The following is a 99364-nucleotide window of genomic DNA, read 5'->3' as shown; positions in this document are numbered from 1 at the left end:
TAGCCCTTTCTCTAAATAGGAGCCTGGCAATGTGCTACTCTCGCATGGGGAAACCCCAAACTACCATCGCCGCTAATGTGTTTCACTTCTGAGTTCGGAATGGGATCAGGTGGTGCCACATCGCTATTGTCGCCAGACAAAAACTGTTATCTATCAAGTTTTCACTCAATAAATCAATATGTAAAAGCTGATGCTCGCTGCCTACCTAGGTAGAAGCGCGCTGTAATCGAGCCTAAAGAATGTCTTCAGTCTTACTCTTAATTTTATGTTAATACTTGCCACTCATCAAACACTCAGCACTTCTTTTATGAAGCCACTTGGGCGTTGTATGGTTAAGCCTCACGGGCAATTAGTACAGGTTAGCTCAACGCATTGCTACGCTTCCACACCCTGCCTATCAACGTCGTAGTCTTCAACAACCCTTAAGGTACGTTAAACGTACAGGGATGACTCATCTTAGGGCTCGCTTCGCGCTTAGATGCTTTCAGCGCTTATCGATTCCGAACGTAGCTACCGGGCAATGCCTTTGGCAAAACAACCCGAACACCAGCGGTTCGTCCACTCCGGTCCTCTCGTACTAGGAGCAGCTCCCTTCAATCATCCAACGCCCACACCAGATAGGGACCGAACTGTCTCACGACGTTCTAAACCCAGCTCGCGTACCACTTTAAATGGCGAACAGCCATACCCTTGGGACCGACTTCAGCCCCAGGATGTGATGAGCCGACATCGAGGTGCCAAACACCGCCGTCGATATGAACTCTTGGGCGGTATCAGCCTGTTATCCCCGGAGTACCTTTTATCCGTTGAGCGATGGCCCTTCCATTCAGAACCACCGGATCACTATGACCTACTTTCGTACCTGCTCGACGTGTCTGTCTCGCAGTTAAGCTGGCTTATGCCATTGCACTAACCTCCTGATGTCCGACCAGGATTAGCCAACCTTCGTGCTCCTCCGTTACGCTTTGGGAGGAGACCGCCCCAGTCAAACTACCCACCAGACACTGTCCACAATCCCGATAAGGGACCAATGTTAGAACATCAAACCTACAAGGGTGGTATTTCAAGGTAGACTCCACATCATCTAGCGACAATGCTTCAAAGTCTCCCACCTATCCTACACATGTAGGGTCAATGTTCAGTGCCAAGCTATAGTAAAGGTTCACGGGGTCTTTCCGTCTAGGTGCGGGTACACAGCATCTTCACTGCAATTTCAATTTCACTGAGTCTTGGGTGGAGACAGCGTGGCCATGATTACGCCATTCGTGCAGGTCGGAACTTACCCGACAAGGAATTTCGCTACCTTAGGACCGTTATAGTTACGGCCGCCGTTTACCGGGGCTTCGATCAAGAGCTTCTCCGAAGATAACCCCATCAATTAACCTTCCGGCACCGGGCAGGCGTCACACCGTATACGTCATCTTTCGATTTAGCACAGTGCTGTGTTTTTAATAAACAGTTCCAGCCACCATTTCACTGCGGCCCCCGTTCGCTCATGAAGCAAGTCCAATCACAAACAGGGGCGTACCTTCTCCCGAAGTTACGGTACGATTTTGCCGAGTTCCTTCACCCAAGTTCTCTCAAGCGCCTTAGTATTCTCTACCTGACCACCTGTGTCGGTTTGGGGTACGGTTCGATATATCATAAGTTTAGAGGCTTTTCCTGGAAGCATAGTATTTGCAACTTCAACACCGTAGTGTCTCGTCTCGTGTCTCGAGCATGTAGGCTCCCGGATTTGCCTAAGAGCCAACTCTACGCACTTTCACCTGGACAACCAACGCCAGGCTTGCATAACTTTCTCCGTCCCCCCTTCACTGATATACCAAGTACGGAAATATTAATCCGTTTCCCATCGACTACGCATTTCTGCCTCGCCTTAGGGGCCGACTTACCCTGCCCTGATTAGCATGGGACAGGAAACCTTGGTCTTCCGGCGTGGGGGTTTTTCACCCCCATTATCGTTACTCATGTCAGCATTCGCACTTGTGATATGTCCAGCTCGCCTCTCAGCTCACCTTCAGCCACTTACACAACGCTCCCCTACCACGCAAAGTAAACTTTGCGTCCGCAGCTTCGGTATATTACTTAGCCCCGTTACATCTTCCGCGCAGGCCGACTCGACTAGTGAGCTATTACGCTTTCTTTAAAGGATGGCTGCTTCTAAGCCAACCTCCTAGCTGTCTTAGCCTTCCCACCTCGTTTCCCACTTAGTAATATTTAGGGACCTTAGCTGGCGGTCTGGGTTGTTTCCCTCTTCACGACGGACGTTAGCACCCGCCGTGTGTCTCCCGGATAGTACTCACAGGTATTCGGAGTTTGCAAAGGGTTGGTAAGTCGGGATGACCCCCTAGCCTTAACAGTGCTCTACCCCCTGTGGTATTCGTCCGAGGCGCTACCTAAATAGCTTTCGGGGAGAACCAGCTATCTCCGAGTTTGATTGGCCTTTCACCCCCAGCCACAAGTCATCCGCTAACTTTTCAACGTTAGTCGGTTCGGTCCTCCAGTTGATGTTACTCAACCTTCAACCTGCCCATGGCTAGATCACTCGGTTTCGGGTCTATACCTAGCAACTAAACGCGCAGTTAACACTCGCTTTCGCTACGGCTCCCCTATTCGGTTAACCTTGCTACTAAATATAAGTCGCTGACCCATTATACAAAAGGTACGCAGTCACAGAACAAGTCTGCTCCTACTGCTTGTACGTATACGGTTTCAGGTTCTATTTCACTCCCCTCACAGGGGTTCTTTTCGCCTTTCCCTCACGGTACTGGTTCACTATCGGTCAGTTAGGAGTATTTAGCCTTGGAGGATGGTCCCCCCATCTTCAGTCAAGATAACACGTGTCCCGACCTACTTAATATGGCAATAATGACGCTTCGTGTACGGGGCTATCACCCTGTATCGCTGTGCTTTCCAACACATTCCACTACTTCATTACTACTCGGCTGCTCCCCGTTCGCTCGCCGCTACTAGGGGAATCTCTGTTGATTTCTTTTCCTAAGGGTACTTAGATGTTTCAGTTCCCCTCGTTCGCTTCTTATAGCTATGTATTCACTATAAGATACCGCCGAAGCGGTGGGTTTCCCCATTCGGAAATCTGTGGGTCAAAGCATTTTGTCGGCTCTCCACAGCTTATCGCAGACTTACACGTCCTTCATCGCCTCTAACTGCCTAGGCATCCACCGTATACGCTTAGTCACTTAACCATACAACCCCAAATGACCTCTCCATTACCGAAGTAATAGTGCGTTATTCGTCATCATCTCAGTAACGTCAGAGATAATTCCAAACAACTCGTCCACCCTTTGACCTTTTATTTCAAAGTTAGGTGCATGACACCTTATTAAGGGACCATGCCGTTGCATGCGTGACAAGTTCTAATCACAAAATCAGATAGAGTAAGTTCCTAAGAACACTCTTTTAGTTTTCGATTACTATTTTATCAGCTTTCCATATTGTTAAAGAACATTGTGTCCTGCGTCTTAGCGCCGGCTACAATTAAGGTTTAAAAAACCTTAATCAATAAACACTCTTAGCTAAACTAAACAGTACGTATTGATTAAGGTTACTTAATCTTATTAAAAACCAAGAGATGGTAGGCTTGGGCAGACTTGAACTGCCGACCTCACCCTTATCAGGGGTGCGCTCTAACCAGCTGAGCTACAAGCCTATAGTCTGACTAGGCCAGATAAGTGGTGGAGCTAAGCAGGATCGAACTGCTGACCTCCTGCGTGCAAGGCAGGCGCTCTCCCAGCTGAGCTATAGCCCCGTAATTATGAGCTCTTCACTTTAGGCTTTACCTAAAACAAAAAACTATAAATACAAAGTCTCTCGGTTTCTCTTCATCAAAACAAAACAATCTGTGTGAACACTCAACGAAGCAAGGTTCGCCGTAATAGTAAGGAGGTGATCCAACCCCAGGTTCCCCTAGGGTTACCTTGTTACGACTTCACCCCAGTCATGAATCACAAAGTGGTAACCGTCCTCCCGAAGGTTAGACTAGCTACTTCTTTTGCAACCCACTCCCATGGTGTGACGGGCGGTGTGTACAAGGCCCGGGAACGTATTCACCGCAACATTCTGATTTGCGATTACTAGCGATTCCGACTTCATGGAGTCGAGTTGCAGACTCCAATCCGGACTACGACGAGCTTTAAGGGATCCGCTTACCTTCGCAGGTTCGCTTCCCTCTGTACTCGCCATTGTAGCACGTGTGTAGCCCTACTCGTAAGGGCCATGATGACTTGACGTCGTCCCCACCTTCCTCCGGTTTGTCACCGGCAGTCTCCTTAGAGTGCCCAACTTAAGGCTGGCAACTAAGGACAAGGGTTGCGCTCGTTGCGGGACTTAACCCAACATCTCACGACACGAGCTGACGACAGCCATGCAGCACCTGTATCTAGATTCCCGAAGGCACCAATTCATCTCTGAAAAGTTTCTAGTATGTCAAGAGTAGGTAAGGTTCTTCGCGTTGCATCGAATTAAACCACATGCTCCACCGCTTGTGCGGGCCCCCGTCAATTCATTTGAGTTTTAACCTTGCGGCCGTACTCCCCAGGCGGTCTACTTATCGCGTTAGCTGCGCTACTCACGGATTAAATCCACAAACAGCTAGTAGACAGCGTTTACGGTGTGGACTACCAGGGTATCTAATCCTGTTCGCTACCCACACTTTCGCACATGAGCGTCAGTCTTTGGCCAGGGAGTCGCCTTCGCCACTGATGTTCCTTCTGATATCTACGCATTTCACCGCTACACCAGAAATTCCACTCCCCTCTCCAAGACTCTAGTCTGCCAGTTCTAAATGCTATTCCCAGGTTGAGCCCGGGGCTTTCACATCTAGCTTAACAAACCGCCTGCGTGCGCTTTACGCCCAGTAATTCCGATTAACGCTCGGACCCTCCGTATTACCGCGGCTGCTGGCACGGAGTTAGCCGGTCCTTCTTCTGTTGCTAACGTCATACCTGATGGGTATTAACCAACAAGCTTTCCTCACAACTGAAAGTGCTTTACAACCCGAAGGCCTTCTTCACACACGCGGCATGGCTGCATCAGAGTTTCCTCCATTGTGCAATATTCCCCACTGCTGCCTCCCGTAGGAGTCTGGGCCGTGTCTCAGTCCCAGTGTGGCTGATCTTCCTCTCAGAACAGCTAGAGATCGTCGCCTTGGTGAGCCTTTACCTCACCAACAAGCTAATCTCGCTTAGGCCACTCTCTGGGCGAGAGGAGCAAGCTCCCCCCTTTGGTCCGTAGACATTATGCGGTATTAGCTATCGTTTCCAATAGTTATCCCCCACCCAAAGGCATGTTCCTAAGTATTACTCACCCGTCCGCCACTCGACATCATCTAGCAAGCTAGACATGTTTCCGTTCGACTTGCATGTGTTAGGCCTGCCGCCAGCGTTCAATCTGAGCCATGATCAAACTCTTCAATTAAATATTAAAAATATGAATTTTTTTTGGTGAACTCTCACTTCGTGAGTGTCCACACAGATTGTCTTGTTCTAATTGTTAAAGAGCATGCTAACTGCGTTAGCGGCTTAAGTGGTTGTCCGTAGACCCTCTTAAGCGGGAGGCGTATATTACGTCATTCCCTTTTGATGTCAACGATTTAATTTATTTTTCTTTTCAATTAAACCTTGCTACATCCCGCACCAAATATACGTTTACCGTATAAGCAACAAATTAGGAAATCCTGTTTGTTGCGGTTGACCTAACCGGTCGTCCCTTGAAGCGAGGGCGCATTATAGAGAGAACACATGCCTATGCAACCCCTAATTTGAAATTATCGGTTAAGTGCTTAAAAAGCAATCGACATGAACAATTAAGAAGCTGTTTGAGGTATTAGGTACTCAATCTTTTTTGATATGATGTATTACATAAACTTAAATTAGGAACAACCATGAATATTCGTTCATATAAAAGTAAATCTCCTAAGTTTGCAGCGCATTGTTATATAGATGCTTCATCGGTATTAGTAGGTGACGTAGATTGTGCAGAACATGTCAGTATTTGGCCACTTGTTGCTGCAAGAGGCGACGTTAACTATATAAAAATAGGAGCTAGAACTAATATACAAGATGGAACTATATTACATGTATCTCGAACCAGTGAAGTTAATCCTAATGGATTTCCTCTCCTTATAGGGGAAGATGTGACAGTAGGACATAAATGTATGTTACATGGTTGTACTTTAGGAGACAGGATACTGGTTGGAATGGGGGCGATTATCATGGATGGTGCAATTGTAGAAGATGACGTTTTTATTGGAGCAGGAACATTAGTGCCACCTAAAAAAACACTCAAAAGCGGCTATTTGTATATAGGCAATCCTGCAAAACAGGCTAGAACATTAAAAGAAAGCGAAATAACATTTTTAAAACAGTCCGCACTAAACTACATAAAACTCAAAGATGAATACATTTCCGAGTCTAGTTAAACTCAATACACAAACACTTCTTCAGCGGTGAGCCATATTTCACCGTCTGAATTTAATTTTCCTTTTTTAAGTTCAAGTTCAATAATTTCCTCTATCTCAAACTGCTTTGTATTATAGAGTGAAATTAACACTTCTTTATCGGATCCGTATATATAACAAGCTAGCATTTCACCCTCCTCCATAATATCTATTTTAAGTGCCTCTTTTGTATTCATATAAGTACACCCATCTAAAACTTGAACGGCTTGATTCATAAGGACCTTCTTAGCTTATCTATAACGGGCGATACATCAGGTCGGTAACCAGTCCATAGATAGAAACTTTCTGCTGCCTGCCCAACCAGCATGCCTAATCCATCAAAAGTGTTTAATACTCCTAATTTTTTTGCATGTTGCAGAAATACAGTTGGTTTATCGGCATAACTCATATCATATACATTAGGGCTGCGCCGAATCACAGAGTCTGGAATAGTTGGTAACTCTCCAGTCAAACTTGCAGATGTAGAATTAATTATAAGGTCAAAAGGTTGCCGAACCTCATTTAACTGATTAAGGGCTGCACCAACAAAATTTTCTTGAGGTATTAATGAAGCTAACTGTACAGCCTTTTTCTCTGTGCGGTTAGCAATCATAAGTAATGACGGCTCCAATGCTAATATTGATTGCAATACTCCCCTAGCGGCACCACCAGCACCTAGTAATAAAATACGAGCACCCTCAACTGGCAAATTTAAGCGGTCAAAATCTTGTACTAACCCCTTGCCATCCGTTGTGTCGCCTAGAAAAGTACCATCTTCTTTTCTGATAACGGTATTAACTGACCCAGCAATGGTCGCAGCGGGGGATAAATCATTCACCCACTTCGCCACCTGCTCCTTAAAGGGTGACGTGACGTTACAACCTTTTGCGTCTGCATCATTAAAAAAGTTTATCAGGGCTGGGATGAAGCTTTCTTGTGTTGCAAAAGTGCGATCGTATTCGATAATTAATCCAGCTTGTTGAGCAAACATAGCATGAATAGCAGGTGACTTACTCTGCGCTATTGGGTTACCGAACACCGTATATTTACTCACGATAACCATTCTCTTGGATGGAGGTAATTAGCATATAAATCTGCTTCTTTACTGGCTGGCTCAGGCTCGTAGCAATATTCCCATCGAACTAGGGGTGGCATAGACATCAATATTGACTCCGTACGCCCACCCGTTTGTAATCCAAATAATGTGCCTCTGTCATAGACTAGGTTAAATTCTACATAGCGCCCACGTCTATATAATTGAAAATCACGCTCTTTTTTACCAAAAGTAATATCTTTACGCTTTTCCACAATAGGTACATAAGCATCTAAAAATCCATTGCCTACTGCCTGCATAAACTTAAAGCTTTTTTCAAACCCCTGTTTATTTAAATCATCAAAAAACAAACCACCTACTCCACGTGTCTCATCTCGGTGTTTTAAATAAAAGTAGTCATCACACCACTTTTTATATTCTGGGTATACGTCGTCACCGAAAGGCTGGCAAAGTTTATTAGCCACTGAATGCCAATGCACGACATCTTCATGAAATGGATAAAAAGGTGTAAGATCAAATCCGCCACCAAACCACCAAACTGGCTCCTCACCAGGTTTTTCGGCGATAAAAAAACGTACATTGGCATGAGTAGTTGGCACAAAAGGGTTGTGAGGGTGGATAACCAAAGACACACCTACGGCTTGAAAGCTTCTACCTGTGAGCTCAGGACGAGCAGCAGTAGCAGATGCAGGTAATTGTCCTCCAAAAACATGTGAGAAGTTGACTCCACCTTGTTCAATAAGTTTACCATCTGTTAGCACGCGACTGCGACCACCGCCGCCAAGCTCACGCTGCCAATTATCTTCAACAAAACTTCCCTTACCATCCACCAGCTCTAAGGTTTGGCAAATATTGTCTTGTAGCTTGAGTAAGTACTGTTTAACTTTTTCTATATCTGGTAATGAATCGGTTTTCATCTAACTAATTGTCTCTTATGGTTTGACCAGAAATTCCATGACGTATTTGACTGGGTTTATTTGCCCCACCTACTGCGCCATCTACTAGTAATAAGGTTTTGTCGAATTGTTGATATAATTGTTCAGTGTTTACTGCAGGTTTTGCTCCAGACACATTAGCACTGGTAGATATTAAAGGCTTGCCAAATAACTCGCACAACTTTCTTACTACAGGGTGCTGACTTACCCGCACTGCAATTAAATCACTATCACCAGTAATCCATTTAGGTGCTTTTTTAGCAGCGGGTAATAACCATGTTACTGGGCCTGGCCAACTAGAAAATATTTCAGTGCGTTTATGTCTAGGGATCTTCGCATCATCAACATAGAGTAATAACTGCGAATAGGTGTTGGCAACTAGGATCAAGCCTTTATCTACAGGTCTTCTTTTCAGGGCTAATAATTTGTTCACAGCATCTTCATTATCTGGATCACATCCAAGTCCAAGTACAGCTTCAGTTGGGTAAGCAATCAACTCCCCTTGCAGCAAGTTTTGAATGATAAGCTCTGCGTCTTCGATTGTGGATAGAGGTTTCATGTAATCCTAAATAAGTCTACTTTAACTCAGGTATATAATTCACAATGCAATACAAATGAGGCCTTTGTATTGCATTATTAAGGTTTAGTAATTTTACATTGACATTGTTTTTGTGGGCATAACAGTTCAGCTTCTGAACTTCCTTTCTTCTCTTGCATTATGGGCCAATGGCATTCTGGGCACGGATAATCAATGGGCGGCAAGTTCAGAAGATATTTACATTTGGGATAATTATCACACGCATAAAATGACTTGCCAAACTTATTCGCGCGCTTAGTAATATGTCCTTTTTTACACGACGGGCAGTTTAATTGTGTGTCTTCATTGTTGGAGTTTGACTCAATATAATCACAATCAGGAAAATCGCTACAGCCAATAAACAGCCCAAACCGCCCCTTTTTTATGACTAACTGAGATTGGCATAGCGGGCAGGAGGAACCCTCTATTATTTTGATCTCAGCATTTTCGTATTCGTGTAGGGGTTTTGAAAAATTACATTCTGGATAACGGCTACAACCAATAAAGATACCAGACTTACCTCGTCTGACGTTTAATTTAGCGTTACATTTTGGACAAGGCCCGAAAGCTTGTTCAGACGCACTAGCTGAAAACAAAGTGTGATCAATTTTAGACACTTAATAAAACACTCTTAATGATTATAGATAAGAAACAATCAGTGAAAAGGCCCTTCCGGCTCTTCAAACAACAAATCTTCCATCTGGGCATAGGCATTTTCTTTTCCTGGTACATTAAACAGCACCATCAACACTACCCATTTCATGTCCTCTAGACAAAATTCTTTTGAGTCAATCTCCATCACGCGATCAATCACCATTTCTCGGGTAGATGAATCCAGCACATTAATTTGTTCGAGGAACATTAAGAAACCGCGACACTCGACATCCAAGCGCATCTCTTCGTCTTGCGTGTAAACACGAGTAACAAAAGAATTAAGCCCTTTAGCTAAATAAGGTTTAATATCAGTCTCTTGTAATGCTGCCAGTTTTTCTAACCAAGAAAGCGCTTTATAAATTTCGTCGTGATGAAAGCCAGCTCGTACAAGCTCATCTGTCAACTCGTCTTGATCGACTCGTATTTCAGTTTCGCTATGAATAAGGTTTTCAAATAAATACATTAGGATATCGAACATGTTATTTTCTCCCCAATTTAATGTAACCGCCGGGAACACCGATAACTAAACCGCGCAATTCATATTCTAATAATTGTGACATCACATCTGCTACTTTTATACCGCTTCGCTGAGCTACTATATCTAATGGCGTTATTTCAAAATCTACACTAGCTAACAATTTGTCTGATGCCAAGCTCTGTGACATGTTTTTTTCTGATTCATCTACTTTTTTGCTCGGAGCAGGTAAAATAAGTTGTGTGAATTCTTCATTAATATCTTCTATACACGTTACCAACTTTGCCCCCTGTTGAATCAAATGATGACATCCTGCAGACATGGGGTTGTGAATATTTCCCGGAAGCGCAAATACCTCTCGGTTTTGCTCTAAAGCGTATCTTGCAGTAATTAACGATCCACTCTTTATTGCAGCTTCAATGATAAGAGTGCCAATAGACAAACCACTGATAATGCGGTTTCGTCTTGGAAAGTATTCTGGTCGTCCGGGCGAGTTGGGTGCAAACTCAGAAATAATCACACCATTGTTCTGTAGAATTTTATCCGCTAACTTTATATGACGCCTAGGATACATTTTATCAATAGCAGTACCCAAAACAGCTATAGTTGTACAGCCTCCTAGCAGAGCCCCTTGATGTGACATTCCGTCAATGCCATGGGCTAAGCCACTAGTAATTGTCCAACCACATTCGCTTAAACGGCTAGCAAAAAACTTAGCGTTTTCCTTGCCCTGTGGACTTGGTGCTCTACTTCCTACTATTGCGATTTGATAGTTGTTTAAGTGCTTGGGATCGCCATAACCGTATATCAGTGGTGGGGGACTAGAAATTTGCTTGAGTAGGCTTGGGTAACTAGGATGATCGAAGTGAAGTAAAAAACGGTTATGCGCTTTATTAAGCCACCGCAAACTAACGTCTAAAATACTCATGTTAGGATGCAGTATTACTTCAATTTGCTTGTGATTAAACCCCACTTCCACTAGAGAATTTTTTGATAGAGTAAATAACTCAGGTAGCCCAACAGCGCACTTTTGCTTTAACTTTTTCAAGCTAGAGACCGAGAAATTTGGAACCTGAGTCAACTTCAACCAATTTTTCAACTCACGACTATTTAAATCAACATCCAGTTGCATAATTTGTTCCCTAGATAGTTAGCTTCAGCTAGGACTAGGGTCTTGCTACTATCATTCCCCTTTTTATGACTTTAGCTGATTTAGTAATAAGTGCATAACTTGCTGTATCAAAAGCTTTAAATACTACAACCTCTCCAATCTTTAAAGCTGGCTGAGTAATTTCATCCCCCTTTTTAAAAGCGTTAAGGTTTATGTCTGTTTCGCCTTCATATTTGGGTTCTTTTCCATCAATTATTTTTGGCCCTTGACTGTATATGCCCATTATAGTTCCAGCAGAAACTTGATCCGAACCAATATCTAGCACCACCACATTATATTTACCCAATAAGTTATGTTGCTCTAAGTCATGAATAATATAGCCAGTTTGGTTTTCTGCGGCAATAAGCAAAATTTCATCTAGTTCGTTTGTGACTGCAGGAATGATTTTATCACCTCGCTTAACCTCTAGTTTTGCTTGTAATATTTTAATGAGTTTTTGCTTGCCTACATCAGCATTCATTAACTTAGCTCTAGCTAAATGGCGTATTTGTAAACCGATAAAATTGCCATCCATGTCATAGAGCTCATTTTGCATTCTAACAATGTTCACATTCTCTTTACTGCGACGGGAGGCTTTTCCAAGCACTAGATTATCAGTGGCAAAACGAACAGCTCCCTCTTTATCTCCCAGAATATATGGATAACGATCATAAGCTTCCTTAGACATAATCATCTCATTTTCTATATAGGGTTTGATGACTGACCATGGCAATGCAGCTATAGCTTCTGGAGTTTTAAAGGATTTGGAACCTTCAGGAGAAAGCTTTATTAAAGGCTTTAATGGTTCTCTCACCACTTCAAGAACAATTTCACCTTTTTGATTCTTAGCCAAGCGTAACTTGTCACCGGGATAGATAAGATGAGGATTAGTAATATGTATATTGGTGCGCCAAAGCTGAGGCCATTGCCAAGGCTTATCCAAATACATATTGGATATATCCCACAAAGTATCTCCTTTTTTTACTACATAAACTTCAGGAGCGGTATTTTTCACTAAAACGCTGTCTGCGAAGCTATATAATGGCAAGAGCACCAACAGCATTAGCAACCTTATTAATTTTTTGCTCATCATTCTTATACACACCTTGATGCAGTGACTATTATGTTTTGGATCTATTTAAGCTAGAATAGCCAGGTAGAAACGTATTAAATAGTCAATTCTATTTGATCGTATACTATATAATACACACCAATAGTAACTCTCTCACTGTAGCGTAAAGTTACTATTGGTTACATTAGTTCCTGAGTCCGTAATTCATTATAGTTGAATAATACAATGGCAATATTAGATGTATTGCGCTTTCCTGATGAGAGATTGCGCACAGTAGCAAAAAAAATACAAAAAGTTGATAAATCCATTACTGCTCTTATTAGCGACATGTTCGATACTATGCGTGAAGAAAATGGTATCGGTTTGGCAGCAACACAAGTTGATGTGCATAAGCGTTTAGTGGTCATGGATGTGTCAGAAAATCAAGATGCCCCTATGGTTTTTATTAACCCTGACATTACCCACAAAGAAGGTAAAATCATCAGTGAAGAAGGCTGTTTATCAGTCCCCAATAATTATGCGCAGGTCGAAAGAGCAGAAAAAATTACGGTTTCTGCTCTTGATAAAACGGGTGAACCTTTCACATTAGATGCAGATGGCTTACTAGCAATTTGTATTCAACATGAATTAGATCATCTAAAGGGCAAATTATTTGTGGATTATTTATCCCCACTCAAACGCCAGAGAATTAAAACCAAGTTAGAAAAAGAAGCCAGACTTGCGACAAGAAACTAAGACACAATTGAATAACCCGTTAAGGATAGTATTTGCTGGAACGCCTGAGTTTGCCGCATTACATTTACAGGCATTAATAGACTCTGAACATGATGTTATTGCGGTTTACAGTCAACCAGACCGCCCAGCTGGTCGTGGAAAAAAACTGCAGGCAAGTCCAGTAAAACAATTGGCCGTTGAATATTCAATCCCAGTTTATCAACCTCAATCATTGAAAACTGCAGACTCACAACTAGCCTTATCTGCATTACAGGCAGATATCATGGTAGTGGTAGCTTATGGATTGATTCTTCCAGCATCAATATTAAACACGCCCAAATTAGGTTGCCTCAACGTTCACGGTTCCTTATTACCAAAATGGCGAGGAGCAGCCCCTATTCAGCGCTCAATTTGGGCAGGTGACAAAGAGACAGGTGTAACGATTATGCAAATGGATGAAGGCTTGGATACCGGTTCTATGCTGTTCAAGCAGTCACTCACTATTACCAAAAAAGATACCAGTGCCAGTTTGTATCAAAAGCTATCAGAAATTGGACCTAAAGCTTTGCTTGAGACCTTGTCCACACTTGCTGAAATACAACCTCAGATCCAAAATGATGATTTCGCTAGTTATGCCAAAAAATTATCAAAAGAAGAGGCCAAAATGGACTGGAATTTATCTGCAGAACAACTTGAAAAAAATATTCGTGCATTTAATCCATGGCCAGTCGCTTTTTTCAACATTAATGACTTTAATATAAAAGTGTATTCGTCAGATGTTGTTAAAAACGAAAACCCTGACACGCCTGCAGGACAAATTGTTAAGTCAGATAAAACAGGTATCTTAGTGACAACTGGTAATGAATGTTTATTGCTAACCAGATTGCAACTTCCCGGCAAAAAACCAATGGCAGTAGCGGATGTCCTTAATGGAAGAGCTGATTGGTTTGCGGTAGGTGTTTCGCTAATATGAAATATTTTTTATGAAGAGCAAGTCAAAAGGTAACCATTTCAATTTACGTGCTGATGCCGCCAAGGTGTTGCATCAAATATTAGAAGAAGGTCAATCTGCAAGGGAATGTTTGCCTCTTGCTCAATTACCCCACAAAGAACAAGACAAAGCATGGTTGCAAGAGATGGTTTATGGCGTTTTACGTAATTTACCTATTTTACAGTTTTGGCTTAGGCAACTACTCGATAAGCCATTAAAAAACCGCTTCAAAATTGTTGAGCAATTGATCATGTTGGGGTTTTATCAATTAGCCTTTAGTCGTGTCAGTCAGCATGCAGCAGTGTCTGAAACAGTAGCTGCATGTCAGCCTCTGAATACTCTAGCGATGAAAGGTCTAGTCAATGCTATCCTGCGTACATTTTTAAGAGATGAAATGTCTCAACAGGGAACACCCAATAAACAAATAGCGTCAGGATTGCCTAAATGGTTATACAAAAAACTTGAAGCTGAATATAAAGATGTGTTTATTGATTTATCTACCAATATGCAATTAAAGGCTCCAATTTGGCTCAGAGTTAATACTCGCAAGATTTCTCATGCACAATTTGCTGAAGAGCTAAAAAAAGCAAGTATCGAATTTACTGATCCTATCGGACATCCAGAAGCTTTTATATTGTTAAAGGGTTATGACGTAACTAGCTTGCCCGGTTTTGATTCAGGGTGGTTTGCTGTACAAGATGGAGCTGCACAACTTGCAGCCCATTACCTTAAGCCTGAACAAGGTGAATCAATATTAGATTGTTGTGCTGCACCAGGTGGTAAAATTTGTCATATAATTGAATTAGAACCGAATATTTCTAAAACAGTTGCTTTAGAAATAGATGAAAAACGCGCTCTAAAAATCAAAGAAAATTTAGTTAGGTTAGGGCATGACGCAGATATTGTAGTGGGTGACGCAAGCATGCCAGAAAAATGGTGGGATGGGCGATTGTTCGACCGAGTGCTACTCGATGCACCGTGCTCTGCCACTGGTATTATCCGCCGACACCCTGACATAAAATGGCTGCGTAAGGCCAAGGATATTGATGTACTTGTGAACCTACAAAAGCAAATATTAGATGCTATATGGCCACTCATTAAACCTGGCGGGACTATGCTTTATGTTACTTGTTCTATTTTACCCGAAGAAAACCATCTACAAATACGTGACTTTTTATCAAGAACAGATAACGCATTGATAGATAAAACTTTTTATAACGATTCTGTGGACAGTCCGGGTAAACAGATTTTACCCGGAGATCAACAAATGGATGGTTTCTATTATGCGCGACTGCTAAAGTCTCCAAAATAATAAGGTTTACATACCACTAATGAAAATAATTATTCTTGGTGCTGGCCAAGTTGGCGCCACTTTAGCTGAAAATTTAGTCGGTGAAAAAAATGAAATCACCGTCATCGATTCAGATCCAGAGACTCTAAGGCATCTTCAAGATAGATTAGATTTACAAGTTGTAGCGGGTATGGGCTCGCATCCAGATGTGCTAAAAAAAGCAGGAGCAGAAGATGCTGACATGCTAATTGCTGTAACCAACAGCGATGAAAGTAACATGATGGCTTGTCAGGTTGCTTATAGCTTATTCAAAACGCCAACAAAAATTGCCCGTGTTCGCTCTGAACAATACATCATCTATCAAGAACAGCTGTTTAAGCATCAAGACGTACCTGTCGATCATCTTATTGCCCCAGAACAACTTGTTACAAAGGCCATAAAACGCCTGATAGATTATCCAGGTGCATTACAAGTGGTTGAATTTGCCGATGGCAAAGCTAGCTTAGTAGCGATTAAAGCTTATTATGGTGGCTTATTGGTAGGCCATGCACTGTCCACCTTAAAAGAGCATATCCCTAATGTTGAAACGCGTGTAGCTGCTATATACCGAAGAGGTAAACCGATTCGTCCGCTTGGGACAACTATTATTGAAGCTGATGATGAAGTGTTTTTTATCGCAGCTACAAAACATATTCGCACGGTTATGAGTGAACTACAAAAACTCGAGTCAAGTTACAAGCGTATTATGATCGCAGGAGGCGGCCTAATTGGTGCTGGACTAGCAAAGTTACTCGAACACAATCACAATGTGAAATTAATTGAATTTAACCATGAAAGGGCTAAGTATCTCTCTGCACATTTAGATAAAACAATCGTATTTGCTGGTGATGCCTCAGATCATGAGTTATTAACCGAAGAAAATGTCGAACAAGTTGACGCTTTTATCGCCGTCACCAACGATGACGAAGCCAACATTATGTCAGCGATGTTAGCGAAAAAGCTTGGCGCACAAAAAGCTATGGTCCTGATACAACGAGGAGCCTATGTTGATTTAGTTCAAGGTGGTGATATTGATATAGCGTTCTCTCCACAGCAGGCCACCATCTCAGCGCTTCTCACTCATATAAGACGAGGAGATATAGTGAACGTATACTCACTAAGAAGAGGAGCAGCAGAAGCCATTGAAGCTATTGCACATGGTGATCGAAACACATCCAAGGTAGTTGGACGAGAAATCCGTGAAATAAACCTTCCTCCAGGCACCACCATAGGTGCCATAGTCCGTAGTGAAGAAGTCATCATTGCTCACGGAGACACAAAGATTGAAGCCAACGACCACGTTATACTTTTTTTAGTGGATAAGAAATTTGTAAGTCACGTAGAGAAATTATTTCAGCCCAGTGCGTTATTTTTTGGCTAAATATGAATTTAGTCTTTGCTCTTATAACTTTACAAAACCACAAAAAATCTTATAAAGTTAAAGCAATTGGTACAAGAGCATAACCTTCCAAGGCTGTGAATATCGATTATCAAGCAAATCAGTGGTAATGGTTACTCTCCGGTCGATAACCCTGCATATGTTCAATGTAGTATGAATGTATTTGTCCGAAATTCAGATAAAACCCTAACATTATTTACTAGTCACTATTTATAGAGTGGCTTTGAAGGTGTCTCTACTGGTGCTGCAATTAGTTATGCAACAGGAAGATATACCGAACTCAAGTCATCACGGCTGTTGATAAAGCCAATATAGAGCTCGAAGAGGCCCAACTTCTTATGTCTAGTAAAACTAGCCTTCGCTATGGCGTCTTTTTTCTAACCAATTAAAATGTATTTAATGACAATATTGGTCTGTATACATTTCTTGATCTTCGATCTATGTATAAATTATTAACTCCTCCAAAAAGTAGGTGAAAATAGCACTAACAATGAAAATACTTCTAACCGACCAAAAAGCATTGCTATTATTAACAACCATTTACCACTATCAGACACATCAGCGTAGGTAGCAGCCACAGATCCTAATCCTGGACCTAAGTTATTAAGTGTTGCCGCAGTTGCGCTAAAAGCCGTCACGTCATCCATCCCAGTAGCGATCAGTCCAACCATAATAATCACAAAAATCATCGCATAGGCTGAAAAGAAACCCCAGACAGCTTCGACAACTCTGTCTGGTAAGGCTCTTTCACCTAATTTTACAGAGTAAACCGCTTTGGGATGGATTAACCGGTCGACTTCTCTTTTACCTTGTAAATATAGTAAAAAAACTCGAATAACTTTTAAGCCTCCTCCAGTCGAGCCTGCACATCCACCAATAAAGCTTGAGAAAATTAGCATGATAGGCAAAAACACAGGCCAGTTAGAGAAATCTGTAGTGGTAAAACCCGCGGTTGTACTAATAGATACAGATTGAATCAAGGCTTGGTCAAAAGCTATTCCCGCATCGGCAAACCAACTGAATTGAAGTAACACAATAAAACAAATCAGCACCAAACTAATTTGAATGATAAAAAATGCTTTTAGCTCAGGATCATGAAAATACCCCTTTAAAGAGCGCCCACTAGCCGCAGCGTAATGCAGAGCAAAGTTCAATGCCGCAATCCATAGAAATACCACACAAACTATATTCACACCAACACTGTTAAATTGACCTAAACTTGCATCGTAGTTACTAAACCCACCAATAGCGATAGTCGAAAATGCATGACAAATAGCATCAAACAAGTTCATACCTACAACCCAAAACGCAGCAGCACAAACGGTTGTAAGAGATAAATAAATGTACCAGAGATGCTTGGCTGTATCAGCTATTCTAGGTGTCATTTTAGAATCTTTCACTGGGCCCGGGGTTTCTGCCCTGTATAACTGCATTCCACCCACACCTAATATTGGTAAAATTGCCACAGCGAGAACAATAATTCCCATCCCCCCCAACCACTGGAGTTGCTGACGGTAGAACTGAATTGCTTTAGGCAAATAGTCGATGCCTTCAATAACAGTCGCACCCGTTGTTGTTAGACCAGAAAAAGATTCAAAAAAAGCATCTGTCGTAGACATCTGGGGCTGCTCTAATAGCAAAAATGGCAATGCACCGAAACTTGCTAGAACTGTCCAGAACAACACCACAATTAGAAATCCTTCCTTAGCTCTTAAATCATTTCTATAAATTCTATTGGGATACCAAATGGCTAACCCTGTAAATAAACATAAAAGAAATGCTAATAGAAATGGGAGGCCGCTACCATCTGCATATATGACCGACACTATTGCTGGAGGGATCATAGTGACACTGAATAAAGCAACAAGAAGTCCTAATATCCGAATAATAGTTCGATATTGCATGGTTCAGCTTTGACCCAGAATATAAATGCCAACTAATACACCTGGCAAGTTTAGAGATAAAAAGTTTAATTCTAAGTAAGTCATTGGATTAACTAATTTTCTTGTAATTATTGTTTACTAAAAACCAAAACAAAAGTCTAATTCAAGAAATCTGACTTTTTAATTATGCTCACGTCTTTCAATTAATAAGATAACAGAAAGTTCGTTGCCATCGAAAATATTTCGACAAAAGCGAACAACTATTCTTATTTAATTGAAACAAAGACATAAAATTGAATCTACAAACTTAAACCCACATCAAATTATGCTTCAATTATTGAAATTGCAAGCCTACAGATTAGGTAAATCAAGGCTTATAATTACTTATTAACATTTAACTATAAATGTTAATAAAATAATTTAAAAATTTTCTTTTCTAGTGCTTAACATCTGTGTATCTTCTAAGAAGGTTTTGATTTAAACGAGTCAATCAAAAAATCTTATCCACAAAACAAGCATCATGAAAAACTTCTTTATTAAGTTTTTATTTCTCTGTAAATACATGTTTATTAAAGATTTTTCAATACCCCCAAGTATTTAAATTTAGTAACAAATGAATTATCTATTACATTATCTACATAGTTACCCACAGATTTTCTTTTAAATAAAGATAAATGCCTCCACTTATACATTCTCGCAAATTTACAATATTCTAAAATAAAATATGGGCACCTATTATGGCATCTGAAACAAAACCTCTTTTTAACCCTCTAATATTAGTAGATGGCTCATCTTATTTATTTAGAGCTTACCATGTACCTTATTTGCAAGCGTTATCTACGTCTTATGGACAATCCACAGGTGCGATTACGGGTGTGTTGAACATGATAAAGAGCTTACAAAAAGACTACCCAAGCGGAAATATAGTGGTGGTGTTTGATGCCAAAGGGAAAACCTTTCGAAACGATATGTATTCTGAGTATAAAGCTAACCGCCCGGCTATGCCTGAGGACCTGAGAACACAAATTGCACCTTTACATGAAATTATCGAAGCAATGGGACTACCTTTATTAGTCATTGAGGGTGTCGAAGCGGATGATGTAATTGGCACGCTAGCTAATCAAGCGTCTGAACTCAAAATGGAAACAGTCATTTCTACCGGCGATAAAGATATGGCACAACTTGTTACGGCACATGTTCGATTAATCAATACAATGACCAATGTCGAAATGGACGAAGCGGGCGTGAAAGAAAAGTTCGCTGTTAGACCCGACCAAATCATCGATTACTTAGCTCTAATGGGTGACAAAGTGGACAATATTCCAGGTGTCGACAAATGTGGACCTAAAACAGCGGCTAAATGGCTAGCTGAACATGGCACACTTGAGCAAGTCATGGCCAATGCCGACAATGTAAAAGGAAAAGTGGGCGAACATTTACGAAATGCTCTGAGTCATCTACCTTTGTCCTATGAATTAGCCACGATTAAATTGGACGTAGAACTGCCCGAAAATGTGCAAGACATTAAACCAAAAGAAGTGAATTTTGATAAATTAATTGCTTTGAGTAATCAGTTTGAATTAAAACGTTTGTTGACAGAGACCCAACAAAAAGTAAAACAAACTGCTACCACCAAAAGTATCGATCCAAAAGAGTTAGACGAACACACTTCTGAATCAAGGAATTATCACACCATCCTTACCCAAGCTGATTTTGATATTTGGTTAGACAAACTCAAAGCAGCTGATTTGTTTGCCTTCGATACCGAAACGACTAGCTTAAATTATATGGATGCAGAATTGGTAGGCGTATCATTTTCTATTTCAGCAGGCGAGGCGGCTTACTTACCTGTTGCTCATGATTATTTGGATGCACCAGACCAATTAGACAGAGCCCACGTGTTAGCCTCTCTTAAATCACTTCTAGAAGACCCTGCAATTAAAAAAGTGGGACAACACCTTAAATACGATAAAAATGTGCTGGCTAACTACGACATTAATTTACAGGGTATAGCATTCGATACAATGCTTGAATCATATGTGCTGAATAGTGTAGCCACCCGCCATGATATGGATAGTTTGTCGGAAACATATCTCGGTCAATCAACTATTCACTTTGAAGATATTGCTGGAAAAGGTGTCAAACAAATAACGTTTAATCAAATTCCACTGGATAAAGCAGCACCTTATGCAGCCGAAGATGCAGATATAACCTTACGTTTGCATAAGGTTATTTGGCAAAAACTTAGGGAAGAAAAAGACTTAGTAGATGTATTTAAAGAAATAGAGCTACCTTTGTCACCCGTTTTAGCAAAAATGGAACAATTTGGTGTGCTCATAGATAGCCAAAAACTTGCACAACAAAGCCAAGACTTAGCGGTGCGTATTTTAGAGTTAGAAAAAGAAGTACATGAACTAGCCGGCGAAGAGTTTAATTTAAGCTCACCGAAACAATTACAGGAAATCCTCTACAAAAAAATGGATTTACCCGTTCTAAAGAAAACCCCAAAAGGCGCACCGTCAACGGCTGAAGAGGTTTTACAGGAATTGGCCATCAATTACCCATTACCGAAATTGTTGATGGAATACCGAGGGTTGAGTAAATTAAAAAATACATATACGGATAAACTTCCAAAGATGATAAATGCTCGAACAGGCAGGTTACACACATCTTATCATCAAGCAATTACGGCAACAGGTAGATTGTCATCTACAGAACCCAATCTACAAAATATCCCTATTCGAACTGAAGAAGGACGCCGAGTTAGACAAGCATTCATAGCCAGAGAGGGTTATAAAATTGTTGCCGCTGATTATTCACAAATCGAACTGCGGATTATGGCACATTTATCAAGTGACAAGGGCTTACTGAATGCTTTTGCGACTGGACAAGATATTCATACTGCAACAGCTTCAGAAGTATTTGATACCCCACTAAAAGAGGTTAGTATTGAACAACGTAGAAATGCGAAAGCTATTAACTTTGGTTTAATCTACGGTATGTCAGCATTTGGTTTATCCAAACAACTAAATATATCGCGTTTTGATGCACAAAAATATATGGACCTGTATTTTGAACGTTATCCATCAGTATTAACCTACATGGAAGACACCCGTCAGGTTGCTAAAGAAAAAGGTTATGTTTCGACAGTTTATGGTAGGCGTTTATACTTACCCGAAATTAACGCCAGTAATGGCATGCGCAGAAAAAGTGCAGAGCGGGCGGCGATAAATGCACCTATGCAAGGAACCGCAGCTGACATCATAAAAAAAGCTATGTTAGCTGTTGATGACTGGATTGAAACGTTACCTATTGATGATGTGCGTATGATTATGCAAGTACATGACGAACTGGTTTTTGAAATAAAAGAGCATAAGTTAATCGAATATAAAAACAAAATCATTTTGTTAATGGAGCAAGCTGTGCAGCTTGATGTTCCCCTAATCGTCGAAGCAGGTGTTGGAGAAAACTGGGATGAAGCCCATTAAGCTTATTCATCGTTCGATTGAGCGCTTGTACAACTAAACAAACTTTGCTTATGGGTATTTTTTAAAAAACCTTTGAATGTAGGGTACAGAAATAAGTTATTTTTAACTTCTGCTTAAACCTCGGCTAATGCCGAGGTTTTTTTGTCCAAAATTATTATTAAAATAGCATAAAATAATGCTGTTTATCATTTGCTTTTTACGTGTTTTTTTTCTTGGCCTTAATAATTTATTTAGGTTTTCTTATGTATTAAGTAATCTTATCTTCAAAGCCATACCAACCATCTAACTTTGACTGCAAATTATCGAGTCCAATGCCGTTCAGGGACGAAAAAACATCAACGGTTACATCCCCGCAAAAAGCCAATGCAGCTTCTCGAGCCATCATTAACTGATTTTTACGCTTACCAGATTTAAATTTATCTGCTTTAGTAAGAAGCGCAAGTACAGGTAAATCTGCAGCTACTGCCCAATGTATTAAGTCTTGGTCTAAATCTTTAAATGGATGACGAATATCCATCAATACCACTAATCCTTTTATGCTCTCCCTTTTTTGTAAATACTCGCCCAAAGATTTTTGCCATTTCTTTTTTATGGCTATAGGTACTTTTGCATATCCATAGCCCGGTAGGTCTATTAACCGCCGATTTTCATCTAACTTAAATACATTTATTAACTGAGTCCGCCCCGGCGTTTTACTGGTCCGTGCCAGGCCTTTTTGCCGAGTTAATTTGTTTAATGCGCTAGACTTTCCAGCATTTGAACGACCGGCAAAGGCAATTTCTATACCTTCATCTGTTCCTAGGTGCGAAATATCAGGGGCGCTGATACTAAATTTGGCTTGACTATAATGACTCACACATACTCCTGAAAACGCTACGAAACTGTTTTTATATTAATAAAAAACATTATATCAGGGAAAAAGGGAATCACAGTGCTCTTTAAAATCAGATAAAAACACAACTTATTAAATGATTTTATTTTACTGTTGGCGTAAATGTGTAAAATACGCAGTTAATTATTTAAGAATAGGCAGTTAATCAAATGCTTAATGAGATAAAAATGAAAAATATAAGTGTCCTAGTCTGTTTGTTTATCGGCTTTAATATTAATGCAGCTGAACAGGGCAATGCTGAAAACGGTAAGGCAAGGTCTATTACTTGCAGCGCGTGCCATGGCGTAGATGGAAATAGTGCAATACCGATGAACCCAAAACTTGCTGGGCAACATGAGCAGTATTTAGTTAAACAATTAACAGAATTTAAACTAGCCAGCAAAACAGGCGGAAAAGATGGCCGAAATAATGCCATAATGAACGGCATGTCAGCAGTGTTATCAGAACAAGATATACGTGACATAGCAGCATATTACTCAAGTCAAGAGGCAGTACCTGGCGAAACTACTCAAGATGCTGTCGAACAGGGTAACAGACTATATATTGGCGGGGATCTAGAACGAGGTATTACGGCATGTATTGCTTGTCACGGGCCTAAAGGAAACGGGACGAGCCTTTCTGGTTTTCCAGATATTAGTGGCCAACATTCAGTCTATATAGCTGCTCAACTAAAATCCTTTCGCTCAGGCGGAAGAGCCAATTCATTAAATGGCATGATGGCTGACATTGCTAAAAGAATGACTGACGAAGATATTGAAGTGATATCAAGTTACGTTTCTGGACTTCACTAACAAAGTGAGCCCGCACCTAAAAACCATGTTGTTACTATTAGTTGTATTTTACATTAGATAAATAGTTCACTTATTTTATAGCTAAATTGTAAATAAGTTGTAAATTTTTGTTAATCCTGTATTCTCCTTAACAAATAAAAAAAACAGGGAATTACAAGTAAATTACTTGTCAGGGAAGTAGCAACACAGCATAAGTTGTCTTGCAATTTAATTGCCTCGATGGTGAGGCATGGATGAAATATAAAGTATCAGGATGATCGATAACAATAAAATAATCTTCGAAAAAATTAATAATAAGTGAAGATAAAATGGATATTTGTTGTTCAGGATGGACAGTTATTGGGAGAAGTGTCTGGCGACACTCTGTTCTACAAGAAAGCGATAGTTTGGCTATCGCTTTTTTTCTGTCAAAAATTTACTATTAATGTGTAATATCATCAATTGAGTTTTATTCTCCGGACATAATTTAATTCCCTCAAAATAATCAATAATAAAACTCAACAAAATTTAGCATCCAGATAAAACATTCAGTCTCGATGCTCAATGAAAGTTCAACACGGCCCAATAAACTAAGGTAGAATCATTCCCATTATTAAGCCCTACACAGGTAATTTATGGCTAGGCAAAAAAAATCACGTAAAGTTGGCAAAATTGGCATTTCTAAAACAGCTTCAAACGTGCGTAAGCCAACTGAAAAACGCGTCAAAAAACATCTTGGGAAACCTGCAGGAACACGTAACAACGAAGCCCTAACAGTTAATCAAGAGCGCAAAAAGTTCAATAAAGATCCAAGGCATGGAAGTAAAAAACCTGTTAGCTTAATTGCTGAAACTAAAGAACAAAGTTTAGCAGTGAAAAAGGTTACATACTTTTCTCCAACTCAGGAGCTTGCATCAATCGAACAAGACCCACGATTAGCTGCCCTTTTGGATAAGATTGATCTTGGCAAAAAGATAGCCAGAGAAGACCAGCACTATGTGGATCAAACATTAGCAAGACACAAAGTATTATGCGTAATGCTTGGAATTACTGAAGAGCCTGAAAAACCAATTAAATCATCTGAGCAACAAACAGATCTTTATTCACAGTTTGAATCTATAGATATTGATGATTATACAGATTAACGAATAGATTTATGAATATAGCACCCTATCTTGTTGCGCTATTTATCGTTGCTGCTCTTGCTTTTTATGCTGGTTGCCTAATATTTAAGCTCAGAACACAACAGAAACTACGCAAGCAAAAAACACAACAAAGAATCGACAAGATTTTTCAAAGTATTCAAACCATTGCTAAAGCCTTGGAACAGCAGCAATGCAACTTATCAGAGGGCTGTATTAGACTATATCATCTCCTAGAAGCTTTACCTGTTAAAAATAAACCTGATTTGTCACAGCAATTCATAGGGCTATATTCGCTCTATGATCAAGTGAAAGACTTTCCGACTCATGACGTAAGAAAAGCACAAAGTAAAATAGAAACAAAAAAGCAAGACTTGCAAAGAGAAGAAATAGAAGCACAGATGGAGTCACAAATACTCAACGACGTCTCAGAGTTAAAGACTTTGATGGTTAATCCATTTTTAAAATGATGAGTCCTTATAACCTAGCAACTGAAGAAGTTCTGTCATAACAAAAGCAGTCAGTTGTATGATCATTTAGCATACCGACAGCTTGCATAAAGGCATAACAAATCGTTGTGCCTACAAATGAAAATCCTTCCTCCTTAAGGGCTTTTGCCATATTATCTGATTGAGCAGTTGAAGTTGGCACATCATCTTTTGAAGGCCAAGTATTGATTATTGTTTTTCCTTCAACGAACTCCCAAATGTAATCACTAAAAGTTATACCTGTCGCCTCTATACGCAAATATGCCTTAGCGTTTTTTATAATGGAATGGACTTTCAAACGGTTTCGAACTATCCCTGCATTTTGCATCAACCGTTCCACATCCTCTTCAGTAAAAGTTGATATCTTTACTGGGTCAAAATTAAAAAAAGCGGTTTCATAATGTGCCTGTTTCTTCAATATTGTGATCCAGCTTAGTCCAGCTTGTTGACCATCTAGGCAGAGCTTTGCAAACAGCTCTTGGCTATCTAGGACCGCTCTTCCCCATACATTGTCATGATATTCTTGATAGCACTCATCTTTACTTACCCAACTACAGCGTTTTTTTACCATTAAAAGTCAACTTCCTCGTCTAAATGCCTTTTAAATAGCCTTTAAGCCTACATAGAGACAACGACAAAAGGTATACTTTCTATAATTTTTTTAATTTAATTATCTAGCAGGCCGTATGGTAGAGGAAATGCAAGAGCATATGCAAAAGTTTGATTGTAAGACATTTCAAGGACTAATTTTAGCGCTTCAAGATTATTGGGCGCGTCAAGGGTGTGTGATTATTCAACCCCTAGATATGGAAGTGGGGGCTGGCACATTTCATCCTATGACTTTCCTTAGATCGATAGGTCCGGAGCCAATCAGTAGTGCTTATGTACAACCTTGTCGGCGTCCTACAGATGGAAGGTATGGTGAAAACCCTAACCGTCTTCAACAGTACTATCAGTTTCAGGTCATGCTTAAGCCCTCACCTGACAATATCCAAGAGTTGTATTTAGGCTCCTTAAGAGAACTAGGCTTTGATTTACTAGTACATGACGTTAGGTTTGTTGAAGATAATTGGGAATCGCCTACTTTAGGCGCTTGGGGTTTAGGTTGGGAAGTTTGGCTGAATGGTATGGAAGTTACGCAATTCACCTACTTTCAACAAGTAGGTGGTATCGAATGTTCACCGGTTACAGGCGAGATAACTTATGGGCTAGAACGCCTGGCAATGTATATCCAAGGTGTAGATAGTATATACGACCTAGTGTGGACAAATGGGCCAATGGGCACAGTCACATATGGTGATGTATTTCACCAAAACGAAGTTGAACAATCAGCTTATAACTTTGAATACGCTGATGTAGCTGCTTTATTTGCGACTTTTGAACAATGCGAAAAAGACAGTGAAAAACTGATTTTGGCACGTTTACCATTACCTGCCTATGAACAAGTAATGAAGGCTTCACACGCTTTCAATCTTTTAGATGCTAGACATGCTATTTCTGTAACAGAGCGCCAACGTTATATTTTGAGAGTAAGAACGCTTTCTAAGGCCTGTGCAAAAGTCTATTACGAAGCACGCGAAGCACTTGGCTTTCCAATGTGTAACAAGGAGAAGTAGCCATGCGAATAGATAATCTATTAATTGAAATTGGAACAGAAGAATTACCCCCAAAATCGTTAGCCAAACTGGCTACAGCTTTTAGAGACATTATTCAGATTGAATTTTCTGACTATGACCTAACATACAGCCGCGTTAAGTGGTATGCCTCGCCCAGACGGCTTGCTCTAATAATTGAGGGATTAGCTGAATTTCAAGCTGACAAAAATGTAGAAAAACGTGGGCCAGCTATTACGTCTGCATTTGATCAGGATGGCGAACCCACTAGAGCTGCGCATGGATGGGCACGCTCTAATGGTATTGAAGTCAAACAAGCTGATCGATTAAAGACAGACAAAGGCGAATGGCTGTTATTTAAAGCCCAAGTGAAAGGACTAGCAATTAACCAACTCCTACCAGACTTGGTTGAAAAGGCATTGAAGGCACTGCCTATTGCTAAACCTATGCGTTGGGGTTCGAAACTTACACAATTTATTCGACCAATACATACTGTAACCATGTTGTATGGCACAGACCTTATACGAGGCAAGGTGTTAGATGTTAGCTCGAAACGTTTGATAAATGGTCACAGATTCCATTGTAACGCTGCTTTTGAACTTGACTGTGCAGACAACTACCTTACTCAACTTGAACAACACTTTGTTATAGCAGATCACAGTCGTCGTAAGTCAATCATCTTGGAACAGATTCAAAGCTTAGCAAAACAAGAAAAAGCTACAGCTGACGTTAATGTAGAGTTGTTAGATGAAGTTACATCACTGGTTGAGTGGCCTGTTGCTCTAATCGCTAATTTTGAAGAGTCTTTTTTAGCTGTGCCTAAAGAAGCGCTTATCTATACAATGAAAGACGACCAAAAGTACTTTCCTTTACTAGATGGATCTGGCCAATTAAAGTCTAGATTCATCTTTATCTCCAACATCGAAAGTAAAGATCCTGGAACAATCATAAGCGGCAACGAGAAAGTTATTCGACCCAGGTTAGCAGACGCAGAGTTTTTCTTTAATACCGATAAAAAACAGACTTTAGAATCACGTCGAGATAGTTTAAAAACGATAATATTTCAGAAACAATTAGGCACACTTTTTGAGAAATCTGAACGTATCGCAACAATGGCGAAACATATTGCTGTCATTTTAGGTACCGATTATGAAAGTGCTTACAGAGCAGGTTTATTATGTAAAACAGACCTAATGACTAATATGGTTATGGAGTTTCCCGATGTTCAGGGCATAATGGGCATGCATTATGCCAGATTAGATGGTGAAACAGAGCTTGTAGCGTTAGCACAAAATGAACAATATATGCCTCGATTTGCAGGTGACAATTTACCAACTTCTGAAGTCAGTGTATGTGTTGCCCTTGCAGACAAGATAGACTCTTTAGTTGGTATCTTCGGTATAGGTCAAACTCCTAAAGGTGATAAAGATCCCTTTGCCTTACGTCGAGCTTCTATAGGTGTTTTACGTATAATTGTTGACAAGGCTTTACCTCTAGACTTAGTTAATTTAGTGGACGCATCAATTGCCACGTTTGGTGACAAGATAAAAACAGAAAATTTACAAGTAAAAGTCATTGATTTTATTTTGGCAAGGTTTAAAGCTTGGTACGCAGAACAAGGTATTCCAGCAGGAGTAGTACAAGCGGTTGCAGTTAATCGCCCTACTCGCCCCGCCGATTTTGCTGCAAGAGTCGAAGCGGTTAAATCCTTCAACTCCTTGGATTCATCAGATGCCCTAGCAGCAGCAAATAAACGTGTTGCAAATATATTGGCCAAGAACGTTTTTATAAATGAATTACCATTTAATCAGGGGTTACTGCATGAACCAGCTGAAATTAACTTAGCAACCTGCCTAGCGTCTGTAGAATTACGAATACAACCCATGCTTGAACTGTCTGATTATACTAATGCATTGGTTGTGTTGGCTGAACTTAGACAACCCATTGATGCGTTTTTCGAAAATGTTATGGTTATGGCAGATGATGAATCAGTTAGACGTAACAGGTTAATCATGTTATCAAGACTTAGAGGTTTATTTCTGTGCTGTGCAGACATTTCAGTACTAAATTAATTCAGCACAAACACAGTTTATAATTCACTGCTTAGGATGTTAAACCAATATGAAAAAAATAGGTTTTTTATCTGTTGCCATTATTGCCAGCTTACTCAGCGGCTGTGCAACAAATGTTATTGATAACTTTATCAAAGAACAAAACTACGATGGGCTCTATCTTAGAGGTGTTTTTTCTTGGTGGGAAGCAGACGAAAAATATAAGCTAGTAGAGTTGTCTGAGCAAGTGTATTCAACCACTATTGAGTTGATAGCTGATGGGCAGCCCTATGATTTTAAATTTGCCGACTCCAACTGGTCACCTGGAATGAATTGCGGTTATGCCAGTGCGGCAGATAAATTGATTGTTGTTGGTACAGCAGTAAGGGCTAATTGTGAGTCAACTGATGAAAATTTTCGATTTACTCCAATGGAAACAGGTTCATTCAAATTCACAATTAATTTTAGCGTATTTGGTGCACCCAAAGTATCTATAAACGCTGTAACCAATTGATTTAATTAAAAAAATATAAAGGCCGCTTTGTAGCGGCCTTTTGTTTATTTTCTTAGACTAAACGTCCAAGTTGGCCACTTTAAGAGCGTTTTCTTCAATAAATGCCCTTCTGGGTTCAACTTGATCACCCATTAGTGTAGTGAACAGTTGATCTGCACCAACAGCATCTTCGATGGTCACTTGTAGCATTCTCCGCGAGGCAGGATCCATTGTGGTTTCCCAAAGCTGGCTCGGATTCATCTCTCCCAACCCTTTATAACGCTGGATATATTGCCCACGTTTAGACTCAGCCATTAACCAGTCTAATGCATCCACAAATGATGAAACTGACTTTACTTTATCATTACGCTTCACAAAACCACCAGTTTCAATTATGCCGTTTATTGACAAATTAAGGGCTTTCAGACGTTTATATTCGTTAGAGTCAATAAACTCATGATCGATTCGATACTCAGTGTCTATACCGTGCTTTCGAATAATAATAGTAACAAACCAGTTATTTCTTTCAGTGTTATGACGTACATCAAACGAATATGTCGCACCATCTATTTCATCAAATGTAAGCCCTTTTGTAAATTCAGCAGCAAAATTTGTTAGTCTTTTCTCATCATTTACATCATCGGAATCAAGCGTAAGACTGTAAACTAATTTATTTAGTATTACTTCTGGCATTAAACGACTGATTCGAGTAATCATTGACACGGTTTCTTGATATTGTTTAACCAAGGTTTCCAATGCAACACCTGTAATAGCAGGGGCATCTTCATTCACATGAAGTGAGGCATTATCTAAGGCTATAGAAGTAAGATACTTAGTTAAAGAATCATCGTCTTTAAGGTATTGTTCCTGTTTTCCTTTTTTGGTTTTATAAAGAGGAGGTTGGGCAATATAGATATAACCACGCTCAATAATCTCAGGCATCTGTCTATAAAAAAAGGTCAACAGTAAGGTTCGAATATGAGAGCCGTCTACATCAGCATCCGTCATAATAATGATTCGATGGTAGCGTAACTTCTCAGGGTTATATTCGTCTCTACCAATACCACAACCTAGAGCAGTAATAAGAGTTGCAACCTCTTGTGAAGATAGCATTTTATCAAAGCGAGCCTTTTCAACGTTTAGGATTTTACCTTTTAATGGCAATATGGCTTGGTTCTTACGATTACGGCCTTGCTTAGCTGAACCGCCAGCAGAGTCTCCTTCCACTATATATAATTCTGAAAGTGCAGGATCTTTCTCTTGGCAATCAGCTAATTTCCCAGGTAAACCAGCTAAATCTAAGCGCCCCTTTTCTGCGTGTCATCTCGCGGGCTTTTCTTGCTGCGTCTCTAGCTCTTGCAGCATCGATAATCTTACCTACAATTATTTTACTTTCAGCAGGGTTTTCCAATAAGAAATTCTTGAAGCTTTTCACCCATGGTCTGTTTCTACAGCTGGTCTTACTTCTGAAGACACTAACTTATCTTTTGTTTGTGAGGAAAACTTAGGGTCGGGCACTTTTACTGAAATAATTGCAGTTAATCCTTCTCTGGCATCATCACCACTTGTACGTTGTTTTAGCTTTCTTCGTAAGTCCTTCTTTGTCCATATAGTTAGTTCAAAGTTCGGGTCAATGCACCCCTGAAACCTGCTAAATGGCTGCCACCGTCTTTTTGTGGGATGTTATTGGTAAAACAAAAAACATTTTCTTGGTAACTATCATTCCATTGCATCGCAACTTCAACAGAAATTCCATCATCACGTGTGAATCAAAATAAAATATCTTTTGATGTACAGGGGTTTTATTCCTATTTAGGTATTCTATAAAAGCTGTATTCCACCTTCATATTCAAATTTATCAGCTTACCATCACGCTCATCCTCAAGGATGATACAGACGCCTGAGTTCAAGAAAGACAATTCACGTAGTTTTTTAGCTAAATATCGTAGTGAAACTCAACCTCCGTAAAGGTATCATCACTTGGCCAAAAACGTAAACTTGTTCCAGTCGCTTCTGATTCGCCTATAATAGATAAAGGTTGCTTGTGGCTCACCATGTTGGTATTCTTGCTCGATAAAGCTTTCCCCCACGACGAACTTGCAGCATCAGCTTCTTCGATAGAGCATTAACAACAGAAACACCTACACCATGCAAACCACCAGATACCTTATAAGAATTATCATCGAATTTTCCACCTGCATGTAACACAGTCATGATGACTTCAGCAGCTGATACCCCCTCTTCTTCATGAATTTCTGTAGGAATACCACGACCATCATCTTTAACAGAAACTGAACCATCAGATGTGAATCTTTACATTGATACCTGAACAATGTCCCGCAAGGCCTCATCGATAGAGTTATCTACCACTTCAAAAACCATGTGGTGTAAACCGGTACCATCATCGGTATCACCGATATACATACCGGGCCTTTTTCTAACGGCATCAAGTCCTTTTAGGACTTTAATACTTGACGAATCATAAACATTTTCTTCTGCCATTTGTTTAAATCTCCTCTCTCACCTGGCCATGTTCCACGTGAAACACCTTTTTATCGTTATAGTTCTCAAGGAACTCCAATTGTTTAATATCAATAGCTGTAACGAACAATTGAGTATCAGAAGTGTTCAATCGAGATATAAACACTTTTCTTTTTTCTTCATCTAACTCAGCTCCAACATCGTCTAATAGAAAAATCGATGTCTTTGCGGTTTTCATATGTAAGTACTGTGTTTGAGCGAGTTGCATTCCTGCTACTAACATTCTCAGTTGCCCCCTGGATAAAACTTCGTGGACATTAACGCCTTGAACTTTAATACGTAAATCTGCTTTATGCGGGCCGACACTTAAAAAACCATTTTTTTGATCACGATGTCTATTTTTCATGACTGCGTCAGACAAAGAACAGCCTTTTTCCCACCCCCTATAATACGAAATTTCGAAGCAAAACTCAGGTAAAAAATCCCTTAAATTTGCATTAATAAGGTGTTTTAGTTGCTCATTAAGTAAATTTGCGCGCTTGGTACTGATCTCTTCGCCATTTTCACAAAGTATTTGATGCCAGTACTCTAGAGCTTGCACTGGTTGATTACTTTTATATAAGGCATTCAAGTGTTTTAAACTTCGGTTAAATACCTGAAAATTCAGATTAAAAGATTGTTCCACGTGAAACAGCAACCAATCCAAATAACGTCTACGTAATTTTGGTGCACCAAGCAACAGATCTGAACTCTGAGGCGTAAATATCTGAATGGGTAAATAACTGGCTAAATCTGTTGCACGTTTGGATTTTGTCCCATTTATGTTCACAAAGCAGCGATCGTCTAAATGCCTACTTATCCCAAATTTTTGCCGCTTACCGTCTACAACAACAGTGGAGCAAAAAACAGTAAAACTCGATTTTTCATAGCTGATAACATTTCTATGTTTCTGAGTACGAAAAGAACGTGCGAAACCTAAATAATGTAAAGCTTCTAAAATTGATGACTTCCCACTGCCATTTTCACCAATAAAAAGGTTCAAACTTTTGTGAGCGGAAAATGACAAGTCGTCAATATTTCTGAAATGACTGATCTGGAGCTTATCCAGTATCATGGGAGACCGGGCTTCTTATGGATACTAATTACAATCTCATTGGCATTATGACATATAAAGCAGAGTCATCTTTCGAATCCTCAATCAAAGCACTGCTATTTGAATCAGCTAAAGTTATACGCACATCTTCACAACTTAAACCATTCATAACATCTATTAAGTAGGCAACATTAAAGCCAATTTCTAGAATCTCACCCTGATAATGAACGTCTACAATTTCTTCAGCCTCTTCCTGCTCAGGATTATTAGCAGTGATTTTTAATTCGCCATTAGATAAATTTAAGCGAACACCTCTAAACTTTTCATTCGATAAGATAGAAGCTCTGGAAAAGGCATGCTTCAGAACATCCTTACTGGATTCAATCTTTTTGTCCCCACCTTTTGGCAACACACGTCTGTAATCGGGGAAACGACCGTCAACCAACTTACTAGTAAATATGAAATCTGTTGAATATATTCTAATATGGTTCGAACCAACCTGTACCTTTACTAGCTTATCGTTATCATCAATTAAGCGGATAATCTCAAGAACACCTTTGCGAGGTATAATGACTTGCCGATTAGGTAAAGTAGCACTAGTGTAACTTAAACGGCATAAAGCCAATCTATGACCATCAGTTGCAACCGTACGAATAATATTATCTTCTGTCTCAAGAGACATACCATTCAAATAATAACGCACATCCTGCTGAGCCATACAAAAATGTGTGCTGTCGATAAGTCGTTTTAAGCCTGATTGTGGTATTTCAAACTCTAAATCTCCTTGCCAATCTTCAAGATTTGGATAATCATCGGCAGACAAGGTTGATAAGCTGTATTTACTTCGTCCAGACTTTAATAACGCTTTGTTAGATTCAACGCTAAAATCTATATTACTGCCTTCGTTCAGTCCCCTACAAATATCTAATAGTTTTTTTGCAGGGACAGTTATCTCACCTTCAACCAACTCTCCACTTAAGGTAACGTTTGAAATTAATTCAACTTCTAAATCAGTACCTGTTAACCAAAGTGAGTTATCACTAACCTTAATCAAAACGTTTGATAATATAGGCAGTGTGTGACGACGCTCGACGGCACCTGAAACCAGTTGAAGCGGCTGTAAGAAGTTTTCCCTACTAATACTAAATTTCATCTTTTTACTCGTCAATTATTATGATGATAGTGTGCGAATCAAGTTCTGATAGTCTTCTTTTATATCATGACTTTCTTCCCTTAGCTGCACTATTTTTCTACAAGCGTGCAATACAGTGGTGTGGTCTCGCCCACCGAAAGCATCTCCAATCTCTGGTAAACTATGGTTAGTGAGTTCTTTAGATAAGGCCATGGCCATTTGCCTAGGTCTTGCAACACTTCGACTTCGCCTTTTGGACAATATATCAGCCATTTTGATCTTGTAATACTCAGCTACCGTTTTTTGAATGTTATCAATAGTGACTAATTTTTCTTGCAACGCCAAAAGATCCCGAAGAGCTTCTCGAACAAAATCGATGGTGATGGGACGACCTGTGAAGTTGGCGTTAGCGATGACTCGATTTAAAGCACCTTCAAGTTCACGCACATTTGAACGTAAGCGTTTCGCTATAAAAAAAGCGACTTCATCAGGCAAAAATATTTTATTCTCAACAGCCTTACGCATCAAGATTGCGACACGAGTTTCTAATTCAGGCGGCTCTATGGCAATGGTAAGACCCCAACCAAACCGGGACTTTAGACGATCTTCAACACCAATAATCTCTTTAGGATAACGATCTGAAGTGAGAATTATTTGCTGATTACCTTCCAATAAAGCATTAAAAGTATGAAAGAATTCTTCTTGAGAGCGCTCTTTATTAGCAAAGAATTGAATATCATCAATAAGTAATGCATCAACTGATCGGTAATAACGTTTAAACTCTTCTATGGCATTGTTTTGTAGTGCCTTAACCATATCTTGCACAAACCGTTCTGAGTGCATATATACAACGGTCGCATTCTTCTTTTTATCCATAATGCCATTACCAACAGCATGTAATAAATGGGTCTTACCTAAACCTGTACCACCATAAATAAACAGTGGATTATAGGCTCCACCAGGATTATCAGCAACTTGTTGGGATGCTGCTCTTGCTAACTGATTCGATTTACCTTCAACAAAATTATCAAATTTATAGGTTAAGTTGATGTTACTTTTATGCCCTGCTGTGATGGGTGCAGCAAGATTATCATTGGAAACAGTCACTGGTGGTGATGAGGGTAATTGCCTGTGGTGGGTTATTGATGGTGAAGAGTGATTATTTGATGCAAAATTTTTATTAGCATCAACGTTGACAATCTTTACTTCAAACCTTAACTGAGGTGCCTTGTCCCCACAAAATTCGGCCAACAGATTATTAATATGCGAAAAATATTTATCCCTAACCCAATCCAAAACGAACCGATTCGGTGCAAAAAGAGTTATGTGAGCATCACTATGTTCGGCCTGAAGTGGTCTTATCCACATACTAAATTGTTGTATAGGCAAATCCTGCTGTAACCTATCTAAACACTTATTCCAAATAGACATCAAAAAAACAACTCCACCCGTATAAATAATGGGCCAAAAGGGAATAAAAACGAAATTTCAGAAACTAAAACAGAATGTAACACTGTATTATTATTAGGCAGTAAAAGGCATACCTAAAACAACCTGTGAATTATCTCGTTAATCGACATGGTAACGCAACATACATTTAAAATTAAATAAGAATAACTTCAAGGTTACTTATATCTAATTGTTTTAATGGAAATAATTTAAATTATTTTAAATACAAATATTAAGTATATTGGCACTTCTGTACGGGCAGTAATCTATGTGACATAAAACTAACGAACGAATTTATCAACCCGCCTGTGGATAAAGTGAGCATTTTTAGCAGTTATTCAGAATTAGCATTATAAAAATTAAATACCATTTTAATATAATACTTTTAGTTACAGTAAATGATTGACAAAATGATAAGTGTTCTCTATTATTCAGCGTCATTTTTGAGCACGATTACCTTAAATATTGGTATTCATGTGGATGCTCATTTTGTTTAAACCCTATGTATAGCGGAATTAGGTCATGAAAAGAACTTTTCAACCAAGCAATTTAAAACGTAAGCGTTCACACGGATTTCGTGCCCGTATGGCGACTAAGAATGGCCGCAAGGTTATTGCCAATCGTCGAGCTAAAGGCCGTGCGCGTTTATCAGCTTAATTATCCAAGGTGGGTGAAAATAACTTTTCTAGGGAGCTAAGGCTACTTACTCCCACCCACTTTGAATATGTATTCAACAATGCTATTCCATCTGTATCACCCCAACTTACCTTATTAGCTAGATCTAATACTTCAGACAACCCTCGTTTGGGTATCACTTTGGCTAAAAAAAGGGTCAAGCATGCACACGACAGGAATAGACTAAAACGCGTTATACGCGAAAGCTTTCGTTTACAACGTCATTCCTTTCCAAATATTGATATAGTCGTAGTCGGAAAAAGTGGATTAGATAAGCTATCTAATCAGGAATTGTTTTTTTTGCTGAGTAAATTATGGAAAAAGTTAGCATTGCGCTGCGAAAAGTCCCAGTCGGTATAATTAAGCTGTATCAAACATTGCTATCACCGATGTTAGGACCTACATGTAGGTTTCATCCAAGTTGCTCACACTATGCAGTTGACGCTATAACTGAACACGGCATGATAAGAGGATGTTGGATAAGTATCAAACGCATACTTAAATGCCATCCGTTCAATGATGGTGGATATGATCCAGTGCCAGAAAAAAAAGAATGATTTTGACACTTATGCCCTCACTAATTAATCTGGGCATAGGTAAAACAGTAACATCGCCGTGGTTTAATGTTTTGACATGAATAAGTCACACACATAATAAGTAGTTAATTAGAGTAATTTATGGAATCCCAACGCAGTTTTTTATTAATTGGCCTCGCTATGGTCGGCTTTTTATTATGGCAACAATGGCAATTAGATTATGGCCCACAGCCAATCGCACCTATAACATCAGTACAAACTAGCACAGAGCTAGACATGCCTAGCTCAGAAGATGTTCCGGCTGCTAGTTCAGACGGGCCGACTATGGTAGCGAAAGCTTCAAGCGGTGGGGAAATTATATCAGTTGTCACTGACACTCTAATAATTAGCATTGATACAAAAGGCGGCGATGTGGTTTCAGCCGACTTAGCTAAGTTTCCTTTAGAGGAAGGTTCGAGTGAATCATATAGTTTACTAAGACCTAGTGGTGACAAATTATTTATTGCACAGAGCGGTTTAATTGGACGAGATGGTACCGACAGTAAAGGACGTCCAACTTATACTGTAGCAAAAGATAGTTACTTTCTAGAAGGTGATTCGCTGACGGTACCTCTTGAATTAGTAACACCTGGTGGTTTACAAGTCACAAAAAACTTCACATTCACTCGTGACAGTCACAAAGTTGATGTGAGTTATATCATCAAAAACAACACCAGTGATCCTAAACAAGTCCAGCAGTTTGCCCAGCTAAAACAAAGTATGCTTGAACAAGAAGGCAGCATGTTTATGCCTATCTATCGTGGTGGTGCTTTCGGCACCGAAGAAGACATCTACGAAAAATATGCATTCGATGATATGGCTGACAACAATTTAAAAGAAACGACTGCTGCAGGTTGGGTAGCAATGATAGAACATTATTTTGTGTCAGCGTGGGTACCGCCACAAGACCAAAACAACAAATTATTTAGCAGAATATTACAACAAACAAATGGTGTGATTGGGTTTACCGGTCAATCTGTGACTATTCAAGCAGGTGAGACAGCACAGATTAATAGTATCTTATACCTTGGACCCAAGGATCAAGATACTTTAGCAGGCATAGCCAGAGGTCTTGATTTAACAGTAGACTACGGCTTCTTGTTTATGATATCCCAACCACTTTTCTCATTTTTACAATTCATTCAAAGCCTAGTTGGAAACTGGGGATTTGCTATCATCCTCATCACTATAGTTGTTAAAGGGGCTATGTATCCTCTTACCAAAAAACAATACGAGTCAATGGCCAAAATGCGTGCCCTTAAACCCAAAATGGATGCACTCAAAGAACGTTTTGGCGATGACAAACAAAAAATGCAAAAAGCCATGATGGAAATGTATAAGAAGGATAAAGTTAACCCTATGGGTGGCTGTTTCCCTCTTTTACTTCAAATGCCAATATTTTTAGCTTTGTATTGGGTACTACTAGAAAGTGTTGAACTTAGGCATGCTGATTTTATATTCTGGATCACTGATTTAAGTGCAAAAGACCCATTTTTTGTATTACCTGTTTTGACTGGTCTGAGCATGTATCTATTACAAAAATTACAGCCTATGACGATGACAGACCCCATGCAACAAAAAATCATGCAATTTATGCCTGTTGCTATGAGTTTGTTTTTCTTTATATTCCCAGCAGGTTTAGTCCTTTACTGGTTGATAAGTAACGTTATTACTTTAATCCAAGCTAAAATAATTTACGCCTCAATGGAAAAACGTGGTTTACAGACTAAGTAATACAAAATAATCAAAAGCCCGTTCTGTATATTAATTACCTATAGAACGGGCTTTTTTATGCGTACAATAATTCAAATCATTTAAAAACTTGGAGATCCACATGCCATCACTAGATATAGTTTCAGAAATTGATTTAGCCGAATTACTTAATGCAGTCGACAACGCTAATAGAGAACTAAGTACGCGATTTGATTTTAGAGGTGTAGAGGCTAGCTTTGAACTCAAGGAAAACATAGTCACCATGACTGCTGACAATGATTTTCAACTCAAACAAATGCTGGACATACTTCGTGGCACATGTGTGAAACGTAATGTAGACACCGGGGCCTTCGAAGAAAAAGATATACAGCACATTGGCAAAATTTATAAACAAGCTATCGCTTTTAAGCAAGGAATTGAACAGCCTGTAGCCAAAAAGATTATTAAACTTATCAAGGATGCCAAGTTAAAAGTTCAAGCTCAAATACAGGGCGAACAAGTAAGAGTCACAGGAAAAAAACGCGACGATCTGCAACAAGTCATGGCATTAGCAAAGGATGCTGATTTAGAGCAACCATTACAATTTACTAACTTCAGAGACTAACCAAGACATGACTGCTTCAGGTTTATCATCTCAACAAGATACTATTGTTGCTCAGGCTACTGCACCGGGACGTGGGGGTGTTGGGATAATCCGAATATCTGGCAATCTAGCAAGTTCCGTAGCACAAATAATATTAGGTAAATTACCTGAAACCCGAAAAGCAGAGTATTTACCTTTTTCAGACACAAACAATAACCTTGTCGACCAAGGAATAGCCTTATTTTTTAAAGCACCCAACTCATTTACCGGTGAAGATGTGCTTGAATTGCAAGGGCATGGTGGTCAGGTCGTATTAGATATGTTGTTAAATGCAATTTTAAAAATACCAAGGCTGCGTATTGCACGACCTGGCGAATTTAGTGAACGTGCGTTTTTAAATGATAAATTAGATTTAGCGCAAGCCGAGGCCATTGCAGATCTAATTGATGCCAGTTCTGAACAAGCAGCGAAAGGGGCATTACGCTCTTTGCAAGGTGCGTTTTCAAAGCATATACACACTTTAGTCGAGCAGGTTATTCATCTGCGTATGTACGTCGAAGCTGCAATTGACTTCCCTGATGAAGAAATTGACTTTCTGAGTGACGGAAAAATTCAAAAAGACTTAGAAATTATTATCAAATCCTTTGAAACACTGCGACAGCAAACCAAGCAAGGTGCATTACTCAGAGAAGGTATGCGAGTAGTCATAGCTGGTAAACCTAATGCAGGTAAATCCAGTTTACTTAATGCATTAGCAGGAAGAGATGCAGCCATAGTCACAGATATTGCTGGAACGACACGAGATGTACTCAAAGAGCATATTCATCTTGATGGTATGCCTTTACACATAATTGATACTGCTGGCTTACGGGATAGCCCAGACAAGGTAGAAAAAATTGGTATTGAACGAGCTTGGAAAGAAATTAAGCAAGCTGATCGCGTGTTATTTATGCTTGACAGTACTGAGTCAATAGAGACTCACCCTGAAAAAATATGGCCAGATTTTTACCAGCAACTGCCTAAAAATATTGGGCTAAGTGTTATCCGTAATAAAATAGATCTATCGAAAGAACCTATTGGTTTTGATGATAGTGATGACTACCCAGTCATATCAATATCTGCCAGCAATGAGCAGGGACTCTCCTATTTAACTGATCACTTAAAAGATTGTATGGGCTTTAATGCAAGCACAGAAGGTCAGTTTATTGCTCGCAGGCGCCATTTAGATGCAATAGACAGAGCAGCAGAACATTTGTACCTGGGTAAACATCAATTGGAAGAACACCTCGCTGGAGAATTACTAGCAGAAGAACTGCGTTTAACCCAACAACACCTCAATGAAATCACGGGTGAATTTAGCTCTGACGACTTACTTACTAAGATATTTTCCTCTTTTTGTATCGGTAAATAACATTCTAGAATCGTTATTACCATAATATTATTCCCAATCGTATGAATACAAAAATTTTATAAAACAATCGAATAACAGCTGCTGAAATTTGAAACAATAATCCATATATCACCCTCAGAACACCTTAAATTCTCCTTGATTCACGCAGCAAATACCTATAATCCCTGAGGCCTAAAATTAGTTCACTTTGATGGATGTACATCTGGGGTAAACAACCCAAGCGAGATAGCACAGTACATAGATTTTTCTTATTTGATTAAGCATAATCATGATATCGAGTTGATGGCGAAACACCCGAACAGCAACACAACATGCTAATGAGATAAAAGTCAAAACAGTAAAAAGTTAATATTCTTAATGAGTCGATAAAATACCCAAATATAAAATTAACTAGATATAAAATATTGAATGAAACCTACATAGTTGAAATAATTAACCGCTAAACAACGATAAGATGGTGACGGAATTAGGCGTGGTGATCTTTTAATCACAATGTACAATGGTAAAATTAAATCACTAACATAGTAAATAAATGGCTAACTTTGAAATCGTAGTAGGCAGTGTATTAGGTGCTAGTGAATATGTAGCCGACGCACTACAAGAAGTTTTGTTAAGTCATACACATAGCGCAGAAATTCATTTAACGCCGCAGCTATCAGACTTAGATAAAGATGCCACATGGCTAATTTGTACTTCTACTCATGGCGCCGGTGATTTACCAGACAATATCCAACCTTTTGTTAAACAGTTAAAAAACCAATCGTTATCCAAAACCCCATTTTTAATTGTTGGTTTAGGTGATAGTAGTTATGACACTTACTGTCACGGCTCCATACTAATAGAGAGTATAATGCTTAACAGCGGAGCAAAACTCTTACATCCTGCCCTGCATATTGACGTACTGAATCATCCTATCCCTGAAGATACCGCAGTTAAATGGCTTACAGGATGGCTAATAAATAATGAAAAAACAGCATAACGACACATTGAACTTGTATGCAATTTAATAAAGCAGAACAAACAGCCCTACTTCAGCCATTGAGCAATGATGCACGTATACTGTATATCCTTGGTATAAAACCCTCCGCGGAACAGTCTAGCGGAGCAACCACAACATTAAATTATAAATATTTGTTGTCTATTTTAAATACTAAAGATGATAAATATACGTTGGGTCGACAAGTTAACGGCTTAATAAAAGAACTATTGAGTGTAGGCTTAGTAAATTTTCAAGATGAAATCGAACTTAATCATAGTTTTAATGGTAAAACCCTTGTTCTACCTTTAATCACAATGCAAATAGATGAGTATTCAAAGTTACATCTTAATTGGCACGCAATGCATATTGATTGGTATCCTAATAAAAAGTTAATCACAGATTTAGCCAAATTGCTGGGTATTATTGATTATAATTACACTACAAGTGAGTTAGGTGATTTTATTGCTTATTGGTTAGGTAGGCCAGAATCACAGTTTAGCGAATATCAATGGACTCAAAAGTTTGTATTTAATTTAAAAAAATTGCGATTAGCACACGGATTTAAAAATGTACAAAAAGTAGGTCAGCAAATAGTGCAAACTAAGGCTGGTATTCTCGCTGATGAGAACGCTAAAAACTTAGTGGCTAAATATAATAAGACACAGTAAAACGGCTATATACCCTGTAATAGCAAAATAAATTTCATATTTATCAATCGGAATAATATAACTCGTGGACAGTATTAAAGATAAAATTCAAAGGTTAGGTAAAGCTTTGGGTCGCCAATATGTACCTGAAAAATATACCCAATATGCTGACTTAAAATCTGAGTATGAAGCTTTAGCTAATCGTGATGTAAAGCAGCTACAACGCGAAGGTAAAAAGCAACGCATCGAGGATATTCAAGGTCGCTCTGAACTAAATCCAAAATGGACATTCGCAAACCTAATTGAAGACAGCAATGACGTAAAAGAAGCTGTCAGCATTGCTAAATCGTTTATCGCCGCTCATGAAGATATGAACTGGCGAAGAAGTGGTGCGCATATGATGATTTTTTATGGTGATTATGGCCGTGGAAAATCTCATACGGCTGGTGCTATTGCTCATGAACTAATAGAAAAATACGAAATTTCGGTTCTATACAGACAACTATCAACCATATTAGAAATGCGTTTTTTCTCTTATGATTACAATGCACAAGATAATGTTGGGCAAAAATTTCGTGAAATAAACCAAGAATTACTCGATGTTGACTTACTGATACTCGATGAAGTTTGTGTTAACGAAAGTGTTTTGAAGAAAAATGCCCAAAGTTGGTTAGGTAATATATTAAGGCAAAGGCTGGCTCATCATAAAAATTGTATTATGATCACTAATCACAACCTGGCTGAATTAGAAAACGCTTTAGGCCGTTATTGTTTTGAATCTATTAAGGAATACGACACCTACAAGGTTAAATTCTCAGGCCCAAGTAGACGCAAAGAAATTATCCCTGCACAAACAGAACCTCAACAACCTCAAACGACCTCGGGTTATCGTCCAAATCAAGTAAAATAACCCACATAGAGACACAGTTTATTTACACTTTTCTAGATATGTTTGATTATTACCCAATATTAAAACACTAAGTAATGGTCGGGCATATTAAAAATAAAAATCGGATTAAATTGGCCATTTTGTATACGCAGTATTAACTTATCTCATACTCTCCAATTTCACACACCTATTTACTTAAAACATAGATGTTAATTAAGGCAGTAATATAACTTTTAAAAGCGACCTTGGCGCCATGAATAGCGTTAACATAAATGTTGATATGAAACTGAATACTTCTGGTGGATTAAAAAAACTAGAGGCAATACGATGCACACGCATCAGGTGCAATTATTAAAATGACAATCCAAAAATTGTCAACATAAGACGTCAAACTTGTCACATCTACAGGCTTAATTACTGCTTATCTCGTTCCTGATATTCAAGCATATGTTATTGATGATATTAATGGTAAAAGTATCAATATCATCAAAATTTAGTTACTAAAACTTCACATAAATGAATATATAAACACCTATTATCAGGTAATCATTGTTAAGTTTGCGAAGTAATAGTCGTCAATCTCTACATAAACTTAGAAATTTGTCATCAAATAAGCACATCGGAGCAAATTTTTTATCAAAATAAAAATTTATATTACTAATGACCAATGTTTTTAAGTGACGCTCAAAGTTTTGGGCTCTAATACTAAGGTCACATGGTATATTTTGATCTTTCCTTTATAAATCATGATCTAAACTTGTGGATACTAATTTTGATCACAAGTTATACATAGTTAGATCAAAAGATGTTATTGACTGTGGATAATTTTATGTATAACTCATGTAAAAGCACTTTATATCCACTGAATAAAATTACAATAAAATACCCTGTGGATAAAACAGCAACTTACACCCATCTTATACCAGTTTGATCAAACCTTATTCACATCCTTACCTTGTCTTTAAACTACTGATGTAAATAAAGAATAATGACTTACCAACAGAAAAGTGGTTGCTTAATAATAGTAATAATAAACAAAGATCAAAAAGATCTTATAAAGATTAAGCGATCAATAAAACAATAATTGAATAGTTTTTAAGCATTTTACTTACGCTGAAATCTATATAGAATGTGCGACCCAATTTACTTGGGAAATTGATCATTAAGCTTTTGAGGAAAATCATGTTTTATCAACAACAATTTGACGTTATCGTTGTCGGTGGTGGCCACGCAGGAACAGAAGCTGCATTAGCATCTGCACGCATGGGCTCAAGTACTCTTTTGCTAACACACAATATTGAAACCCTAGGACAGATGTCTTGTAATCCCGCTATTGGCGGAATAGGAAAAGGTCATCTAGTCAAAGAATTAGACGCTTTAGGCGGTGCTATGGCCTTAGCAACTGACAAAGCCGGTATTCAGTTTAGAACTTTAAACTCAAGCAAAGGCCCGGCAGTTCGAGCCACACGTGCTCAAGCAGACAGATCACTTTACCGAAACGAAATCCGCAGGCTGATTGAAAACCAAGAAAACCTAACTTTATTTCAGCAATCTTGTGATGATCTAATTGTTGAACAGGATCGCGTAGTTGGTGTGATTACACAGATGGGACTTAAATTCCATGCTAAGAGCGTTGTGATTACCGTAGGCACATTTTTAGGCGGCACCATACATATTGGTATGGAAAACCATAAAGGAGGCCGTGCAGGCGATCCTCCTTCGATCGCATTAGCAGATAGACTTCGTGCATTACCTTTTAGAGTCGATCGCTTAAAAACAGGTACACCTGCACGACTAGACGCACGAACCCTTAATTTGGATGTCATGCAAATACAACATGGCGATACACCTTTACCAGTATTTTCGTATATGGGACAATCTAGTGATCACCCTAAACAAATCCCTTGTTATGTCACGCACACCAATGAAAGAACTCACGAAATCATTCGTGGTGGACTAGACAGGTCTCCAATTTACACAGGTGTTATAGAGGGAATAGGTCCAAGGTATTGCCCATCAATTGAAGACAAAATACATCGATTCGCTGATAAAAATTCACACCAAATATTTGTCGAACCAGAAGGTTTAAACAGCATCGAAATGTACCCAAATGGTATATCTACAAGTCTACCCTTTGACATACAAATGGAATTTGTACGTTCAATAGTTGGTTTTGAAAATGCGCATATAATTCGTCCCGGATATGCAATCGAATATGATTTCTTCGATCCTCGTGATCTTAAACAAACGTTAGAAACTAAATTTATTAGCGGATTATTTTTTGCCGGTCAGATTAATGGTACAACGGGTTATGAAGAAGCCGGTGCACAAGGTTTGATAGCGGGCGCAAATGCAGCCCTACAAGTACAACAAAAAGACGAGTTTACTCTACGTCGTGATGAAGCCTACATGGGCGTATTAATCGACGATTTATCCACTATGGGTACTAAAGAACCATACCGAATGTTTACCAGCCGAGCAGAATACCGTTTGTTGTTACGTGAAGATAATGCAGATATACGTCTAACAGCAAAGGGTCGTGAAATTGGTTTGGTTGATGAACAACGTTGGAAAGCATTCAATCAAAAATTAGAAGCCATCGAATTGGAAAGACAACGGCTCAAATCAACCTGGGTTTATCCTTCTCATGAATCAACTGAAGCTTTGAATGTTTTGTTAAAGAACCCAGTAACGAAAGAAAACACCTTAGAAGATTTAATCCGTCGTCCAGAAATGACTTATCAAAAACTTATGCAAATAGAAGCATTTGGACCAAAAGTTGAAAATAAACAAGCAGCCGAACAAGTTGAAATCCAAATTAAATATGCTGGATACATAGAGCGTCAAAAAGACGAAATTGCTAAAACCTCACGTAATGAAAATACTTTAATACCTATGGAATTTGATTTCAGTCAAATATCTGGGCTAAGTAATGAGGTCGTCGCAAAACTAACTGATAGCCGCCCAGAGACGATTGGTAAAGCAGGCAGAATATCAGGCATTACACCTGCGGCAGTTTCATTACTATTGGTATATTTGAAAAAACATGGACTACTAGTTGGTACCAGTAAAGATCAAAAGAAAATTTCAGCCTAATGAATGATCAACACACTTTAGAAAATGAATTATTAACTGTTTTGTCAAATAGCTTGAAAAATTTTGAGCTAATTGTTACTGAAGAGCAACAACAGCGACTTATTCGTTATGTGTTGATGATGCATAAATGGAATAAGACTTATAATTTGACATCAGTGCGAGATCCCCATCAGATGGTGATCAAACATATTGTCGACTCTATAGTGGTTGCACCATTTTTAGATAAAATTCACTATATTGATGTGGGTACAGGTCCAGGGTTACCAGGGATCCCTTTGGCTATAATGTGCCCGGATAAACAGTTTACATTATTGGATAGCTTGGGGAAGCGTGTACGTTTTATGAAACAAGTTGCCTATGAATTGAAAATAGACAATATCAAACCTGTGCAATCAAGGGTTGAAGATTTTGTACCTAGTGTGGAAACTGATGGAGTATTGAGCAGGGCTTTTGCATCATTAAAAGATATGTTGCACTGGTGCCAACATCTGGTAGATTCTCAAGGTGTTTTTATTGCCTTTAAGGGACAACTTTCTTCTGATGAGTTAAAAGGATTACCTGTAGGATTTATTTTACAAGAAACAATTAAACTAGACGTTCCTGGCCTTGAAGGCGAACGTCATATCGTCAAAATTAAAAAGCAATCAGTTGGCTAGAAGTTATCATTGCAACTCTTAGCAAATTAAATATCTTTCTATTCTGACCATCTAAATAATAAAAGTGGACGATTATTTTGGGCAAAATCATTGCAATTGCTAATCAAAAAGGTGGTGTGGGTAAAACCACAACAGCAGTTAATGTAGCTGCATCAATGGCTGCCACGAAGCGAAAAGTACTCTTGGTTGATCTTGACCCCCAAGGTAATGCGACCATGGGCAGTGGTGTAGATAAATACAACGTAAACAATACCTGTTACGAATTATTGATTGAAGAAAAACCCATTGAAGAAGTTATTATTAAGGAAACTTCTGGAAAGTATCACCTTATTGCTGGTAATAGTGACATTACAGCTGCAGAAATAAAATTGATGGAAGTATTTGCACGTGAATTACGACTTCGTAATTCTTTAGCATCGGTTAAAAATTACTACGACTATATTTTTATTGATTGTCCTCCCTCATTAAATCAACTAACTGTGAACGCTATGGCAGCGGCAGATTCAGTATTAGTACCTATGCAGTGCGAATATTATGCCCTTGAGGGCCTCACAGCTTTGATGGATACCATTAAAAAGCTAGCATCTGTTGTTAATCCACAATTAAAAATTGAAGGTGTTTTACGTACTATGTACGATCCAAGAAATAGGCTTGCCAATGATGTGTCTGAACAGCTTAAGCGGCATTTTGGCGAACAAGTATATAGAACTGTTATTCCCAGAAACGTGCGATTAGCAGAGGCACCTAGCTTTGGGTCACCGGCTATGTATTATGATAAATCTTCTACGGGTGCAAAAGCCTATTTAGCCTTGGCAGGTGAAATTTTAAGACGCGGAAAAACAAATAAAACAGCTCAATAAAGTTAATGTTAATAATAAGATAAAAGAAACATACATACAGAGGACAACATGTCGGCGAAAAAAAGAGGTTTGGGTAGAGGACTGGATGCATTATTAGCCACTAGTCAAGCAGGCAGAAGTAGCGATTCAGAGTTACCTGACGAACAAACTGAATTGCAGAAAATTCCTGTAGAATTTTTACAACCTGGTAAATATCAGCCGCGAAAAGATATGTCATCAGAAGCCCTCGAAGACTTAGCCTCATCTATTCGTTCACAAGGAATAATACAGCCCATAGTGGTACGTCATATTTCCAAAGATAAATATGAAATTATTGCTGGAGAAAGACGTTGGCGCGCTGCGCAAATAGCACAAATAGATGTTATTCCCTGTTTAATTAAAAACGTACCGGACGAATCAGCTGTTGCTATAGCTCTGATAGAAAATATTCAACGTGAAGATCTTAACTCTATGGAAGAAGCACAAGCTCTTGAGCGCTTAATGGTTGAGTTTGAGCTTACCCATCAAGAAGTAGCAACTGCTGTAGGTAAACCTAGAACAACAGTGACTAACTTATTACGTTTAAATAGTTTGAATGACGATGTGAAATTATTATTAGAATATGGCGATATTGAAATGGGACATGCAAGAGCCTTATTAGCGCTTCAAGGTGATGCCCAAAACGAAGCTGCACAAATCGTTTCAGGAAAAGGATTAACGGTTCGGGACACAGAAAACTTAGTTCGACGATTGTTGGAGCCTGCAATAGATAAAGTAGCCGTTAAAGAAGATCCAGACGTACAACGCTTGCAGACAGAGTTATCCGAAAATCTTGGAGCACCGGTCAGTATTGCTCATAACGCTAAAGGAAAGGGCAAGGTAGTCATTAATTTTTCCAGTCTAGATCAGTTAGACGGTATTTTAGACCATATTAAGTAGGTTAATCTTTAACAAGACAGCAAAATATTTAACAGAACATCTTCCTATCTTGTGCTTTTTACTCAGTAAGTTGTAGGAGGTGCAACAGGTCAGGATCTAAAACACTGAAAACCTTTACCCCTTCAATAACAAAGGCTTTGTGGGAATATCCATATTAGTGCTTTTGTGCACCAAACTGGACTTTAGTGTTGTAAATTTTTACCAGTAAAGTATACTTTTGGCGCTTTTTGTTGGGGTTTAAACGCATCGAGGGTTCAATTGGTAACTAACTTGGCCCAAGAAGGCAGACAGTTGGCCAGAAAAGTGCTTTTTTATCAAAGCCTAATTGCCATGACTTTAGCCTGTATGTTTTTCCTTTATTTAGATAAATATTCTGGTATATCAGCACTTTATGGTGGTTTGGTTTGTGTGATTCCGGGAGTGGTATTTGCCTTCTTAGCGTTTAGATATGCCGGTGCTAGTCAAAATAAGCTAGTAGTACGGAGTTTTAACAAGGGAAGCAAGCTTAAGTTTATTTTTACGATTGTATTGTTTGTTATGGTCTACAAATGGCCAAATTTACAACCCATACCGCTGATAGTCAGCTATGTCGTAACGTTGATGGTGCAATGGCCCATTATTATATTTATTAGTCGCGTTGATCGTTAATAATTCGAAAACGAGACTGAATACAGATTTTTAACTTTAAAATTGTGGATGATAAAATGGCAGATACTGGTGGCGAACAAACCATTAGCAGTTACATTCAGCACCACTTAACTAATGCAACAGTAGGTGAAGGTTTTTGGACTTTCCATATTGATACATTAGCTTGGTCGATTGTGTTGGGCTTTGTATTTATTTTAAGCTTTCGTTCAGCTGCAAAAAAAGCAACAACGGGCGTACCTGGAAAGTGGCAAGCTTGTGTTGAATTGATAGTAGGATTTGTCGACGACACAGTAAAAAGCACTTATCATGGTAAAAGCAAGCTAATTGCACCATTAGCTTTAACCATATTTGTGTGGGTATTGTTAATGAACTTAATGGACCTTATACCAGTGGATTTCCTTCCTTGGTTAGCAGGCCAGATTGGTTATTACGGCTTTGGTGTTGATCCACATGACGTATATATGAAAGTGGTACCTACGACTGATGTGAATATGACTTTCGCTTTGTCTATCGGCGTGTTTATCTTAATGATTTTCTATTCAATTAAGATAAAAGGCGTAGGTGGATTTTTGAAAGAGTTATATGCTCATCCGTTTAATACACCATGGTTATATTGGTTCAACTTTCTTCTTGAAGTAGTTGCGCTATTTGCTAAGCCATTATCATTGTCTTTACGTTTATTTGGTAACTTATATGCTGGCGAACTTATCTTTATTCTGATTGCGGGCACTATGGGATTATGGCAATTGCCAATACACTTTATCTGGGCTGCATTCCATTTATTAATTATTCCACTACAAGCTTTCATTTTCATGATGTTAACCATCGTATACTTAAGCTTAGCGAGTGAAGAACACTAAATTTTCTGGAAAAATTTAGAACAGCTGGCTCGGAGTACTAATTATTCTGGAAAGAATTACACAGCATAACGCTGTCCCGTAAAGGGAAGGCAGGAAGCCTTAAAAATATAATTTTTAACAATTTTTTTTAATTTTAACTTAAACACAAAGGTGAAAATCTATGGAAATCTTAGGTAATCTATATATCGCAGTTGGTATTTTGATTGGTCTATGTGCATTGGGACCAGCGATTGGTTTCGGTCTTTTAGGTGGTAAATTTCTTGAGTCGGCAGCGCGCCAACCTGAGCTTGCAGCCACTCTTCAAGTCAAAATGTTCATCGTAGCAGGACTTATTGATGCAATCGCGATGATCGGTGTTGCGATCGCTCTTTATATGTTGTTCGTACTTGGTGCTCAATAGTAGTTATCCATTTCTTTTAACGAACTATTAAAGAGGAGTAGCGGTCTTGAACATCAATGCCACTCTACTTGGTGAACTAATAGCATTTATATTCTTTGTGTGGTTTTGCATGAAGTTTGTATGGCCGCCTATTATCGGTGCTATTGAAGAACGCCAACAAAAAATTGCTGATGGCTTAGCTGCGTCTGAACGGGGTGAAAAAGACCTCGAGCTAGCACAAGTGAAAGCCACTGATCAGCTTAAAGAAGCGAAAGCTCAAGCAGCAGATATCATCGAGCAAGCCAAAAAGCGTGGGTCAGTAATTGTTGACGAAGAAACGCAACGTGGTCATTCTGAGCGTGAAAAAATCATTGCTCAGGGATTCTCAGAGATCGAAGCAGAAAGAAACCGCACAAAAGAAGAGTTACGTAAACAAGTAGCTGCTTTAGCTGTTGCCGGTGCTGAAAAGATCCTTGAACGTGAAATTGATGCTGCGGCACAAAGTGACATAGTTGCAAAACTTGTCGCTGAGCTATAAGGGAGAATGAGCCATGTCTGAATGGACAACTATCGCTCGCCCTTACGCCCAAGCTGCGTTCGATTACGCGGTCGAGAGTAAAACCGTTGCACAGTGGCAAGAAATGCTAGTGTTTACTGCCGAAGTTTCGAAAAATGAGACAGTTAAGTCTTTATTAACTGGTTCGATAGCAGCAGAAAAGCTAGCTGAAATTTTTAATGGCGTGTGCGGCGAACAACTCGACCAACAGGGTCAAAACCTAGTAAAGGTTTTGGCTGAAAATAGACGTCTACAAGCGTTACCTGATATTTCTGTATTGTTTAATCTGCTTAAAGCTGAGTTTGATAAAGAGATTGACGTTGATATTACTTCAGCAGTCAAACTTAATAAAAAACAGCAAACAGAAATCGGTAAGTCTCTTGCAAAACGTCTGGCAAGAAAAGTTAAGCTGAATTGTAGCGTGGATCCTGAACTGGTTGCTGGTGTGCTTATTAAAGCCGGCGACACAGTAATTGATGGTTCACTTCGTAGTAAATTAAACCGTCTTTCAGACGCGTTACAAGCATAACGGGGAAAAGAGCATGCAACTGAATTCCACTGAAATTGCCGAACTAATCAAACAACGTATTGAGAAGTTCGAAGTAGTCAGTGAAGCTCGTAATGAAGGAACTATTGTTGGTGTAACCGATGGTATTATCCGAATCCATGGCCTTGCAGATGTAATGCAAGGCGAAATGATTGAGCTTCCTGGTAGTCGTTACGCTATCGCATTAAACCTAGAGCGCGACTCTGTAGGTGCGGTAGTAATGGGTCCTTACGCTGACTTACAAGAAGGTGTAAAAGTAAAATCTTCAGGTCGTATCTTAGAAGTACCAGTAGGTCGTAACCTACTAGGTCGTGTTGTAAACACACTAGGTGCACCTATCGATGGCAAAGGCGCTATCGATGCTGACGGTTTTGAACCCATAGAAAAAATAGCACCGGGTGTAATTGAACGTCAATCTGTCGACCAACCTATTCAAACTGGTTATAAATCAGTTGATGCCATGATCCCAGTAGGTCGTGGTCAACGTGAATTGGTTATCGGTGACCGTCAAACCGGTAAAACTGCTTTAGCGATTGATGCCATCATCAATCAAAAAGATTCTGGTGTTAAATGTGTATACGTGGCGATTGGCCAAAAGGCCTCAACTATTGCTAACGTTGTACGCAAATTAGAAGAGCACGGCGCTATGGGCCACACCATTGTTGTCGCAGCGTCTGCATCAGAATCAGCAGCACTACAATACTTGGCACCTTACTCTGGTTGTACCATGGGTGAGTATTTCCGTGACCGCGGTGAAGATGCTTTGATCGTATATGATGACTTGTCTAAACAAGCCGTTGCTTATCGTCAAATTTCACTATTGTTACGTCGTCCTCCAGGTCGTGAAGCGTATCCTGGAGATGTTTTCTATCTTCACTCACGTCTTCTAGAACGTGCTGCACGTGTAAATGATAAATATGTTGAGCGTTTCACTAATGGTGAAGTAACAGGTAAAACAGGTTCTTTGACTGCCTTACCTATTATCGAGACTCAAGCAGGTGATGTATCAGCTTTCGTACCTACTAACGTAATTTCGATTACCGATGGTCAAATATTCCTAGAAACAGATTTGTTCAACGCCGGTATCCGTCCAGCGGTTAACGCTGGTATTTCGGTATCTCGTGTTGGTGGTGCTGCGCAAACTAAAATCATCAAGAAGTTAGGTGGCGGTATCCGTTTAGCCCTAGCTCAGTATCGTGAATTAGCGGCGTTCTCGCAGTTTGCATCTGACCTTGATGACGCGACACGTGCTCAACTTGAGCATGGTGAGCGTGTAATGGAATTAATGAAGCAAAACCAATATGCACCGCTTTCAGTTGCAGATATGGGTGTTTCATTATTTGCTGTTGAGAAAGGACATTTACAAGGCGTTGAGCTAGATAAAATTCTAGATTTTGAAGCGTCTTTACACTCTTTCATGAACAGTGCATATAGCGAGCTGATGAACACTATTAACACTACAGGTAATTTCGACAAAGAAATTGAAGCCACCCTTAATGAAGCTTTAGAGAAATTTAAAGCGACACAAACGTGGTAGTCAATTAGACCGCTGTTTTTTTAAAGAGAGATAGCGGTCATTATGTTGAATAATCGGAGATAGAGTTTATGGCTAGCGGTAAAGAGATAAAAGGTAAGATCGGCAGTATTAAAAATACGCAGAAGATCACCAGTGCTATGGAAATGGTTGCAGCGTCTAAAATGAAAAAGGCGCAAGATCGTATGGCCAAAAGCCGTCCATATGCTGAGAGTATTCGAAGCGTAATCGGTCACCTAGCAAACGCTAACCTTGAATATCGCCATCCATATTTGGAAGACCGCGAAATAAAACGCGTTGGTTATATCGTGATTTCTACTGACCGTGGATTATGTGGGGGCTTAAACTCCAACGAATTCAAAATGGTCGTGAAAGATGCGAAAAAATGGCAAGAGCAAGATGTTCAAGTCGATTTTGCTGCACTAGGTGCTAAGTCTGTTGCATTCTTCAACCGTTTTGGTGGCAGTGTTTTAGCTGCTGAATCGGGTTTAGGTGATGCGCCAACTGTCAATGAAATCATTGGCTTGGTCCGTATCATGTTGGATGCATTTAATGACGGTAAAATAGACCGTTTATATTTGGTATTTAATAAGTTTGTAAATACCATGGCGCAAGAGCCGCAGATCGATCAATTGTTGCCTTTGCCTAAATCTGACGAAAAAGAATTACAACACCGTTGGGACTACATATACGAACCTGATCCTAAACCTATCTTAGATATGTTACTGGTCCGTTTTATTGAGTCTCAAGTATATCAAGGCGTAGTCGAAAACGGCGCGTCTGAGCAAGCAGCTCGTATGGTGGCCATGAAAGCGGCTACCGATAACGCGGGTGACATCATAGATGACTTGCAGTTGATATATAACAAAGCACGTCAAGCAGCAATCACACAAGAAATTAGTGAGATTGTAAGCGGCGCTGCAGCGGTCTAGGCAATGGTTTTAGAATTTAAGAGGAATTAACATGAGTCATGGTAAGGTCGTCCAAATAATTGGCGCCGTAGTGGATATTGAATTTCCACAAGATTCGGTTCCAAAAATATATGACGCATTGCGAGTTACCGAAGGTGATTTGCAAGGTTTGACCCTGGAAGTACAACAGCAATTAGGTGGTGGCGTAGTCCGTACCATCGCAATGGGCTCTACAGACGGTTTACGTCGTGGCCTGTCTGTTGAAAACAGCGGTGCTGCAATTCAGGTCCCAGTTGGTACAGCTACATTAGGCCGTATCATGGATGTTTTGGGTAACCCAATTGACGAAGCAGGTCCTATCGGTGAAGAAGAGCGTATGTCTATTCACCGCGAAGCGCCTACTTATGAAGAACAGTCAAGTTCAGTTGAACTACTAGAAACAGGCATCAAAGTTATTGACTTGGTTTGTCCTTTCGCTAAAGGTGGTAAAGTTGGATTGTTCGGTGGTGCCGGTGTTGGTAAAACTGTTAACATGATGGAACTCATTCGTAACATCGCTATCGAGCACAGCGGCTACTCAGTATTTGCTGGTGTAGGTGAGCGTACTCGTGAAGGTAACGATTTTTATCACGAAATGAGCGAATCAAACGTACTAGACAAAGTATCGCTAGTATACGGCCAAATGAATGAGCCTCCTGGAAACCGTTTACGTGTTGCCTTGACAGGTTTGACCATGGCGGAAAAATTCCGTGATGAAGGTCGTGACGTATTGTTCTTCGTAGATAACATCTACCGTTATACTCTAGCTGGTACAGAAGTATCTGCTCTACTAGGTCGTATGCCATCAGCCGTAGGTTATCAGCCTACCCTAGCTGAAGAGATGGGTGTGCTGCAAGAACGTATCGCATCAACTAAGACAGGTTCAATTACCTCAATCCAAGCGGTATACGTACCTGCGGATGATTTGACCGATCCCTCACCTGCAACCACCTTTGCTCACTTAGATGCAACAGTTGTATTGTCACGTGATATCGCGTCTTTGGGTATTTACCCAGCGGTTGACCCGCTTGATTCTACTTCACGTCAACTTGACCCTCTGGTTATTGGTCAAGAACATTACGACACTGCACGTGGTGTGCAATCAGTATTGCAACGTTACAAAGAATTGAAAGATATCATCGCTATCTTAGGTATGGATGAACTCTCTGAAGAAGATAAGCTTTCTGTATCACGAGCTCGTAAAATTCAGCGTTTCTTGTCACAACCTTTCTTCGTAGCCGAAGTATTTACTGGTTCACCTGGTAAATATGTTTCATTGAAAGACACTATCAGTGGTTTTAGTGGCATCTTGAACGGTGAGTTTGATCACCTTCCAGAGCAAGCTTTCTACATGGTTGGTTCTATCGAAGAAGCAAGCGAAAAAGCTAAAAACATGTAATTTTGGCTCATTTAGCGCGGATTCGTTGTCGGAAGTGCTCAGGTATACTTATACATTGTGCACTTCCTCCTAGACTCCAAGTTAAACGAACCCAAAGAGATGTTTTAAGGATCCTATTTAGGAGATTTTTATGGCAATGACCGTACATCTAGACGTAGTAAGCGCTGAAACCAGTATTTTTTCTGGTTTGGTCGAAGCTATTCAGATTACAGGTAGTGAAGGTGAGCTAGGTATCCATCCTGGTCATGCACCTTTATTAACTACTCTATTACCTGGAATGGTACGTCTGGTTAAGCAATTTGGTGACGAAGAAAATATCTACATCAACGGTGGCGTGCTAGAGATACAGCCGGGCTCAGTGACTGTATTGGCTGATACCGCTATTCGTGCAGAGGACCTAGACGAACAAGCGGCACTTGATGCACAAAAACGTGCAGAAGAGCATATCGCCAACCCGACCGCTGATTTTGAATATGCAGAGGCCGCTGTCGAGTTAGCCGAGGCTATTGCACAGTTGAGGTTGATCCGAAAACTGCGTAAGTAATCTGATTTGTAATACTTAAAAATCCCAGCTTGGTTAAATATCACGCTGGGTTTTTTGTTTTTATACATAGTTGAAATTTTATAGCAAAATATTGGTCTTTATATGAACTTTTATATTATTTAAACATGTCTAGTCGTTAAGGAAATGTCATGAAACTACAAATATTACTAGCGTTAATCGCTGTTTTTGCCCTATATGCTCCCACAGCAACCGCAGACAAAGCTATTTTTGCTGGAGGATGTTTTTGGTGTATGGAGTCAGACTTTGAAAAACTTGAAGGGGTGTCTGAGGTTATCTCTGGCTTTACTGGAGGTACGTTAGAAAATCCAACTTATGGTGGTAATCACACTGGTCATTATGAAGCGGTTGAAATCACTTACGATCCCAAAAAAGTGACGTACCAAGGTTTACTTGAACATTTTTGGGTAAACATCGACCCCTTTGATGACACAGGACAATTCTGTGATAAAGGGTTTAGTTATTTGAGCGCTATTTTTGTGGCCGATGAAAAAGAACGTAAACTGGCCGAATTATCAAGACAAAACGTTATCACGCAATTTCCTAATCAAAAAGTAGTGACCCCTATCCTACCCACAACCACTTTTTATCCCATAAAAGGGAATGAAAGTTATCACCAAGATTATTACAAAAATAATGCAGTTAGATATAAGTTGTACCGGTGGAATTGTGGCCGTGACCAGCGCCTAAAAGAGATTTGGGCTGATAAAACAACATACTGATTAAGTGGTTTTATTTTGACGTTAGGGGGCTTTAGAATAAGAGTCAATCTGATAAGCTGTAAAGTACCAAATTCAGTCATTTAGTATCTGCACTTTCACTGGCTAAGGGTGCAACATGAACTGATGGAGTAGCACCTCAAGCAGGATTACACCTTCGTGCCGGTGAAAGAGACTTATTTCATAAAAAAAAGCTGAAAAATAAGCATCAGCCGCGCTACATCAGGTTTGTAAAACCACATGCCACTACCGCGGATATTGGACGGTAGAATAAGGGATGAGGTTAACAAAAAACGAGCTCTGCTTAATGAAAATTGTTCTTAGGTTACTTTTCTATTTTCTTTAGGCCTATCTTGTTAGCAATAATGTTATCTAAAATGCGTTTAGGTAAATTTTGTGGAATGTGCCAATCTGTTAACATATTTGGAGCGATAGCATAACGCACCTTAGGTTTAGCTGTGGTAATAGTGTGATGCACCAATTCTCCAACTTTATCAACAGACACGCCTTTTGGACCCATAGCGCTCATAAAATCATTCATCTTTTTATATGATTGTTTATAGTCTGTATTATCATATTGACTGTTATCTACTAGTTTAGCCTTGTTCCATATAGGCGTAGCCACTGCGCCAGGTCCGATAATGATAACATCCACACCGTATAGTAGTAACTCTTGTCTTAATGAACCTGAGATTGCTTCTAATGCATGTTTTGAAGCTGAATAGGGACCGAAAAAAGGGGCCGCTCGTACACCAGCCATAGAAGTAATATTAATAATTCGACCTGGATTTTCTACCGGTGGGTTCACCGCACCTAACAATGGCAAAAACGCCTGAATCGCAATCATCGGCCCAATAGTGTTAATTTCCAATTGATAGCGAAATTCATTAATAGGAATATGCATCAGTGGCCCAGTAACGGCAACACCAGCATTATTAACTAGACCCGATAACGTTGTGTCACCCACTATGCTTTTGACCTTAACGACAGCCTCTTTAACCGCCGTAACATCTGTTGCATCAAAAATTAGAGGTGTCACCTTATCAGCAAACTCCTCAATCAAACTATCAGCATCAGCTTGCTTACGCACAGAGCCAAAAACATGAAACCCTTTTTGAATAAGCACTTTAACACTCCCTCGGCCAATGCCAGAGGATGCACCTGTAACAACAACATATTTCATAACGTAAATTCCTTAAAGTAGCAGTCCAAATCAAACAACCCTTGAAGCCGATTGATACCTGCATGGAGATTGAAGCAAGCGATTCTTAATCCAGCAAATTCATTTGCATGTAATGATTTGTATATTCTGTCACTCGACGACAAAACCCTTCCAGGTTCTCATGTAATCAACAAAGACTTCGCCTAGCCCTTCGTTGCGTAAATGCTCTGGCGAAACCGGATTAGTCACTGGCTGAAAATCATGATCAGCTTGCATCTGCAGTGGGTAGTCGTGGTGCAAAATAGCGGCGCGACCAAGCAGTATAAAATCGATATTGGCTTCCATAGCCTGACGTATTTCTTCTGGTGTCCGCAATTTTCCCGCTATGCCTAGGGCAACATTACCGCGATCAAGGTCGGTGAAATAAGACAGCAGTGTACGTCCCTTAAACTCTTCTTGTTGGGGCTCTTTGAAAACGTCCCAGAGGGACAAATCAAGAAAGTCGATTTTGCCATCACTGAGAATAGTCTGAGTAAAGGCAAGCATATCGCCGAGCTCTACATCAAAACGTTCAGGTGATAGGCGCAGCCCTAAAATAAAATCTTTGCTGCAGCGGGCACGGACGCCGTCGATAATGTCGCGAATAAGCCGCCCACGATTTTCCAAGCTACCACCGTACTGATCCTGGCGCTGATTAATCTTCCCGCTTAAAAATTGCGCCAGTATATAACCGTGGGCACCGTGTATTTCGACGCCCTCAAAACCAGCTTTTTCAGCGCGCACTGCGGCAGAAACAAAGTCTTCTCCTAGTTGTTCGACTTCTTCAGTGGTCATGGCGCGGGCGCCAGTCTCTTCGTTGTCCGATGGGCACAGCGGTGGCTCGCCAATCAATTCGGCGGGCGAACGCATCCCGGCATGATGAAGTTGCACCATGGAGACACTGCCATGCTGTTTAATGCCATCTGCAAGGCGGGTTAGGCCCTCGAGATGATGGTCGGAAAAAACTCCCAGCTGTCCGGGAAAACCTTGCCCCACAGCCTGAACGTGTGCGGCACAGGTCATGGTCAGAGCAAAGCCACCCTGAGCGCGTTTTGTTAGCCAGTGATATTCATCCTCAGACAGAGTGCCGTCCACATGACTTTGGGAGTTGGTGAGGGGCGCCAGAATAAAGCGATTTTTAAGCGTTGTGCCAGAGCTCAGTGTGAGTGGCTGGAAAAGGTTGGTCATAGAGTTCTTCTTATCGCGAATGCTGTTGTAAATGCTGTTTATTATGGTTTAAGTTAACCGCTCAGTACTGACTCGAACGAGTTTGTTATTTATACCTCTATTTATTCGCCAGGTCGATAGCGCCGAGAAATATTATCCTTGCGTAATTCAGAATCAAATAACGGGTCATGCAAAATTTCTCCTACATAGTCTTCGGCCTGATCTGCGTAATGGGGTGACTCTGTATCCAGTGTTGCCGCGCCAAATTGATGAACGCCACGAATTTTTTGCAACCCTTGAGCGTCCCAGGAGACAAAATAATAGAGACCGTCGCCAGCTATATTGGTTTGATAACCATCTTCCTCCATACCAAGAGCATAAATAGCCCGCAAGGTATCTGGCCCACCGCCTACTGGCAGGTTGATGTCGCCGCGCACATGGCGGTTAACATCACCCCAGAGTGGATCTATACGACCTGTGGCTGCGAGCACTCTGTCGGCACAGAGATAAAAGACGTCGGCAACATCTGGTGTCGGCTCGCCCTTTTGTTCGGCTAACCATTCGGCACCGATCACACAGGTTGACAGGGCGGCACCACGGTTTTCAACGTCAGTGGAGAGATCCCAGTCACGAATAACAGTTTGGGCTTCGAGATAGAATTCATTGCCAGTCTCAGTCAGCGAAAGATCGATTGCCCCCTTAAGAAATTTCACTGCGCGGGAGTTCGGACTGTACTTTTTGTCGTGCTTAATCTGCGAGAACTCTTGCTCAGAGATTGGGCTGAGTTCGGTAAACATCTCTAGGCCGCGCACTGCGCGATTTGTCATGCGCGTAGGAAAGCCATCTTCCCTGCGATAGTCCGATGATTTGGGGTTACTTCCTTGTTCGGTAATAAAGAATGGACTCTGATTGGCGCTGTGAATCCAACCTGACTCGGGGTTGATTACCTGAGGAAGTTTGTCGAAGGGCATGTAGTCCTGCCAGATCAGGCTGCTGTCGTCACCGGGCAAATACTGTGTCCAGTCGTAACCACCAACCCGCACTGGCGTTAGGGAATTGTGCACAAACATAATATTGCTATCGCTGTCTGCGTAGACAAAGTTAAAGCTGGCGAAGCTGTGAATACGTAGGGCATCGCGCCACTGCTCGAGGTTTTGCGCCTTGTTCATGGCCAGCCACTGCTCTACTTGACGCATCTTACCCATGCCAGCATAGCGAATGGCGTAGGTGCCGTGATCGGTTTGCAGCACCGGACCATGTGCAGAACGTAGACCCAACTCATTGGCCGTCCAAGGCAAGAAACCAAATAACTTAACCTCAATCTCCAATACGGTAGCCTCAAGGTCTTGCCATTCGCCATCCATCCGATAGCGCAATGGATCTTCAGGATCAATATCCAGCACATAGACATCCACGAGATCTGGTTTGTTAACCGTCGCGCCCCAGGCAATATTTTCGTTAAAACCAACCCCTATTGTAGCACTGCCTGGAAATAGACCGCCCATAGCATTTAAACCTTCGCCACTTTGAATATGCGCCTCATACCAAGCTACAGGGCCGGTTGCTGGCTGATGGGAATTTATGGCTAAACGTGTCGCGCCATCAGTACTATTTGCCGGGGAGATGGCCGAGGCATTAGAGCCTATGGGTAAATTGTCGTATGTGACCCCATTGTCGGTGCTGATGGGTTGTCGGCGAGCACTGCTCATAACTTCTTTTAAGACGCCATCAAAACCATAAAAAAGTATATGACGAAACATATAGCCGGCGATAATATCTTTGCCGGTAATCGGCAGCTCGGCAACTGCCCGCTCTGGATTCAATGCGGCATAGTAATTTAAGCCATCGGCATAGGCCTCGATATAAGCGCGGATCTCAGGGGATAACTCGGTCTCGTAATGGGTATCAATATCGTCCCAAATACCCAGCCACTTAACCAAGAAATCGGTGACCGCCGAATCGGGCCCCTGTGTCTTGGCTGCACTACCGCGATAAAAGTCTATGGTGTCGTAGACCAACTCCCAATTGTCCTCGGCCTGAGCATAGGCAAAACCAAAGGCGGCATCCACATCGCGCTCTCCAATGACATGGGGCACACCGCGGATATCCCGTTCAATGACGACCTTGTATTTTTCGCCAAGGCTTTGATATTCGGTGACTGAAATTTTCTCAGAACAGCTTGTAGCTAGCAGCACTGAGGCAGCAACTAATGCTGCGCTAATTAGTGTAGGAAAAAGTGACATTTTGGGTAGTACCCTCTTATTATTTTTTATTATATCTGTTTGTATACGTTGTCACTCCGAAGGGTGATCTGTTGTGTCATTGTGCGTGTTTTTTTTTGGCCCGTATAGGACCCTTGTATGGTTTCAATAAAAGGTAGTAGATCCAAATTAGATGATAATGAATAGTCAGTCCAAAGTGTGGTAAAAGCGATCTCTTACAAATTGCGATTGATTCAATAGTATGTCCGTAATTCGAACCTACCAGCATGTCAAATTAGTTTCTTGAAACCCTAGAATGTTAGCTTGATTCTAGGACAGTTAAAATCTAAGGAGTCTTATTAATCTCCCTTGACTAAGGTCTCAAATCTTAAGCCTTTAGCGGTACGATTTTTAAAGCCAGCCCAATGCGTATGTTCTTGTTTAGGTTGGTTGTTATCATCCATGCTCCAAACACCATCATTTGAATTGGCTTTTAGGTTGAGGTAAGCGTTCATCTTGGTATTGTCTTTTAAGTGTTTTTCTAACCATGCTGTTACAAAGTGCTGAGATATGTTGTTCATGCGAACAGTATCCCAAACGGCATCTGTGTAATGTTCACTAATATTGAAACCAAGTGTTTCATCATAGACATAAGACTCCTTAGGAGCAGGCATGGGCGCTCCAACACCATGATTAGCATTCTCAAAGGTTAATAATGCTCGGTCTACCATTGTTGTACCCTGCCAAATAGCACGTACTCCTTCTTTGTAGCCTGATACATCATCAACTGAACCTGCTATAAAAAACATGGGTACCTTTACATCTTTTAGTGTTGTTGAGTCCCATATGCCATAATTCATGCCCCAAGGTGCAAAGGCGATGACGGTTTTAAGTCTTGGGTCAAGATATTGACGGTTTTGATGTATGGCTAATGCGTCCTGTGGAAGCCCCCATGGGTAATCTACCGCTTGCTGTGTAACACCCCCACCCGCTGCAATGACAGCACCGTAGCCACCCATAGAGTAACCAATCAAAGCAGTATTTTGGGTGTTGACTAAGTCAAACAAAAACGAAGAACTGTCTTTTGACATACGTTCTATTTGATCAAGTGTGAAAAGTTGATCGAGTGGCCGATTGATCAAAGTCGAACCGAAGGCGGCTTGGGTTCGATAGGTAGAGTCGGTATGATCTATAGAGACGACAACATAACCTTTTGAAGCGATGTTTTCAGCTAAATGAGACATTAAAAAACGATTACCAGGGTAACCGTGGGAAATCAATACCAAAGGATATTTTTGACTGCTAATGAATGGTTTGGCGTCGCGTATTGCTTTGCCCTGTATGCTGACTATTGTTTTTCCATCACGTAAATACACGTCGAGGCTGGTGTTGCCTTGGCTGTCCTTTATAGCGGGGTACCAAGTTTCAAGCGTCAAAGGGCGGTCATATTTAGGTGGGTTTGTTGAATTAGCTGGGTCAATTTTAACAATATCAATCTGCTTGGGATTAACAATTTTAAAGGTTTTCACACCTATAGCATATTCACCATATGCAGCTAAATCAGGTGCATCGGGCCGCTGAGTATCGATTCGATTTTCTGCAAAAATTGTTAAGCTTAATCCACTAAACATAACTAATAACAAAGCTCTATTTACAACATAACAAGACATAATTGGACTCTTACTAACAAAATATATTGTGGTAAGTACAGTATGATGTTTTATTAAACTTTGCTAGTTTGAGTGTGTTAAACATGAATAATAAAACCACAAGATTGTTTTCAAAGAGAACTAAAATGAAACCTCTTTTATGAGCCTATGTGCCATTAGTCTGATGATCAGCGACGTTAATGAAGGGAATGCCAAACGATTTATCTAGACTAAACGTACCTTCTTAGTGCAGCGTGACATCATATGCATGTCTATAAATCTATACTTTTTATTCTTTTTGATAGTCCTTTGAGAGTGCATAACCCCTTGGTCATTATGCATAAAGCGTAGTAATCATTTTTCCTGGTAAGCCTAAATTTAGTGGGTGAGTTGATGAGGTTGATATAAATATGTTCTATCTAAATAATTAAGCGTAATTAAATAATTTACTGTTCTTTGAACTAATCAGTGATTTATATACATCCGAGGGCTTTTAGTCGCTCACTCTATCGGTTGTGGTTTTGAAGAAAGCATATTTTTTGCATACTTAAGAACAGCGAATGTAGTGGTGTGCAATCAATGTTGTGAGTATGCTCTAGTACATAAACTACTGACTCAAGCGTTGATAGACTACTTTCCTGAGTTGTATGTCTGATGTGGTATTGATTGTCAGGGGGATTGGAAAAGTGCCAACTATTGCATTGTTGTAACCAAGGGTTGAGATGCCATATTTTCAGTGCTTTGCGCCATGATGCATCAATGAATATTAAGTTGTGATTGACTGGAAAATACTTTTTATTATGTACTGGCGAGGAAATGGACTCAAGTGAAATGCTTTGTTCGTTAGGGTAAAACAAACAATAACTTTGCGGTTGGTTTGCAACCTTTTGGGCCAATTCTGCCCAGTCCTCTGGTTTTTCACCCTGCAATATTGTTATTGCTTTTAATCCCAACGTTAATAACTTAACCGTGTTCTTTGCGTGTTTTGCCTCTTTAGGATGTTGTAATATAATGATGTTGAGAGGTGTTGTGATGGGATTTACCCAAACACATAAACATGTACTTTGCGGGTAACCACACTTAAAACATATTAGTCTTTTGTTAATTTCTAACGTTGTCATTTTTTTTAAGTTTTTAGCCTCACTATAACTTATGCTTGTTGTTTTTGGTGAGGATTGTTAAATTTTACCTATGCTGGCAAATCGACAGTCTCTAACTAAAAAATTTAAAGCAAAATGGATGTATATGCTCACCAAAAATTGTTTGAATGGATTCGCTAGCTGTTTAATGGACTTGGTTATTTTTTATGTCATTTGATAGCAAAGTTGATTACATACCAAGTCACCCCTTTACCAATGCTGCTATAGATCCGTCAGAATTCCAGCATAAAACCTTTCAAAAGCGCAAGTGGCAGGTTTTGATCACTACATTTTTATTGATCCTGATTACTGCCAATGCGGTGATTTGGATTCAATCACCTATATATCAAAGCCAAGCTACTTTACATTTTTCGTATACATCTCAAACTAAACAAGAGTTTGCTGAATTAGCACAAAGGCAAATTACTCTGCATCAGCAAAGGATGAAAAGCAATAATGTGCTGAGCTTTGTTGCAAAAGAGCTTGAACAAAGTCAAATGTTAATCATTAAAGTACAAACACTTTTTGATGCATTGGTAGTAGAAGCAAGTTTAACTGGGCGTATTATTACCCTAAAAGCCAACGGTAGCGACCCACAAATACTTAAACCAATAATAGATGCTTGGATAAAAGTGTATCTACAGTTAGTTGCTTCTGAAACGCAAATAAACAACACTGATGACCTATTAGATGTAGATCAGCAATTGGAGTTTCTGGAATTAAAAATAACGGAACAAGCACAACTGTTACAATCCTTTGCCAGTCATAACAATATCACGTCATTAGAAAGAGATGAAAATCGAGTCCTAAGTCAGGCCAAAAACTTGGGTGCTAACCTTGACCAAGCGTTGGCTGAACAAGCACAAACACAAGCGTTGCTTGATAGTTTGGTTGAGTCCATTAATAACGGAGAATCGATTGTTAGACCAATGGATAATGCTCAAATTGATGCGATAAAGCTAAGTCTACAAGAGGTTAATGCCAACCTGTCTGCTTTATCTGAAAAATATACGCAAGCCTATTTGGAGCGTGACCAAGCCATTTTGGCGCAACAGCAAAAATCTCTGCAACTTCAGGCTTTACTTGAAGAACAAATAAAAATGAGCCAAGTGGACTATTTACTAGATGTAAAGCGCAAGCTCAGTGCTGCTAGAGGTAAAGTAGAAAAAATGAATACCCAGCTAGTTGAGCAAAACAAACTAACACAAGTGTTTAGCCAAAACCTTGAACAATATAAAAGGCTAGACGACGCATTAAAGGCCCTGCAAAATCAAGCCCAAACGCTAAAAAATCAACAAATAGCGCAAGAAGTATCAAAACCTTTCGATGCTAAAATTTCTTTGCTTGAGCCTGCCTTTATTCCTGATTTTGCAATTGGGCCAAACTACTCACTTAATAGCCTTATCAGTTTAATAGCAGCCGTCATTGTGGCCGTATTAGCTTTGTTGTTGTTTAGTTTTATCTTCAAACAGAATGGGGCAGCTTCATCTAACCACTTTGTTTTGATGCCTGGGCAAGCCAGAGCAAATGACTATTCAATCATGGGCTCTGCTCAAAATGGCCAACTTGCAGCACCCGATCCTCGCCTATCATCTGCACTAGTTACATCTGCATCTCAGTCTTTGCGTTTATTAAATATTGATGAATCTCAGAAGCTCTTTTCTGTTGCCAATGACCAAGGTAAAGCGCTAATTGGTTTGATTTTAAGTGGTGTAAGTGTTGATGAATTATCTTTAATAAAAAAAGGAGACTGCAGCCAAGACTATTTGATGTTACAAATAAACAACCAGTTTTCTCGGATTATCAGTATTCAAAAAAACCTAGCTGAAGTACTGCAAGCACTATGTAATAACTTAACTAATGAACAAACAGTGTGGTCGAATATCAAAAGCCAAGAAGACTTTGTGCAATTGTTGGTGAATATAGGTCATGATGCTCAGATAACCTTTCCTGACCAGCTTTCGCTCAATGTTTTACGGCATACTTACTTAACGTATTTAGCCAGTCAAGGAGCTAGACTCAACGATATTGAACAAGTCGCCGGATATACTTCGCCAAGTGACTTAGCACTTTACCGAAATGTTAACCAACAAGGAAAACTGCTTGATTTAGAGCAAGTCCAAACAGAATATCCTTTTGTTGTGGCAAGCTAAATTGTAGTTATCCCAGTGCCACCTCAATACGCCAGGATTTGGCGCACTGTGCAACTCATCCCCTTGGGCAAAGTAGCTAGTTACGGCCAAATTGCCGATCTGGCAGGATTACCTGGACGGGAACGGCTAGTAGGTAAGTCACTTGGTTTTGTGCCAAAAAATATGGACGTACCTTGGTACAGAGTGTTGCGTTCTAATGGACAAATTGCATTTCCCGTAGGTTCTGAGCAATCACAAAAACAAACAGGCTTATTGCAACAAGAAGCCATCGCTATTTTTAACAACAGAGTCAAGATGAGCCTTTTCAAATGGCAACCTGATTTGCCAGAAATACTATGGAAATTAGAGTTTTAGACTTTGTTTATAAATAGTAAATGTTGCTCTTAAAATAGAAGTGAGATATTTTTAAATTTATTTGCAAGGGATATTAGCAATGTTAAAAACCTTTGGTATAGACGATCTTGAAGCAGGAATGTTCGTTGACTCTATAGCAAACAAATCAAGCCAGACGTTTTTGAAATTGAAGAAACTGTTCCCATACCTGAAGTACCTGAAGTACTTGAATTACCTGAACTCGTGCCGTTTGAAACAGAACTTAGAGTGATAAACAAACTTCACCTTAAAGGTAAAAATTTACCCATTGATATTGCCATCACAGAAGTCTTCACTCAAGATCCTGTCTCGTCGATCATTCGTAATCCTAATGCTTTGATGTGCATGACAAAGATACAAGAAAAAGATACCTATCTTTTATCTTATTCATTAAATGTGGCTATTTTGTTATCTAAATTTGGTCTTATATTGATCTGGAAAAAGAACAATGACAATAATTGGCGCTGGCAGGTTTTCTTTATGACTTAGGCAGAGTTAAAATTCCTGACGAAATATTGCATAAAGCTGGGCGGTTGACGAACAATAAATGATGATTATGAAAGATTATCTGTATAACGTCACCAAAAAACTCACTGACATGCAAGTTTCCGATTCAATTGTTAAAAAAATAGGTCAACACCACGAATGGCTTGATGGTTACGGTTACCCAAAAGGTCTTCGAGGTAATGAAATTACTCAATATGGATGTATGATTGCAATCGTTGATACTTATGATGCGATAACTGCGGACAGATGTTACAAGGCTGCTAAGTCTTCTAGAAAAGCACTGCAAATTTTATTACAAGATGCACCTAAGAAATACGATGAGGTGTTAGTTGCACAATTTGTGCAATGTATCGGAATTTACCCCGTGGGCACTTTAGTCAAACTAAGCAATAAAAAGGTTGCTATGGTGCTCAGGCAAAACCCTGCACATACCGCTAAACCCGTTGTGAAAGTGTTTTATTCAGTTCGCTGCAACCATTATTTGAAGCCCAAGGAATTGGACTTAGCTGCGGTTAGTCATGACGTAAAATTGTTGAAGCTGTTATCGCAAGGGACTTTAAGCTCGATTTCAATAAATACTTTAATGAAGCAATCGTCATCTGAATCAAAAAAATTTTAACTATTTTCTACGAATACATTGGTGATCAATAGCCGAAAAAAGAGATATGTTTATTAGGTATAACGGTTTAGTCTTTGATGCAACTTTAGAGCTAAACAAGACATCTGTAAATATTAATCAGTAATATTTTAAAAAACCCTGACACAGGTTGTGGCGAGCCTACTAATATAATTAATATGCATAACGCATTTTTATATCGTTACCCTAGAATATGTTCAATAACTAAGCTAATAAATTTTTAAATATATAATTTAATAGGATAATTTTTTACATTTTTAAAGAACCTATGCTTGTAAAAAAACCGACAGTTAACCAGTGTTATCCTATGGAGTGTCAGGGTTTTTCTAAACAAAATGGTCACCCTGTGTCCATTTTTTACTACTCTATATTCGCGATCTGCTCACGCATTTGCTCAATCAGCACTTTTAATTCAACTGCTGACTGAGTGATATCGCTATTAATAGACTTAGATCCTAGGGTATTCGACTCGCGGTTAAACTCTTGCATCATAAAATCCAGTCTACGACCAACTGCACCGCCTTTTTTAAGAATTTTTTGGGTTTCGCTTATGTGTGATATTAAGCGGTCTAGCTCTTCTGCTACATCTACTTTTTGTGCCAACATCACCATTTCTTGTTCTACACGAGCCGGGTCTAGGTCAATTTTGGCATCTTCGAAGCGGGCTTGGATTTTTTCACGTTGCCATTTGATCACGTCTGGCATGTGGGAAGTGACTTTTTCGACTTCTGCGTTAATACCGTCTAAACGTTGTTCGATCATACCTTTTAGGTTGCTGCCTTCGGTGGCGCGTGCGGCGATAAAACCTTTTAGTGTGAGGTCAAATTCAGCCAGCGCTTCGGCTTGAATAACATCCATGTCCGTTTCTTCGGCTGAAATAACACCAGGCCAGCGTAATACGTCTAAGGGGTTAACACCGGCAGATTGGCCGTGGGATTGCACCCAATCCGCGGCTTTCATGACTTGTTTGGCTAAAACTTCGTTTAGGTTGAGCTTACCTACTGCCGCATCGTTCGCCACAAAACGCAATGAACACTCGACTTTGCCTCGTTGTAGTTGTTTGCGAAAACGTTCGCGCAATACCGGCTCCATGCTTTTAAATTGTTCAGGAAGACGGAAGTAGGTTTCAAGAAACCGTTGGTTAACGGAACGTACTTCCCATACGGCTGAGCCCCAATCGGCTTTAATTTCACGGCGGGCAAAAGCAGTCATACTGTAAATCATTGAAATCTTCCTGTGTCTTAGTTTTCTGTATTATACCCCTGTTGTGACTTGGGGCGAGGGGCTAGGGCAATTAATTGCTTAAAACTTAAGATAATTTACACGGAAGCCTCTATAATTCCGCTCACTATTATTGAGGAGAGCATTATGCGTCCAAGTGGAAGAACCGCCAGTCAAATTCGCCCCGTTACTATTACCCGCAATTTTACCTGCCATGCAGAAGGCTCAGTATTGATTGAGTTTGGTAACACTAAAGTGTTGTGTAATGCCTCAGTAACCGAAGGGGTACCTCGTTTTATGAAAGGTAAGGGTAAAGGCTGGGTGACGGCAGAATACAGTATGTTGCCCAGGGCTACTCATACTCGTTCCGACCGCGAAGCTGCTCGTGGTAAACAAGGTGGACGTACTCTTGAAATTCAACGTTTAATCGCACGTTCCTTGCGCGCAGCGGTAGATTTAAAATTATTGGGTGAAAACACTATTATAGTGGATTGTGATGTTATCCAAGCTGATGGCGGTACACGTACAGCTTCGATTACCGGTGCTTGTGTGGCTTTGGCTGATGCACTGAGTTGGATGCGTGCCAAAGGCATTCTTAAAACGAATCCAATCAAACATATGATTGCGGCAATATCAGTAGGTGTTTATAAAGGTACAGCTATTGCGGATTTAGAATATCTTGAAGATTCAGATGCTGAAACTGACATGAACGTAGTGATGACAGACACCGGCAAATTTATCGAGGTGCAAGGGACTGCTGAGGGCGAACCTTTTGATTTTAACGAGCTAAATGAGATGTTGGAATTGGCAAAAAATGGTATTCGTGAATTATTCGACGAGCAAAAATCGGCTTTGAACTAGGACGTTAACATGCAAGATTACCAACGTGATTTTATAGAGTTTTCCTTAGCTCGCAAAGTATTGAAATTTGGTCAGTTTACCCTCAAATCTGGGCGAATTAGCCCTTATTTCTTTAATGCTGGTTTATTTAATACTGGTGGCGACTTAGCCAAACTTGGACAGTTTTATGCGCAAACGTTGCAAACATCAGGTATTGATTACGATGTGTTATTTGGTCCTGCATACAAAGGTATTCCTATTGCCACCACTACTGCCGTGGCGTTAGCAGATAAACATAACGTAGATAAGCCATATTGTTTTAACCGTAAAGAAGCGAAAACCCATGGCGAAGGTGGCAATTTAGTCGGTAGCCCTCTTGCGGGTAAAATTATGCTTGTGGATGATGTGATCACCGCAGGTACCGCTATTCGTGAGTCTATGCAGTTGATTGAAGCGAATAATGCCCTGCTCGCAGGTGTGTTGATTGCTCTAGATAGACAAGAAAAAGGTCAAGGTGAACTGTCGGCCATTCAAGAAGTTGAACGTGATTTTGATACTAAAGTAGTTTCTATTATTAGTTTGGCTGATTTGGTTGATTATCTGAGTGACAAAGCTGATATGGCTGAGCACTTAGCTAATATCAAGCAATATCGTTTGGACTACGGGATCTAATTAGAACGTGAAAGATATAAGTCGATTCGAAACTGCGGACTATCAATTAAATGCTTTGAGCCTACGTTGCCCAGAGCCTGTGATGATGGTGCGTTTAAAGATTCGTGAGATGCAAATCGGCGAAACGGTGACGGTGACCGCCGACGATCATTCGACCACACGCGATATCCCTAGCTTTTGCCGATTTATGGAGCATGAGCTGGTGGATACTGATATAGAAACGTCGCCATATCGATTCGTGATCAAAAAAGGTAAATGACTCACTCGTCTATTGAGGTGTTATGAGACAGCATGTTATCTAACAAAGCCTGCAATAAATAGCGTCTATCTGTCTCGCCGATTTTTGCTTGAATATAGCGGTACATGCTCTTGGTTTCTGTGTTGTCTCCTAACATCTGCCAAATATTGTCTACATAACCGATCGTTATCTGTGGTGTGTTTGGCAATTCTTGTTGAGCAAAACGAATGGCTAATAACTGCGACAATTTATCAATTAGCTCAGAAAACTGTTGGTCGATTTGTTCAACTTCTTCTCTAAGGGCTTGTTCTGCCTGATTGATAATATGTGCCGACAGGGCTCTTTTTGCTTTACGTTTACTGCGTGAGGAACCAGCAACGTCTGGACTTTGATAACCATCTTCGCTAGCAATCAATAAACCTCTCAAAGCGCTCAGCCGAGAGACTAAGGGTAAGCGCAAAGGCTCAAGTTGTTTTTCTGTGTTTACCAACCAAGTCAGACATTTTTGCGGATAGCTTGGGTCTAACTGCATGTATTTATCAGTTAAATTGGCCAACTGCATCAGTTGTTGAATGATCTTTTCTTTGGCAATCGCGCGCATGAGTTACTCTGGTTGTAGGCGGTTTTTAAGTTTTCCATTTTGACTACTGGTTGCCCATTCGAGTCCTTCTTCTCGCAGAGTGATTTGCAGGCGAACACTGTTCGCTGCGTTAGTCGTTTCTTTTACTGCACTCGTTGTTGCGTTAGTAATTAAGGCACTAGGATTGGAATTTGATTTGAGGGCAATTTGAGAGATTCGATGCCGAATAGCTTTACTTACCACTTGGGTTTTTTCAAATGGCAGCTCTTTATTCGAAGGGCTTTTTTTCAATGCTTTCATAAAGGCATCGTCAATTCCCCTTAACAGTGCTTCTCTGGTTACCCTAGATGTGCCAGTGCGTTGAATTTCAGATAATTTTTCCAAAGCTAACCTTGATTCTTTATCAAACGCAGATTGAAAATTTTTGCTTTTACTTAATATATCTTCATCATCTAAGCTTTGTTTGAATTGTTCCATTAACGCTTTGTGAATGTTGGCTGTGGTATCAAGTTCGGCATCTTTGGCTGGCACATGTTGTTCAAAGGTAACAGGCATATCAATTGTTAACTCTGGCACTCTTACTCTGGGTAGACTCATTCCTTCTAATAAGGGATTGTCTTTGTAATATTCTGCAACCGCTGCGGTTTCTTCATCAGCGAGTCGCCTAGCGTGTACCAAACTGATCATCAAAGCACCCAGGACTTCACTTAATTCAGACATTATTTCCTCCCGACTTTTATTAAAAAAGGGGCGTATACGCCCCGATAAATTAAGCGGCTGATTCTACCTCTGATATTGAGTTTTCCAGAATGCCTAGCAGTTTTTCAGTACCGGCTGGCAATTCGTCTTGCACGGCCCTGACATTGACTGACAAGCTGTAAGTGCGTTCAATCTTAGACGAACTCGATTTAGCGCTTTTGCTTGAATAACTCGCACTCAATTTCACCGAAACAGGCCCCCAGCCACCTTTTGCCGATAAGGTGGCATTCAAGCTTCTTGAGGATGATGTCGTAGACTCTTGTACAGAGTTAATTTTTGCGTTGAAACTTATTGTGGTTTCTTCCACCCGTATAAACGGAATGGGTAACATGGTTAATATAGGTACTGTGAGATCAAATTTTTTCGGTTCAACTCCAGTGACATTACCGTCGGCATCCTTAGTTTCTATAGCTTTCATATAGCTGAACGTCACCATAGTGGGTTCGTTACTGTCTTCATCAAAGCCAACTGCTTTTATAAAATCAACCGAGGTTTGTGCAGACTGAGCTTGTGCCCGCACCACTGCATCTAGAGGACCGCCAATCATTGATTGAAAATCAATGCTGGAAAGTTCTTCTCCTATAGCCATAACAATCTCCTTGGTTATACCTGAGACTGCAGATTCAGGTTAATGCATTACTAAACACCCTCTTTGCTTTTGCTAAAGAGGAAGAGCGTAAATGTTAAAAATACGGCAAGACATTAACGCAGCACTGATCTATCCAGATTTTTCCTAAAGGATTTCCAATCAAACAAAAGTACCTCTTGTTGTAAGTGACACTGCATCCTATCAGTACGTTAACTAGGTATAGCAGGATGGGCATATTTTTCCACTTGAATTAAAAACTGCTATTGATGTAAGTCAAAAAGCAAAAAGGCTGATACATGATCAGCCTTACATTTTTAAAGTCGCTAGGATTACTTTGGTTTACGGAACTTCATGGTCCAGCGATCTGTATTACCTGAGACAGATTTAACCCCTACTTCATAACGTAATTCGTCATCAGCGCGGTAGTGTAGGTCGGTATAATCAACAAATTCAAAGCCTGCTTCTTGGATCTCTTTGATAGCAAGGACAGGATCAATACGGCGACGGTTAGCTGGGGTTTGCTGTTCCATATGGCGGGCGGTGTGATCCACTACAGCATAAACACCACCGGGCTTCAGTGCGTCAAAAGCTAACTTATTCATATTCCGGCGGCCTTCTTCACCAAAGTTGTGGTAGTTACGAAACGTCAACACCATATCAAGATCCTTTATCCCAAGAGAATTTGCTTCTAAAGAATAAAAGCGCTCACCCTCTTTACGATAAAGTTTAGCGTCTTGTGCAACAATTTTAATTTTTTCTAAACCAGACTCTTCAATTAAGCTTTTAATACGCCCTGTACCAATAGCAGCATAATATTCACCTTTATCACTGACTACTGGAGCTAAAATTTTGGTATACCAGCCGCCACCAGGAATAAGCTCAACAATTTTCATATTGTCGCGTAAATCGAAAAACTCCAATGTTTGTAGGGCTTTTCGGTTTCTGTCTCGGTCGGTTTCAGCTTCAGTTCTGATTTCAGCTTTTAACGCCGATTTAATTTTTTCTGCTGTAGCATCAAAGCTATCTGCCGCTATTGAGTTGACACTCGCAGCTAGTAACAAAAGGGGTAGAATTTTTTTCACAGGTATATATCTCCATTTATAGTTTTAGAATTGTGAGAGTCTCTTGTTTCAACTCAGTAAAAGACTGCTGTAATAAGGTTTTAGTTTCAGCCTACTGATGTTTGTAAACCACGCCGTTTTTCATCACAAAGTTAACATTTTGTAACAGTGTAATTTGTTTTAGAGGATCACCTTTCACCGCAACTAAATCTGCCATTTTGCCTACTTCTATGGTACCCACTGTGTCACTGATTTGGAGCAAGTCAGCTGCACTTTGGGTGGCACTGCGTATTGCTTCAATGGGCTTCATGCCGGCTTCAACCATTAATGCAAATTCTAAGGCGTTGTCACCGTGAGCTGAAACACCAGAGTCGGTACCAAAGGCAATTTTGATCCCTGCTTTATAGGCATTGGCAAAAGTCTGTTGAATAAGTGGCCCAATAGCGGCGGCTTTAGGCCTAACGAGTTCGGGAAAGAAGCCATCAATCTTGGCTTTCTCAGCCACCCAGTTACCAGCCATAATAGTTGGCACATAATAAGTGCCATACATTTTCATTTGCTTAAACACCTCTTCATCCATATAGGTGCCGTGTTCAATAGATGTCACACCTGCTTTAATGGCGCGCAACATGCCTTCTTTGCCATGAGCATGCACTGCGACTGTCATGCCATAATCTTTTGCTGTTTCAACAATGGCACTTAATTCATCATCCATAAACTGTGGGTTTTGACCACTTTTAGCCACACTTAATACACCCCCCGTAGCTGTGATTTTAATCAAGTCTGCGCCATCTTTGTAACGTTGGCGAACAGCTTTACGCGCTTCGGCCGTGCCGTTTATTACGCCGTCGATAGGTCCTGGATCGCCCATAATTGAATTACTACGGCCATTTGTTGGATCCGCGTGCCCACCCGTTGTCGCAATCGCCTTAGCAGCAGTATATATGCGTGGTCCTTTAACCATTCCTTTGTTTATGGCATTACGAAGTGCCACGGTTACGTTGTAGCCGTCACCCAGATTACGCACAGTTGTAAAACCTGCCATCAAGGTTTTTTCAGCGAACCTCACGCCTTTAATGGCATAGTCTGCTTCATTCAGAGTAAAGCCTTCTATGTAGCTTGCGGGGCCGTTATGTTGGCTGGATATATGGGTATGCATATCCATAAATCCTGGCATCAGGGTATAGTCTGATAAATCAATGACGGTATCTTCGCTACTGCCCTCAGTAAATCCTTTGTGAATAGCTGTTATTTTATTATCAGTGATAACCACAGTCGCTTTTTGTATCATTTTATCTGAGGTGCTATCGATTAGAGTGCCTGCGTGGATAATTGTGGCCGCCATGACGGCGCTAGCAAGAAAAGGTTGGGCTAATGTTGCCAAAAACAAGGTTGATTTTAAGATACTGTTTTTCATATTAAGTGTCCTGTTATAACTCGCCAAGGCTAAAGTGATAGTCACTACTTTCAAGCATGAGATGGCGCTTACCATCTAAGACTCGCTCTTCTCCTAATTCTGCTAGTTGGTAAAATACATTTTGATGTAAACGCGCCCATAAGTTTCTGTGAACTAAAGCGTAAGGCAGATATGTACCTGTTTTTTTGTCTGCAAATATTTGTATGGGATTCTCTGAGCTAACGACTATAATTTGCCCTGTATTGGTTGTAAGTACTAACTTACTGTTCTCTTTCTTCCATTGCGTAATGATAAAAGGTACATCCTCTACTTGAATGCCTACCTTTTCTACAGGTGTGACTAAAAAGTAATGATCGTCTTCACGTTTTAAAACACTGGCAAAAAGTTTGACCAAGGATTTACGACCAATAGGCGTTCCCATATAAAACCAGCTTCCGTCATGTTTTATTTGTATATCTATGTCACCGCAAAAATCAGGATCCCATTTATCAACTGGAGGTAAAGCCACATTTTGTGTGCTTATTTGTTTTTGAAAACCACCTAAGTCGAAGGTTGTCATTACAGTGTTTCTTTTATCTCACGTAATTTTGCTTTGATACGGCGCATATTTTCAGGTCCTGTGCGTAATAATTGTTTTTGTGGAGCGCTTAAAGACTCCAGTCGTCTATCTGCAAACTTGTACATGACGCTATCGGTAAATACTTCGACTGGAGAAGGGACTTCAGGGGTATCTAGCAGGACATCAATTGCCTCTTCAAGTTTCTGGTCAAAGCTGTCAAATGGGTTACCTATTTCAGAAAATATGTTTTCAATGGCCGGTTTGTATTCTTGATAAAGCTGCAATAATGATGCTGTTTCAAGGGACTCTAATACATCAACGTAAGGCGCATAACGTTTATAACTTGCAGGGTCTATCCACTCTTTATTGGCTTGCTTGTAAGTGCGAAATGACTGTTCGGGCTGGATTAATACTCTATTGTTATCCGCTATATTTTCCTCAGCTAAGGCGATGGTCATTATCACAAAGCGCTCTAGTAGCGCTTCATTAATCAGTAAACGTGCAAACTCATTGTAGTCAGATAGAGCTAATAATTTAGTCTTTACTGTGCCGTCACTTATATCTAATGGCTGCGGTTCGGCAATAATGTCGGGCTCAGGTTGTTCTACTAATGTTTCAGGGATCAGAGTAGTAGGCTGCGCGTCAATCACAGGTTCGACTGTCGGCTCCATAACAACCGGAACTGGCGTTACTATAATTCGTTCAGGTTCGCTGGGCCAAAGTAACACTGCCAAAGCAATTGCCAATATAATTACACCTATAATAAAATGCGGTGCTAAGGATTTTTTCGATTCTTCACTCATTGTTTCCCCGTTAAGCAAATATCTGTGTTAATACTTAGAATTTAGCCTACTTAAAATTCCATCTAAATGATATGCGTAGATTGTAAAATACTGTAACTGTATTCTTATCTAGACTGTTCTTTAAGAGGCTATTAGACTGTAGATGTGCTTTACCTACTTTAAGACGTGTTGGACCAGTATGAATATTATTTTATATGCAGTGCCGTTCTTTTTCCTATTAATTTTTATCGAGCTGTTGTTAGAAAAAAATAAAGGCACCGATTATTATCGTGTTAACGACAGTGTTAATAGCTTAACTGTGGGTGTGTTGAGTAGGATGACGGGTATTGTTAAGCAGTTATTCCCGCTAACTATTTATGTCGTGGCTTATGATCATCTGGCTATGTTTCAAATGGAATCGAGCTGGTGGATATGGGTGATTGCGTTTGTACTTTATGATTTTTGCTACTATTGGAAGCACCGCTTTGGCCACGAAATGAATATTTTTTGGGCTGCTCATGTCGTACACCATTCAAGTGAAGAATATAATATGACAACAGCATTACGACAAAGTGGCAGTAGCTTTTTGAGTTGGATTTTTTACTTACCCATGGCGATATTGGGTTTTGAACCCCTTGTATTAATTACAGTCGGCTCTTTAAATCTCATCTATCAATTTTGGGTGCATACTCGGCATATTCCCAAATTGGGATGGTACGAATGGGTGTTTGTGACCCCTTCGAATCACCGTGTACATCATGCGCAAAACCAAATTTATATAGATCGCAATTATGGTGGCGTGTTTATTCTTTGGGATCGGCTGTTTGGTTCTTTCCAAGAAGAATTAGATGCAGAAAAACCTATATATGGTATTCGAAAAGCATTAAAAAGCTGGAATCCCTTGTGGGCCAATATTCATGTTTATTCGCAGTTAATTAAAGACTGTTGGCATGCAAAGCATTGGCAAGATAAGCTACTTATTTGGTTCAAACGCACAGGTTGGCGACCTGCTGATGTCGAACAAAATTATCCTCTAAGTAAGGTTGACCTGACGCAATTTAGGAAATTTGATATTCCGCTGACACTAATCAATAAATTTTATAGTTTAATACAGTATTTATTGGTGGTATTTGTTGGCTTGTCACTGATGATGAACGTTTCTGCCTTTACTCTAACAGAGCAAGTGCTGATGGTATTGTTTGTTCTTTATGGCAGTATTTCTGCTGGATTGGTTTTGGAAAATAACCCCCTAGCTTTATATTTAGAATGGGTGAAATACTCTCTAATTATGGTAACGCTAATGATGTATACCTTACCGGTATGGATTGAATGGGCATTAGGGCTAAGTATAATGTTTAACTGCACATTGTTGTTATTTAAAAGATCAGACATTTTTACTATAACAGTGCCAATGACAGAAGCTAATAATTGAAACCATTATTATGTCGTGTTGAGTTTGAGAGCCTGTGTCATACAACAAGCACACTGTTAATAGTCAAGATACTAATGAGAAGAATAAAAAAATGAATACACAACAATGGGTCTTAGTTTTTTTGACTTTTTCCAGCAGTGCGGCCTTTGCCAAGCAAGCTCCTTTAGTATCTATACCAACGCATGATACTTTTTTCTCTAGCATCGCACATTACTGCGACAAAGCCTTTGAAGGAAAAGTTGTGGTTGATAACCAGCCAAGCTCTGCATTCGAAGAAAAATTAGTCATGTTTGTACGCAAGTGCGACCAAGCTGAATTACAGATACCATTCTATGTGGGAGACAATGCGTCGCGTACTTGGATAATTAAAAAAACGGGTAGTGGTCTAAGTCTAAAGCATGATCACCGACTTAAAGATGGTACCGATGACCCTGTGACGATGTATGGTGGGCATACACAGGGCGCAGGTTACAACCAAATCCAATCCTTTCCTGTTGACCAATACTCAAAAGAATTATTTACTCACCAAGGACTACCGCAATCTATTACTAATACTTGGCAAATCTATATTTACCCAGAAATGTTTTCATATCGTCTAGTGCGAGAAGGAAGAGAGTTTAGAGTAGATTTTGATCTAACCAAGCCTATATTACCCCCCCCAGCGCCTTGGGGTTATGAGGATTAGTCAGTCGGTTTTAAGTGCCTAGCTAAATTTTTATAACGTTTCAAATCTGGGGTAGGTGCTGCTTAGGTGTTCTAAAGAAATTGTTGGGTTTTCATTATTTGTGAGGTGACAGGGTATTCGATATGTCTCGAATAGAGGCGGTAAAAAAACAACAAAATAGAACGTTAGGAATATATCCCCGTAGTTATAATCGCCACTCTTGATTTAATTAACTGTATCTTATCTCTTAGTAAAATCTCTATTGAGAGCTACATACTGATGTTTATAGTTGAACCGATTCACTACCTATGGCGTATATGAATTATAATAATTAATTTGCTTAGAGCAAAGTTTATGCAACAAACTAAATTTTGGATTAAGGATATTAAATCACAATCTATCTCTGTGGAGATGCTAACCGTGTGTTCATACGAGATGAACGTATACTTAGTCAAGCTTACAGTAGGTGGTAACACAGGTTTGGTCTATGAAGGTGAAAGCCCTAAACGTTTTCATAGCTCGCAATTTATCCGCGATGCGTTTGAGGGTTGTAATGTGTTAGCCGCACAAATGTTACACGAATCGCCTTACGACGAGATGATAGGTAATCCTGAGTCTGTGCAACGTGCTTGTACACTGCCTTTTTCTATGGGGCAGCCTTACTAGGTGGTTGTGTTAGATAAAACGTTAAAATTTAAAGATCATCTTTAGCATTATGGATAAACAAATACGCATAATACCCCCCCATAACTACCATTATACCTATACCAAGAATAGAGCCCCAAGCCACGGGGTCGTGCAGTATTAAATCCCACATAATGATTCACTTCTGTTAGATAACATTATAACTGAGGTGATTTTAGGTGATGAACATTAGCCCATATTGATCTAGATCAGCTTTGTTGCAAGGTAATGATTCAGTATTCAAATGTGAGTGTTAGCAGTTCGACTGAATCGGTAAAACTCAATGTTTGTAGTTTGCCTTTACCTTCAACATTAATGGTATTGACTTGCTCTGGCCAAAGATCACGTAAGGCGTCATGACGGATTGTCATATTGTCTAGTTTGGTCGGTTGTGTGGTTTCTTGATATACCCAGAAAAACTTACCATCTAGTTCGACCCCCACCATTTTTAGTGGCAGGTGTTGCTGAGCACTATCAAACAAATTAAAGCGCTGATGAACATAGTTACCAAACTGGTTTTGAGTCTTTTTTGAGTCAATGATATCCGCGTCTTTACCCAATATTTGCTTTACTGCATGTTCTGCGTCGTGCACCCTAAAGCGGTGCATGATTTCGATATTTTCAGAGCGAGGGTTAAACAAAACAGTGCTAAAAGCGGTTTTTTGCTGATGAGCCGAAACAAAGAACGCTGCAAATAGCAGCGTTCCTACTAACCATTTCGATATGTTATTCATCATTGTCCTGGTTGTCGTCATTATCACCGCCACTGTCTGTTTTTAGCTCAGTTTTGATATCTTGCATGATATCTCGATAAACTTTGGCCTTACGTTTTTTAGACTTATACGCTTCGATACGAGACGGGATAATCTGCCGTGGGTAATGATTATTATTAACCTCTACGTCGGCTGTTTCCCAGCGCGGATCAACAGTGACACTTACCAATTCTTTATCTTTTTCAGTAATAATCATCTTATTAACTGCTTTAGGCGTTCGGCGCCAAATTTCAGCAGGGATATATTGATTTTCTGTGCTGCCATCAGCAAAGGTGAGTTCTAAGATAATCGGCATAACCAGACCACCTTTGTTAGAAAACTCCAAAACATAATAGTTTTTGTCTTCTTTTACCGCGCGTTCAAAAGCCACTTTTTCCCAAGGTTTTAAGTCTTTCAAGAATTTATTATATTTGTTACGTTCTTTGTTAGTAACCGTAAAGCGATCATTGTTGTCATAAAAATCAGTGATATCAGAAAAACGTTCTACCCAAAGCTCTTTACCTTCGGATTTGTTACGCTCATCTGTAAAAGACATAGGTTTGTCTAGTTCTTCCTGGCGCAAACGATTGAAGTCAATATCAGGATCTTTAGTATCCAAACGTAATTTTGAGATTTTATCTATGGAAATATCTACATGATCAGTGCTGTAAAACCAGCCGCGCCAGAACCAATCTAAGTCTACCCCTGAGGCTTCTTCCATAGTGCGGAAAAAGTCTGAAGGTGTAGGGCGTTTGTATTTCCAGCGCTGTGCGTATTCTTTAAAGGCAAAATCGAATAACTCGCGTCCTAAAATAGTTTCGCGCAAAATATTTAATGCGGCAGCAGGTTTGGTGTAAGCATTCGGGCCTAAGCGTAATACGCTGTCTGACTGCGTCATAATAGGTACTTGATTAGAAGATTTCATATAGCTGACGATATCGCGAGGCTCTACTCCCCAAGGAATAGTCGGGTCCCATTCACGACCCGCCACACCATCTAAAAAGCTGTTGAGGCCTTCATCCATCCAAGTCCATTGGCGTTCATCTGAGTTGACGATCATAGGAAAATAAATATGCCCCACTTCGTGGATAACCACCCCAATTAAGAAACGTTTTTCTGCTTGTGAATAGGTACGGCTACCATCGTCTTGCAACTCAGTTCGAGGTCCATTGAAGGTGATCATCGGATACTCCATTCCACCTACAGGACCGTTGACTGATTGCGCCACTGGATAAGGATAATCAAAGGAAAAACGGCTATACACTTCTAAGGTTTGGATTACCGCTTCAGTAGAATATTTCTTCCATAAATCGCCACCTTCTTTTGGATAAAAAGACATGGCCATAACCAGAGGTTGATCGTTACCACCTTGTTGATGGCCGCGAGCATCCCACATAAATTTACGTGATGAGGCCCATGCAAAGTCCCTGACATTTTTAGCACTGAATTTCCAAGTCTTAGATTTGTCGGTACCTGCTTTTTCATTTTCTAGGGCTTCTTCTTCGGTTACGACAAATACGATCCGATCCGCTTTTTCAGCTTCTTTTAAGCGCTTGCGTTGTGTCGATGTCAAAACGTTTTTTGGGTTTTGCAATGCACCAGTAGAGCTAACTATATGGTCGGCGGGTACTGTTAATTCGACGTCGTAGTTACCAAATTCCAAAGTAAACTCACCACGTCCAATAAATTCTTTGTTGGTCCAAGCTTCATAATCTGTATAGGCGTGCAATCGAGGGAACCATTGGGCTAACAAAAATATATCGTTACCACCCTCACGTTTGTCATCAGGAAAATGTTCGTAACCCGAACGGGCCGATACCGCATCTTCTTCAACTATACTAAAATCAAAGTCGATAGAAAATGTAACTTTTTCACCCGGTTTTAGATGCACAGGCAAGTCGATACGCATGTTGGTACCCACGATAGTGTGCTTAAGATTTTTGTTCTTTTTATCTTTGACTGCTGCAATGTTGTAGCCCAACACGTTGTCGTCAGTAAACTGTTGGCGACGTAATGCGCCCAAGCTAAGCTGCGCCGGTTTAGTACTCGAGGCTGTTGACGTTGCCGGCCCACGATTGCCAATGCCACCAAAAGTAGTCGTCATGGCAGACATTGAGTCATTACGAAATTTGTTTTGATCTAACTGCACCCAAAGGTACTTGAGCGTATCTGGCGAATTATTGTGGTACGTGATGTCTTGGCTCGCTTCTATTCGACGATTTTCTTCGTCCAGCCTCGCTTTGATTTTATAATCTACCTGCTGTTGCCAGTATTCATGGCCGGGCTCACCTGCAGCGTTGCGGTAGACATTAGGGGTAGGTAAAGATTCATCTAATTGACGAAACTTATCTTCAAAATCACCTTTTGTTTGGCTAATCGCGGCGTTTGCTGAACTAATAGTCGCAAACGACAGCATGGCAATCGTAATGAATTGTTTAAACATGGTATTCCCTGGTTGTCAGATGAAGTGAGTACGGCGCTTTTATTATTTTTATCTATTCACTGATCTTTATTTTATTCTAATTTTCTAAACAGTTCTTTGCAGAACTAACCTGTATTAAGAACGTTTTGTTTGCATTTTCGTTCATAACCGTTGTTTTTGTATGAATGATTTTATAAATAATTGAATTTTAGACCATAGCTTATAACTACAATGGCTTGTTAATCATCTGTTTTATCGTAATCTAATTAGATTGAATGATGGGGCGAACAATGACGACTATTAGTTGGAAAAGAGCAGTGATTAAAGTGGGGAGCAGTTTGGTTGCGCCTGCCAATAATCAGTGTAGCACTGAATTTCTGGCTCCGATTGCAAGATTTATTAACAACAGCCGCAAACAGGGAAAAGAAGTGATTTTGGTCTCTTCAGGCAGTGTTGCCGCTGGAAAGGGTAAAATCGCCTATAAACATCGCCCTTCTATCGCAGAAAAGCAAGCTATGGCGGCTATTGGGCAAACCCAGATGATGGCTAACTGGGCGAGATTGTTTGACTGTGATTGCGCTCAAATATTGCTGACCTCAGACGATTTACATAACCGTACCCGTTACGTAAACATTAAAAATACTTTACGAGAACTACTAAAAAACCATGCGTTACCTATAGTCAACGAAAATGACACGGTAGCAATCGACGAGCTAAAAGTAGGTGACAATGACAACTTGGCCGCATACACCGCGTTGGTTGTAGAAGCCGATACATTAATTATTTGTTCTGACATCAATGGTTTATATGACGCTGATCCTAGACGCCACTCAACTGCTAAGCTGATACCTGAAGTGAACATTATTAATGACAGTATTTATCAATTAGCGGGTGGTGCGGGAAGCGATGTGGGTACGGGTGGTATGCACACTAAACTTCAGGCTGCGCAAAAATGTGTAGACTCGGGAATTCAGACATTGATAGTCAATGGCCGTGATCCATCGGTATTTGACGAGTTGGCAAAAGGACATTCGCCCGGGACATTATTCACACCCAATAAGAGTTTAGATAATGCTCGCGACAACTGGTTAAGGCATACCTTAAAAGTGAAAGGGTCTATCGAGATTGATCAAGGTGCTAAACAAGCGTTGTTAGAAAGCGGTGCATCACTTTTACCTTCTGGCATTATCCACCTTAGTGGCCGGTTTTTGTCTGGTGAAGCTGTTAATATAACCTATAAGGATAACGCTATAGCTAAAGGTATCGTTTTGTATAGCGCAACTGATCTAATATCAATAAAGGGTTTAAACAGCCAAAAAATAGAAGCGACGTTGGGCTACTCTTTGGGTGAAACCGTTATCCACCGTGATGATTTAGTGCTGCTTTAAATATCTAATCTTTGAATTAAAATTTTTATATAGGGATCAACAACATGAGTTTTTCAATTGCCGACGCAGCACAAAAAGCCAAAAAGGCAGCTCGTCAAGTCGCTAACTTAACCGCGCAGCAAAAAAATCAGCTATTAACTGATATCGCCCAAGCACTCATAGCTAATACTGACAGCATTTTAGTCGCTAATGTTAAAGACTTAAACGCAGCTAAAGAAAACAACTTAGACGCTGCCATGCTAGACCGATTAGCGCTTGATCCTGAAAGAATTCAAAGCATTGCTGATGCCGTGATTGAGATTGCAGGTCAAGCTGATCCGGTAGGCAATATTGCTAATATCCAACGTATGCCAAGTGGTATTCAGGTTGGGAAAATGCGTATTCCGTTAGGCGTCATTGCGATGATTTACGAATCACGACCTAATGTGACTATCGATGCTGCTGCGTTATGTATAAAGGCGGGTAATGCTGTAATTTTACGGGGCGGTAAAGAAGCCATACATTCAAATCTAGCTTTAGCCAAATGCATTGAAATGGCCTTGGCCAAACAGCAACTCGACCCTGCCGCTGTGGTGGTTGTGCCCGATACAGACCGCGGTGTGATGAATGAGTTGATGACGCTAGATGAATCCATTGATTTAATTATACCCAGAGGCGGTGAAGGGCTAATTCGTTTTGTCTGTGAAAATAGCCGTATCCCCGTCATCCAACATTACAAAGGGGTGTGTCATTTATATGTAGACAGTGCAGCTGATGAAATTAAGGCGTTGAATATACTTAAAAATGGCAAGACCCAGCGAACTGGGGTGTGCAATTCACTAGAAACCTTACTGGTACACCAAGATGTTGCTGCGACATTTTTACCTAAAGCTGCTTTGTTATTAGCTGAGTACAATACTGTTATTCATGGGTGTGAAAACAGCATCGAATATTTCAGCGGTGCACAAAAAGCGACCGAAGATGATTGGCATGCAGAATACTTAGCGATGGAAATTGCGGTGAAAGTGGTTGCTGATTTTGACCAAGCCATTGAACATATAGAAGAATATGGTTCAGGCCACACAGAAGTGATTGTGAGCCAAGATTATTCAAAAACCCAAGCCTTTATTCGCCGAGTTAATTCAGCTGTGGTAATGGCCAATGCGTCATCACGTTTCTCTGATGGCGGTCAGTTAGGGTTAGGAGCAGAAATTGGTATATCCACCAGCAAATTACATGCTTATGGGCCAATGGGCGCTGAATCTCTCACAACAGAAAAGTTTATTGTGATGGGCGATGGCGAAGTGCGTTCTTAAATATGTGATCAGATTGTTACTTTAAGAGCCCCAAACATTATACGGGGCTTTATTCAAAATAAATCTAAGCTGTTAGCTGCAACTCATGCCTGTTTCTGTGTGTTCAGGTTCGCCATAAACTAGTTTTAGCAACTCCCCCCAAACGGGACGCACCTGATCCCCGAAAACCTGAGTAAACAACATTATGGTCGAATGGTTGAGTGGATCTACAAAGAAGTAAGTTGAAGCTGCTCCCCCCCAAAAATAACCTCCTTTGGGCATACAAACTGATAACTGGCTATTGTCTTCAATAATACCCACACCGAGTCCAAACAATATGCCGTTTTCTCCATATGCTGAGTTTTTAATTGCTTCCGGTGTTAGATGATTGGCTCTGATCGCAGCAACAGATTCAAGTGAGATCACAGTTTGACCCTTGTAGCTGCCGTTATTTAACAACATCAAACTAAATTTTGCGTAGTCGTCAATAGTTGACACTAGGCCAGCACCACCAAAGTCCATATCCCGTTGCTTGGAATAAATGCTTTTTTGTCCGCTATCTACTGTCACCAAACTTACATTTTCAGGCCAATATTGTTGACGTGTTATAATGGTGCCTTGGGGAGCCGGTTTGCCTCCTTTGGATACAAATGCATCAGTAAATCTGTTTGATTGATTTACCGAAACAATAAAACTGGTATCTGTCATGTCCAAAGGATAAAAAATTTCTTCTTGCATATAAGTGGCTAAGCGCTTACCAGAGGCTACTTCTACCACCCTTCCCAGTACATCTATAGAGTTACCATAAGTCCAATCGCTACCTGGCTGATGCATGATTGGCGCCTCAGCAATACGTTGAGAAAATTCTTTCAAACTAGCTACTGGGTTTTCACCATTTAACGGCGCTTTGTCTGAACCACTGCCCGTTGGTATGCCTTTATAAAGATACTCTTCCATAACCGCATTACCAGGGTACAAGCCATAAGTAAATCCGGCAGTATGCGTCATCAGATGTCTAATCGTGATCGGACTTTCAAGGGGAACTGTTCGCATTGATAGTCTGTCTTTGCCTGAGCTAAATACACGTATGTTGCTAAATTCTGGTATATAACGACTAACCTCATCATCTAATTTGAGTTTGCCCTGTTCAAGCAAAATTAGAGCTGCAACAACAGTTACCGGCTTGGTCATGGAATAGATGCGAAATAAATCGTTATGGTGCAATGCAATGTTGCGATCGAGACTGCTAAATCCATAAGTGTCAGAAAACACTAATTGGTTATCTTGATAAATCTGAGCTACAAAGCCGGGTACAATTTTACTGTCGACCGCTTCTCTAATTAGCTGGCGGGCATCATTCGCTTGTTCTTGGTTCATCAGAACTTTATTCTTAGTCAGTTTCGTGCTGCAACTGGTAGTGACTAAAATAGCCATTAATAGTGGGGCTAAAAAAGACAATTTAACTAACATACGCTTTCCTCATTGAAAAAACCCCACCAAATGGTGGGGTAAAAGTACCTGAGAACACGGTTCAGGATTTCCTACACTAATTTAAAAGGTTATTCAAAGCGATAAGTAACACGGACACCATAAGTCCGTGGGTCAAGGTAAACCGGGGTGCGGTAACGTCCAACAATTGAGTTGTCGACACCTAAGCTCGTGATAGACGCTTCATCACCTGCATTCTTAACAAAGGCTTCAAACTCCCAGACATCATCTAAGTCTCGGACCGTGACACTTAAGTCGGTTTGCTGCCAGCTATCTTGTAAATCCGTGGCGATGTTATACAAGCGCGAGTAATACTGGTCCTGCCAGTAGGTTTGCGCGCGGTAGGCTATTTCCCAGTTTTCATCCAATGCGTGAGTATATTGAATACCAAACTGAATTGAGCTTTCTGGTGAGAACTGCAATGTTTTCCCTTTTAGATTCACTGGACCCGAGCCTGAGGGTGAGGATATATCAGGGGAGGTGAGGAAATCTTCGTTGATTTCAGAGTCGAGTAAAGAAAGGTTTAAATTTATCCGCAAACCGTCTACTGGCGCAGCCACAAATTCAAACTCTGCACCTTTTACATCTGCATCAACATTGGTATTGAAGGTGGTGCCATCACCTAGTATCCCGCCTACTTGTAAGCCATCATATTGGTAGATAAAAGCAGTAACATTGGCCTGGAAAGTACGTCCGGAAAAAGTGTTTTTAGTGCCCACTTCAAGTGAATTGATGTATTCAGGATCAAAGGTTGGGAAATCACCACTGCCACCCGGGTTTATGCCACCGCCTTTGTAACCCCGAGACAAGGTGCCGAAAAACAAGGTTTCCTCGGTCATGTCAAAGTCTGCGTTATAGCTTAGGCCAATTTTACCTGTGACTTCTTGCCAGTCGTTTTCACCTTCTACTATAGCACCTTCAAGATCAAAGGCCGGATTTAAGTAGGAAAGAGGTGAAACTTGACGGGTTACCACGCCTTTTTCTTCATCTGTGTATCGCAGACCGAAGGTTAACTTCAGGTCTTCGCTAAAGTCATAATACGCTTCACTAAATACCGCCCAGGAAGTGGTGGTGACTGATGGTGATTGAAAGCTAAAGAAGGCTAGTTCATCAGGTAAACCCAGATAGCCAGCCAGACCAGTTAACTCGGGCAAATAGAAATTGACCAACGATTCACCCTCATAGTCAAAGTAATAGGCACCCGCGGTAAAGTTAAAGGGGCCATCTAGATAGGAAGCAACTCTAAACTCCTGACTCTTTTGGGTACTTGCGGCATAATCTGTGCGAACCGTGCTATGTCGTGTAGTGGGTTCAGTGCGACCACCAGGTAACAATAATGCTTGTGCCGTCAACATGCCGTTTGCACCATCGGCGCTATCAAAATCTCGCTCGGCGTCACCTTCTCTATCATGATAAGCGGAGACCGAGGTAAACACATAATCACCAAATTCGTAATTGAACTCAAATGATACTAAGAGGTCATCCCGGTAATATTCGGGTTGGGTGTCCATGCGCACTTGTCTCGGATCACTTGGGTTGCTGCGCACAGAGCCATCTAGGTTGGTATTATAAAAGTTGTCACGTAAGCCGTAACCGAGTGCGCCCAGCAGGCCAGACAAACCACCATTGGCCAATGCACCGTCGGTATGACTAGTATTAGGGAATTCACTCGCCAGAGTTTCACTATTATCACAGCCCAAAACAGGGTCTGACTTACACAAAACACCTGTCACTACACTACGGTCACTGTTCTCTTGAAAATATTCGGCAAATAAAAACCCAGTCGCTTTTTCACTAAATTCAAAAGTGGTTGAGCTGCGCAAAGACCATTGGTCTCGCCCATCAAGCTCGTCGAATCCAACATTTTCTGCGAGGTTTTCGGTGTAACCATCACGTTTTACTGTATTAAAAGCAAAGCGCTGTAGAACAGAGTCACTAAGGGGAATGTTAACGAAACCTTTTGTTCTTAAACTATTAAAAGTAGCAATTTCGGTGGTTAACTGGGCTTCAAAAATATCGTCGGGTCTTCTGGTAATTGAGTTGAGCACGCCAGACGTAGTATTGCGGCCAAATAAGGTTCCTTGCGGCCCCCGTAAGACTTCAATAGATTCCAAATCGTAATATTCGTTTTGGATAGCACCTGACCTGACATATACACCGTTAACGTGCACCCCCAAACCAGGATCGGCAGTGGCGGAAATTGCAGTGTTACCAACACCACGCACACTATAACCACCGTTGCCCGGGACAGTGAAATTGGGCACGCCAAATTGAATATCCAAGGCATCTTCAATATTCTGATCGTCTAACATAGTGCGACTAAAAGCACTAATGGCGATTGGCGTATCTTGTAATGAAGTCACACGTTTTTGCGCGGTGACTTCAATGACTTCAAGTCCATTATTTTCTTCTTCGGTGTTATTGACTGCCTGCGCAACTTCTTGTGCAAGTGCAGAAAACGCAAAGGGTAATAAGGCAATGATACTCAGCATGGGTTTTATAGTGTTTTTCGCTGGCATGATAGGCTCCCAGTTATTGTGTTTGTGTGGTGATATTAGATTCAGACAGCAGCCATCTCGGCCACTACTAAACAATGAGTCAATAAGGTTAATTTATTGACAAAGTGTATAATAGTCAATCTATTTAGTTACAGAAATGTTAATTAATTCGAAAGGCGTGGTTTAAATATGAAAATAAAATCTTCAAAATATCAATATAAACAACGTGTTAATAAAATATCTTGAAGGCTTTTGTTAGTGACTATTTGTTAATTAAAAGTTTACAGTCTTTATTGTACCGCCATCAACACGCAGATTTATCCCGGTTATGTTGGATGCAACTGGACTGGCCAAGAAGGCTGTGGCGTTTGCCACTTCTTGTGCCGTGCCTAAACGATTGAATACCGACAGGGCTTGAGCCCGCTTATACAAGTCGGGTTTATGTTTCTCTACCCCTTGCCAAAAGCCATTTTCATGATAGATCGGTCCCGGAGAAAGCAAGTTGACACGAATATTTTCTTTGCCTAACTTATGCGCTAGTTGCGATGCGTAAGAAATAAGCGCCGCCTTCATTGCCCCATATTCAGTCTCAGTTGGCATGTTTGCACTCATAATTGAGGCAATGGATGCGATATACACAATGGATGCATCCTTGCCTTTACGCAAGTGTGGCAGCGCCAATTCGGTGGCCCTAATATGTTGCATTAAATCGGCCTCAAAGGCCTGTTTCCAGCGCGCTTCACCACTATATTCGTTCATACTGGTGACATTAGATACAAACACGTCTAGACCACCGAGCTGCTCTACAGCAGATTCAAACCACTGGCCAAATGCCTGGGGGTCACTCACGTCTACACTGGCACCGTAGGCCGTTGCACCTTGTCCGCGCCAATTGGCGAGTGCGGCATTTAAAGCATCGGCTCCCCGGGCACAAGTGGCAATTGCTGCCCCTTCATTAATAAGTGTTTGCGCCGTAGCGTGACCAATACCGCGACTGCCACCTGTGACTATTGCTCGCTTATTAGCAAATCCTAAATCCATACCAAGCCTCATAACCATGTAATAAAATTATTAAATAAACCCTACATTGTATTGAACTAGTCGTCAATAAGGTTTAAATTAATCTTTATGTCTTTAAAATGCAGCCCTTTTTTTGAGTTGTTACCTGTGGGAATAAAAATGACAAATAATCGTCGAATTGCTGTGCTATTTTTACTTCGTTCTGTAGCCATTGTAGGCCTATCATTTATGAGTTTGATGGGTGTTCAGGCTGATGAATTAAGTGATGGTGCTAAAATCTTTCAAACTAACTGTTCAGCATGCCACCTAGGAGCTATGCTAGAAGCGCCCAAGGTTGAAGCACTCAAGCTATATCCGCCCGAAAGGATCATTAAATCCTTAGAATCTGGATTAATGAGTACCGCTGGCATTGGTTTATCTCTAGCTGATAAGCACGCAGTGGCTGAGTTTATAACGGGTAAAAAAGTCGCAGACTCCAAAATTAGTGAAACAATTTATACTTGCAAAAGTATCGGTGTTGACTTGCCCAAGTCATTATCTAAAGTCGATTGGAATGGTTGGGGAGGTAAGTCGGGAAACAGACGACATCAAGAAAATGAGTCTGGCATATCGCCAGATAACGTGGACGAGCTAAAATTGAAATGGGCATTTGCCTTTCCTGAGGCAACAAGGGTTAGGTCGCAGCCTATTGTAAGCAAGAACATGGTTTACATCGGTAGTCAGGCAGGGATTATTTATGCGCTTGATGTTGAAACAGGCTGCGTACAATGGGAGTATCAGGCTAAGGATGAGGTAAGAGGTTCGCTTTTTCTACAGCTGGACTCCTTGCTATTTGGCGATTTGGACGGCAACGCATATGCCATAGACGCGCAATCAGGCGAGTTAAAATGGCGTACAAAAGTGCATCCCAATCCATTGGCGGTGGTTACCGGTTCCGTGATCGCCGATGAGAAAAAGGTATATGTGCCTGTTTCTTCTCTTGAAATTATCCCCGCTGCCAGAGTGGAATATGAATGCTGCTCTTTCAGAGGGGCAGTGGTGGCGATTGACCTACAATCAGGTGAAAAAGTATGGACCACCTATACTATAGATGAGCCTAAACCCACTTATAAAACCTCGGCTGGTACGCAACAACATGGACCTTCAGGCGCACCTGTATGGTCTGGCCCTACTCTAGATTTAAAACGCAATCTACTTTATGCCACAACAGGGCAAAACTATTCGAGTCCCGCTACCGGTACAAGTGATGCTGTACTGGCTATGGACTTAAATTCGGGTGAGATAAAATGGGTGACTCAGGTTACAAAAGACGATGCCTGGAATGGAGCTTGCTCCCGCAATACCCCTAATTGCCCAAAAGAAGACGGCCCTGACTATGATATTGGCGCTTCAGCGATGTTAAGCACAGCAGAAAACGGTAAACAGTTGCTTATTATCGGCCAAAAATCCGGCATGGTATATGCCTTGAATCCTGATGCGAAAGGAAAAATCGTATGGAAACAGAGAGTTGGAAGCGGTGGAACTATGGGCGGCGTGCACTGGGGAATGAGCACTGACAATCAAAAGGTGTATGTGGGTGTATCGGACTTACCTACTAATAATCCTTACAACGTTGGTGCTGCTCATCCTGGTCTACACGCCTTAGATCTGAAGACTGGGGAGTTTGTATGGCGTAATGATTTGCCAAATGTCTGTGCCAAGGGGGGGAAATTTATGTGCTTCCCTGGTATATCCGCCGCAGTGTCAAGCTCTACAAATTTAGTCTATGCAGGCGGTCTAGATGGCATGTTTAGGATTTTTTCCGCGTCGAAAGGCGAAATTCTTTGGGAATATGACACTAAACAAGCGGTAAACACTATCAATGGCGTAAAAGGCTTTGGTGGTTCTATTGAGTCAGATGGACCCGTGATTGCAAATGGTAAAATTTACCTAACCTCTGGCTATGATAAGTGGGGGGAAGCACCGGGCAATATACTGATGGTGTTCTCAGCGGGTGGTAAGTGAGTTATACCCGTCATCCTTGAAACTGCCTGTTTGTTGGCTGCACTCATTCGCCCCAATCGGTAACCGACGTTGCACTTAGTGGACTAAGCTCATGGGGTCTCATTCGTTTGCCGCCGCCATGCAGTTCCAATGATTTTGGGTATAGATCGTAGAACTGTGGCGAGAATAAGTATGCAAGCGGCACTGTGCGGCTTGCTTGAAATTTTCATTTGGAGATAATTATGCATTTTTTTAAAAGCCTAGCGGCGATTTCTTTATCTATGAGCATATCGTCAGTCGGGGCGATAGAAATAGACGAAACAGCCACAATTAAAGATACCAAAACAACCATTATGGGGATCAACCATATTGGCTTGTCCGTGAAAAACCTCGATCAAGCGTTGGCTTTTTACCAACAGGCCACGGGTTTCGAACTTGTAAAAAGGGAAAAAGTATATGCCAATAGTCACTCGGATGCATTGTATGGGGGGGATAGCCTGGAATATGAAGTGGCGACCCTTAAAGCGCCTAATATGCTGTTTGAACTGACCGAATTTGCCATTAACAAAAACGTAAGATTAAGTGATATGCCTGCCCAAGGCCCGGGTATGACCCATACCTGCTTTCAATCACCAGTATCTGAATCTGGCTATGACAAATTTGTCGCCGCAGGCGCACGTTTAGTCACGCCGGGGAATACTCCCGTTGACTTAGGTGGATATGGTGTAACCTATGCTTATGGATATGATCCAGAGGGCAATATGTTTGAAATGGAGCAGCTGGACGGCGAAATTCTGGCCCGCGCCGGTTATGACAATGCCTGGCAAGAGTGGGATCAGCCCATGTGGATGACACAAGTTGCTTTTGCCACGCCTGATATCGAAAAGCTAATGAGTTTTTATCAAGTCGTATTGGGCATTAAGCCCTATCGAAAAGCCGAAATCGTCAAAAACCCTAAGATAGATCGTATCACCGGACTCACCGACTCAGATGTGCTCGCCGGTTGGTTCAAAATGAATGAGCAGTCAAAAATGATGGAGTTTTGGCAATTCAAAACGCCTAAAACTGCGGTATTCACAGGCAAGCGCAAAGCAAGTGATTTGGGCTATAGCTACTCTTTGGAAGTCACCGATATTCAAAAAGAGTACCAACGCCTAATGTCGCTTGGGGTTGACTTGATCAGTGCCCCGCAACAGGTGGGTGGATTTTGGCAGATGTATGCCAGAGACGTAGACGGTAATATATTTTCACTTCGTCAAGTGATCGAGTCCAATTCGAACTATTCCATTGTTAGCTTTGAGCTACCTGGCTAAGGGCCTTTTACCGATTTTGTGAAGTCACTGTAGAAAAGTAACCTATATGGATCCATTAAAGTGTGTGTGAAAGTTCACCTTCTTCTGATGATTGGTTTTATATGAGTATAAGAGAAAATGTTGCCTAGCGGATTGTACGAACCGAAGCTGGCGTTAAATAAGCATGTTATTAAGGAGCTAATACTTGAGTCGAAAATCCGGTATAGAAACAATAGTTTAGGGGAAATAAGGTGTTAAAAAATCAATTTTTTAGATTAGCTAGAATTTTCGCGTGCCTGTTAATTGCACCGTTTATACTAGCAAGTAATGTTACTTTTGCTGACGTATCTTCAGGGCAAACAACCACATTGGGCTATGACTCCAAATTTGTCACGCTTAATGGTTTGAAATTTCACTATGTGCAAAAAGGCGAAGGTGATTTAATTGTCTTCTTGCACGGATACCCATTTTTTGGTGCGTCTTGGGATAAACTATTATCCTATTTTGCTAAGGATTACCTTGTTGTTGCGCCAGATAATCGTGGTTACAACCTATCGGCCAAACCAAAAGGGGCGCAAAACTACAAAATTGAACTATTAGTAGAAGATGTAAAAGCCCTGATTAAGCATTTTCCAGCAGATAAAAAAGTCACACTAGTGGGCCATGACTGGGGCGGTGCACTGGCATGGACAACGGCGCAAAAGTACCCTGAATTAATCGACAAGTTAGTGGTTATTAATGCCCCACCTTACAATGTTTTACTGCACATGATTGTCAACAATGAAGACCAAAAAAAATCCTCAGTGTATATGGAAAGATTAAAGAGCCCGAGCATTGAAAAAATATTTGATGAGCGTGGGCCAGAGATGTTATGGCGTTATGGCTTTGACCGAGGTTATGCTAATGGGCACCTAGACGACAAATTTAAGCAGGCATTTTTTGAGGCTTGGGAGCAACCGGGTGCACATACAGGTGCGGTGAACTGGTATCGTGCCAACATACCTGCGGTGGCCGATATCAAGGATTCATCTTACTGGCCTTCAAAAAATGCCCGAGTGACAGTGCCCAGTTTATTGATTTGGACAGAAAATGAACGTACTTTTGTGCCGGCTATGCTGGACGTAATCCCCAAGTATGTTGATGACTTAAGCGTCACTGTGATCCCGGGCTCAGGGCACAGTCCATTTTTTGATAAACCCAAAGAAGTCATAGAAGCGATGCAAAAATTTTTTGCAAAGTAATATTGTATTCTAAATAGGAAGTCTTTTAATGCCAACACAAAACCGCAAATTCACTGCCATTCAATTTATTATGTGCTGCACTATTGTTGTTACAAGCGTGAAAAGTGACCCAGTATTTGCTGATAATCAAGGCTTGTCTGTAGGTAGCGTTGTTATTTCAGAACTGATGCCAAACATTGACGATAATGAGATTGATTGGATAGAATTTTATAACCCCACTGAAACAAAAGTTGATCTCAAAGGGTGTATTCTATCCGACTCCAATGACGATAAACTAATAGTCACACAACCATTACCCATTGAGGCCAAAAGTTATTTGGTCATTGCCAGTGGACGTGAAACCGATGCGCCTGCCTCTTTAAGCCAACCCGCTTGGCAATACTCAGCGAAAAATTTTCAATTGACCACTGGACCGGATCAGGTTGAACTTAGGTGTAATGGCAAGTTAATCGATCGAGTCACTTATCATCAGTATTCTCCCGGACCAGCTAGTAAATCTCGTGGATGGCAGCTTTCACCAAGCGCACTTAATAGTGTCAAAAATGATGACCTAAATAATTGGTGTTACACAAATTTACCCGTTTTATCTGAGGACAATTATTATGGAGACGATAAAGTTGCGTCTCCTGGTCGTGAAAATCCAAAGTGTTCACATAAGGTATTGCCATACATCTATGTAAACGACCAACAAGCAGTGCTCATTAATGGCATTGACTGGGCTACTACCATGAGAATAGCTGAGGAAGAACTCAGCAGCGATCTGGCAACCGCTGAATTGACTATTTGGGCCATCCGCGATCAGATTATCTCCCCAGCAACTGCCAAAAAGATATCCAGTTTATATTTGCATAACATTGCCCGTCTTTATCAAGCAAAATCGATTGCCATGATCGATAGCAATCATGCTGTTTGGCATTTTGCTTGGGCAATATCTAATTTGTATCGTAACGGCAATGACGAAGTCAAAGCGGCACTACAAAGCGCCTACGATGACGCATTGACGAGACCAGAGACCTTGCCAAGATTTAGGCTCATCGCGATTGATAATGTTCTAGGAGACCAGGTTTTGATGGGCGATGCCCACAACATGGCGCGGAGCTTTGTAAGAAAACACGTGGTTGTACCTGGAAATCCTGATTACATTCAAAACTATGAAGAATATGTTGAAAATAAGCGCAGCAGATTGCAGATTTTCTTTATTAATATTTTATACAAAACCAAGTTGTTTTTTGAAGGTGTTTTCTAGGACCAGCGGTATTCTCTAGTTTTCAAACGGTTTGATAAGTCAACTAAAACGGGGGGGAATGGCGGTATTTACCATATAGATTAACCCAATTCTTTACCTGTTTTTTTTACCAGAGGTTTTAGTGCGGTTTCGTAGTTACGATTTAGTCCTTCAATACTGCCAATCATCATAGCAACAGTTATGTCCTCTACCGTTTGTCGGCTCACTTTATGTCTAGTTAGATAATGCCCTGCCGCTGCAGGCATACCAAAAGAGATATCTATTGCGGTTAATGCTATGTTCATGTCTATACCAAAATGGTCATGTACAATTTCAGCCACATATTGCACCGCTGTTCCTCTGCTATATTCGGTCGGATCTCCGTGATCAGACAAACTAGGCTCTGCAGCCAATCTATCCAAAATTAGCCCTCGTTCATCTATGTAACTCAAATAAGCTTTAGTGGTTTGTCTGACTAATTGCTCAAAGGTCTCAGCACCCTCAGCGGCCTTAGATTGGAGTACTCTTAAGCTTTTATACTCGCGTTTGAGTAAGGTTTGCAGCAATTCCTTCATACTAGGATAATAAGCATATACCAGTGACTTACTGATCCCAGCCTCTTGTCCCAGCCTTTCCATGCTCAATGCTGATACACCTTCTACTGCAACCAGTTCCGCAGCATGATCAAGAATTAAGTTTTTCCTAACTTCTGGGGAAAGTCTGGTGCGTGTTTTTTTGGATCCTGTCATAGCGAAATTGTCCCTTTAGGGATGAGCATATGTGAGGTAATAGTATGGATGAGAATTATAAATGCAAGCTTTGTTACATCACATTCATTTGTTTTCATTATACATTTATTTTAAAGGTAACCTTAGTAGCGTTCCATATATTGTAGCTAACAGTAAATAATATCTGCGGTTAATCAATGCATTTACTGACGGATATTGCGAATGTACATAACTTTGTAAGCTATGTTTTGTAGCAATTATTTATGCGGAGTAGTGTTCAATTTACAACAACTTATTTATCACACTTAAGGTTCAGAGTATTTTCATTAGTGTGTGTTGACCGAATATCGAGGGTATAGGATGCTTCAGACTAATTATCTATTATTTTTCCAAATAGTTGATGGATCATTGCATAACTAAATATCATTTCACGAGCCCGTTACTCTTACGATTAAGTAACGTTATAAGATTAAAGCACTGAGGTGGCAGCAAAGACCCAAAATACTCACGTCAAACAGACTTCCCACTCCCATTGATACCGCCATGGCTAAACTTCCCCATAACAGGACGCGTATAGCGCCTTTGGTTTTAAAGGCACCACCAGCGTGGGCTGAAATGCAGCCTAATTCAACAAAGGATAATAGTTAAAGATAACTGCAGGTATCAAAGATGACTGACTCAACAGTAATATCATCAATACTGGCAAGGAGGAACCTGCTGAGAAAGACAGCGCAGAATATACGGCGGCCTGAAGAGGATTACCTTGGGATAAGTCACTAATTCCTAGTTCGTCTCTCGTATGGCTACCTATGGTGTCTTTTTCCATTAATTGTTCGGCAACTTGTTGGGTTAATGGTCACACCACGCCTCTCTCGTGGTAGATATTAGCTAGCCCTTTTAGCTTGAACCTTTGTTTTAAACCAAACAAACCCTTTATAGGCGACCAACGCACATAAGCTCCAAAAAGCGATGTGGTAGGCAAAATGCACACTTTCGCCAAGAGCGTGATCTTCGTGAGCCATAGCGCGGCTAGTGACGATAAGACATATTAATGTGAATAAGTATTTCATAGTGGTTCCTTAACTAAAATTTCAATAGGGTGAATGAAGCGCTGCTGTTATATCTGCAACATGCCTTCTTTTTCAATAAACTCGATAATGTCGTCTAAGCCTTGTTTGGTTTTCATATTACTGAAAACAAAGGGTTTGTCGCCTCGCATTTTGGTTGCGTCTCGAGCCATGACCTCTAACGAGGCCCCAACTAACTCTGCCACGTCAATTTTGTTGATGATCAGTAAATCTGATTTGGTAATACCTGGGCCTCCCTTGCGGGGAATTTTATCACCTGCTGATACATCAATCACATACAAGGTTAAGTCTGATAACTCTGGGCTGAAGGTCGCGCTTAGGTTGTCGCCGCCGCTTTCTATCAGTACGAAGTCTAAATTGGGATGACGTTCTTGTAAGTCATCAATTGCAGCTAAGTTCATCGAGGCATCTTCACGAATGGCGGTGTGTGGGCAACCCCCTGTTTCTACGCCTAAGATACGGTCTGCTGAAAGTGCGCCATGGCGAGTTAAAAACTCCGCGTCTTCACGAGTATAGATATCGTTGGTGACAACGGCCATGTCGTATTTGTCTCTCAGTGCAAGGCATATCATGCGTAATAATGCCGTTTTACCCGAGCCTACTGGACCACCTACACCGATACGTAAAATTTGTTTGTTTTGTGTCATAACTCACTTCTTTTAAATTAAATTTATTTTTCACACCTTTTGTTATGTCTTTTATTTAAGACCGAAACAAACGTGTGTATTGAGTTTCGTGCCAAGCGCTGGCCATAGCTAAGCGCGGTAAACTGGCACCAATATTTTCATCATCAATTTTATTGGCCTGCTCGATGGCTTCTTCAACTTGTCTGGTTAACTCAAATAACAAGTTTTGTCCCTGCGTTTGGCCCAGTGGTACTAACTTTGTGGCCGCAGCGACTTGGTTATCGATATAGGCCCAACAAAAACCACCTTGCATCTCACTTAATTCAAGTCCAAACAGATAGGCACTTAAAGCAAATGCACTCACAAAGCTGATGTGTTTTTCTCTGATTAATTCCATATAGTGCTGACTATCAATGCCTTTTATATCCTTTAGCAGACGCATTAACGCTTTACCCATAGCCACATCGGCTAAATATAACTCATTACTTTCACGGCACGCTAAGGCGTGTTGGTTCCACTTATGAAAACGGGCGAAATCATCTTCTACTAAAGCGTCTTGTAAGCGGCTTAACAAAGCTAAATCTGAGGGTGCAATGGACTGATGTAAGTTAAAACTAATCCACTCTTTAGTCGAGTCTGGGTTATGTATCCAGCCCATTTCAACGGCATATTCCAAACCTTGAGAAAACGAAAACCCGCCGACAGGCAAATTGGCACTGCATAATTGCAGCAACCGATTGAGCCTTAACGGGCTTTGATTAGTCGTGGCTTCATTCATGAGAATGGGAATGACCGTGGCCATGATTTTGGCTACCATAAGCGCCGTTTTCTGGCTCAAATACCGCCGGTGTTCGATTAATAGATAAACCGTAGTTT

Annotated in this window: 95 protein-coding genes, 2 tRNA genes, 3 rRNA genes and 1 pseudogene (1 of these 101 cut by a window edge); 51 read left to right on the top strand and 50 right to left on the bottom strand. The window is 40.5% G+C overall.

Features of this window, described 5'->3' with window-relative positions; genetic code table 11:
* Positions 1-21 precede the first annotated feature (21 nt).
* From rrf to Q0Y52_RS05985, 5 genes are all read right to left on the bottom strand, one after another.
* A 5S ribosomal RNA gene (rrf, locus tag Q0Y52_RS06005) occupies positions 22-137 on the bottom strand.
* Positions 138-328: 191 nt separating this feature from the next.
* A 23S ribosomal RNA gene (locus Q0Y52_RS06000) occupies positions 329-3206 on the bottom strand.
* A 387-nt stretch (positions 3207-3593) separates the two neighbouring features.
* Positions 3594-3670, bottom strand: a tRNA-Ile gene (locus Q0Y52_RS05995).
* Positions 3671-3693: 23 nt separating this feature from the next.
* Positions 3694-3769: transfer RNA gene (locus Q0Y52_RS05990), tRNA-Ala, on the bottom strand.
* A gap of 130 nt (positions 3770-3899) precedes the next feature.
* A 16S ribosomal RNA gene (locus Q0Y52_RS05985) occupies positions 3900-5436 on the bottom strand.
* Together the 16S, 23S and 5S rRNA genes with 2 tRNA genes alongside form the textbook arrangement of a ribosomal RNA operon.
* 466 nt (positions 5437-5902) lie before the next feature.
* Between Q0Y52_RS05985 and Q0Y52_RS05980 the strand changes: the two genes are divergently transcribed.
* Positions 5903-6439, top strand: a complete 537-nt coding sequence (locus tag Q0Y52_RS05980) for a gamma carbonic anhydrase family protein (protein ID WP_297819301.1) — start codon at positions 5903-5905, stop codon at positions 6437-6439.
* Between the two features lie 2 nt (positions 6440-6441).
* Here the strand turns inward: Q0Y52_RS05980 and Q0Y52_RS05975 are convergent, their stop codons facing one another.
* From Q0Y52_RS05975 to Q0Y52_RS05940, 8 genes are all read right to left on the bottom strand, one after another.
* The gene (locus Q0Y52_RS05975; RefSeq protein WP_297819298.1) at positions 6442-6693 is read right to left on the bottom strand and encodes a hypothetical protein; all 252 of its coding nucleotides are present in this window, start codon (positions 6691-6693) and stop codon (positions 6442-6444) included.
* Positions 6690-7520, bottom strand: coding sequence for a shikimate dehydrogenase (gene aroE, locus Q0Y52_RS05970; RefSeq protein WP_297819295.1), 831 nt, complete (start codon positions 7518-7520; stop codon positions 6690-6692). The genes Q0Y52_RS05975 and aroE overlap by 4 nt, the downstream gene beginning before the upstream one ends.
* The gene (gene hemF / locus Q0Y52_RS05965; protein WP_297819293.1) at positions 7508-8428 is read right to left on the bottom strand and encodes an oxygen-dependent coproporphyrinogen oxidase; all 921 of its coding nucleotides are present in this window, start codon (positions 8426-8428) and stop codon (positions 7508-7510) included. The genes aroE and hemF overlap by 13 nt, the downstream gene beginning before the upstream one ends.
* A gap of 4 nt (positions 8429-8432) precedes the next feature.
* Positions 8433-9005: a Sua5/YciO/YrdC/YwlC family protein gene (locus tag Q0Y52_RS05960; protein ID WP_297819290.1), complete on the bottom strand. Its 573-nt coding sequence runs from the start codon at positions 9003-9005 to the stop codon at positions 8433-8435.
* Between the two features lie 77 nt (positions 9006-9082).
* Positions 9083-9640 (bottom strand): topoisomerase DNA-binding C4 zinc finger domain-containing protein, encoded by a 558-nt coding sequence (locus Q0Y52_RS05955; protein ID WP_297819287.1) that lies wholly within the window; start codon positions 9638-9640, stop codon positions 9083-9085.
* 38 nt (positions 9641-9678) lie between these two features.
* On the bottom strand, positions 9679-10155 hold the full coding sequence (locus Q0Y52_RS05950) for a DUF494 family protein (RefSeq protein ID WP_297819284.1): 477 nt from the start codon (positions 10153-10155) through the stop codon (positions 9679-9681).
* 1 nt (position 10156) lies between these two features.
* Entirely contained in the window at positions 10157-11284 is a 1128-nt protein-coding gene (dprA, locus tag Q0Y52_RS05945) for a DNA-processing protein DprA (RefSeq protein WP_297819281.1), read from the bottom strand.
* A 34-nt stretch (positions 11285-11318) separates the two neighbouring features.
* Positions 11319-12395, bottom strand: a complete 1077-nt coding sequence (locus Q0Y52_RS05940; RefSeq protein ID WP_297819278.1) for a LysM peptidoglycan-binding domain-containing protein — start codon at positions 12393-12395, stop codon at positions 11319-11321.
* Between the two features lie 204 nt (positions 12396-12599).
* Between Q0Y52_RS05940 and def the strand changes: the two genes are divergently transcribed.
* From def to trkA, 4 genes are read left to right on the top strand one after another with little or no spacing between them, the layout of a single operon-like run.
* On the top strand, positions 12600-13109 hold the full coding sequence (gene def, locus Q0Y52_RS05935) for a peptide deformylase (protein ID WP_297819275.1): 510 nt from the start codon (positions 12600-12602) through the stop codon (positions 13107-13109).
* Between the two features lie 7 nt (positions 13110-13116).
* Positions 13117-14061: a methionyl-tRNA formyltransferase gene (gene fmt, locus Q0Y52_RS05930; protein WP_297819272.1), complete on the top strand. Its 945-nt coding sequence runs from the start codon at positions 13117-13119 to the stop codon at positions 14059-14061.
* Between the two features lie 10 nt (positions 14062-14071).
* Positions 14072-15391: a 16S rRNA (cytosine(967)-C(5))-methyltransferase RsmB gene (gene rsmB, locus Q0Y52_RS05925; RefSeq protein ID WP_297819269.1), complete on the top strand. Its 1320-nt coding sequence runs from the start codon at positions 14072-14074 to the stop codon at positions 15389-15391.
* 19 nt (positions 15392-15410) lie between these two features.
* Complete coding sequence (gene trkA, locus Q0Y52_RS05920) at positions 15411-16790, top strand: Trk system potassium transporter TrkA (protein WP_297819266.1); 1380 nt, start codon at positions 15411-15413, stop codon at positions 16788-16790.
* A gap of 470 nt (positions 16791-17260) precedes the next feature.
* Here the strand turns inward: trkA and Q0Y52_RS05915 are convergent, their stop codons facing one another.
* Entirely contained in the window at positions 17261-18712 is a 1452-nt protein-coding gene (locus Q0Y52_RS05915; protein ID WP_297819263.1) for a TrkH family potassium uptake protein, read from the bottom strand.
* A gap of 716 nt (positions 18713-19428) precedes the next feature.
* On the opposite strand from Q0Y52_RS05915, the gene polA reads away from it, so the two are divergent.
* Positions 19429-22179: a DNA polymerase I gene (gene polA, locus Q0Y52_RS05910; protein ID WP_297819261.1), complete on the top strand. Its 2751-nt coding sequence runs from the start codon at positions 19429-19431 to the stop codon at positions 22177-22179.
* A gap of 247 nt (positions 22180-22426) precedes the next feature.
* On the opposite strand, the gene yihA is transcribed toward polA, so the two are convergent.
* A complete protein-coding gene (gene yihA, locus Q0Y52_RS05905) occupies positions 22427-23035 on the bottom strand; it encodes a ribosome biogenesis GTP-binding protein YihA/YsxC (RefSeq protein ID WP_297819258.1) in 609 nt (202 codons plus the stop codon).
* Positions 23036-23238: 203 nt separating this feature from the next.
* On the opposite strand from yihA, the gene Q0Y52_RS05900 reads away from it, so the two are divergent.
* From Q0Y52_RS05900 to Q0Y52_RS05890, 3 genes are all read left to right on the top strand, one after another.
* Positions 23239-23862 carry a c-type cytochrome gene (locus Q0Y52_RS05900; RefSeq protein ID WP_297819255.1) on the top strand — a complete coding sequence of 208 codons (624 nt, stop codon included), beginning with the start codon at positions 23239-23241 and terminating at the stop codon, positions 23860-23862.
* 614 nt (positions 23863-24476) lie between these two features.
* The gene (gene yihI, locus Q0Y52_RS05895) at positions 24477-24986 is read left to right on the top strand and encodes a Der GTPase-activating protein YihI (RefSeq protein WP_297819252.1); all 510 of its coding nucleotides are present in this window, start codon (positions 24477-24479) and stop codon (positions 24984-24986) included.
* An 11-nt stretch (positions 24987-24997) separates the two neighbouring features.
* Entirely contained in the window at positions 24998-25453 is a 456-nt protein-coding gene (locus Q0Y52_RS05890; protein ID WP_297819249.1) for a DUF2489 domain-containing protein, read from the top strand.
* Positions 25454-25460: 7 nt separating this feature from the next.
* Here Q0Y52_RS05890 and Q0Y52_RS05885 read toward each other — a convergent pair whose 3' ends face one another.
* The gene (locus Q0Y52_RS05885) at positions 25461-26042 is read right to left on the bottom strand and encodes a DNA-3-methyladenine glycosylase I (RefSeq protein WP_297819247.1); all 582 of its coding nucleotides are present in this window, start codon (positions 26040-26042) and stop codon (positions 25461-25463) included.
* 139 nt (positions 26043-26181) lie between these two features.
* On the opposite strand from Q0Y52_RS05885, the gene glyQ reads away from it, so the two are divergent.
* From glyQ to Q0Y52_RS05870, 3 genes are read left to right on the top strand one after another with little or no spacing between them, the layout of a single operon-like run.
* Entirely contained in the window at positions 26182-27087 is a 906-nt protein-coding gene (gene glyQ / locus Q0Y52_RS05880; protein ID WP_297819244.1) for a glycine--tRNA ligase subunit alpha, read from the top strand.
* A 2-nt stretch (positions 27088-27089) separates the two neighbouring features.
* The gene (gene glyS, locus Q0Y52_RS05875; RefSeq protein WP_297819241.1) at positions 27090-29156 is read left to right on the top strand and encodes a glycine--tRNA ligase subunit beta; all 2067 of its coding nucleotides are present in this window, start codon (positions 27090-27092) and stop codon (positions 29154-29156) included.
* A gap of 49 nt (positions 29157-29205) precedes the next feature.
* Positions 29206-29649 (top strand): hypothetical protein, encoded by a 444-nt coding sequence (locus tag Q0Y52_RS05870; protein ID WP_297819238.1) that lies wholly within the window; start codon positions 29206-29208, stop codon positions 29647-29649.
* A 57-nt stretch (positions 29650-29706) separates the two neighbouring features.
* Here the strand turns inward: Q0Y52_RS05870 and Q0Y52_RS05865 are convergent, their stop codons facing one another.
* The 9 genes and pseudogenes from Q0Y52_RS05865 to dnaA form a co-directional block, all read right to left on the bottom strand.
* Positions 29707-30855 (bottom strand): toprim domain-containing protein, encoded by a 1149-nt coding sequence (locus Q0Y52_RS05865; RefSeq protein WP_297819235.1) that lies wholly within the window; start codon positions 30853-30855, stop codon positions 29707-29709.
* Between the two features lie 40 nt (positions 30856-30895).
* On the bottom strand, positions 30896-31039 hold the full coding sequence (locus tag Q0Y52_RS05860; protein WP_297819233.1) for a hypothetical protein: 144 nt from the start codon (positions 31037-31039) through the stop codon (positions 30896-30898).
* Positions 31040-31059: 20 nt separating this feature from the next.
* Positions 31060-31239 carry a hypothetical protein gene (locus Q0Y52_RS05855; protein WP_297819348.1) on the bottom strand — a complete coding sequence of 60 codons (180 nt, stop codon included), beginning with the start codon at positions 31237-31239 and terminating at the stop codon, positions 31060-31062.
* Between the two features lie 2 nt (positions 31240-31241).
* Positions 31242-31361 carry a hypothetical protein gene (locus Q0Y52_RS05850; protein ID WP_297819230.1) on the bottom strand — a complete coding sequence of 40 codons (120 nt, stop codon included), beginning with the start codon at positions 31359-31361 and terminating at the stop codon, positions 31242-31244.
* 316 nt (positions 31362-31677) lie between these two features.
* Positions 31678-31917 (bottom strand): annotated as a pseudogene (locus Q0Y52_RS05845) (ATP-binding protein); the annotation flags it as partial.
* Between the two features lie 24 nt (positions 31918-31941).
* The gene (locus Q0Y52_RS05840; RefSeq protein ID WP_297819227.1) at positions 31942-32130 is read right to left on the bottom strand and encodes a hypothetical protein; all 189 of its coding nucleotides are present in this window, start codon (positions 32128-32130) and stop codon (positions 31942-31944) included.
* A gap of 4 nt (positions 32131-32134) precedes the next feature.
* Positions 32135-33223, bottom strand: a complete 1089-nt coding sequence (recF, locus tag Q0Y52_RS05835) for a DNA replication/repair protein RecF (protein WP_297819224.1) — start codon at positions 33221-33223, stop codon at positions 32135-32137.
* 28 nt (positions 33224-33251) lie between these two features.
* Positions 33252-34355 carry a DNA polymerase III subunit beta gene (gene dnaN / locus Q0Y52_RS05830; protein ID WP_297819222.1) on the bottom strand — a complete coding sequence of 368 codons (1104 nt, stop codon included), beginning with the start codon at positions 34353-34355 and terminating at the stop codon, positions 33252-33254.
* 18 nt (positions 34356-34373) lie between these two features.
* Positions 34374-35765: a chromosomal replication initiator protein DnaA gene (gene dnaA / locus Q0Y52_RS05825; RefSeq protein WP_297819219.1), complete on the bottom strand. Its 1392-nt coding sequence runs from the start codon at positions 35763-35765 to the stop codon at positions 34374-34376.
* A 540-nt stretch (positions 35766-36305) separates the two neighbouring features.
* On the opposite strand from dnaA, the gene rpmH reads away from it, so the two are divergent.
* The 23 genes from rpmH to msrA all read left to right on the top strand — a co-directional run bounded on the left by rpmH (position 36306) and on the right by msrA (position 56942).
* Complete coding sequence (rpmH, locus tag Q0Y52_RS05820) at positions 36306-36440, top strand: 50S ribosomal protein L34 (RefSeq protein WP_007615483.1); 135 nt, start codon at positions 36306-36308, stop codon at positions 36438-36440.
* 9 nt (positions 36441-36449) lie between these two features.
* Positions 36450-36818 carry a ribonuclease P protein component gene (rnpA, locus tag Q0Y52_RS05815; protein ID WP_297819214.1) on the top strand — a complete coding sequence of 123 codons (369 nt, stop codon included), beginning with the start codon at positions 36450-36452 and terminating at the stop codon, positions 36816-36818.
* The gene (gene yidD / locus Q0Y52_RS05810) at positions 36773-37015 is read left to right on the top strand and encodes a membrane protein insertion efficiency factor YidD (RefSeq protein WP_297819211.1); all 243 of its coding nucleotides are present in this window, start codon (positions 36773-36775) and stop codon (positions 37013-37015) included. Before rnpA ends, yidD begins: the two co-directional genes overlap by 46 nt.
* 120 nt (positions 37016-37135) lie before the next feature.
* On the top strand, positions 37136-38767 hold the full coding sequence (gene yidC, locus Q0Y52_RS05805) for a membrane protein insertase YidC (protein WP_297819208.1): 1632 nt from the start codon (positions 37136-37138) through the stop codon (positions 38765-38767).
* Between the two features lie 100 nt (positions 38768-38867).
* Positions 38868-39350 carry a YajQ family cyclic di-GMP-binding protein gene (locus tag Q0Y52_RS05800; RefSeq protein WP_297819205.1) on the top strand — a complete coding sequence of 161 codons (483 nt, stop codon included), beginning with the start codon at positions 38868-38870 and terminating at the stop codon, positions 39348-39350.
* 7 nt (positions 39351-39357) lie between these two features.
* Positions 39358-40740: a tRNA uridine-5-carboxymethylaminomethyl(34) synthesis GTPase MnmE gene (mnmE, locus tag Q0Y52_RS05795; protein WP_297819202.1), complete on the top strand. Its 1383-nt coding sequence runs from the start codon at positions 39358-39360 to the stop codon at positions 40738-40740.
* Between the two features lie 532 nt (positions 40741-41272).
* Positions 41273-41719, top strand: coding sequence for an FMN-binding protein MioC (gene mioC, locus Q0Y52_RS05790; RefSeq protein ID WP_297819199.1), 447 nt, complete (start codon positions 41273-41275; stop codon positions 41717-41719).
* 17 nt (positions 41720-41736) lie between these two features.
* A complete protein-coding gene (locus tag Q0Y52_RS05785) occupies positions 41737-42387 on the top strand; it encodes a DnaT-like ssDNA-binding domain-containing protein (RefSeq protein WP_297819196.1) in 651 nt (216 codons plus the stop codon).
* 64 nt (positions 42388-42451) lie between these two features.
* Positions 42452-43276, top strand: coding sequence for an ATP-binding protein (locus tag Q0Y52_RS05780; protein ID WP_297819193.1), 825 nt, complete (start codon positions 42452-42454; stop codon positions 43274-43276).
* 1161 nt (positions 43277-44437) lie between these two features.
* Positions 44438-46351, top strand: a complete 1914-nt coding sequence (gene mnmG, locus Q0Y52_RS05775) for a tRNA uridine-5-carboxymethylaminomethyl(34) synthesis enzyme MnmG (RefSeq protein ID WP_297819190.1) — start codon at positions 44438-44440, stop codon at positions 46349-46351.
* Positions 46351-47007 carry a 16S rRNA (guanine(527)-N(7))-methyltransferase RsmG gene (gene rsmG, locus Q0Y52_RS05770; protein WP_297819187.1) on the top strand — a complete coding sequence of 219 codons (657 nt, stop codon included), beginning with the start codon at positions 46351-46353 and terminating at the stop codon, positions 47005-47007. Before mnmG ends, rsmG begins: the two co-directional genes overlap by 1 nt.
* Before the next feature lie 77 nt (positions 47008-47084).
* The gene (locus Q0Y52_RS05765) at positions 47085-47867 is read left to right on the top strand and encodes a ParA family protein (protein WP_297819184.1); all 783 of its coding nucleotides are present in this window, start codon (positions 47085-47087) and stop codon (positions 47865-47867) included.
* A gap of 48 nt (positions 47868-47915) precedes the next feature.
* Positions 47916-48785 (top strand): ParB/RepB/Spo0J family partition protein, encoded by an 870-nt coding sequence (locus tag Q0Y52_RS05760; RefSeq protein ID WP_297819181.1) that lies wholly within the window; start codon positions 47916-47918, stop codon positions 48783-48785.
* A 258-nt stretch (positions 48786-49043) separates the two neighbouring features.
* The gene (locus Q0Y52_RS05755) at positions 49044-49433 is read left to right on the top strand and encodes an ATP synthase subunit I (RefSeq protein WP_297819178.1); all 390 of its coding nucleotides are present in this window, start codon (positions 49044-49046) and stop codon (positions 49431-49433) included.
* A gap of 56 nt (positions 49434-49489) precedes the next feature.
* Positions 49490-50293, top strand: coding sequence for a F0F1 ATP synthase subunit A (atpB, locus tag Q0Y52_RS05750; protein WP_297819175.1), 804 nt, complete (start codon positions 49490-49492; stop codon positions 50291-50293).
* A 160-nt stretch (positions 50294-50453) separates the two neighbouring features.
* Positions 50454-50693, top strand: coding sequence for a F0F1 ATP synthase subunit C (atpE, locus tag Q0Y52_RS05745; RefSeq protein WP_293751471.1), 240 nt, complete (start codon positions 50454-50456; stop codon positions 50691-50693).
* 46 nt (positions 50694-50739) lie between these two features.
* On the top strand, positions 50740-51210 hold the full coding sequence (gene atpF / locus Q0Y52_RS05740; RefSeq protein ID WP_297819170.1) for a F0F1 ATP synthase subunit B: 471 nt from the start codon (positions 50740-50742) through the stop codon (positions 51208-51210).
* A 13-nt stretch (positions 51211-51223) separates the two neighbouring features.
* A complete protein-coding gene (gene atpH, locus Q0Y52_RS05735) occupies positions 51224-51757 on the top strand; it encodes a F0F1 ATP synthase subunit delta (RefSeq protein WP_297819166.1) in 534 nt (177 codons plus the stop codon).
* A gap of 13 nt (positions 51758-51770) precedes the next feature.
* Positions 51771-53312 (top strand): F0F1 ATP synthase subunit alpha, encoded by a 1542-nt coding sequence (gene atpA / locus Q0Y52_RS05730; protein ID WP_297819163.1) that lies wholly within the window; start codon positions 51771-51773, stop codon positions 53310-53312.
* Positions 53313-53380: 68 nt separating this feature from the next.
* The gene (gene atpG, locus Q0Y52_RS05725; RefSeq protein ID WP_297819160.1) at positions 53381-54241 is read left to right on the top strand and encodes a F0F1 ATP synthase subunit gamma; all 861 of its coding nucleotides are present in this window, start codon (positions 53381-53383) and stop codon (positions 54239-54241) included.
* Positions 54242-54272: 31 nt separating this feature from the next.
* Positions 54273-55658 carry a F0F1 ATP synthase subunit beta gene (atpD, locus tag Q0Y52_RS05720; protein WP_297819157.1) on the top strand — a complete coding sequence of 462 codons (1386 nt, stop codon included), beginning with the start codon at positions 54273-54275 and terminating at the stop codon, positions 55656-55658.
* 130 nt (positions 55659-55788) lie between these two features.
* Entirely contained in the window at positions 55789-56202 is a 414-nt protein-coding gene (locus tag Q0Y52_RS05715; protein WP_297819154.1) for a F0F1 ATP synthase subunit epsilon, read from the top strand.
* A gap of 149 nt (positions 56203-56351) precedes the next feature.
* Positions 56352-56942: a peptide-methionine (S)-S-oxide reductase MsrA gene (msrA, locus tag Q0Y52_RS05710; RefSeq protein WP_297819151.1), complete on the top strand. Its 591-nt coding sequence runs from the start codon at positions 56352-56354 to the stop codon at positions 56940-56942.
* 322 nt (positions 56943-57264) lie between these two features.
* Here the strand turns inward: msrA and Q0Y52_RS05705 are convergent, their stop codons facing one another.
* The 5 genes from Q0Y52_RS05705 to Q0Y52_RS05685 all read right to left on the bottom strand — a co-directional run bounded on the left by Q0Y52_RS05705 (position 57265) and on the right by Q0Y52_RS05685 (position 64278).
* Positions 57265-58122 carry an SDR family NAD(P)-dependent oxidoreductase gene (locus tag Q0Y52_RS05705; RefSeq protein ID WP_297819149.1) on the bottom strand — a complete coding sequence of 286 codons (858 nt, stop codon included), beginning with the start codon at positions 58120-58122 and terminating at the stop codon, positions 57265-57267.
* A 129-nt stretch (positions 58123-58251) separates the two neighbouring features.
* A complete protein-coding gene (locus Q0Y52_RS05700; RefSeq protein WP_297819146.1) occupies positions 58252-59328 on the bottom strand; it encodes an NADH:flavin oxidoreductase in 1077 nt (358 codons plus the stop codon).
* 101 nt (positions 59329-59429) lie between these two features.
* On the bottom strand, positions 59430-61550 hold the full coding sequence (locus tag Q0Y52_RS05695; protein WP_297819143.1) for an acylase: 2121 nt from the start codon (positions 61548-61550) through the stop codon (positions 59430-59432).
* A 317-nt stretch (positions 61551-61867) separates the two neighbouring features.
* Positions 61868-63178 (bottom strand): dienelactone hydrolase family protein, encoded by a 1311-nt coding sequence (locus Q0Y52_RS05690; protein WP_297819140.1) that lies wholly within the window; start codon positions 63176-63178, stop codon positions 61868-61870.
* Between the two features lie 485 nt (positions 63179-63663).
* Positions 63664-64278 carry a tRNA-uridine aminocarboxypropyltransferase gene (locus Q0Y52_RS05685; RefSeq protein ID WP_297819137.1) on the bottom strand — a complete coding sequence of 205 codons (615 nt, stop codon included), beginning with the start codon at positions 64276-64278 and terminating at the stop codon, positions 63664-63666.
* A 185-nt stretch (positions 64279-64463) separates the two neighbouring features.
* Here Q0Y52_RS05685 and Q0Y52_RS05680 point away from each other — a divergent pair, with 185 nt between their 5' ends.
* From Q0Y52_RS05680 to Q0Y52_RS05665, 4 genes are all read left to right on the top strand, one after another.
* Complete coding sequence (locus Q0Y52_RS05680; RefSeq protein WP_297819125.1) at positions 64464-66449, top strand: hypothetical protein; 1986 nt, start codon at positions 64464-64466, stop codon at positions 66447-66449.
* 9 nt (positions 66450-66458) lie between these two features.
* Positions 66459-66803 (top strand): MGMT family protein, encoded by a 345-nt coding sequence (locus Q0Y52_RS05675; protein WP_297819345.1) that lies wholly within the window; start codon positions 66459-66461, stop codon positions 66801-66803.
* A 246-nt stretch (positions 66804-67049) separates the two neighbouring features.
* Positions 67050-67310 (top strand): hypothetical protein, encoded by a 261-nt coding sequence (locus tag Q0Y52_RS05670; RefSeq protein ID WP_297819123.1) that lies wholly within the window; start codon positions 67050-67052, stop codon positions 67308-67310.
* A gap of 58 nt (positions 67311-67368) precedes the next feature.
* Positions 67369-67947, top strand: coding sequence for an HD domain-containing phosphohydrolase (locus Q0Y52_RS05665; protein WP_297819120.1), 579 nt, complete (start codon positions 67369-67371; stop codon positions 67945-67947).
* Positions 67948-68325: 378 nt separating this feature from the next.
* On the opposite strand, the gene Q0Y52_RS05660 is transcribed toward Q0Y52_RS05665, so the two are convergent.
* On the bottom strand, positions 68326-69189 hold the full coding sequence (locus Q0Y52_RS05660) for a YicC/YloC family endoribonuclease (protein ID WP_297819117.1): 864 nt from the start codon (positions 69187-69189) through the stop codon (positions 68326-68328).
* 144 nt (positions 69190-69333) lie between these two features.
* On the opposite strand from Q0Y52_RS05660, the gene rph reads away from it, so the two are divergent.
* From rph to tusA, 3 genes are read left to right on the top strand one after another with little or no spacing between them, the layout of a single operon-like run.
* Complete coding sequence (gene rph / locus Q0Y52_RS05655) at positions 69334-70047, top strand: ribonuclease PH (RefSeq protein ID WP_297819114.1); 714 nt, start codon at positions 69334-69336, stop codon at positions 70045-70047.
* Between the two features lie 9 nt (positions 70048-70056).
* Positions 70057-70698, top strand: coding sequence for an orotate phosphoribosyltransferase (pyrE, locus tag Q0Y52_RS05650; protein WP_297819111.1), 642 nt, complete (start codon positions 70057-70059; stop codon positions 70696-70698).
* Between the two features lie 7 nt (positions 70699-70705).
* Positions 70706-70957 carry a sulfurtransferase TusA gene (gene tusA / locus Q0Y52_RS05645; RefSeq protein WP_297819109.1) on the top strand — a complete coding sequence of 84 codons (252 nt, stop codon included), beginning with the start codon at positions 70706-70708 and terminating at the stop codon, positions 70955-70957.
* A gap of 1 nt (position 70958) precedes the next feature.
* Here the strand turns inward: tusA and Q0Y52_RS05640 are convergent, their stop codons facing one another.
* The 7 genes from Q0Y52_RS05640 to Q0Y52_RS05610 form a co-directional block, all read right to left on the bottom strand.
* A complete protein-coding gene (locus Q0Y52_RS05640; RefSeq protein ID WP_297819106.1) occupies positions 70959-71537 on the bottom strand; it encodes a hypothetical protein in 579 nt (192 codons plus the stop codon).
* A gap of 3 nt (positions 71538-71540) precedes the next feature.
* A complete protein-coding gene (locus Q0Y52_RS05635) occupies positions 71541-72236 on the bottom strand; it encodes a hypothetical protein (protein WP_297819103.1) in 696 nt (231 codons plus the stop codon).
* A gap of 49 nt (positions 72237-72285) precedes the next feature.
* On the bottom strand, positions 72286-72864 hold the full coding sequence (locus tag Q0Y52_RS05630) for a DUF2589 domain-containing protein (protein WP_297819101.1): 579 nt from the start codon (positions 72862-72864) through the stop codon (positions 72286-72288).
* A 329-nt stretch (positions 72865-73193) separates the two neighbouring features.
* A complete protein-coding gene (locus Q0Y52_RS05625) occupies positions 73194-73946 on the bottom strand; it encodes a methyltransferase (protein ID WP_297819098.1) in 753 nt (250 codons plus the stop codon).
* A gap of 91 nt (positions 73947-74037) precedes the next feature.
* Positions 74038-75342 (bottom strand): amidohydrolase family protein, encoded by a 1305-nt coding sequence (locus Q0Y52_RS05620; RefSeq protein WP_297819095.1) that lies wholly within the window; start codon positions 75340-75342, stop codon positions 74038-74040.
* Positions 75343-75355: 13 nt separating this feature from the next.
* Positions 75356-75901, bottom strand: a complete 546-nt coding sequence (locus Q0Y52_RS05615) for a DUF1285 domain-containing protein (RefSeq protein ID WP_297819092.1) — start codon at positions 75899-75901, stop codon at positions 75356-75358.
* Entirely contained in the window at positions 75901-76704 is an 804-nt protein-coding gene (locus Q0Y52_RS05610; protein WP_297819090.1) for a DUF3014 domain-containing protein, read from the bottom strand. Before Q0Y52_RS05610 ends, Q0Y52_RS05615 begins: the two co-directional genes overlap by 1 nt.
* A 178-nt stretch (positions 76705-76882) precedes the next feature.
* On the opposite strand from Q0Y52_RS05610, the gene Q0Y52_RS05605 reads away from it, so the two are divergent.
* The 3 genes from Q0Y52_RS05605 (at position 76883) to Q0Y52_RS05595 (ending at position 79445) form a co-directional block, all read left to right on the top strand.
* Entirely contained in the window at positions 76883-78115 is a 1233-nt protein-coding gene (locus Q0Y52_RS05605; RefSeq protein WP_297819087.1) for a sterol desaturase family protein, read from the top strand.
* Positions 78116-78206: 91 nt separating this feature from the next.
* Entirely contained in the window at positions 78207-78800 is a 594-nt protein-coding gene (locus Q0Y52_RS05600) for a hypothetical protein (RefSeq protein WP_297819084.1), read from the top strand.
* Between the two features lie 333 nt (positions 78801-79133).
* Positions 79134-79445, top strand: coding sequence for a DUF6482 family protein (locus tag Q0Y52_RS05595; protein WP_297819082.1), 312 nt, complete (start codon positions 79134-79136; stop codon positions 79443-79445).
* A gap of 28 nt (positions 79446-79473) precedes the next feature.
* Here Q0Y52_RS05595 and Q0Y52_RS05590 read toward each other — a convergent pair whose 3' ends face one another.
* The 3 genes from Q0Y52_RS05590 to Q0Y52_RS05580 form a co-directional block, all read right to left on the bottom strand.
* On the bottom strand, positions 79474-79596 hold the full coding sequence (locus tag Q0Y52_RS05590) for a DUF3149 domain-containing protein (RefSeq protein WP_271863415.1): 123 nt from the start codon (positions 79594-79596) through the stop codon (positions 79474-79476).
* A gap of 100 nt (positions 79597-79696) precedes the next feature.
* Complete coding sequence (locus Q0Y52_RS05585; protein ID WP_297819080.1) at positions 79697-80197, bottom strand: DUF6702 family protein; 501 nt, start codon at positions 80195-80197, stop codon at positions 79697-79699.
* On the bottom strand, positions 80190-82658 hold the full coding sequence (locus Q0Y52_RS05580) for a M1 family metallopeptidase (RefSeq protein ID WP_297819077.1): 2469 nt from the start codon (positions 82656-82658) through the stop codon (positions 80190-80192). Before Q0Y52_RS05580 ends, Q0Y52_RS05585 begins: the two co-directional genes overlap by 8 nt.
* A gap of 269 nt (positions 82659-82927) precedes the next feature.
* Here Q0Y52_RS05580 and proB point away from each other — a divergent pair, with 269 nt between their 5' ends.
* The gene (gene proB / locus Q0Y52_RS05575) at positions 82928-84025 is read left to right on the top strand and encodes a glutamate 5-kinase (RefSeq protein WP_297819073.1); all 1098 of its coding nucleotides are present in this window, start codon (positions 82928-82930) and stop codon (positions 84023-84025) included.
* Between the two features lie 44 nt (positions 84026-84069).
* The gene (locus tag Q0Y52_RS05570; RefSeq protein WP_297819070.1) at positions 84070-85320 is read left to right on the top strand and encodes a glutamate-5-semialdehyde dehydrogenase; all 1251 of its coding nucleotides are present in this window, start codon (positions 84070-84072) and stop codon (positions 85318-85320) included.
* A 72-nt stretch (positions 85321-85392) separates the two neighbouring features.
* On the opposite strand, the gene Q0Y52_RS05565 is transcribed toward Q0Y52_RS05570, so the two are convergent.
* The 3 genes from Q0Y52_RS05565 to Q0Y52_RS05555 all read right to left on the bottom strand — a co-directional run bounded on the left by Q0Y52_RS05565 (position 85393) and on the right by Q0Y52_RS05555 (position 90326).
* Positions 85393-86769 (bottom strand): serine hydrolase, encoded by a 1377-nt coding sequence (locus Q0Y52_RS05565; RefSeq protein WP_297819067.1) that lies wholly within the window; start codon positions 86767-86769, stop codon positions 85393-85395.
* Positions 86770-86858: 89 nt separating this feature from the next.
* Complete coding sequence (locus Q0Y52_RS05560; protein ID WP_297819064.1) at positions 86859-89306, bottom strand: TonB-dependent receptor; 2448 nt, start codon at positions 89304-89306, stop codon at positions 86859-86861.
* A gap of 252 nt (positions 89307-89558) precedes the next feature.
* Positions 89559-90326, bottom strand: coding sequence for an SDR family oxidoreductase (locus Q0Y52_RS05555; RefSeq protein WP_297819061.1), 768 nt, complete (start codon positions 90324-90326; stop codon positions 89559-89561).
* A 138-nt stretch (positions 90327-90464) separates the two neighbouring features.
* Here Q0Y52_RS05555 and Q0Y52_RS05550 point away from each other — a divergent pair, with 138 nt between their 5' ends.
* The 4 genes from Q0Y52_RS05550 to Q0Y52_RS05535 all read left to right on the top strand — a co-directional run bounded on the left by Q0Y52_RS05550 (position 90465) and on the right by Q0Y52_RS05535 (position 96067).
* Complete coding sequence (locus Q0Y52_RS05550; protein ID WP_297819058.1) at positions 90465-92309, top strand: PQQ-binding-like beta-propeller repeat protein; 1845 nt, start codon at positions 90465-90467, stop codon at positions 92307-92309.
* A gap of 221 nt (positions 92310-92530) precedes the next feature.
* A complete protein-coding gene (locus tag Q0Y52_RS05545) occupies positions 92531-93601 on the top strand; it encodes a VOC family protein (protein WP_297819056.1) in 1071 nt (356 codons plus the stop codon).
* A gap of 230 nt (positions 93602-93831) precedes the next feature.
* Positions 93832-94821, top strand: coding sequence for an alpha/beta hydrolase (locus Q0Y52_RS05540; RefSeq protein ID WP_297819053.1), 990 nt, complete (start codon positions 93832-93834; stop codon positions 94819-94821).
* Between the two features lie 28 nt (positions 94822-94849).
* The gene (locus tag Q0Y52_RS05535; protein ID WP_297819051.1) at positions 94850-96067 is read left to right on the top strand and encodes a lamin tail domain-containing protein; all 1218 of its coding nucleotides are present in this window, start codon (positions 94850-94852) and stop codon (positions 96065-96067) included.
* Positions 96068-96147: 80 nt separating this feature from the next.
* Here Q0Y52_RS05535 and Q0Y52_RS05530 read toward each other — a convergent pair whose 3' ends face one another.
* The 6 genes from Q0Y52_RS05530 to ureE form a co-directional block, all read right to left on the bottom strand.
* Positions 96148-96795, bottom strand: a complete 648-nt coding sequence (locus tag Q0Y52_RS05530) for a TetR/AcrR family transcriptional regulator (RefSeq protein ID WP_297819048.1) — start codon at positions 96793-96795, stop codon at positions 96148-96150.
* A gap of 601 nt (positions 96796-97396) precedes the next feature.
* A complete protein-coding gene (locus tag Q0Y52_RS05525; protein WP_297819046.1) occupies positions 97397-97600 on the bottom strand; it encodes a VIT1/CCC1 transporter family protein in 204 nt (67 codons plus the stop codon).
* A gap of 58 nt (positions 97601-97658) precedes the next feature.
* Positions 97659-97844: a hypothetical protein gene (locus tag Q0Y52_RS05520; RefSeq protein WP_297819043.1), complete on the bottom strand. Its 186-nt coding sequence runs from the start codon at positions 97842-97844 to the stop codon at positions 97659-97661.
* Positions 97845-97891: 47 nt separating this feature from the next.
* Positions 97892-98509, bottom strand: a complete 618-nt coding sequence (gene ureG, locus Q0Y52_RS05515; protein ID WP_297819040.1) for an urease accessory protein UreG — start codon at positions 98507-98509, stop codon at positions 97892-97894.
* Between the two features lie 55 nt (positions 98510-98564).
* Positions 98565-99305 carry an urease accessory protein UreF gene (locus Q0Y52_RS05510; RefSeq protein ID WP_366939253.1) on the bottom strand — a complete coding sequence of 247 codons (741 nt, stop codon included), beginning with the start codon at positions 99303-99305 and terminating at the stop codon, positions 98565-98567.
* Positions 99259-99364: the 3' end of an urease accessory protein UreE gene (ureE, locus tag Q0Y52_RS05505; RefSeq protein ID WP_271863434.1), read on the bottom strand. Its footprint extends 356 nt past the window's final position; the window shows 106 of its 462 coding nt (coding positions 357-462); its start codon lies off the right edge, out of view; it ends in the stop codon at positions 99259-99261. The genes Q0Y52_RS05510 and ureE overlap by 47 nt, the downstream gene beginning before the upstream one ends.

This window comes from uncultured Paraglaciecola sp., assembly GCF_943787955.1.
Lineage (GTDB): Bacteria > Pseudomonadota > Gammaproteobacteria > Enterobacterales > Alteromonadaceae > Paraglaciecola.
This window is presented reverse-complemented; position numbering and strand designations above follow the sequence as displayed.

Bases quoted from the DNA above. Each gene is read 5' to 3' on its own strand.
- mnmE (WP_297819202.1), top strand. From the start codon at position 39,358: ATGACTGCTTCAGGTTTATCATCTCAACAAGATACTATTGTTGCTCAG.
- Q0Y52_RS05870 (WP_297819238.1), top strand. From the start codon at position 29,206: ATGAAAAAAATAGGTTTTTTATCTGTTGCCATTATTGCCAGCTTACTC.
- Q0Y52_RS05630 (WP_297819101.1), bottom strand. From the start codon at position 72,864: ATGGCTATAGGAGAAGAACTTTCCAGCATTGATTTTCAATCAATGATT.
- Q0Y52_RS05975 (WP_297819298.1), bottom strand. From the start codon at position 6,693: ATGAATCAAGCCGTTCAAGTTTTAGATGGGTGTACTTATATGAATACA.
- aroE (WP_297819295.1), bottom strand. From the start codon at position 7,520: ATGGTTATCGTGAGTAAATATACGGTGTTCGGTAACCCAATAGCGCAG.
- proB (WP_297819073.1), top strand. From the start codon at position 82,928: ATGACGACTATTAGTTGGAAAAGAGCAGTGATTAAAGTGGGGAGCAGT.
- Q0Y52_RS05565 (WP_297819067.1), bottom strand. From the start codon at position 86,769: ATGTTAGTTAAATTGTCTTTTTTAGCCCCACTATTAATGGCTATTTTA.
- rpmH (WP_007615483.1), top strand. From the start codon at position 36,306: ATGAAAAGAACTTTTCAACCAAGCAATTTAAAACGTAAGCGTTCACAC.
- Q0Y52_RS05550 (WP_297819058.1), top strand. From the start codon at position 90,465: ATGACAAATAATCGTCGAATTGCTGTGCTATTTTTACTTCGTTCTGTA.
- Q0Y52_RS05840 (WP_297819227.1), bottom strand. From the start codon at position 32,130: ATGGCAGAAGAAAATGTTTATGATTCGTCAAGTATTAAAGTCCTAAAA.
- mioC (WP_297819199.1), top strand. From the start codon at position 41,273: ATGGCTAACTTTGAAATCGTAGTAGGCAGTGTATTAGGTGCTAGTGAA.
- rsmG (WP_297819187.1), top strand. From the start codon at position 46,351: ATGAATGATCAACACACTTTAGAAAATGAATTATTAACTGTTTTGTCA.
- msrA (WP_297819151.1), top strand. From the start codon at position 56,352: ATGAAACTACAAATATTACTAGCGTTAATCGCTGTTTTTGCCCTATAT.
- Q0Y52_RS05560 (WP_297819064.1), bottom strand. From the start codon at position 89,306: ATGCCAGCGAAAAACACTATAAAACCCATGCTGAGTATCATTGCCTTA.
- atpE (WP_293751471.1), top strand. From the start codon at position 50,454: ATGGAAATCTTAGGTAATCTATATATCGCAGTTGGTATTTTGATTGGT.
- Q0Y52_RS05570 (WP_297819070.1), top strand. From the start codon at position 84,070: ATGAGTTTTTCAATTGCCGACGCAGCACAAAAAGCCAAAAAGGCAGCT.
- yihI (WP_297819252.1), top strand. From the start codon at position 24,477: ATGGCTAGGCAAAAAAAATCACGTAAAGTTGGCAAAATTGGCATTTCT.
- atpG (WP_297819160.1), top strand. From the start codon at position 53,381: ATGGCTAGCGGTAAAGAGATAAAAGGTAAGATCGGCAGTATTAAAAAT.
- Q0Y52_RS05615 (WP_297819092.1), bottom strand. From the start codon at position 75,901: ATGACAACCTTCGACTTAGGTGGTTTTCAAAAACAAATAAGCACACAA.
- Q0Y52_RS05590 (WP_271863415.1), bottom strand. From the start codon at position 79,596: ATGTGGGATTTAATACTGCACGACCCCGTGGCTTGGGGCTCTATTCTT.
- dnaN (WP_297819222.1), bottom strand. From the start codon at position 34,355: ATGAAATTTAGTATTAGTAGGGAAAACTTCTTACAGCCGCTTCAACTG.
- Q0Y52_RS05555 (WP_297819061.1), bottom strand. From the start codon at position 90,326: ATGGATTTAGGATTTGCTAATAAGCGAGCAATAGTCACAGGTGGCAGT.
- Q0Y52_RS05530 (WP_297819048.1), bottom strand. From the start codon at position 96,795: ATGACAGGATCCAAAAAAACACGCACCAGACTTTCCCCAGAAGTTAGG.
- Q0Y52_RS05595 (WP_297819082.1), top strand. From the start codon at position 79,134: ATGCAACAAACTAAATTTTGGATTAAGGATATTAAATCACAATCTATC.
- Q0Y52_RS05600 (WP_297819084.1), top strand. From the start codon at position 78,207: ATGAATACACAACAATGGGTCTTAGTTTTTTTGACTTTTTCCAGCAGT.
- Q0Y52_RS05900 (WP_297819255.1), top strand. From the start codon at position 23,239: ATGAAAAATATAAGTGTCCTAGTCTGTTTGTTTATCGGCTTTAATATT.
- Q0Y52_RS05695 (WP_297819143.1), bottom strand. From the start codon at position 61,550: ATGTCACTTTTTCCTACACTAATTAGCGCAGCATTAGTTGCTGCCTCA.
- Q0Y52_RS05705 (WP_297819149.1), bottom strand. From the start codon at position 58,122: ATGAAATATGTTGTTGTTACAGGTGCATCCTCTGGCATTGGCCGAGGG.
- Q0Y52_RS05545 (WP_297819056.1), top strand. From the start codon at position 92,531: ATGCATTTTTTTAAAAGCCTAGCGGCGATTTCTTTATCTATGAGCATA.
- atpD (WP_297819157.1), top strand. From the start codon at position 54,273: ATGAGTCATGGTAAGGTCGTCCAAATAATTGGCGCCGTAGTGGATATT.
- Q0Y52_RS05640 (WP_297819106.1), bottom strand. From the start codon at position 71,537: ATGCGCGCGATTGCCAAAGAAAAGATCATTCAACAACTGATGCAGTTG.
- Q0Y52_RS05940 (WP_297819278.1), bottom strand. From the start codon at position 12,395: ATGATGAGCAAAAAATTAATAAGGTTGCTAATGCTGTTGGTGCTCTTG.
- pyrE (WP_297819111.1), top strand. From the start codon at position 70,057: ATGCAAGATTACCAACGTGATTTTATAGAGTTTTCCTTAGCTCGCAAA.
- def (WP_297819275.1), top strand. From the start codon at position 12,600: ATGGCAATATTAGATGTATTGCGCTTTCCTGATGAGAGATTGCGCACA.
- Q0Y52_RS05915 (WP_297819263.1), bottom strand. From the start codon at position 18,712: ATGCAATATCGAACTATTATTCGGATATTAGGACTTCTTGTTGCTTTA.
- mnmG (WP_297819190.1), top strand. From the start codon at position 44,438: ATGTTTTATCAACAACAATTTGACGTTATCGTTGTCGGTGGTGGCCAC.
- atpH (WP_297819166.1), top strand. From the start codon at position 51,224: ATGTCTGAATGGACAACTATCGCTCGCCCTTACGCCCAAGCTGCGTTC.
- yidD (WP_297819211.1), top strand. From the start codon at position 36,773: ATGGAAAAAGTTAGCATTGCGCTGCGAAAAGTCCCAGTCGGTATAATT.
- trkA (WP_297819266.1), top strand. From the start codon at position 15,411: ATGAAAATAATTATTCTTGGTGCTGGCCAAGTTGGCGCCACTTTAGCT.
- ureG (WP_297819040.1), bottom strand. From the start codon at position 98,509: ATGACACAAAACAAACAAATTTTACGTATCGGTGTAGGTGGTCCAGTA.
- Q0Y52_RS05715 (WP_297819154.1), top strand. From the start codon at position 55,789: ATGGCAATGACCGTACATCTAGACGTAGTAAGCGCTGAAACCAGTATT.
- glyQ (WP_297819244.1), top strand. From the start codon at position 26,182: ATGCAAAAGTTTGATTGTAAGACATTTCAAGGACTAATTTTAGCGCTT.
- Q0Y52_RS05760 (WP_297819181.1), top strand. From the start codon at position 47,916: ATGTCGGCGAAAAAAAGAGGTTTGGGTAGAGGACTGGATGCATTATTA.
- dprA (WP_297819281.1), bottom strand. From the start codon at position 11,284: ATGCAACTGGATGTTGATTTAAATAGTCGTGAGTTGAAAAATTGGTTG.
- Q0Y52_RS05620 (WP_297819095.1), bottom strand. From the start codon at position 75,342: ATGAAAAACAGTATCTTAAAATCAACCTTGTTTTTGGCAACATTAGCC.
- glyS (WP_297819241.1), top strand. From the start codon at position 27,090: ATGCGAATAGATAATCTATTAATTGAAATTGGAACAGAAGAATTACCC.
- Q0Y52_RS05635 (WP_297819103.1), bottom strand. From the start codon at position 72,236: ATGTCTGAATTAAGTGAAGTCCTGGGTGCTTTGATGATCAGTTTGGTA.
- dnaA (WP_297819219.1), bottom strand. From the start codon at position 35,765: ATGTCTATTTGGAATAAGTGTTTAGATAGGTTACAGCAGGATTTGCCT.
- Q0Y52_RS05700 (WP_297819146.1), bottom strand. From the start codon at position 59,328: ATGACCAACCTTTTCCAGCCACTCACACTGAGCTCTGGCACAACGCTT.
- Q0Y52_RS05585 (WP_297819080.1), bottom strand. From the start codon at position 80,197: ATGAATAACATATCGAAATGGTTAGTAGGAACGCTGCTATTTGCAGCG.
- Q0Y52_RS05580 (WP_297819077.1), bottom strand. From the start codon at position 82,658: ATGTTTAAACAATTCATTACGATTGCCATGCTGTCGTTTGCGACTATT.
- Q0Y52_RS05685 (WP_297819137.1), bottom strand. From the start codon at position 64,278: ATGACAACGTTAGAAATTAACAAAAGACTAATATGTTTTAAGTGTGGT.
- Q0Y52_RS05690 (WP_297819140.1), bottom strand. From the start codon at position 63,178: ATGTCTTGTTATGTTGTAAATAGAGCTTTGTTATTAGTTATGTTTAGT.
- Q0Y52_RS05800 (WP_297819205.1), top strand. From the start codon at position 38,868: ATGCCATCACTAGATATAGTTTCAGAAATTGATTTAGCCGAATTACTT.
- Q0Y52_RS05605 (WP_297819087.1), top strand. From the start codon at position 76,883: ATGAATATTATTTTATATGCAGTGCCGTTCTTTTTCCTATTAATTTTT.
- Q0Y52_RS05680 (WP_297819125.1), top strand. From the start codon at position 64,464: ATGTCATTTGATAGCAAAGTTGATTACATACCAAGTCACCCCTTTACC.
- yidC (WP_297819208.1), top strand. From the start codon at position 37,136: ATGGAATCCCAACGCAGTTTTTTATTAATTGGCCTCGCTATGGTCGGC.
- Q0Y52_RS05610 (WP_297819090.1), bottom strand. From the start codon at position 76,704: ATGAGTGAAGAATCGAAAAAATCCTTAGCACCGCATTTTATTATAGGT.
- atpA (WP_297819163.1), top strand. From the start codon at position 51,771: ATGCAACTGAATTCCACTGAAATTGCCGAACTAATCAAACAACGTATT.
- Q0Y52_RS05885 (WP_297819247.1), bottom strand. From the start codon at position 26,042: ATGGTAAAAAAACGCTGTAGTTGGGTAAGTAAAGATGAGTGCTATCAA.
- Q0Y52_RS05520 (WP_297819043.1), bottom strand. From the start codon at position 97,844: ATGAAATACTTATTCACATTAATATGTCTTATCGTCACTAGCCGCGCT.
- Q0Y52_RS05890 (WP_297819249.1), top strand. From the start codon at position 24,998: ATGAATATAGCACCCTATCTTGTTGCGCTATTTATCGTTGCTGCTCTT.
- Q0Y52_RS05850 (WP_297819230.1), bottom strand. From the start codon at position 31,361: ATGCAATGGAATGATAGTTACCAAGAAAATGTTTTTTGTTTTACCAAT.
- Q0Y52_RS05950 (WP_297819284.1), bottom strand. From the start codon at position 10,155: ATGTTCGATATCCTAATGTATTTATTTGAAAACCTTATTCATAGCGAA.
- atpB (WP_297819175.1), top strand. From the start codon at position 49,490: ATGGCAGATACTGGTGGCGAACAAACCATTAGCAGTTACATTCAGCAC.
- Q0Y52_RS05785 (WP_297819196.1), top strand. From the start codon at position 41,737: ATGCAATTTAATAAAGCAGAACAAACAGCCCTACTTCAGCCATTGAGC.
- Q0Y52_RS05660 (WP_297819117.1), bottom strand. From the start codon at position 69,189: ATGATTTACAGTATGACTGCTTTTGCCCGCCGTGAAATTAAAGCCGAT.
- Q0Y52_RS05980 (WP_297819301.1), top strand. From the start codon at position 5,903: ATGAATATTCGTTCATATAAAAGTAAATCTCCTAAGTTTGCAGCGCAT.
- hemF (WP_297819293.1), bottom strand. From the start codon at position 8,428: ATGAAAACCGATTCATTACCAGATATAGAAAAAGTTAAACAGTACTTA.
- rsmB (WP_297819269.1), top strand. From the start codon at position 14,072: ATGAAGAGCAAGTCAAAAGGTAACCATTTCAATTTACGTGCTGATGCC.
- Q0Y52_RS05960 (WP_297819290.1), bottom strand. From the start codon at position 9,005: ATGAAACCTCTATCCACAATCGAAGACGCAGAGCTTATCATTCAAAAC.
- recF (WP_297819224.1), bottom strand. From the start codon at position 33,223: ATGATACTGGATAAGCTCCAGATCAGTCATTTCAGAAATATTGACGAC.
- Q0Y52_RS05665 (WP_297819120.1), top strand. From the start codon at position 67,369: ATGATGATTATGAAAGATTATCTGTATAACGTCACCAAAAAACTCACT.
- polA (WP_297819261.1), top strand. From the start codon at position 19,429: ATGGCATCTGAAACAAAACCTCTTTTTAACCCTCTAATATTAGTAGAT.
- rph (WP_297819114.1), top strand. From the start codon at position 69,334: ATGCGTCCAAGTGGAAGAACCGCCAGTCAAATTCGCCCCGTTACTATT.
- Q0Y52_RS05535 (WP_297819051.1), top strand. From the start codon at position 94,850: ATGCCAACACAAAACCGCAAATTCACTGCCATTCAATTTATTATGTGC.
- Q0Y52_RS05525 (WP_297819046.1), bottom strand. From the start codon at position 97,600: ATGGAAAAAGACACCATAGGTAGCCATACGAGAGACGAACTAGGAATT.
- Q0Y52_RS05510 (WP_366939253.1), bottom strand. From the start codon at position 99,305: ATGGTAGCCAAAATCATGGCCACGGTCATTCCCATTCTCATGAATGAA.